Origin of the sequence: Isoptericola variabilis (genome assembly GCF_050311655.1) — a bacterium.
GTDB classification, from domain to species: domain Bacteria; phylum Actinomycetota; class Actinomycetes; order Actinomycetales; family Cellulomonadaceae; genus Isoptericola; species Isoptericola variabilis.
Genome location: NZ_JBNOZM010000002.1, coordinates 340117 through 436676, shown reverse-complemented (window position 1 = coordinate 436676; position 96560 = coordinate 340117). Strand labels below are relative to the sequence as shown.

Annotated in this window: 94 protein-coding genes (1 of these 94 running past the window's edge); 73 read left to right on the top strand and 21 right to left on the bottom strand. The window is 74.9% G+C overall.

Going from position 1 to position 96560, the window contains the following annotated elements; all coding sequences use genetic code 11:
• From ACQP60_RS06450 to ACQP60_RS06335, 24 genes are all read left to right on the top strand, one after another.
• On the top strand, positions 1 to 430 hold a 430-nt coding region (locus tag ACQP60_RS06450; protein ID WP_429729534.1), incomplete at its 5' end, for an HIT family protein.
• On the top strand, positions 430 to 1086 hold the full coding sequence (pgsA, locus tag ACQP60_RS06445; RefSeq protein ID WP_429729531.1) for a phosphatidylinositol phosphate synthase: 657 nt from the start codon (positions 430 to 432) through the stop codon (positions 1084 to 1086). The genes ACQP60_RS06450 and pgsA, both read left to right, overlap by 1 nt.
• Before the next feature lie 11 nt (positions 1087 to 1097).
• A complete protein-coding gene (locus ACQP60_RS06440; protein ID WP_429729528.1) occupies positions 1098 to 2060 on the top strand; it encodes a phosphatidylinositol mannoside acyltransferase in 963 nt (320 codons plus the stop codon).
• The gene (locus tag ACQP60_RS06435) at positions 2057 to 3310 is read left to right on the top strand and encodes a glycosyltransferase family 4 protein (protein WP_429729525.1); all 1254 of its coding nucleotides are present in this window, start codon (positions 2057 to 2059) and stop codon (positions 3308 to 3310) included. Before ACQP60_RS06440 ends, ACQP60_RS06435 begins: the two co-directional genes overlap by 4 nt.
• Positions 3307 to 3894: a hypothetical protein gene (locus tag ACQP60_RS06430; RefSeq protein ID WP_429729522.1), complete on the top strand. Its 588-nt coding sequence runs from the start codon at positions 3307 to 3309 to the stop codon at positions 3892 to 3894. The genes ACQP60_RS06435 and ACQP60_RS06430 overlap by 4 nt, the downstream gene beginning before the upstream one ends.
• Before the next feature lie 69 nt (positions 3895 to 3963).
• Positions 3964 to 4884, top strand: coding sequence for a pyridoxal 5'-phosphate synthase lyase subunit PdxS (gene pdxS / locus ACQP60_RS06425; RefSeq protein ID WP_429729519.1), 921 nt, complete (start codon positions 3964 to 3966; stop codon positions 4882 to 4884).
• An 80-nt stretch (positions 4885 to 4964) separates the two neighbouring features.
• Positions 4965 to 7490 (top strand): ATP-dependent helicase HrpB, encoded by a 2526-nt coding sequence (hrpB, locus tag ACQP60_RS06420; protein WP_429729517.1) that lies wholly within the window; start codon positions 4965 to 4967, stop codon positions 7488 to 7490.
• A 136-nt stretch (positions 7491 to 7626) separates the two neighbouring features.
• The gene (locus ACQP60_RS06415; protein WP_429729514.1) at positions 7627 to 8202 is read left to right on the top strand and encodes an NUDIX hydrolase; all 576 of its coding nucleotides are present in this window, start codon (positions 7627 to 7629) and stop codon (positions 8200 to 8202) included.
• A 109-nt stretch (positions 8203 to 8311) separates the two neighbouring features.
• Positions 8312 to 8848, top strand: coding sequence for an alternate-type signal peptide domain-containing protein (locus ACQP60_RS06410; RefSeq protein WP_429729511.1), 537 nt, complete (start codon positions 8312 to 8314; stop codon positions 8846 to 8848).
• Between the two features lie 40 nt (positions 8849 to 8888).
• The gene (locus ACQP60_RS06405; RefSeq protein ID WP_429729508.1) at positions 8889 to 9551 is read left to right on the top strand and encodes a signal peptidase I; all 663 of its coding nucleotides are present in this window, start codon (positions 8889 to 8891) and stop codon (positions 9549 to 9551) included.
• Positions 9548 to 10231 carry a hypothetical protein gene (locus ACQP60_RS06400; protein ID WP_429729506.1) on the top strand — a complete coding sequence of 228 codons (684 nt, stop codon included), beginning with the start codon at positions 9548 to 9550 and terminating at the stop codon, positions 10229 to 10231. The genes ACQP60_RS06405 and ACQP60_RS06400 overlap by 4 nt, the downstream gene beginning before the upstream one ends.
• Positions 10224 to 11108, top strand: coding sequence for a hypothetical protein (locus ACQP60_RS06395; protein ID WP_429729503.1), 885 nt, complete (start codon positions 10224 to 10226; stop codon positions 11106 to 11108). The genes ACQP60_RS06400 and ACQP60_RS06395 overlap by 8 nt, the downstream gene beginning before the upstream one ends.
• Before the next feature lie 42 nt (positions 11109 to 11150).
• Positions 11151 to 11795, top strand: coding sequence for a pyridoxal 5'-phosphate synthase glutaminase subunit PdxT (pdxT, locus tag ACQP60_RS06390; protein ID WP_429729500.1), 645 nt, complete (start codon positions 11151 to 11153; stop codon positions 11793 to 11795).
• Between the two features lie 7 nt (positions 11796 to 11802).
• Entirely contained in the window at positions 11803 to 12561 is a 759-nt protein-coding gene (locus ACQP60_RS06385) for a YebC/PmpR family DNA-binding transcriptional regulator (protein ID WP_429729497.1), read from the top strand.
• A gap of 76 nt (positions 12562 to 12637) precedes the next feature.
• Positions 12638 to 13228: a crossover junction endodeoxyribonuclease RuvC gene (ruvC, locus tag ACQP60_RS06380; protein ID WP_429729494.1), complete on the top strand. Its 591-nt coding sequence runs from the start codon at positions 12638 to 12640 to the stop codon at positions 13226 to 13228.
• Between the two features lie 109 nt (positions 13229 to 13337).
• Positions 13338 to 13970, top strand: a complete 633-nt coding sequence (ruvA, locus tag ACQP60_RS06375) for a Holliday junction branch migration protein RuvA (protein WP_429729491.1) — start codon at positions 13338 to 13340, stop codon at positions 13968 to 13970.
• A gap of 4 nt (positions 13971 to 13974) precedes the next feature.
• Positions 13975 to 15066 (top strand): Holliday junction branch migration DNA helicase RuvB, encoded by a 1092-nt coding sequence (gene ruvB / locus ACQP60_RS06370; RefSeq protein ID WP_429729977.1) that lies wholly within the window; start codon positions 13975 to 13977, stop codon positions 15064 to 15066.
• A 146-nt stretch (positions 15067 to 15212) separates the two neighbouring features.
• Positions 15213 to 15656 (top strand): preprotein translocase subunit YajC, encoded by a 444-nt coding sequence (yajC, locus tag ACQP60_RS06365; protein ID WP_429729488.1) that lies wholly within the window; start codon positions 15213 to 15215, stop codon positions 15654 to 15656.
• Between the two features lie 173 nt (positions 15657 to 15829).
• Complete coding sequence (gene secD / locus ACQP60_RS06360) at positions 15830 to 17923, top strand: protein translocase subunit SecD (RefSeq protein ID WP_429729485.1); 2094 nt, start codon at positions 15830 to 15832, stop codon at positions 17921 to 17923.
• Positions 17923 to 19020 carry a protein translocase subunit SecF gene (gene secF / locus ACQP60_RS06355; protein ID WP_429729482.1) on the top strand — a complete coding sequence of 366 codons (1098 nt, stop codon included), beginning with the start codon at positions 17923 to 17925 and terminating at the stop codon, positions 19018 to 19020. Before secD ends, secF begins: the two co-directional genes overlap by 1 nt.
• 14 nt (positions 19021 to 19034) lie before the next feature.
• Positions 19035 to 19694 carry an adenine phosphoribosyltransferase gene (locus ACQP60_RS06350; RefSeq protein WP_429729480.1) on the top strand — a complete coding sequence of 220 codons (660 nt, stop codon included), beginning with the start codon at positions 19035 to 19037 and terminating at the stop codon, positions 19692 to 19694.
• 53 nt (positions 19695 to 19747) lie between these two features.
• Positions 19748 to 22105 carry a RelA/SpoT family protein gene (locus ACQP60_RS06345; RefSeq protein ID WP_429729477.1) on the top strand — a complete coding sequence of 786 codons (2358 nt, stop codon included), beginning with the start codon at positions 19748 to 19750 and terminating at the stop codon, positions 22103 to 22105.
• A gap of 52 nt (positions 22106 to 22157) precedes the next feature.
• Entirely contained in the window at positions 22158 to 23315 is a 1158-nt protein-coding gene (locus ACQP60_RS06340) for an ATP-dependent DNA ligase (RefSeq protein WP_429729474.1), read from the top strand.
• 57 nt (positions 23316 to 23372) lie between these two features.
• On the top strand, positions 23373 to 23939 hold the full coding sequence (locus ACQP60_RS06335) for a dihydrofolate reductase family protein (protein ID WP_429729471.1): 567 nt from the start codon (positions 23373 to 23375) through the stop codon (positions 23937 to 23939).
• A 17-nt stretch (positions 23940 to 23956) separates the two neighbouring features.
• Here ACQP60_RS06335 and ligD read toward each other — a convergent pair whose 3' ends face one another.
• The 4 genes from ligD to ACQP60_RS06315 form a co-directional block, all read right to left on the bottom strand.
• Positions 23957 to 25045 carry a non-homologous end-joining DNA ligase gene (gene ligD / locus ACQP60_RS06330; RefSeq protein WP_429729468.1) on the bottom strand — a complete coding sequence of 363 codons (1089 nt, stop codon included), beginning with the start codon at positions 25043 to 25045 and terminating at the stop codon, positions 23957 to 23959.
• A 10-nt stretch (positions 25046 to 25055) separates the two neighbouring features.
• Complete coding sequence (locus ACQP60_RS06325) at positions 25056 to 25757, bottom strand: hypothetical protein (RefSeq protein WP_429729465.1); 702 nt, start codon at positions 25755 to 25757, stop codon at positions 25056 to 25058.
• A 71-nt stretch (positions 25758 to 25828) separates the two neighbouring features.
• On the bottom strand, positions 25829 to 27670 hold the full coding sequence (locus tag ACQP60_RS06320; RefSeq protein ID WP_429729462.1) for a DUF349 domain-containing protein: 1842 nt from the start codon (positions 27668 to 27670) through the stop codon (positions 25829 to 25831).
• Positions 27667 to 28452, bottom strand: a complete 786-nt coding sequence (locus tag ACQP60_RS06315; protein ID WP_429729459.1) for a peptidylprolyl isomerase — start codon at positions 28450 to 28452, stop codon at positions 27667 to 27669. The genes ACQP60_RS06320 and ACQP60_RS06315 overlap by 4 nt, the downstream gene beginning before the upstream one ends.
• 185 nt (positions 28453 to 28637) lie before the next feature.
• Between ACQP60_RS06315 and ACQP60_RS06310 the strand changes: the two genes are divergently transcribed.
• Entirely contained in the window at positions 28638 to 29411 is a 774-nt protein-coding gene (locus ACQP60_RS06310) for an MBL fold metallo-hydrolase (protein WP_429729456.1), read from the top strand.
• 63 nt (positions 29412 to 29474) lie between these two features.
• Positions 29475 to 30890 (top strand): histidine--tRNA ligase, encoded by a 1416-nt coding sequence (hisS, locus tag ACQP60_RS06305; RefSeq protein WP_429729454.1) that lies wholly within the window; start codon positions 29475 to 29477, stop codon positions 30888 to 30890.
• A 23-nt stretch (positions 30891 to 30913) separates the two neighbouring features.
• Here hisS and ACQP60_RS06300 read toward each other — a convergent pair whose 3' ends face one another.
• Positions 30914 to 31297 (bottom strand): VOC family protein, encoded by a 384-nt coding sequence (locus ACQP60_RS06300; RefSeq protein ID WP_429729452.1) that lies wholly within the window; start codon positions 31295 to 31297, stop codon positions 30914 to 30916.
• Positions 31298 to 31508: 211 nt separating this feature from the next.
• Here ACQP60_RS06300 and ACQP60_RS06295 point away from each other — a divergent pair, with 211 nt between their 5' ends.
• The 3 genes from ACQP60_RS06295 to ACQP60_RS06285 are packed head-to-tail and all read left to right on the top strand — an operon-like array spanning position 31509 to position 35466.
• The gene (locus ACQP60_RS06295; protein WP_429729450.1) at positions 31509 to 32123 is read left to right on the top strand and encodes a hypothetical protein; all 615 of its coding nucleotides are present in this window, start codon (positions 31509 to 31511) and stop codon (positions 32121 to 32123) included.
• 48 nt (positions 32124 to 32171) lie between these two features.
• A complete protein-coding gene (locus ACQP60_RS06290) occupies positions 32172 to 33242 on the top strand; it encodes a hypothetical protein (protein WP_429729448.1) in 1071 nt (356 codons plus the stop codon).
• 46 nt (positions 33243 to 33288) lie between these two features.
• Positions 33289 to 35466 (top strand): intein-containing Rv2578c family radical SAM protein, encoded by a 2178-nt coding sequence (locus tag ACQP60_RS06285; protein WP_429729446.1) that lies wholly within the window; start codon positions 33289 to 33291, stop codon positions 35464 to 35466.
• A 25-nt stretch (positions 35467 to 35491) separates the two neighbouring features.
• Here the strand turns inward: ACQP60_RS06285 and ACQP60_RS06280 are convergent, their stop codons facing one another.
• Together ACQP60_RS06280 and ACQP60_RS06275 are read right to left on the bottom strand one after the other, a co-directional pair.
• Positions 35492 to 35851 (bottom strand): DoxX family protein, encoded by a 360-nt coding sequence (locus tag ACQP60_RS06280; RefSeq protein ID WP_429729444.1) that lies wholly within the window; start codon positions 35849 to 35851, stop codon positions 35492 to 35494.
• Between the two features lie 52 nt (positions 35852 to 35903).
• Positions 35904 to 36377, bottom strand: coding sequence for a PPOX class F420-dependent oxidoreductase (locus tag ACQP60_RS06275; protein ID WP_429729442.1), 474 nt, complete (start codon positions 36375 to 36377; stop codon positions 35904 to 35906).
• A 116-nt stretch (positions 36378 to 36493) separates the two neighbouring features.
• On the opposite strand from ACQP60_RS06275, the gene aspS reads away from it, so the two are divergent.
• The 3 genes from aspS to ACQP60_RS06260 all read left to right on the top strand — a co-directional run bounded on the left by aspS (position 36494) and on the right by ACQP60_RS06260 (position 39533).
• Positions 36494 to 38281 (top strand): aspartate--tRNA ligase, encoded by a 1788-nt coding sequence (aspS, locus tag ACQP60_RS06270; RefSeq protein WP_429729441.1) that lies wholly within the window; start codon positions 36494 to 36496, stop codon positions 38279 to 38281.
• Positions 38278 to 39138, top strand: coding sequence for a GNAT family N-acetyltransferase (locus ACQP60_RS06265; RefSeq protein WP_429729439.1), 861 nt, complete (start codon positions 38278 to 38280; stop codon positions 39136 to 39138). Before aspS ends, ACQP60_RS06265 begins: the two co-directional genes overlap by 4 nt.
• Before the next feature lie 131 nt (positions 39139 to 39269).
• On the top strand, positions 39270 to 39533 hold the full coding sequence (locus ACQP60_RS06260) for a carboxymuconolactone decarboxylase family protein (protein ID WP_429729437.1): 264 nt from the start codon (positions 39270 to 39272) through the stop codon (positions 39531 to 39533).
• On the opposite strand, the gene ACQP60_RS06255 is transcribed toward ACQP60_RS06260, so the two are convergent.
• Positions 39470 to 40942 (bottom strand): FAD-dependent oxidoreductase, encoded by a 1473-nt coding sequence (locus ACQP60_RS06255; RefSeq protein ID WP_429729435.1) that lies wholly within the window; start codon positions 40940 to 40942, stop codon positions 39470 to 39472. The two genes, ACQP60_RS06260 and ACQP60_RS06255, sit on opposite strands and share 64 nt — an antisense overlap.
• An 87-nt stretch (positions 40943 to 41029) precedes the next feature.
• On the opposite strand from ACQP60_RS06255, the gene ACQP60_RS06250 reads away from it, so the two are divergent.
• The gene (locus ACQP60_RS06250) at positions 41030 to 42418 is read left to right on the top strand and encodes a replication-associated recombination protein A (protein ID WP_429729433.1); all 1389 of its coding nucleotides are present in this window, start codon (positions 41030 to 41032) and stop codon (positions 42416 to 42418) included.
• Positions 42419 to 42458: 40 nt separating this feature from the next.
• On the opposite strand, the gene ACQP60_RS06245 is transcribed toward ACQP60_RS06250, so the two are convergent.
• On the bottom strand, positions 42459 to 42902 hold the full coding sequence (locus ACQP60_RS06245) for a globin domain-containing protein (RefSeq protein WP_429729431.1): 444 nt from the start codon (positions 42900 to 42902) through the stop codon (positions 42459 to 42461).
• Between the two features lie 312 nt (positions 42903 to 43214).
• Between ACQP60_RS06245 and rpsD the strand changes: the two genes are divergently transcribed.
• From rpsD to aroB, 10 genes are all read left to right on the top strand, one after another.
• The gene (rpsD, locus tag ACQP60_RS06240) at positions 43215 to 43841 is read left to right on the top strand and encodes a 30S ribosomal protein S4 (protein WP_429729429.1); all 627 of its coding nucleotides are present in this window, start codon (positions 43215 to 43217) and stop codon (positions 43839 to 43841) included.
• 157 nt (positions 43842 to 43998) lie between these two features.
• Positions 43999 to 44379, top strand: a complete 381-nt coding sequence (locus ACQP60_RS06235; RefSeq protein WP_429729427.1) for a DUF948 domain-containing protein — start codon at positions 43999 to 44001, stop codon at positions 44377 to 44379.
• A complete protein-coding gene (locus tag ACQP60_RS06230; protein WP_429729425.1) occupies positions 44379 to 44765 on the top strand; it encodes a hypothetical protein in 387 nt (128 codons plus the stop codon). The genes ACQP60_RS06235 and ACQP60_RS06230 overlap by 1 nt, the downstream gene beginning before the upstream one ends.
• 134 nt (positions 44766 to 44899) lie before the next feature.
• The gene (gene alaS / locus ACQP60_RS06225; protein ID WP_429729423.1) at positions 44900 to 47611 is read left to right on the top strand and encodes an alanine--tRNA ligase; all 2712 of its coding nucleotides are present in this window, start codon (positions 44900 to 44902) and stop codon (positions 47609 to 47611) included.
• The gene (gene ruvX / locus ACQP60_RS06220; protein ID WP_429729421.1) at positions 47608 to 48153 is read left to right on the top strand and encodes a Holliday junction resolvase RuvX; all 546 of its coding nucleotides are present in this window, start codon (positions 47608 to 47610) and stop codon (positions 48151 to 48153) included. The genes alaS and ruvX overlap by 4 nt, the downstream gene beginning before the upstream one ends.
• 67 nt (positions 48154 to 48220) lie before the next feature.
• Entirely contained in the window at positions 48221 to 49372 is a 1152-nt protein-coding gene (gene mltG / locus ACQP60_RS06215) for an endolytic transglycosylase MltG (RefSeq protein WP_429729419.1), read from the top strand.
• Position 49373: 1 nt separating this feature from the next.
• Positions 49374 to 50258, top strand: a complete 885-nt coding sequence (locus tag ACQP60_RS06210) for a shikimate dehydrogenase (RefSeq protein WP_429729417.1) — start codon at positions 49374 to 49376, stop codon at positions 50256 to 50258.
• Between the two features lie 43 nt (positions 50259 to 50301).
• Positions 50302 to 51519, top strand: coding sequence for a chorismate synthase (gene aroC / locus ACQP60_RS06205; protein ID WP_429729415.1), 1218 nt, complete (start codon positions 50302 to 50304; stop codon positions 51517 to 51519).
• Positions 51516 to 52112: a shikimate kinase gene (locus ACQP60_RS06200; protein ID WP_429729413.1), complete on the top strand. Its 597-nt coding sequence runs from the start codon at positions 51516 to 51518 to the stop codon at positions 52110 to 52112. The genes aroC and ACQP60_RS06200 overlap by 4 nt, the downstream gene beginning before the upstream one ends.
• Positions 52109 to 53263 carry a 3-dehydroquinate synthase gene (gene aroB, locus ACQP60_RS06195; protein ID WP_429729411.1) on the top strand — a complete coding sequence of 385 codons (1155 nt, stop codon included), beginning with the start codon at positions 52109 to 52111 and terminating at the stop codon, positions 53261 to 53263. The genes ACQP60_RS06200 and aroB overlap by 4 nt, the downstream gene beginning before the upstream one ends.
• On the opposite strand, the gene ACQP60_RS06190 is transcribed toward aroB, so the two are convergent.
• The gene (locus ACQP60_RS06190; RefSeq protein ID WP_429729409.1) at positions 53260 to 53760 is read right to left on the bottom strand and encodes a hypothetical protein; all 501 of its coding nucleotides are present in this window, start codon (positions 53758 to 53760) and stop codon (positions 53260 to 53262) included. The genes aroB and ACQP60_RS06190 overlap by 4 nt on opposite strands.
• A gap of 64 nt (positions 53761 to 53824) precedes the next feature.
• On the opposite strand from ACQP60_RS06190, the gene ACQP60_RS06185 reads away from it, so the two are divergent.
• Positions 53825 to 54571 carry an ArsR/SmtB family transcription factor gene (locus tag ACQP60_RS06185; protein WP_429729407.1) on the top strand — a complete coding sequence of 249 codons (747 nt, stop codon included), beginning with the start codon at positions 53825 to 53827 and terminating at the stop codon, positions 54569 to 54571.
• Positions 54572 to 54608: 37 nt separating this feature from the next.
• Here the strand turns inward: ACQP60_RS06185 and ACQP60_RS06180 are convergent, their stop codons facing one another.
• On the bottom strand, positions 54609 to 55415 hold the full coding sequence (locus ACQP60_RS06180) for a glycerophosphodiester phosphodiesterase family protein (protein ID WP_429729405.1): 807 nt from the start codon (positions 55413 to 55415) through the stop codon (positions 54609 to 54611).
• Positions 55412 to 56503 (bottom strand): alpha/beta hydrolase, encoded by a 1092-nt coding sequence (locus ACQP60_RS06175; RefSeq protein ID WP_429729403.1) that lies wholly within the window; start codon positions 56501 to 56503, stop codon positions 55412 to 55414. The genes ACQP60_RS06180 and ACQP60_RS06175 overlap by 4 nt, the downstream gene beginning before the upstream one ends.
• Before the next feature lie 121 nt (positions 56504 to 56624).
• Between ACQP60_RS06175 and ACQP60_RS06170 the strand changes: the two genes are divergently transcribed.
• A complete protein-coding gene (locus ACQP60_RS06170; RefSeq protein ID WP_429729401.1) occupies positions 56625 to 58121 on the top strand; it encodes an MFS transporter in 1497 nt (498 codons plus the stop codon).
• Here the strand turns inward: ACQP60_RS06170 and sigJ are convergent.
• Complete coding sequence (sigJ, locus tag ACQP60_RS06165; protein ID WP_429729399.1) at positions 58054 to 59118, bottom strand: RNA polymerase sigma factor SigJ; 1065 nt, start codon at positions 59116 to 59118, stop codon at positions 58054 to 58056. The genes ACQP60_RS06170 and sigJ overlap by 68 nt on opposite strands.
• Before the next feature lie 91 nt (positions 59119 to 59209).
• Between sigJ and ACQP60_RS06160 the strand changes: the two genes are divergently transcribed.
• Positions 59210 to 59563, top strand: a complete 354-nt coding sequence (locus ACQP60_RS06160; protein ID WP_429729398.1) for an iron chaperone — start codon at positions 59210 to 59212, stop codon at positions 59561 to 59563.
• 7 nt (positions 59564 to 59570) lie between these two features.
• Here ACQP60_RS06160 and ACQP60_RS06155 read toward each other — a convergent pair whose 3' ends face one another.
• Genes ACQP60_RS06155 through ACQP60_RS06145 form a run of 3 tightly spaced genes read right to left on the bottom strand, consistent with a single transcriptional unit; the run spans position 59571 to position 63420 of the window.
• Positions 59571 to 60974, bottom strand: a complete 1404-nt coding sequence (locus ACQP60_RS06155; protein ID WP_429729396.1) for an FAD-binding oxidoreductase — start codon at positions 60972 to 60974, stop codon at positions 59571 to 59573.
• 38 nt (positions 60975 to 61012) lie between these two features.
• Complete coding sequence (locus ACQP60_RS06150) at positions 61013 to 62413, bottom strand: MFS transporter (RefSeq protein WP_429729394.1); 1401 nt, start codon at positions 62411 to 62413, stop codon at positions 61013 to 61015.
• Positions 62410 to 63420 (bottom strand): alcohol dehydrogenase catalytic domain-containing protein, encoded by a 1011-nt coding sequence (locus ACQP60_RS06145; RefSeq protein ID WP_429729392.1) that lies wholly within the window; start codon positions 63418 to 63420, stop codon positions 62410 to 62412. The genes ACQP60_RS06150 and ACQP60_RS06145 overlap by 4 nt, the downstream gene beginning before the upstream one ends.
• Before the next feature lie 73 nt (positions 63421 to 63493).
• Here ACQP60_RS06145 and soxR point away from each other — a divergent pair, with 73 nt between their 5' ends.
• Complete coding sequence (soxR, locus tag ACQP60_RS06140) at positions 63494 to 63973, top strand: redox-sensitive transcriptional activator SoxR (RefSeq protein WP_429729390.1); 480 nt, start codon at positions 63494 to 63496, stop codon at positions 63971 to 63973.
• Between the two features lie 62 nt (positions 63974 to 64035).
• Here soxR and ACQP60_RS06135 read toward each other — a convergent pair whose 3' ends face one another.
• From ACQP60_RS06135 to ACQP60_RS06125, 3 genes are read right to left on the bottom strand one after another with little or no spacing between them, the layout of a single operon-like run.
• Positions 64036 to 65538: an amino acid permease gene (locus ACQP60_RS06135; protein WP_429729389.1), complete on the bottom strand. Its 1503-nt coding sequence runs from the start codon at positions 65536 to 65538 to the stop codon at positions 64036 to 64038.
• Positions 65539 to 65570: 32 nt separating this feature from the next.
• The gene (locus ACQP60_RS06130; protein WP_429729387.1) at positions 65571 to 66020 is read right to left on the bottom strand and encodes a NanQ anomerase/TabA/YiaL family protein; all 450 of its coding nucleotides are present in this window, start codon (positions 66018 to 66020) and stop codon (positions 65571 to 65573) included.
• Positions 66017 to 69049 carry a glycoside hydrolase family 2 TIM barrel-domain containing protein gene (locus ACQP60_RS06125; RefSeq protein WP_429729386.1) on the bottom strand — a complete coding sequence of 1011 codons (3033 nt, stop codon included), beginning with the start codon at positions 69047 to 69049 and terminating at the stop codon, positions 66017 to 66019. The genes ACQP60_RS06130 and ACQP60_RS06125 overlap by 4 nt, the downstream gene beginning before the upstream one ends.
• A 165-nt stretch (positions 69050 to 69214) precedes the next feature.
• On the opposite strand from ACQP60_RS06125, the gene ACQP60_RS06120 reads away from it, so the two are divergent.
• From ACQP60_RS06120 to pyrF, 13 genes are all read left to right on the top strand, one after another.
• Positions 69215 to 70240, top strand: coding sequence for a LacI family DNA-binding transcriptional regulator (locus ACQP60_RS06120; protein ID WP_429729384.1), 1026 nt, complete (start codon positions 69215 to 69217; stop codon positions 70238 to 70240).
• A gap of 46 nt (positions 70241 to 70286) precedes the next feature.
• Positions 70287 to 70733: a type II 3-dehydroquinate dehydratase gene (locus ACQP60_RS06115; protein ID WP_429729383.1), complete on the top strand. Its 447-nt coding sequence runs from the start codon at positions 70287 to 70289 to the stop codon at positions 70731 to 70733.
• Positions 70734 to 70817: 84 nt separating this feature from the next.
• Positions 70818 to 71588 (top strand): hypothetical protein, encoded by a 771-nt coding sequence (locus ACQP60_RS06110; RefSeq protein WP_429729381.1) that lies wholly within the window; start codon positions 70818 to 70820, stop codon positions 71586 to 71588.
• On the top strand, positions 71585 to 71962 hold the full coding sequence (locus ACQP60_RS06105; protein WP_429729379.1) for a hypothetical protein: 378 nt from the start codon (positions 71585 to 71587) through the stop codon (positions 71960 to 71962). The genes ACQP60_RS06110 and ACQP60_RS06105 overlap by 4 nt, the downstream gene beginning before the upstream one ends.
• Before the next feature lie 107 nt (positions 71963 to 72069).
• On the top strand, positions 72070 to 72633 hold the full coding sequence (efp, locus tag ACQP60_RS06100) for an elongation factor P (RefSeq protein WP_429729377.1): 564 nt from the start codon (positions 72070 to 72072) through the stop codon (positions 72631 to 72633).
• 15 nt (positions 72634 to 72648) lie between these two features.
• Positions 72649 to 73065 (top strand): transcription antitermination factor NusB, encoded by a 417-nt coding sequence (nusB, locus tag ACQP60_RS06095; RefSeq protein WP_429729375.1) that lies wholly within the window; start codon positions 72649 to 72651, stop codon positions 73063 to 73065.
• A gap of 247 nt (positions 73066 to 73312) precedes the next feature.
• The gene (pyrR, locus tag ACQP60_RS06090; protein WP_429729975.1) at positions 73313 to 73921 is read left to right on the top strand and encodes a bifunctional pyr operon transcriptional regulator/uracil phosphoribosyltransferase PyrR; all 609 of its coding nucleotides are present in this window, start codon (positions 73313 to 73315) and stop codon (positions 73919 to 73921) included.
• Entirely contained in the window at positions 73918 to 74940 is a 1023-nt protein-coding gene (locus ACQP60_RS06085) for an aspartate carbamoyltransferase catalytic subunit (RefSeq protein ID WP_429729373.1), read from the top strand. The genes pyrR and ACQP60_RS06085 overlap by 4 nt, the downstream gene beginning before the upstream one ends.
• On the top strand, positions 74937 to 76283 hold the full coding sequence (locus ACQP60_RS06080; RefSeq protein ID WP_429729371.1) for a dihydroorotase: 1347 nt from the start codon (positions 74937 to 74939) through the stop codon (positions 76281 to 76283). The genes ACQP60_RS06085 and ACQP60_RS06080 overlap by 4 nt, the downstream gene beginning before the upstream one ends.
• Positions 76280 to 76822 carry a PH-like domain-containing protein gene (locus ACQP60_RS06075; RefSeq protein ID WP_429729369.1) on the top strand — a complete coding sequence of 181 codons (543 nt, stop codon included), beginning with the start codon at positions 76280 to 76282 and terminating at the stop codon, positions 76820 to 76822. Before ACQP60_RS06080 ends, ACQP60_RS06075 begins: the two co-directional genes overlap by 4 nt.
• 11 nt (positions 76823 to 76833) lie before the next feature.
• Positions 76834 to 78135, top strand: coding sequence for a glutamine-hydrolyzing carbamoyl-phosphate synthase small subunit (gene carA / locus ACQP60_RS06070; protein ID WP_429729973.1), 1302 nt, complete (start codon positions 76834 to 76836; stop codon positions 78133 to 78135).
• Positions 78135 to 81509: a carbamoyl-phosphate synthase large subunit gene (gene carB, locus ACQP60_RS06065; RefSeq protein ID WP_429729367.1), complete on the top strand. Its 3375-nt coding sequence runs from the start codon at positions 78135 to 78137 to the stop codon at positions 81507 to 81509. Before carA ends, carB begins: the two co-directional genes overlap by 1 nt.
• Positions 81510 to 81514: 5 nt before the next feature.
• Positions 81515 to 82387: an orotidine-5'-phosphate decarboxylase gene (gene pyrF, locus ACQP60_RS06060; RefSeq protein WP_429729970.1), complete on the top strand. Its 873-nt coding sequence runs from the start codon at positions 81515 to 81517 to the stop codon at positions 82385 to 82387.
• Positions 82388 to 82463: 76 nt separating this feature from the next.
• Here pyrF and ACQP60_RS06055 read toward each other — a convergent pair whose 3' ends face one another.
• Positions 82464 to 83309, bottom strand: coding sequence for a class I SAM-dependent DNA methyltransferase (locus ACQP60_RS06055; protein WP_429729366.1), 846 nt, complete (start codon positions 83307 to 83309; stop codon positions 82464 to 82466).
• Between the two features lie 207 nt (positions 83310 to 83516).
• Between ACQP60_RS06055 and mihF the strand changes: the two genes are divergently transcribed.
• The 12 genes from mihF (at position 83517) to ACQP60_RS05995 (ending at position 95801) form a co-directional block, all read left to right on the top strand.
• Positions 83517 to 83828, top strand: a complete 312-nt coding sequence (gene mihF / locus ACQP60_RS06050; protein WP_429729364.1) for an integration host factor, actinobacterial type — start codon at positions 83517 to 83519, stop codon at positions 83826 to 83828.
• A gap of 85 nt (positions 83829 to 83913) precedes the next feature.
• The gene (gene gmk / locus ACQP60_RS06045; protein WP_429729362.1) at positions 83914 to 84492 is read left to right on the top strand and encodes a guanylate kinase; all 579 of its coding nucleotides are present in this window, start codon (positions 83914 to 83916) and stop codon (positions 84490 to 84492) included.
• 103 nt (positions 84493 to 84595) lie between these two features.
• Entirely contained in the window at positions 84596 to 84913 is a 318-nt protein-coding gene (gene rpoZ, locus ACQP60_RS06040; protein ID WP_429729360.1) for a DNA-directed RNA polymerase subunit omega, read from the top strand.
• A gap of 47 nt (positions 84914 to 84960) precedes the next feature.
• Positions 84961 to 86190 (top strand): bifunctional phosphopantothenoylcysteine decarboxylase/phosphopantothenate--cysteine ligase CoaBC, encoded by a 1230-nt coding sequence (gene coaBC / locus ACQP60_RS06035; protein ID WP_429729359.1) that lies wholly within the window; start codon positions 84961 to 84963, stop codon positions 86188 to 86190.
• 76 nt (positions 86191 to 86266) lie between these two features.
• The gene (metK, locus tag ACQP60_RS06030; RefSeq protein ID WP_429729358.1) at positions 86267 to 87484 is read left to right on the top strand and encodes a methionine adenosyltransferase; all 1218 of its coding nucleotides are present in this window, start codon (positions 86267 to 86269) and stop codon (positions 87482 to 87484) included.
• Between the two features lie 266 nt (positions 87485 to 87750).
• Positions 87751 to 90138 carry a primosomal protein N' family DNA-binding protein gene (locus ACQP60_RS06025; RefSeq protein WP_429729356.1) on the top strand — a complete coding sequence of 796 codons (2388 nt, stop codon included), beginning with the start codon at positions 87751 to 87753 and terminating at the stop codon, positions 90136 to 90138.
• A complete protein-coding gene (locus tag ACQP60_RS06020; RefSeq protein ID WP_429729354.1) occupies positions 90138 to 90773 on the top strand; it encodes an HAD family hydrolase in 636 nt (211 codons plus the stop codon). Before ACQP60_RS06025 ends, ACQP60_RS06020 begins: the two co-directional genes overlap by 1 nt.
• A gap of 74 nt (positions 90774 to 90847) precedes the next feature.
• The gene (locus tag ACQP60_RS06015) at positions 90848 to 91612 is read left to right on the top strand and encodes an SMI1/KNR4 family protein (protein WP_429729353.1); all 765 of its coding nucleotides are present in this window, start codon (positions 90848 to 90850) and stop codon (positions 91610 to 91612) included.
• Between the two features lie 61 nt (positions 91613 to 91673).
• Entirely contained in the window at positions 91674 to 92648 is a 975-nt protein-coding gene (fmt, locus tag ACQP60_RS06010; RefSeq protein WP_429729351.1) for a methionyl-tRNA formyltransferase, read from the top strand.
• Entirely contained in the window at positions 92645 to 94189 is a 1545-nt protein-coding gene (locus ACQP60_RS06005; protein ID WP_429729350.1) for an RsmB/NOP family class I SAM-dependent RNA methyltransferase, read from the top strand. The genes fmt and ACQP60_RS06005 overlap by 4 nt, the downstream gene beginning before the upstream one ends.
• Before the next feature lie 95 nt (positions 94190 to 94284).
• Entirely contained in the window at positions 94285 to 94527 is a 243-nt protein-coding gene (locus ACQP60_RS06000) for a helix-turn-helix transcriptional regulator (RefSeq protein ID WP_429729348.1), read from the top strand.
• Positions 94524 to 95801, top strand: coding sequence for a type II toxin-antitoxin system HipA family toxin (locus ACQP60_RS05995; protein WP_429729346.1), 1278 nt, complete (start codon positions 94524 to 94526; stop codon positions 95799 to 95801). The genes ACQP60_RS06000 and ACQP60_RS05995 overlap by 4 nt, the downstream gene beginning before the upstream one ends.
• A gap of 17 nt (positions 95802 to 95818) precedes the next feature.
• Here the strand turns inward: ACQP60_RS05995 and ACQP60_RS05990 are convergent, their stop codons facing one another.
• Entirely contained in the window at positions 95819 to 96373 is a 555-nt protein-coding gene (locus ACQP60_RS05990; RefSeq protein ID WP_429729345.1) for a GNAT family N-acetyltransferase, read from the bottom strand.
• Between the two features lie 38 nt (positions 96374 to 96411).
• On the opposite strand from ACQP60_RS05990, the gene rpe reads away from it, so the two are divergent.
• A protein-coding gene (gene rpe / locus ACQP60_RS05985) for a ribulose-phosphate 3-epimerase (RefSeq protein WP_429729343.1) crosses the window boundary here: on the top strand, positions 96412 to 96560 show its start. Its footprint extends 514 nt past the window's final position; 149 of the gene's 663 nt are visible here — the first part of the coding sequence; its start codon is at positions 96412 to 96414; its stop codon lies beyond the right edge, outside the window.

The following is a 96560-nucleotide window of genomic DNA, read 5'->3' as shown; positions in this document are numbered from 1 at the left end:
GGACGCCGGGTACCGGCACGTGAAGCTCAAGGTCGTCGCCCGCGGGGAGGAGTGCTACGCGGTGCTCAACCTGTACCCGTACAACTCCGGCCACCTCATGGTGCTGCCGTACCGGCACGTGTCCGGCTACGTCGACCTCACGACGTCGGAGACCGCCGAGCTGGCCGCGATGACCCAGACGGCGATCCGCACCCTCGGCGCGGTCTACGGTCCGGCGGGCTACAACATCGGGATGAACCAGGGCGAGGTCGCGGGCGCCGGCATCGCGGCGCACCTGCACCAGCACGTCGTACCGCGCTGGCTCGGCGACGCGAACTTCCTGCCCGTGGTCGGGCAGACCAAGGCGCTGCCGGAGCTGCTGGCCGACACCCGCGCCCGGCTCGCCGCCGCCTGGCCGGCGCCGGGCACCCCGACCGACGGGGCGCGCTGATGCTCGGAGGCCTGCGGGCGACGATGCAGCGGCTGTTCACCCCGCCCGCGCGGCTGCTCCTGCGGCTCGGGGTGTCGCCGGACGCCGTGACCATCGCCGGCACGGTGGTCGTCGTCGTCCTCGCCCTCACGCTGCTGCCCACGGGGCACGTCCTGCTCGGCGGCGTGCTCATCGGCCTGTTCGCCCTCGCGGACTCGATGGACGGCGTCATGGCGCGGCTGTCGGGCCGCACCGGGCCGTGGGGCGCCTTCCTCGACTCGACCCTCGACCGGATCTCCGACGGCGCCGTGTTCGCGGGCATCACGCTGTGGTTCGTGCTGCACCCCGACCTGCCGTACGACACGTGGGGCATCGTCGCGTCCCTCGCCTGCCTGGTGCTCGGGTCCGTGGTCCCGTACGCCCGGGCGCGTGCCGAGAGCGTGGGGGCGACGGCCGCCGTCGGCATCGCGGAGCGCACCGACCGGCTCGTCGTGGCCCTCGTGGCCGTGGCCTTCACGCAGGTGGGCCTGCCGCTGCTCGTGACCGTGATCGCCCTGACCCTGCTGGCCGCCGCCAGCCTCGTCACCGTCGTCCAGCGCGTCTCGACCGTCCGCCGGCAGCTGGCCGCCACCCCCGCCCCGCACGCACCCACCGACCGCCCCGACCCGGAGGCCTGATGCGGATCGACATGCGCCTCGACGTAGCCCGTCTGTACACGTTCGCCTGGCGCCACGCGCCGAAGGTCCCCGAGCCGGTGCTGCGCGCGGCGTTCAGGGCCGTCGCCGACCTCACGTGGCTGCGGCGCACCGAGGGGGTGCGGCGCCTCGAGGCGAACTACGCGCGCGTGCGCCCCGACCTCGACGGCCCCGCGCTGCGCCGCCTCACCCGCGCGGGCATGCGCTCGTACATGCGGTACTTCCGCGAGGCGTTCACCCTGCAGGGCTCGACGCCGGACCAGATCACCGCCCGCGTGCGGCTGGACGGCTACGAGAACGTCGCCGGCCCGGTCGCCGACGGCCAGGGCGTCTCCCTCGCGCTGGCGCACCTGGGCAACTGGGACCTCGCCGGCGCCTACGCGACGCCGCACATCGCCCCCGTGCTCACCGTCGCGGAGCGGCTCAAGCCCGAGGAGCTGTTCGTCGAGTTCGTCGAGTTCCGCCGCTCGATCGGCATCGAGGTGCTGCCGCTCGGCGACCACGACGTCTTCCGCAACCTCGTCCGGGGCGCGGTGAAGGGCGGCTGCATCGTCCCGCTGCTCGCCGACCGCGACCTCACGTCGTCGGGCGTCGAGGTGGACCTGTGCGGCCACCGCGCCCGCGTGGCGGCCGGCCCGGCCGCGCTGGCGCTCGCGGCCAAGGTGCCGCTCGTGCCCGTGGGAGTCACCTACGAGCGGCTCACCGGCGAGCGCCGTCGCGCCGCGGGCACGGCCTGGGGCATCGTGATCCGGTTCTACCCGCCCGTCCCGGTGCCCGACGACTCCGGGCTGCGCCGCAAGGACCAGGTCGCACGGATGACCCAGGGCTGGGTGGACGCCGTCGCCGTCACCCTCCAGGAGTCCACCCAGGACTGGCACATGCTGCAGCGCGTCTTCGTCGACGACCTCGACGCGGAGCGGTACGCGCGCACCCGGGCCGAGGCGGGCGAGGCATGACCGCCGCCCCCGACGCCACGGCCCCCGCGGCGCCCGCGCGCGCCCTGCGCGTCGGGATCGTCTGCCCGTACTCGTTCGACGCCCCGGGCGGCGTCCAGTTCCACGTGCGCGACCTCGCCGGCGCGCTGCAGCGGGCCGGCCACCACGTCTCGGTGCTCGCACCGGCCGACGACGACACCCCGGTGCCCGACGTCGTCACGTCCGCGGGCCGCGCCATCCCCGTGCGCTACAACGGCTCGGTCGCGCGCCTGACGTTCGGCCCGCGCGCCGCGGCCCGGGTGCGCCGCTGGCTCGAGGCGGGCCGGTTCGACGTCGTCCACGTGCACGAGCCGATGACGCCCAGCCTGTCGATGCTCGCCCTGTGGTCGGCCGAGGGGCCGGTCGTGGCGACGTTCCACACCTCGCAGGAGCGGTCGCGGGCGCTGCAGGTCGCGTTCCCGCTGCTGCGGCAGTCGCTCGAGAAGATCGCGGCACGCATCGCCGTGTCGGAGGACGCGCGCCGCACCCTCGTCGACCACGTGGGCGGCGACGCCGTCGTCATCCCGAACGGCGTCTACGTGGACACGTTCGCGGCCGCCGCGCCGGCCGACCGGTGGCGCGGCACCCCCGAGGCGCCGACCGTCGCGTTCCTCGGTCGGCTGGACGAGCCGCGCAAGGGCCTCCAGGTGCTCGCCGCCGCGGCGCCGCGCGTGCTCGCGCAGGTGCCGGGCGCGCGCTTCCTCGTGGCAGGCAAGGGCGACGACGGGCGGGACGCCGCGCTCGAGGCGCTCGGCCCGCACGCCGGGTCGTTCGAGTTCCTCGGCGGCGTGAGCGACGAGGACAAGGCGTCGCTCCTCGCGTCGGCGGACCTGTACGTCGCGCCGCAGACCGGCGGCGAGAGCTTCGGCATCGTGCTGGTCGAGGCCATGAGCGCGGGCGCCGGCGTGGTGGCCAGCGACCTCGGGGCGTTCCGCCGCGTGCTCGACGACGGCGCAGCGGGCCGGCTGTTCCGCACCGGCGAGCCGGACGACCTGGCCCGCACGATCCTCGAAGCCCTGGGCGACGCCGCGGGCACCCGGGAGCGGCGGGACCGGGCGACGGCGTTCGTGCGCCGCTTCGACTGGTCCGCCGTGACCGCGCAGGTGCTCGCGGTGTACGAGATGGCCGTGGCCGCGGGGGAGGCGCTGGGCTCCCCGGTCGCCCCGTCGCGCACGGAGAGCGCCGTCGGCTGGCTGCGCACCCGTCGCGCCGCCGGGGGTGAGGGCGCATGACCTGGTCCGAGCTCGCGCTCCTCGTCCTCCTCGTCGCGGCCGTCGCGGTCTGGCTCGCCTGGATCTCGGCGTCGCGCCTCGACCGGCTGCACCGCAAGGTGGTCGCCTCGCGCATCGCCCTGCAGGCCCAGCTCGCGCGCCGGGCGGGCGCCGCCATCGACCTGGCGTCCTCGGGGCTGCTCGACCCGGCGGGCGCCGTGCTCGTCGCCGACGCCGCGTTCGCCGCGGTGGAGGACGCCGCCCCGCCCCCCGCGCCCGGCGCCGAGCTCGCGCTCGAGGGGCTGGGCCCGGGCCGCGAGCGCGCCGAGAGCGAGCTGTCCGCGACGCTCCGCTCCGCGCTCGGCGACGACGAGGCACTGGCCGAGCTGCGCGCGACGCCCGCCGGCGGCGAGCTCCTCGGCCGGCTGGGCGCGGCCTGGTACCGCGCCCAGCTCGCGCGACGGTTCCACAACGAGGCCGTCGCCCAGGCGCGGCGGGCCCGGCGCACCTGGTACGTGCGGCTGCTGCGGCTGTCGGGGCACGCGGCGCTCCCGCGCACGGTCGAGCTGGACGACCAGATGCCGGAGGGGCTCTCCGGGGCCTGACGCGCGGAACTAGGATGGAAGGCGCGTGACAGCGGTCACGCGTCCCACTGCGACACGAGCGAGGTTGCGTTGAGCGAGACCAGCGGCAGCGACGGCCGGATCACCGCGGGCGAGGTGGGCACGGCCCGCGTCAAGCGGGGCATGGCCGAGATGCTGAAGGGCGGCGTCATCATGGACGTCGTCACGCCCGAGCAGGCGAAGATCGCCGAGGACGCCGGCGCCGTGGCCGTCATGGCCCTCGAGCGGGTGCCCGCCGACATCCGCGCGCAGGGCGGGGTCGCCCGCATGAGCGACCCCGACATGATCGACGGGATCATCGACGCCGTCTCGATCCCCGTGATGGCGAAGGCGCGCATCGGGCACTTCGTCGAGGCGCAGGTGCTGCAGTCCCTGGGCGTCGACTACATCGACGAGTCGGAGGTGCTGACCCCCGCCGACTACGCCAACCACATCGACAAGTGGCAGTTCACCGTGCCGTTCGTGTGCGGTGCCACCAACCTCGGCGAGGCGCTGCGCCGCATCACCGAGGGCGCGGCCATGATCCGCTCCAAGGGCGAGGCTGGCACGGGCGACGTCTCCAACGCGACCACGCACATGCGGCAGATCCGCGGCGAGATCCGCCGGCTGACCTCGCTGCCCGAGGACGAGCTGTTCGTCGCGGCCAAGGAGCTGCAGGCGCCGTACGAGCTGGTCGCCGAGGTCGCGCGGGCGGGGAAGCTCCCGGTCGTGCTGTTCACCGCGGGCGGCATCGCCACCCCGGCGGACGCGGCGATGATGATGCAGCTCGGCGCCGAGGGCGTGTTCGTCGGCTCCGGCATCTTCAAGTCGGGCGACCCCGTCGCGCGCGCCAAGGCGATCGTCCAGGCCACCACCTTCCACGACGACCCGGACGTGGTCGCCAAGGTCTCCCGCGGGCTCGGCGAGGCCATGGTCGGCATCAACGTCGAGGCCGAGCCGGCGCCCGTGCGCCTGGCGGAGCGGGGCTGGTAGCACCGGGTCCGACCACGACCAGGGGGCCCGCCGGCGTCGCGTCCGCGGGGCCCCTGGTCGCGCTCGACTAGGGTCGGGGCGTGCTGCTCCCTGAACCTTCGGTGCCGGGTGCGGACCTGCCCGTCCGGGAGGTCCTCCCTGCCACGGTCGACGCGGTGCGGTCGAGCGGCGCCGCGGTGCTGGTCGCGCCGCCCGGGTCGGGGAAGACCTCGTTGCTGCCCCTGGCCCTGGCCGACGCGCTCGGCGGGACGATCGTCGTCGCCGAGCCGCGCCGGATGGCCACCCGTGCGGCGGCGGCCCGGCTGGCGACGCTGGTCGGCGAGCCGCTCGGACGGCGGATCGGCTACGCGATGCGCGGGGAGCGCAGCGGTGGTGAGGGCCTCCGCGTCGAGGTGGTGACGACGGGGCTCCTCGTGCGCCGGCTGCAGCAGGACCCGGAGCTGCCGGGCGTCACGGCGATCGTGATCGACGAGTGCCACGAGCGGCACCTGGACGCCGACCTCCTGCTCGCGCTCCTCGTCGACGTCCGGGCGAACCTTCGGGACGACCTGGCCGTCGTCGCGACCTCGGCCACGGCGGACACGGTGAGCCTGAGCCGCGCCCTCGGCGCGGACGGTCCCGCCCCCGTGATCACGGCGACCGCCGCGCTGTTCGACGTGGCGACCGAGTGGGCGCCCCCACCGTTGCCCACGCCGCTGCTTCCCGGCGGTCGCGTCGACCCGCGCCTGCTGGACCACGTCGCGGCCGTCGTCCGGCGCGCGCTGACGGAGAACGAGGGCGACGTCCTCGTGTTCGTCCCGGGAGAGGCCGAGATCGACGGGATGGTCCGCCGGTTGGCCGACCTCCACGTCCTGCCGCTCTACGGCCGCCAGTCCAGGGCCGAGCAGGAGCGCGCGCTGGTGCCGTCCGCCACGCGTCGGATCGTGGTGACGACGTCGGTGGCGGAGAGCTCGCTGACGGTGCCGGGGGTCAGGGTCGTGGTCGACGCGGGTCTCGCCCGCGAGCCGCGGACCGACCAGTCCCGCGGTCTCGGGACGTTGGTCACCTGCAGGGTCTCGAGGTCGTCGGCCGACCAGCGGGCGGGTCGCGCCGGTCGGGAGGCGCCGGGCCGGGTCTACCGCTGCTGGTCCGCCACGGACCACGCACGTCTCGACGACCATGCGGCGCCGGAGATCGCGGTCGCCGACCTGGCGGCGTTCGCCCTCGACCTCGCGGCATGGGGTGCCCCGGCGGGGGCCGGCCTGACGCTGCTCGAGGCGCCGCCGGTGCCCGCGATGACCGCGGCCACCGCGTTGCTGCGCCGCATCGACGCCGTCGACGACGACGGCAGGATCACCGAGCGCGGCCGACGGATGCGGGCGATCGGCGCGCATCCTCGGCTCGCTCGTGCGTTGCTGGACGGGGCCCCGCGGGTGGGTGCCGACCGGGCGCGCGAGATCGTCGCGATGCTCTCGGACGACTCGGGCCGCGCCTTCGGCGAGGACCTCCCGGCACGTCTGCGAGCCCTCCGCCGCGGCGACGACCGCGCAGCGTCGGCCCGCTGGCGGGAGGAGGTGGCGCGCCTCGGCCGCGGCGTGCCGACCAGCCACCAGCCGGACGGGCGGGCCGGTCGGGGGACGCACAGGGTGCCGGACGACCTCGCGGTGGGCGTCGTGGCGGGGCTGGCGTACCCGGACCGGATCGCACGGGCCCGGGGGACCGACTCGGTGACGTACCAGATGTCCGGCGGTACGGGTGCCGCCCTGGATCCACGGTCGCCGTTGCGGGGCACCACCTGGCTGGCGATCGCGGTCGCCGACCGGGCGCCCGGCCGCGCCGACGCCAGGATCCGGTCCGCGGCGCCGATCGACGAGCAGACCGCGCGGGACGTCGCCGGCGATCTCGTGTCCACCACCGACCAGATCCGCTGGGACGACGGCCGGGTCGTGACGCGGCGGGTCGAGGCGCTCGGCGCGATCGTGCTGGGTGACGTCCCGCTGACCGACCCCGACCGGCTGCTCGTCCAGGCGGCGGTGCGCGACGGCATCCGGGGCAGCGGTCTGTCCGTCCTGCGCTGGTCGGAGACCGCGCTCGCCCTGCGGCAGCGGCTCGCGTTCTGCCACGCCCACCTCGGAGACCCCTGGCCCGCCGTCGACGACGAGGCGCTGCTCGCCGGTCTCGACGGGTGGCTGGGTACGGAGCTCGCCTCGGTGCGACGCTCGCGCGACCTCGACCGCATCGACGTGGCCTCGGCGCTCCGGCGGCTCCTGCCGTGGCCCGCGGCAGCCCGGTTCGACGAGCTCGCGCCCGAGCGGCTCCAGGTCCCGTCGGGATCCGCGGTCCGGCTCGCGTACGACGGTGCTGAGCCGCCGGTCCTCGCCGTGAAGCTGCAGGAGGTCTTCGGCTGGACCACGGCCCCGGCCGTCGCGGACGGCCGTGTCCCGGTCGTCCTGCACCTGCTGTCGCCCGCCGGACGACCGGTCGCGATCACGAGCGATCTCGCGTCCTTCTGGAGGCAGGGCTATGCCGGGGTCCGGGCCGACCTGCGGGGCCGCTATCCCCGCCATCCGTGGCCGAAGGATCCGCTGTCCGCCCTCCCGACGAGGCGGGTGAAGCCGCGCCGGTGAGCGCGGCCCTGCTTCCGTCCGTCGTCGAGGTCCGGCGCGTGGCTACCATGAGCGCCATGGATGCACGTTCCCCGTCGGCCGTGGACCGCGACGTCGAGGCCGAGCCGGAGTCGGCGCGCCTGACGGGGCGGGACCGGTGACGCCGGCCCTCGGCGACGACTGGGCGGTCGGGCCGGACGGGCTGCGGCAGCGGCGCGCCGCGCGCGTCATCGTGCTCGACGACGCGGACCGGGTGCTGCTGGTGCGCGGGCACGACGCCGACCAGCCGGAACGCTCGTGGTGGTTCACCGTCGGCGGCGGCATCGACGCCGGCGAGAGCGAGGTCGACGCGGCCCTGCGCGAGCTGCGCGAGGAGGCCGGGCTCGCCCTCGCTCCGGGCGACCTCGTGGGCCCCGTGCTGACCCGGGACGCGTACTTCCACTTCTTCGCGGAGACGTGCCGTCAGCAGGAGGTCTTCTTCCTGGCGCGCGTCGACGGCGGCCACCGGCCCACCGACGACGGGTGGACCGCGGAGGAGCGCGACGTGCTGGACGAGATGCGCTGGCTGACCACGGCCGAGCTGCGCGCCGAGACGCGCGAGGTCTTCCCGACCAGCCTGCCGGACGTCGTGGAGGACCTGGCCCGGGGGTGGGACGGCACCGTCCGCCACCTCGGCGTCCAGTACGACGACGAGCCGTCCGACCCCGAGGAGCTGGGCACCCGCACGCCCTGACCTCCAGACGTCCCGGGCTGCCGACGCGCGCCCCGGGCAGCAGTTGGCTACCGTCGTTCTGGTCAGGCCGCACACGGGGGTGCGGACGGAGCGGCAGGGGGACGTCGACGTGAACCGACTGACGAAGGCTGCAATCGCCGTGGGAGGGGCGGCCGTCCTGCTGGTCGGCGGCGCCCAGACGATCGCCTACTGGACGGCGCAGGGCACGGCCACGGGGTCGGACGTCACCGCTGGCACGCTCACGATGTCGGACGGGGCGTGCGGTGACTGGACGCTCGACGGCGGCGGCTCGGTCGCGGCGGGGATCGTGCCGGGCGACACGGTCACCACCACCTGCACGCTCGCGGTGGGGGGCACCGGCGACCACCTCGCCCTGGGCGAGATCACCGTCTCGTCGCCGACCTGGGAGGCGGAGAACGCGCTCACCGGCGCGCTCGACCTCACCCTCACCTCGGCGACCCTGGGCGGCGAGACGCTGGAGCTCCCGCTGACCGAGCCGGTCCCGGTGGGTGAGACCGACTCGCTCGTCGTCAACCTCGAGGCCGCGTTCGACACCGCCGCCGGGAACGACACGCAGACGCTGACCGCCGCGCTCGAGGACGTCACGGTCCAGGTCACGCAGGCGCACGTCGTCCCCGCTCCCTGAGCACGCCGTGGCTGCGCCACCGCCGGGCCCGGGTCGTGCCGTGGGACGCGCGACGGGGCGCGTCCTCGCGTGCGTCGTCCTCCTGGTCGCGGGCGGGGCCCTGCTGCTCGTCGTGGTGGTCCCGCGCCTGGCCGGCGCGACGCCGTACGGCGTGGCGACCGGATCGATGCGCCCCGCGTTCGACGTCGGCACGCTCGTGGTGGTGCGCCCGGTCGACGTGGACGAGATCACGACCGGACAGGTGGTCACGTACCAGCTGCGCTCCGGGGACCCCACGGTCGTGACGCACCGGGTGGTGGGGCTCGGCACCACCGTCGACGGGGAGCGGACACTGCTGACCCGGGGTGACGCGAACGAGGTCGCCGACCCGGAGCCCGTGCAGGCCGTGCAGGTGCGCGGCACGCTCTGGTACGCCGTGCCGCAGCTGGGCCGCCTCATGGGTCTCGGGACGCCCGAGCAGCGCCGGTTCCTCACGACAGGGGTCGCGGTGCTCCTCGTGGGGTATGCGTCGTGGCTCGTCGCGGGCGAGGTGCGGGAGCGGCGGGGGCGCCGGTCGTCCGGGGCGACGGCAGAGGCCGCGTCGACCACCGCACCGACCTTGGCGCCGGGAAGTGGGCCGAGCGCCCCGCCCGACGGGCTCGCGACCTGGTGGCCGGCGGCGCCGCCGGGTGCGGGCGGTGCCCGGAAGGACGGCCGTCGATGAGGGGCGGCGGGCGCCGGATCGGGACTTGGGGGGCAGCGGTCGTCGCCGGGGTGCTGCTGGCAGCGGCGCCGGCCGCGGGAGCGCACGACGGCGCCCGGCCCTCGGGCGTGGCGCTGAGCGTGGACGGCCGCCGGTGGACGACCGACCTCGAGACGGCGCTCTTCGGCTCCGCGCCCTGGACGCCGGGCGAGACGCGCCGGGCCGTGCTCCTCGTGCGCAACGACGGACCCGGCCCGGCCGGCAGCCGCGTCGCCGTCTCGATCGGGGACGGGGTGACCGGCCAGGGAGCCTCGGCCCTCGCGGACGCGGTGCAGGTCCGGGTGCGCCCGGAGGGGGGAGGGTGGTCCGACGACGCAGGGGCCGCGCCGGTGCTCCTGGCCGAGTCAGAGGTGCTGCCCGTCATGGTGGAGGCCTCGCTCGACGGCGCGGCAGGGAACGCGACGCAGGGCGAGACCGTCCCGGTGGACGTGCTCGTGACGTTGGCGGGCGACGCGCCGCCGGACACCGGAGGCGGCCAGGACGGTGGGCGCGGACCGGCCGACGACGTCCGTGACGGCCCGGGCGGGCTCGCCCGCACCGGTGGACAGCCGCTGCCGGTGCTGCTCGCGGCGGCGGTCGCCGTCGCGGTGGGCGCGCTGCTGCGCCGTGCCCGCCCACGAGGGGGTGGCCACCGTGGCTGAGTCGGCGCGGCACGGGGCGACCGTGCGCCGCGTCGCGGTCCTGGTGGTCGCGGCGATGGTGTGCGTGCTCGCCGGGGGCGGGATCGCCTGGGCCTGGTGGCGCGGATCGGGGACCGCGACGGCGCCGACGACGCGGGTCTCCTCGGGCACGATGGACGTGCAGGTCGTGGGGCTCGGCGGCGGGCTGGTGGGTCCCGGGGGCACGGTGACCCTGTCGTCGCTCACCCTCACCGGCGCGGTGCCGGGCGCCGGCGCCTCCGAGGTCGTCACGGTCCGCAACGCCGGTTCCCGCTCCGCCACGGTGACCGCGACGACCTCGCGGACCGGGACGCTCGGCACGTCGTTTACGACGAGCGCGTCGTTCGGCGCTGCGGACACGGGGACCGGCTGCGGCGAGGGGTCCGGCGGCACGGCGACGGTCCCCGCGGGCGGGACCGCGACGCTGTGCGTGGCCGTGGTGCTCTCCGCGACGGCGCCGTCGACCACCCAGGGCCAGGCGGGCGGGGTGTCCGTCGCGCTCGGGGCGGACCTCCCCGGCACCTCGTGGACCGACACGGGAACGATCGTCAGCGGCCCGGTGAACGCCGCGACCGTCCCGGTGCCCACGCTGAGCTGCGGGCTGCTCGGCATCGGCTCCGTGACGTTCAACTGGACCGCGGTACCCAGCGCCACGGGGTACCGGTTCTCCTACGGCTCGGGAGGGACCACGGTGCCCGTGGCGGCGGGGACGACGTCGTACCGCGTGACGCAGACGGCGACGGGCGCGACGGCCCAGGTGCGTGCCGAGCGCACCTTCGCGGGCACGACCTGGGTCTCCGCCGGGTCCGCCACGCGCACCTACACGGTCGCGCTCGGGCTGCTCGGGGTCTGCGCCTGAAACGCAGCCTCATCGGTTCGGAGGTCCCTCTACACTGCCCCGGTGATCACGACCATCGGCGTGCTCGCCCTGCAGGGCGACGTGCGCGAGCACGCGGCCGCGCTCGAGCAGGCGGGGGCGCGCGCGATGAGCGTGCGCCGCCCGTCCGAGCTGGACGCGGTCGACGGGCTCGTCCTGCCCGGCGGCGAGTCGACGACGATCGACAAGCTGCTGCGGCTCTTCGAGCTGGCCGACCCGCTGCGCCGGCTGATCGGCCAGGGCCTGCCGGTGTTCGGCTCGTGCGCGGGGATGATCCTGCTCGCGGACCGCATCGAGGGCGGCACCGCCGACCAGCGCACGCTGGGCGGGATGGACGTCGTCGTGCGCCGCAACGCGTTCGGCCGCCAGGTGGACTCGTTCGAGGCGGACCTGCAGGTCGCGGGCGTCTCGGACGCGCCCGGCGGGCGCCCGGTGCGCACCGCGTTCATCCGCGCGCCGTGGGTCGAGGAGGCGGGGCCCGACGTCGAGGTGCTCGCCCGCATCCCGGACCGCTGGGCGGACGGCTCCGCGGTGGGGCCCGCCGCCGGTAAGATCGTCGCAGCACGTCAGGGACGGCTGCTCGCCACCGCGTTCCACCCGGAGATCACGGGGGACGCGCGCGTGCACGGGCTGTTCGTCCGGCTCGTCCAAGCATCGCGAAGGAGTTAGGGAGCGCATGTCAGGTCACTCCAAGTGGGCCACGACCAAGCACAAGAAGGCGGCGATCGACGCCAAGCGCGGCAAGCTTTTCGCGAAGCTGATCAAGAACATCGAGGTCGCCGCGCGCACGGGCGGCGGCGACCCGGCCGGTAACCCCACGCTGTTCGACGCCATCCAGAAGGCGAAGAAGTCGTCGGTCCCGAACGACAACATCGACCGCGCCGTCAAGCGTGGCTCCGGCGAGGGCGCCGACGCCGTCGACTACCAGACGATCATGTACGAGGGCTACGGCGCGAACGGCATCGCCGTCCTCGTCGAGTGCCTCACGGACAACAAGAACCGCGCCGCCTCCGAGGTGCGCCTCGCGTTCTCCCGCAACGGCGGCAACCTCGCCGACCCGGGCTCCGTGTCCTACCTCTTCTCCCGCAAGGGCCTCGTCGTCGTGCCCAAGGCCGACGGCGTCACCGAGGACGACGTGATGCTCGCCGCGCTCGACGCGGGCGCCGAGGAGGTCAGCGACGAGGGCGACGTCATCGAGGTCCTCTCGGAGGCCACGGACCTGGTCGCCGTCCGCACGGCCATCCAGGAGGCCGGCATCGAGTACGACTCGGCCGACTCCATCTGGCACCCGTCCATGGAGGTCGAGGTCGACGTCGAGGGCGCGCGCAAGATCATGCGCCTCATCGACGCGCTCGAGGACAGCGACGACGTGCAGAACGTCTACGCCAACTTCGACGCCTCCGACGAGGTCATGGCGGCGCTCGACGACGAGTGACCCTGGTCGACCCGGGGTGGCCCGTCCCGCGGCGCGGGACGGCCGCCGTGGCCAGTGCGCGTGAGAAGGTGACGGCGTGCGCGTGCTGGGGGTGGACCCGGGGCTGACCCGGTGCGGTGTCGGCGTCGTCGACTCGTTGCCGGGGCGCAGGGCCCGGATGGTCGACGTCGGGGTCGTGCGCAGCGAGCCCGAGCTGAGCGTCGACCTCCGGCTGCTCCGTGTCGCGGAGGGCCTCGAGGAGTGGCTCGAGCGCACGGTGCCCGACGTCGTCGCCGTCGAGCGCGTGTTCGCGCAGAACAACCGCGGCACCGTGATGGGCACCGCCCAGGTGGCGGGCCTCGCGATGGTCGCGGCCGCCCGGCGCGGGGTCCCGGTCGCGATGCACACGCCGAGCGAGGTCAAGGCGGCCGTGACCGGCTCCGGCCGCGCCGACAAGGAGCAGGTGCAGCGCATGATCGCGCGCATCCTCGGGCTCGACGAGCTGCCCCGGCCGGCCGACGCCGCGGACGCGCTCGCGCTCGCCGTCACCCACCTGTGGCGGCCGTCGGGGGCGCTCCAGGGCGGCGAGCGGAACGAGCTCACCCCCGCCCAGCGCGCCTGGGCCGCGGCCGAGCGCACCGCGCGGACCGGCTCGCACCGCGGTGCCCCCTCCCGCGCCCGGCGCTGACCGACCTCGGCCCAGCGCCGGCGTCGTGTCGCCGCCCGGGCGTCGCCGCCGGTTGTTACAGTGACGCCTCGTACGGGTGTTCGACAGGCAGCTCGACGGAAGGACCACGGTGATCGCCTCCCTGACCGGCACGGTCACGCACGTGACGCTCGAGCGGGCCGTGCTCGACGTCGGCGGGGTCGGGTACCTCGTGCACGCCACCCCCGGGACCCTCGCCGGCCTGCGCGTCGGGGAGCGGGCCCAGCTGCACACCACGCTCGTCGTCCGCGAGGACTCGATGACGGTGTTCGGGTTCGCGGAGGCGGACGAGCGGGAGGTCTTCGAGACCGCCCAGTCGGTGTCCGGCGTCGGGCCCCGCATCGCCCTGGCCATGCTCGCCGTGCTCACCCCCGACGCGCTGCGCCGCGCGGTGGCGTCCGAGGACCTCGCGGCGCTGCGCCGCGTCCCCGGCGTCGGGCCCAAGAGCGCCCAGCGCCTCGTGCTCGAGCTGTCCGGCAAGCTGGGGGCGCCGACGTCGGACGGCGCCGTCGTGCCAGACGCCCCGCCGGTCGCGGCGGGAGACCCGGCCCGCGACCAGGTGGTCGAGGCGCTCGTCGGCCTGGGCTGGGCCGCCAAGATCGCGCAGGACACGGTCGACCGGGTCCTGCGCGACGCCGGCGACGACGTTCCGGACGGCGGCCCGATCGACGTCGCCGCCACGCTGCGGGCGGCCCTGCGCTCGCTGGGCGGGCGGCGTGGCTGAGCCGGTGGAGCCGGAGTACGGCGGGGAGCGGCTCGTCACCTCCTCGGCCGACGACGTCGAGCGCGCGGCCGAGGCGGCGCTGCGTCCCAAGAAGCTGGACGAGTTCGTCGGTCAGCGGGTGGTGCGCGACCAGCTCTCGCTCGTGCTGCAGGCCGCGCTGGCGCGCGACGCGTCGCCCGACCACGTGCTCCTGTCGGGCCCCCCGGGTCTCGGCAAGACGACGCTGGCGATGATCATCGCCGCGGAGCTCGGCACCTCGCTGCGGGTCACGAGCGGGCCGGCGATCCAGCACGCGGGCGACCTGGCCGCGGTGCTCTCGTCGCTCGAGGAGGGCGAGGTCCTCTTCATCGACGAGATCCACCGCCTGGCCCGCCCGGCGGAGGAGCTGCTGTACGTCGCGATGGAGGACTTCCGGGTCGACGTCGTCGTCGGCAAGGGGGCGGGCGCGAGCGCGATCCCGCTGGCGCTGCCGCCGTTCACGGTCGTCGGCGCGACGACGCGGTCCGGGCTGCTGCCCGCCCCGCTGCGCGACCGGTTCGGGTTCACCGGCCACCTCGACTTCTACGACGCCGCCGAGCTGGAGCGCGTCATCACCCGGTCCGCGGGGCTGCTGGGCGTGGACATCCAGCACGCGGCCGCCCACGAGATCGCGGGCCGCTCGCGGGGCACGCCCCGCATCGCGAACCGCCTGCTGCGCCGCGTGCGCGACTGGGCGCAGGTGCGCGGGGACGGCCGCCTCGACCTGCGGGCGGCCCGGGCCGCGCTGGAGGTCTACGAGGTCGACCCGATCGGCCTGGACCGCCTGGACCGTGCCGTGCTCGACGCCGTCTGCCGGCGGTTCGGCGGCGGCCCCGTGGGCCTGGGCACCCTGGCGATGACGGTGGGGGAGGAGCCGGACACCGTGGAGACCGTGGCCGAGCCCTACCTCGTGCGCGAGGGCCTGCTGGGGCGCACGCCGCGCGGGCGGGTCGCCACGCAGGCCGCCTGGGAGCACCTCGGCCTCGAGCCGCCGCCCGGCGCGTGGGGCGCGCCGCTCGGGGGAACGCTGTTCGACGGGGCCGGCGGCGCCGACGGGGACGGTGCGGTACCCCAGTAGACTGGGTGGGCCCCTTCGGCCACAGACGGCCCGGGGCCGGAACTCGACGGGTGCCGTGCTCGTTGGGGCCCGTGTGCGCAGGACCCTGCGCCCCCGACGCCCGGCCGTCCTCACGACCGTCGGGCAGCGACAGACAAGGACGCTCCGTGGAACTCATCATCCTCTTCGTGGTCCTCGCCGGCCTCATGTTCTTCATGAGCTCGCGGACGCGCAAGCAGCAGAAGCAGCAGGCCGAGTTCCGGTCGCAGCTCGCGCCGGGCCAGGAGGTCATGACCGGTTCGGGCCTGTTCGGCACGGTCGTGGAGATCGACGAGGAGACCGACACCGTCACCATCGAGACGGCCCCCGGCGGCGCGCAGACCCGCTGGCTCCGCGCCGCCATCGCCAAGCGCGTCGACACCCCGGCCGAGGAGGCCGTCGACGCGACCGACGAGACCGACGTCACAACCGACCCCTCCGCGACCGGTACGATCACCTCCGGCGACGGTCACATCGACGTCCCCGACGACCTGTCGAGCCTGGACACCGCGCAGCGGGAGTACCGGGAGCAGCAGCGTCGTGACGAGGGCGAGGCCGGCTCCACGAAGTGACAGCACCAGCGACATGGGTCGGCGGGCGCTCGCGCCCGTCGGCCTGACGACGCGCCGGTCGGGGTGATCCCGGCCGGCGCCATCACGCGCCGACCCCGGGGCGGCGCGCAGACGGGAAGAGACAGAAGTTGGCGAACTCACGCACGAAGCGGTCGCGTCCGGTACGCACCCTCGTGATCTTCACGATCCTGACGATCGTCCTGCCGTTCCTCGCCCTCGGCGCCGGCGTCTTCTGGGACGCCAAGTCGGACAGCAACCCCGACGGCGCGAGCTGGGCCCCGGGGCTCGCGCTCGACCTCCAGGGCGGCACGCAGCTGATCCTCAAGGCGGACACCACCGACGGGTCGCAGGTGACCTCGGAGACGATCGACGAGTCGATCAACGTCATCCGCCAGCGCATCGACTCCTCGGGCGTCTCCGAGGCGGAGATCACCGCCCAGGGGCAGAACAACATCGTCGTCGGCATCCCCGGCGAGGTGTCGCAGGAGACCATCGACCTCATCTCGCAGCCCGCGCAGATGCGCTTCCGCCCCGTGCTGACGTACGCCGCGGGCACGCCGACCCCCGAGCCCTCGGCCTCGCCGAGCGCCGACGAGGGTGACGGCGCCGCAGACGGCGCCGCCAAGGACGACGCGAAGTCCGACGACGCCAAGGCCGACGACGCCAAGGCCGACGACGCCCCGAGCGGCAAGAGCGCGGGCGCGGCGCTGACCGTCCCGGCGGACACGGACCCGTCGGCCACGCCGACGGCGACCGCCACCGCGACGTCGGGCGAGGACGCCGCCCCGTCGCCGTCGGCGACCGACGGGACGGAGGAGGGCGCGGGCGACGAGGCCGCCGCGTCCGACCCGAGCGATCTGGCGCAGATCACGCCGGAGATCCAGAAGCAGTTCGAGGAGCTCGACTGCACCGACCCGGCGAACCTCAAGGGCGGCGGCGGGGACGACCCGGACAAGCCGCTGGTCACCTGCGGCGAGCAGGACGGGATGAAGTACATCCTCGGCCCGATGGAGGTGGACGGCGTCCACATCGCGTCGGCGAGCTCCGGCCTGGTCCCGGGCGCGAACGGCACCACCACCAACGAGTGGGGCGTGTTCCTCAACTTCGACTCCGTGGGCACGAAGGAGTTCCGCGAGACCACGACGCGCCTGCAGGGCCTCGAGGCGCCGCGCAACCAGTTCGCCATCGTCCTGGACGGGCTCGTCGTCTCGGCGCCGTCCCTCTCCCCGGGCACGATCATCTCCAACGGCCAGGCGACGATCTCCGGGTCGTTCACCCGCGACAGCGCGGCCACGCTGGCCAACCAGCTGAGCTTCGGCGCCCTGCCGGTGCAGTACACGGTGGAGAGCCAGGAGGTCATCTCCGCGACCCTCGGCTCCGAGCAGCTCAAGAACGGTCTGATCGCCGGCCTCATCGGCCTCGCGCTCGTCGTCGTGTACTCGCTGCTGCAGTACCGCACGCTCGGCCTGCTGACGGTCGCGTCGCTGGTGGTCGCGGGCGTGATCACCTACGTGTCGATCGCCCTGCTCTCGTGGGGGATGGGCTACCGGCTCTCCCTCGCGGGCGTCGCCGGTCTGATCGTCGCCATCGGCTTCACCGCGGACTCGTTCATCGTGTACTTCGAACGCATCCGCGACGAGCTGCGCGACGGGCGGACCCTCGCCTACGCGGTCGAGCGCGGCTGGGCCCGCGCCCGCCGCACGGTCCTTGCCGCCAAGGCCGTGAACCTCATCTCCGCGATCATCCTGTACTTCCTCGCCGTGGGCGGCGTGCAGGGCTTCGCGTTCACCCTGGGTCTGACGACGATCATCGACGTCGCCGTCGTCTTCTGGTTCACGCACCCGATGATGGAGGTCATCACCAAGATCCCGTTCTTCCGGGACGGCCACCTCTGGTCGGGCCTGTCGCCCGAGCGGCTGCGCGCGAGCTCCGGCCCGCGGTACGCGGGTGCCGGGCGGGTGCGGATGCCGCAGCCGGCCGTCGCCGGCCCCGGGGCCGCCGAGGTCCCGGCCGACGACGCCGAGCCCGGGGGTGAGCGCCTGGCGGCCGAGCCCGTGCACAGCGGCGCACGGCAAACCCCCGCGGCCCCGGTGACCGACGCCTCCGGGCGCCGGCTGACGATCGCCGAGCGCCGCGCCGCGGAGCGCCGGGCGGCCGCCCAGGAGGCGGACCCGGGCCCGGACGCAGGACCCGGCGCAGGACCGGACGACGGATCGCCCTCGGCGACCGGTGAGAACCCCTCCGGCACGAACGAGGAGAGCCGCTGATGGCCGGCATGCACTTCGCCCAGTGGGGCAACGACCTGTACACGGGTCGCCGCTCCTACCCGATCGTGCAGCGCCGCAAGCGCTGGTTCACGGTGGCGGGGATCCTCGCCGTCGCGTCGATCGCGGTCATCCTCATCAAGGGGCTGACCCTCGGCATCGACTTCCGCGGCGGCACGGAGTTCACGGTCAACGACGTGACCTCCACCGAGCAGCAGGTGGCGATCGACACCGTGCACGAGGTGCTCCCGAACGAGGAGCCCCGTGTCGCGATCGTCGGCGGCTCGGCGGTGCGCGTGCAGACCGAGCAGGTGACGCCGGAGCAGGAGGCGGAGCTGGTCACCGGCCTCGCCGACGCGTACGGCGTCGAGGAGTCGGCCGTGACGACGTCGTTCGTCGGCCCGACCTGGGGCGCCGGCGTCTCGAGCCGTGCGCTGTGGGGCACGGTCGTCTTCGTGGTCGCCGCGGCCCTCTTCATGGCCGTGTACTTCCGCGCCTGGCGGATGTCGGTGGCGGCGATCGTCGCGATGCTGGCCGACCTGCTCATCTCGGCCGGCGTCTACGCGGCGATCGGCTGGGAGGTCACGCCGTCGACGATCATCGGCTTCCTCACCATCCTCGGCTTCTCGCTGTACGACAAGATGGTCGTGTTCGACAAGGTCCGCGAGAACACGGCGGACGTGCTCACGCAGACCCGCAGCACGTACGCCGAGCGGGCCAACCTCGCCGTGAACCAGACCCTGGTCCGGTCGATCAACACCTCCGTCGTGGCGCTCCTGCCGGTGGCGAGCATCCTGTTCGTCGGGGCGTTCCTGCTGGGCGCGGGCACGCTGCGCGACCTGTCGCTGTCGCTGTTCGTCGGGATCGCCGTCGGTGCGGCGTCGTCGCTCTTCCTCGCGACGCCGCTCGACGTCGCCCTGCGGGAGCGTGAGCCGAAGATCGCCGCGCACACCAAGGCGGTGCTCGCCGAGCGTGCCGGGCTGGTCGCCGAGGGCGGCCACGAGGCGGAGGTCGCGGCGTACACGACCGGCTCCGCCCAGCTGATCCCGGGCCAGCACCAGGGCAACCAGGCCCAGCCCCGCCGCAAGCGCGGCCGCTGAGCCGGGTGGTCGAGATGGGGGAGACGGCTGGTCGCGGTCCGACCGGGGACGTCGTGGCCGACGCGGTGGGCGACACGGCGGGCGACACGGTGGGCGACACGGTCGACGACATCGTCGTCGACGGGCTGGGTGGCCTCGGCGCCGCGCGCGCCGCGGAGGTGCGCGCGCTGATCCGCGACGTCCCCGACTACCCGCACCCGCCGGTCGTGTTCCGCGACATCACCCCGCTGCTCGCGGACGGCGCGGCGCTGGCGGACGTCGTCGAGGCGTTCGCGCGCCTGGTCGACGCGGACGGCGGCGTGGACGTCGTCGCGGGCATGGAGGCGCGCGGCTTCCTCCTGGGCGCGCCGCTCGCGACGCGCCTCGGCGTGGGCTTCCTGCCGCTGCGCAAGGCGGGCAAGCTGCCGCCCCCGGTGGAGCGGGTCGACTACGACCTCGAGTACGGCTCCGCGGCGATCGAGCTGCGCACGGGAACACTCGAGGCGGGGGCGCGTGTTCTCCTGGTCGACGACGTGCTCGCGACCGGCGGCACGGCGTGCGCGGCGGCCGAGCTCGTCGAGCGGTCGGGGGGCGAGGTGGTCGCGCTGGCGTTCCTGCTCGAGCTCGCGGGCCTGGGCGGACGCGACAGGCTGACCGGGCGGACGGTCGAGGCTCTGCTGCGCGTGGAGTCGTAGACTTGCCGTCCCGGCCGTCGGCGACCCCTCGGTGGTTGCGGAAGGAGGCGCAGATGAGCGACGAGACGAAGGTCGCGCGCGCCGCCGCGCCCCAGGGGTCGGCCGGGCAGGGCCCGACGCCGGGCCGCGGTGCGGGGTCCGGCCGCAGCGTGCGCAACCGGCTCGTGCGCCTCGGGGTGCGCGGCGCCCCGCCCACGACGCCCGCGCTGGAGCCGGTGCTGCAGGCAGTGCGCACCAACCACCCGAAGTCGGACCTGTCGGTGCTCGAGCGTGCCTACGCGACGGCCGAGCGGTGTCACCGCGGCCAGGAGCGCAAGTCCGGCGACCCGTACATCACGCACCCGGTCGCCGTGGCGACCATCCTCGCCGAGCTCGGCTTCGACGGCGCGACCCTGGCGGCCGCGCTGCTGCACGACACGGTGGAGGACACGGACTACGGGCTCGACGAACTGACCCGCGAGTACGGCGAGGAGATCGCCATGCTCGTCGACGGCGTCACCAAGCTGGACAAGGTCACGTACGGCGACGCCGCGCAGGCGGAGACCGTGCGCAAGATGGTCGTCGCGATGGCCAAGGACATCCGCGTGCTGGTCATCAAGCTCGCGGACCGCCTGCACAACGCCCGTACGTGGAAGTACGTCTCGGGCACGTCGGCGCAGCGCAAGGCCCGCGAGACGCTCGAGATCTACGCGCCGCTCGCCCACCGCCTGGGCATGAACACGATCAAGTGGGAGCTGGAGGACCTGTCCTTCCAGACCCTGTACCCCAAGGTGTACGACGAGATCGTGCACCTGGTGGCGGAGCGTGCCCCCGCGCGCGAGGAGTACCTGTCGGTGGTGCGCGAGCAGATCTCCGCCGACCTGCGCAGCGCGAAGATCAAGGCGACCGTCACGGGGCGGCCCAAGCACTACTACTCGATCTACCAGAAGATGATCGTGCGCGGGCACGACTTCGCGGAGATCTACGACCTCGTCGGCACGCGCGTCCTCGTGGACACGGTGCGGGACTGCTACGCGGTGCTCGGCGCGCTCCACGCGCGCTGGAACCCGGTCCCGGGCCGGTTCAAGGACTACATCGCGATGCCGAAGTTCAACATGTACCAGTCGCTGCACACGACGGTCGTGGGGCCGGGCGGCAAGCCCGTCGAGATCCAGATCCGCACGCACGACATGCACCGCCGTGCGGAGTACGGCGTCGCCGCGCACTGGAAGTACAAGCAGATGGCGGGCAAGGCGGCCACGGACGACCCGCGCGCCAACGACATGGCGTGGCTGCGCCAGCTCGTGGACTGGCAGCGCGAGACCGCCGACCCGAGCGAGTTCCTCGACTCCCTGCGCTACGAGATCGGTGGCGCGGAGGTGTACGTCTTCACGCCGAAGGGCGAGGTGATGGCGCTGCCCGCCGGGGCCACGCCGGTCGACTTCGCATACTCGGTGCACACCGAGGTCGGTCACCGCACCATGGGTGCCCGCGTCAACGGGCGCCTCGTGCCGCTCGACTCGACGCTGCAGAACGGCGACACGGTCGACATCCTCACCTCGAAGGCGGAGTCCGCCGGCCCGTCGCGCGACTGGCTCGCCTTCGTGAAGTCGGCGCGCGCCCGCAACAAGATCCGCCAGTGGTTCACCAAGGAGCGGCGCGAGGAGGCGATCGAGCAGGGCAAGGACGCCATCACCAAGGCGATGCGCAAGCAGAACCTGCCGATCCAGCGCCTGCTCAGCCACGAGGCGCTGGTGGGCCTGGCCAGCGACATGCGGTACGCGGACGTGTCCGCCCTCTATGCGGCGGTGGGCGAGGGGCACGTGTCCGCGCCGCACGTCGTCGACATGCTGGTCAAGTCCCTCGGCGGCGAGGAGGGCACCGAGGAGGACGCCGCCGAGGTGGCGGCCCCCGGCCGGCCGTCGCGGCGCGGCAGGTCCGGCGACCCGGGCGTGGTCGTCAAGGGCGTGGACGACATCTGGGTGAAGCTCGCGAAGTGCTGCACGCCGGTGCCCGGCGACGCGATCGTGGGCTTCGTGACCCGGGGTGCGGGCGTGAGCGTGCACCGCGCGGACTGCGCCAACGCCGAGCAGCTGGCCAAGGCCCAGCCCGAGCGCATGGTGGACGTGTCCTGGACCACGGGCGCGAACACGATGTTCCTGGTGCAGATCCAGGTCGAGGCGCTCGACCGGTCGCGGCTGCTGTCCGACGTCACGAAGGTGCTGTCGGACTACCACGTCAACATCCTGTCGGCGACGGTCTCGACGTCGTCCGACCGCATCGCGCTGTCGAAGTTCGTCTTCGAGATGGCTGAGCCCGGGCACCTGCAGCAGGTGCTCACCGCGGTGCGCAAGGTGGACGGCGTCTTCGACGTCTACCGCATCACCGGGACGAAGGCGGCCGACGTGCACCAGGAGTCGGCCGGCGTCTGACCGGCGCGACGGCGGCGGGTAGGCCGCGGGCTCGCGGAGTAGGTTCGCCAGCATGACGCTGCCGCTCGAACCGCCGGTGCTGCCCATGCTCGCGAAGTCGGTGCCGGAGGTGCCGGCCCAGCCGGAGGGCGACGCCGTCTGGGTGTACGAGCCGAAGTGGGACGGGTTCCGCGCCCTGGTGTTCCGCGACGGCGACGACGTGCGGATCGACTCCCGCAACGGCCGGCCGATGCAGCGCTACTTCCCCGACGTGGTGGGCGCGGCGCTCGACGCGCTGCCGGAGCGCTGCGTCGTCGACGGCGAGATCGTCGTCGCCCGCCCCGGCGACGGCGCGGCCGGGACGGCCGCGCACCTCGACTTCGACGCGCTGGGGCAGCGGATCCACCCCGCCGAGTCCCGGGTGCGGCTGCTCGCGTCCGAGACGCCGGCGAGCCTCGTCGTCTTCGACGTCCTCGCGCTCGGCGACGACGACCTGTCGGGGCGACCGCTGCGCGAGCGGCTCGCCGTGCTCGACGGGCTCGGCCTCGGCGGCCCGCAGGTGCACGCCACGCCCCGCACGCAGGACGCCGCCGTCGCGCGCGACTGGTTCGAGGCCTTCGAGGGTGCGGGGCTCGACGGGGTCGTCGCCAAGCGGCTCGACGACCCGTACCAGCCGAACAAGCGCGCGCTGCTGAAGATCAAGCACGCCCGCACCGCCGACGTCGTCCTCGCCGGCTACCGGCTGCACAAGACCTCGACGCCGCAGGCGCCGCTCATCGGCTCGTTGCTGCTGGGGCTGTACGCGGACGGTGACGATCCGACCAGCCTCCAGTTCGTCGGGGTCTCGGCGTCGTTCCCCGCGGCCAGGCGTGCGGCCCTGCACGCCGAGCTGGCACCGCTCGTCGTGGAGCCGGGCAGCGCGGACGCCGCGGCGCACCCGTGGGCCGACTGGCAGGATCCGGCGGTCGCCGACGGCAGCGCGGGGGAGCGGCGCCCGGGGGCGCAGTCGCGCTGGAGCGCCGGCAAGGACCTGTCGTTCACGCCGCTGCGGGTCGAGCGGGTGCTGGAGGTCGGGTACGACCACATGGAGGGGTCGCGCTTCCGCCACACCGCGCAGTTCAAGCGCTGGCGCCCGGACCGCGAGCCGACGTCGTGCACGTACGCCCAGCTCGAGGAGCCGGTCGGCTACGACCTGGCCGGCCTTCTGCCCGGGGCGCCCGGCACCGCCTGAGCCCGGACGCCCGGACGGCCGCCGATGAGTCGAGGGCCCGAGGGAGGTCTGGGACGCATGGGAACTCTCCGGTACGGACTGATGAGCTGCTCGCTCGACGGCTACGTGGCGGACGCGTCGGGCGACTTCGACTGGGGCGCGCCGGACGACGCCGTCCACGCGTTCATCAACGATCAGGTGCGCGACGTGCGGACCTTCGTCGTGGGGCGCCGCATGTTCGAGACGATGCGCGTGTGGGACACGTGGGAGCGCGGGCAGAGCGACGCCACGGACGAGTTCGCCGAGATCTGGACGGGGATCGACAAAATCGTCTGCTCGGACTCCCTGGTCGCGGGCGGGGAACCGCTCGACGCGCCGCGCACCACGCTCGAGCCGCGGCTGACCCCCGAGCGGCTGACGGAGATCGCCGCCGGGACTGACGGCGTCGTGGAGGTCTCCGGGCCGACGACCGCCGGGGTGGCGCTCCTGGCCGGGGTGGTCGACGAGCTGACCATCCGCGTGGTGCCGCACGTCGCCGGCGGCGGGCTGCGCCTGCTCCCCGACGGGCTGCGGGCCGATCTCGCCCGCGCCGAGTGCGTCCCGCTCGGCGACGGGTCGGTCTTCCTGCGCTACACCCGTTCCTGACGGACTCGGGCGAGTGCTCAGGTGCGCTTGCGGTCGGTGTCCCGGCTGGGCTGCACGCGCTTGGGCTCGCCCGGCATCTTGGGGTACTCCGGCGGGTAGGGCAGGTCGCCCAGGCCGTGCTCCTCCTCGTCGCGCCGCGCGAGCTCGAGCGCGGCGTCGAGGGAGCAGTCCAGGGCCGGGTCGCGGTCGGCACGCAGCGCGGCGAACAGGTCGCCGCGCTCGGCGAACCGCGCGGGCACGGTCGTCACGTCGAAGTCGTCCGGGTGCACCTCGCCGACCTCGTCCCACTCCAGCGGGGTGGAGACGGTGGCGCGCTTGTTGGCCCGGACGGAGTACGCGGACGCGATCGTGCGGTCGCGCGCCATCTGGTTGTAGTCGACGAAGATCTTGACGCCGCGCTCCTCCTTCCACCACTTCGTCGTGACCTGGTCCGGCAGGCGACGCTCCAGCTCGCGACCGACGGCGATCGTGGCCCGCCGGGCCTGCTGGAACGACCAGCGCGGCGCGAGAGGCACGAAGACGTGCAGGCCGCGCCCGCCCGAGGTCTTGGGGTAGCCGGTGAGCCCGAGCTCCGAGAGCAGGTCGCGCAGGTGCGGGGCGACGGCCGCCGCGTCGTCGAACGACGTACCGGGCTGCGGGTCGAGGTCGATGCGCAGCTGGTCGACCGCCTCGACGTCGTCGCGGCGCACCGGCCACGGGTGGAAGGTCAGGGTGCCGAGGTTCGCGGCCCAGGCGACGACGGCCAGCTCGGTCGGCGCCACCTCGTCGGCCGTGCGGCCGCTCGGGAACGCGATCGTCGCGGTCTCGACCCAGTCGGGCGCGCCCTTCGGGAGGCGCTTCTGGTAGAACGCGTCGCCGCGGTTGTCGGCGCGGGTGGCCATCACCGCGTCGGGCCACCAGCCCTTCGGCCAGCGCTCGAGCGTCGTGGGCCGGTGCAGCAGGGCGCCGAGGATCCCGTCGCCCACCGACAGGAAGTACTCGACGATCTCGCGCTTCGTGAGCCCGGGGCGGTCGGGCAGCTCGGGGAAGACGACGCGGTCGGGGCTGGAGACGCGTACGGCGCGACCGTCGGCGTCGAGCTCGACGGCGGGAGCGGCGGAGGCCATGCGCCTCAACCTAGGGCAGGGCGGCGGGGGCCGCACGGAGGGCGGTCCCACGGAGGGCCGCCGCCCGGGTCAGCACGCGGCGGGCCCGCGGACGCCCGACGACGCGGGCCCGGCGCTCCAGCAGTGCGGCCGCGTCCGGGAGGGCCAGGCCGCAGGCGTCCGCGAGGGCGCGGGCGAGGGCGACCGCGTCGTCGTCCCCGGGGACGTGCACCGCGACGTCGACGACCGTCCGCAGCGGGGCGGTGACGCGCACGCCCGCCAGGTCGACCGTGTCACCGCGCAGCAGCGGCGCCTGCCACACGAGCCCCGCGCCCCAGAGCTCGGGCCGGTGGCCGCCGGCCGGGTACGCGACGTCGAGGTGGTCGGCCGCGCGCGGTCCTGCCGCACGGCCGGCGTGCACCCACGCCGCGGTGCGCCCCGCGGCCACGGCCCCGGCGGGCAACGACCCGACCAGCAGCGCGGCCCGCAGCTCCGGGGTCACGACGGCACCGGCGACGACGGCCGCGTCGCCGCGCACCACCTCGAGGGCGCCGTCGCGCACGAGGACGCCCCACGCCGCCCGACCGCCGACGTCGGCGGGGCGGACCAGGAGGCCGGGGCGCGGGCCGGGCGTCGCGAGCAGGTCGCCGAGGCGCCGCGGTGAGGCGCGAGGGTCGTGGCGGGCGCCGACGGTCGGGGCGGGCGGCGCGGGCAGGACGGCGAAGGGGCTCACGACGCGGAAACTATCCGGTCGCGAGCCCCCTCGGGGTGCCGCCTGTGGATCGCGCGTGCGGGAGGGCCGGGTCAGCCCCGGGTGTCCTCCGCGGCGCGGACGACCTGCTCGAGCCATGCCCGGCGCGCGGCGAGCGCCGTCTCGGCCTCCTCGACGCGCCGTGCGTCGCCCGACTCGCGGGCCTCGGCGAGGTCGCGCTCGAGACCCTCGATGGCCGCCTCGAGCTGGGCCGCGGCCCCCTCGGCCCGCGCGCGGGTCTCCGGGTTGGTGCGGTCCCAGCGCGCCTGCTCGGCGCCCCGGATCGCCGTCTCGACGGCGCGCATGCGACCCTCGACGCGCTGGATGTCGGCGCGCGGCACCTTGCCGGCCTCCTCCCAGCGGTCCTGGAGGTCACGCAGCTTCTCCTTCGCCGCCGCGAGGTCCGTGACCGGCAGGAGCGCCTCCGCCTCGACGAGCAGCGCCTCCTTCACCTCGAGGTTCTTCCCGTACTCGGCGTCGATCGCCGCGTTCTCGGCGTCGCGCGCACCGAAGAACGCGTCCTGCGCCGCCCGGAACCGGGCCCAGAGCGCGTCGTCGTCCTTGCGGCTGGCGCGCCCCGCGGCCTTCCACTGCGCCATGAGGTCGCGGTAGGCGGCGGCCGTCGCGCCCCAGTCGGTGCTGGTCTGCAGGGCCTCGGCCTCGGCGACCAGCTTCTCCTTCGCGGCCTTCGCGGCAGAGTTGCGCTGCTCGAGGTCGGCGAAGAAGTGCCGCCGCTCCCGGTCGAACGCGGTGCGCGCGTGGCTGAACCGCTTCCAGAGGGCCTCCTCGGAGGGGCGGTCGATGCGCGGCCCGTTCCGCTGCGCCTCCTTCCACCGGTCCAGGAGGGCGCGCAGCTCCTCGCCGGCGGGGCGCCACTGCATCTTGGCGGGGTCGGTGGCGGCGATCTTCTCCGCCGCCTCGACGATCGCCGTGCGGGCGGCGACGGCCTCGGCCTTGGCGGCCGCGCGCTCCTGCTCGAGGGCGGCACGACGCTCCGCCGCCCGCGTCCTGAGACCCTCGACACGGGCGCGCAGGGCGTCCAGGTCGCCGACGGCGGCGGGCTCGCCCGTCTCCTCCGCGAGCTTCGCGAGGGTCTGGTCGATCTCGCGCACCGACAGGTCGGCGCTGTCCAGGCGCGTCTCGAACAGCGCCACCTTGGCGTCGAGGTCGAGGTAGCGCCGCACGTACAGGCTCATCGCCTCCGACGCGTCGACGCCGGGGAACTGGCCCACCTGGCGCTCGCCGGCGGCCTCCCGCACGTACACCGTGCCGTCGTCGTCCACGCGGCCGAACGCCTCGGCGGCGGCCGCCGCGGCGGCGTCCAGCGCCGGCGGCACCGGGGCCACGGGCGTGGTGGGCTCGGCCGCCGGGACGTTCGCCGGCGTGGGCGCCGCCGGCCGGCGCAGCGCCGACGGCTTGGGCGCGCCCGGGCGGGGCGGCTTCGGCACCGCGGACGGCTTCGGCGCGGCGGGGGTGGTCGGGGACGCCGGGGTGGCCGCGGCGGGAGCCGGGGTGGCCTCGACCGGGGCGGCGTCCTCTGCCGGCTCGGGAGCGGGCTCGGCAGAGGGCCCGGGAGCCGGCTCGGCCGTCGGGGTGGCCTCGGGCTCCGGGGTGGCCGGCTCGGCAGGGTCCGCGGGCGGCACGGCGTCGGTCTCGGGCGCCGGGGCGCTCTCGGTGGGCTCGACCGGGGCGGCGGACTCCTCCGTCGCCTCTGCCGGCGCCTCCGTGGTGGTCTCCGCCGGCGACGTGGCCTCGCCATCGGCGGGCTGCGGGTCGGCCGCGGGACCCGGCGGGGTCGCCTCGTCCGGGGTCGTCTGCGATGGAGTCTCGGCCGTCTCCTCGGTGCCGGCCGGGGTCTCCTCGGGGCCGGTCGAGCCGGGGGTGCTCTCGCTCACTGGGTCTCCACTCCTTCGATGATGACGGGGGTCGTGGGGGAGCCGTCGCCGGCCCCTCCGTCGACGCCCTCGTCAGCGACTGCCTGGACGGCGTCCAGGCCGGACGTGACGGTGCCGAGCACCGTGTACCCGCCCGCGGTGTCGGACGGGATGGTCGAATCCTGGTACACGATGAAGAACTGCGAGCCCATCGACTCGCCGTTGTTGCCCTGGCGGGCCATCGCGACGGTCCCCGCGGGGTACACGTCGTCCTTCGGGGCGTTCTCGATGGGGCCGTACGAGTAGCCGGGGTCACCGGTCCCGGTCCCCGTGGGGTCGCCGCACTGCAGGACGTAGATGCCCTGGGTGGTGAGGCGGTGGCACGAGGTGTTGTCGTAGTAGCCCTGGTTCGCGAGGGAGACGAAGCTGGCGACGGCCTGCGGGGCGGCGGCGCCGTCGAGCTCCAGGACGAGGTCCGTCTCCGTGCCGCCCGCGCACAGGTCGACCGTGGCGGTCCACGTGCGGTCCTCGGCGGCCGATGGGTCGGGCAGGTCCCCGCCCGAGCGGGCGCCGATCTCCGCGGCCGGGCAGTCGCCGGCGGCCTGCGGCGTCGAGGATGCCGCCGGGCTCGCGCCACCGCCCAGGTTCGCGACGACGAACCCGCCGCCCACCAGTGCGAGGATCGCGACGATCGCCACGATCGCGAACGTCCGCTGCCTCCGGGCACGCGCCTGCGCCTGCCGCTGCTCCCACTTCTCCTGCCGCTTGCGGGCGTACTCCCGCTCGCGCTTGGTGGCCGCCAACCCGCGGACCTCCTCGACTCGTCCCGGTCCTCGCACGGGAAGTTCCGCGCGCGGGGGACAGTCTAGAGGTCGGGACGCAGGTCACATCCGCTACGGCGGGAGCGACCACGACGCGGCGGCCGGTGGCGATCGCGGCGCCCTGACGACGGGTCCACGGCGGGGACGCCGGCCGCTAGCGTGGCGCCGTGCAGATCCTCCTCGTCGTCGCTCCCGTGTTCGCCACCAACTGCTGTGTCGTGGTCGCCGGACCCGACGGCCGGGACGCCGACTGCGTGATCGTGGACGCCGGGGCGGGTGTCGCCCCCGAGGTCGAGCGGCTGGTGGCGGAGCGGGAGCTGGTGCCGCGTGCCGTCGTCGCGACGCACGGGCACGTGGACCACACCTGGGACGCGGCGGCGCTCTGCGCGCGCTACGACGTGCCCTTCCGCATCCATCCCGCGGACGTCTACCGTCTGGCGGACCCGTTCGGCACCCTCGGCCTCGCCGCGGGGAGCGACGGCGGCGACCCGGGGGTGAGCGGCGCCCTCGCGCAGGCGCTCGCGGGCACGGGCCGGCGGGCCGAGCACTACCGCGCGCCGGCCGTCGTCGAGCCGCTCGACGCCGGCGCGGACGGCGCGGGCGAGCTCGTCGCGGGCGCGGTGCGGCTGCGCGCCCTGCACGCCCCGGGGCACACCGAGGGCTCGACGCTCCTCGTCGTGCAAGGGCCCCCAGACGGGCCCCCAGACGTCGCGAAGGAGCACACCGGCGACGGCGTCGTCCTCGCGGGCGACGTGCTCTTCGCGGGCGGGATCGGGCGCACCGACCTGCCGGGCGGCGACGCCGCCACCATGGCGCGCACGCTGCGCGACGTCGTGGGCGCGCTCGACCCGGGCCTCGGCGTCGTGCCGGGGCACGGCCCGACCACCACCGTCGGCCGTGAGCTCGCGACCAACCCGTACCTGCGCCCGCACCTGCGCTGATCCCGCCCTGCCCGCGGTGGGACGAGGTCCAGCGGCGCACCCGGCGTCTGGGAAGATGGGCCCATGGCACGCCCTACCCCGCTCTCCGGCTTCCCCGAATGGCTCCCCGACGGTCGCGTCGTGGAGCAGCACGTCCTCGACACGCTGCGGCGCACGTTCGAGCTGCACGGGTTCGCCGGCATCGAGACGCGCGCGGTGGAGCCGCTCGACCAGCTGCTGCGCAAGGGCGAGACCTCCAAGGAGGTCTACGTGCTGCGGAGGCTCCAGGAGGAGCAGGCGGGCGACGTCGCGCCACCGCGCGGCGACACCGGTGCGGCCGACAAGCAGCTCGGCCTGCACTTCGACCTCACCGTCCCGTTCGCGCGCTACGTGCTGGAGAACGCCGGCCGGCTCGCCTTCCCGTTCAAGCGCTACCAGATCCAGAAGGTGTGGCGCGGTGAGCGCCCCCAGGACGGCCGCTTCCGCGAGTTCGTCCAGGCCGACATCGACGTCGTCGGCGCGGGCGAGCTCCCGTACCACTACGAGGTCGAGCTCCCCCTGGTCATGGCCGAGGCGCTCGGCGCCCTGCGCGACGTCGGCGTGCCCGAGGTCCGGATCCTCGTGAACAACCGGAAGGTCGCCGAGGGCTTCTACCGCGGCCTGGGCCTCGACGACGTGGAGGGCGTGCTGCGGCAGGTCGACAAGCTCGACAAGATCGGGCCCGACGCCGTCGCGGAGCTGCTGCAGGCGGAGCAGGGCGCCACCCCCGAGCAGGCCAAGGCGTGCCTCGAGCTCGCCGCGATCTCCGGCACCGACACGGCCGTGGTGGACCGGGTCCGGGCGCTCGCGGCGTCCTACGACGCGGTCACGGAGCTGCTCGAGACCGGCCTGGGCGAGCTGGCGGCGCTGGTCGAGGCGGCCGCGCGCCGCGCGCCCGGCGTGGTCGTCGCCGACCTGAAGATCGCGCGCGGCCTCGACTACTACACCGGGTCGGTCTACGAGACCGTGCTGGTGGGCCACGAGCAGCTCGGCTCGATCTGCTCGGGCGGGCGCTACGACACCCTGGCCTCGGACGGCAAGAACACCTACCCCGGCGTCGGGCTGTCGATCGGCGTCTCGCGCCTCGTCTCGCGGCTGCTGTCCGCGGGGCTGGTCGCCGCGACGCGCGGCGTGCCCACGGCCGTGCTGGTCGCGGTCACGGACGAGGCGCACCGGGACCGGTCCGACGCCGTCGCCGCCGCCCTGCGCGCCCGGGGGATCCCCGCCGACGTCGCGCCCACGGCGGCGAAGTTCGGCAAGCAGATCAAGGTCGCCGACCGGCGCGGCATCCCGTTCGTGTGGTTCCCGGCGCAGCCGGGCGAGGACGGCGCGACGCCGGAGGCGCTGGCCGGTGAGGTCAAGGACATCCGCTCGGGCGAGCAGGCGGAGGCCGATGCCGCCACGTGGGAGCCGCCCGCCGCGGACCGGTTCCCGCGCGTCGTCCCGGTCGCCGCGGACTGACCGCCGCCGAGTGACCGCCGGCCTCAGGCCTCGATGAGCGCGACGACGTTGCGCGCCGGGTCCCGGAACCAGCCGATGGTCGGGCCCTGGCGCGGGTCGTCGCTGCGCACCACGCCGTCGGCGTCCTGCGCGAACCCCGGGTAGCGCACCAGGTCCACGCCGGCGGCGTGCAGGTCCGCGGCCGCGGCGGCGACGTCGGGCACCACGAGGTTGAGCACGGTGTGGCTCGCGGGCTCGTGGGCCTCGCCCTTCGGGTACACGAAGACGGCGGAGCCGCCGGTGACGTCGAGCTCGAGCCCCATCGGGGTGCGGCGCACGGGCACGCCCACGACGTCGCGGTAGAACGCCTCGGCGGGGTCGAGGTCGTCGACGGAGAAGCTGCTGAAGCCTCGTTGGACGCTGATCACGGGGACTCCTTCGGTCGGGGAACGGTCGGGGAACGGTCGGGAAGCAGCCGGGGGACCGGGCCTGCAGGGTGGACCTCGGGGGCGGCCGGAACTGATCGGGGGGACGCCCCACGGGGGTTGTCCCCCAACACCCTGAGGTGTCCCTGAGTTTCACCCTGATCTCCTTGCTGACCTGGCCGGACGGGGGTCCCGGGACGGTACGGTGACGGCCGTGAGCATCTACGTGGTCCTGTCCCGCAGCAGCACCGTCCTGTCGCGGACGATCCGCCTGGCGACGCGGGACGAGTACACGCACGCGGCCCTGGCCCTCGACGCCGACCTCGAGCTCATGTTCAGCTTCGGCCGCCGCCGCGCGTCCAACCCGTTCGTCGGCTGCTTCAAGCGCGAGCGGCTCGACGACGACCTGTACCGCGGGATGGACCGGCTGCCGGGTGTCGTCATCGAGGTCCCGGTCAGCGCCCGGCAGCGGGAGGTCGTGGGGGCGCGCGTCGCGGAGTTCCTGCTCGACAGCCACACCTACGCCTACAACGCCCCCGGCCTGGTGACCGGCCTGCTCGGGCGCGGGTCCGAGGACGATCGGCGGTTCTTCTGCTCCGAGTTCGTGTACCACGTGCTGCGCGACGCGGGGGTGTGCGACCTCGGGATCCCGCGGTGGAAGGTGCGGCCGCAGACGCTGCTGCAGGTGCCCGGGACGGTCGTCTACCGCGGCGACCTCAAGCGCTACCGCGCGGCGGACCTCGACGCCGCGCCGGTCCCGGCGCTCGCGCTCCAGGGCGCCGGCGGGCTGTTCGCCACGTCGCGCGCGGGGGTGTCGCTGGCGCTCTGAGCGGCGCCCGTCCAGTGCGTGCTCAGGCACACGTGCGACGGTGGTGACATGCCGAGACGAGTCTTCCTGCACGTGGGCGCGCCCAAGTCCGGCACGACCTACCTGCAGTCACGCCTGCACGCGAACCGCCACGCGCTGCGGCGACACGGGGTGCTGTACCCCACCGGGTGGCTGGGCGAGCCGCGGCTGCACTACTGGGCCGCGCTGGACGTCACGGGCGCGCACCACGGCGTCGACCACCGGCGCCTGCACGGCGCGTGGGACCGCCTGGTACGTCACGCGCGGCGGGCGCGGGGCGACGTCGTCGTCAGCCACGAGCTGCTGGCGAGGGCAGAGCCGGAGCAAGCCGCCCGGGTGCTCGCCGATCTGGCCGCGACCGGCGCCGAGGTCCACGTGGTGCTCACCGTGCGCGACCCCGCGCGGGGGCTCGCGAGCGGCTGGCAGGAGACGCTGAAGTTCGGTGCGCGGACGACGCTGCGCGCCTACCTCGACCGCGCCCGGGCGGGCCGGTCCACGTTCCTGAGGTCCATGGACCCGACCCACGTGCTGACCGTGTGGGCGGAAGGCCTTCCCGCGCCGCGCGTCCACGTCGTGACGGCGCCGCCCGCCGGCGGCCCCAGGGACGCGCTCTGGTTCCGGTTCCTCGACGCGATCGAGGTCGACCCGGCGTGGGCGCCGCGCGACGCCGAACGGGTGAACGCCTCGGTCGGGGCGCCCGAGGCGCAGGTGCTGCGCGGTCTCAACCGTCGGCTCGGGGACGACGTGCGGCGGGGCGGCGCCCTCTCGCCGATCGTCGACGGCATCGTCGCCGGGGACGCGCTGGCCCCGCGACGGTCCACCCCCATCGCCCTGGGGCCCGACGACCATCCGTGGGTGGCCGAGCTCAGCGCGTCCTGGGTCGCCTGGCTGCGGGGCCAGGAGGTGACCGTGCACGGCGACCTGGACGACCTGCTGCCCGCCCCGCCCGACGACGACTGGGCCGACCCCGACAAGCCCCGGCAGCGCGACGTGACGGCGGCCGCCCTGGACACGGTCGGGGTGCTGCTGGCGGAGGTGGCCGGGCGTCCGCTGCCGTGGCGGGAGCGCGGCCGCCGGGCCCTGGCGCGGCTGCGCCGCTGACGTCGTCGGCCTGGACAACGCGTCGAACGCATGTTCGAATATCGGGGTGAGATGGGAAGGTCAGACGGTCGGCGCGGACGACGGCGCGCTACCGGGGCTCGAACGGTCCGCCCTGGGCCGACTCGGCCTCGTCCGCACCGTGCGGACGCCGGAGTTCGCCGACGTCACGTTCCACGAGGTGCTCGCCAAGAGCGCGCTGTCCAAGGTGCCCGCCGCATCGAAGATGCCGTTCGCGTGGACGGTCAACCCGTACCGCGGATGCAGCCATGCGTGCCGCTACTGCACGAGCCCGGAGACCCTGGTTCTCATGGCCGACGGGAGGCAGAAGCCGATCCGCGACATCCGGGTGGGGGAGCAGATCGTCGGCACGGTCGTCGACGGCAGGTATCGGAGGTACGAGGCGACGACCGTCCTGGCCTGGTGGCGGACCACCCGTCGGGCGTACCGCGTGACCCTGGCCGACGGCACGGAGATCGTGGCCAGCGGTGACCACCGGTTCTTGGTCAGCGGGCGCGGCTGGAAACATGTGGCGCGGCAGGAGCGCGGCGACCCGCAGCGTCCGTTCCTGACGTTGAACAACACGCTCATGGGGTTCGGCAACGGGAGCGCCGCCGTCGAGCAGACGCCTGTCGGAGTCTCGAAGGAGTACCGGCGCGGCTATCTCACGGGCATGATCCGCGGTGACGGCATGCGCCTGGACAAGACGTACACGAGGGCTTCCGGACGGCCGATGCGTGTCACCCACTTCCGTCTGGCGCTGGCCGACGCGGAGGCTCTGGAGCGCTCGGCCGACTACCTCACGCAGGAAGGCGTCGCGCTCAAGCGCCGCCCGTTCAGCGTCGCGTCAGCGACCCGTCGGGCGGTCGACTGCATCTACACCGGTCGCCGTGCGGACTACGAGACGATCAACCGGTTGGTTGCCTGGCCCGGCGACCCGACCGAAGAGTGGGCGAGGGGGTTCCTGGCGGGTGTTTTCGACGCGGAAGGATCGTGCTCGCGGGGCATCCTCCGCGTCTCGAACAAGGACGAGGAGATCCTCTCCAGGACGAGCGCATCCATGGATCGGCTGGGTGTGCCGAACGTCCGAGAGCGCCCCAACTCTCGCGGCGTCGGGACCGTGCGGGTGGTGGGTGGGCTTCCCTCCAGGCAGCTTTTCTTCCGCCTCGTTCGGCCGGCGATCACCAGGAAGCTCTCCCTGCTCGGGGGGGTCGTCAAGACAGTCGCCGACCTGCGCGTGGTGAGCATCGAGGACCTGGGTTTCGAGCAGGAGATGATCGACATCACCACCGGTACCGGTGACTTCATCGCGAACGGGGTCGTCTCACACAACTGCTTCGCCCGCCCCACGCACGAGTACCTCGACCTGGACGCGGGACGCGACTTCGACTCCCAGGTCGTGGTGAAGACGAACATCGACGACGTGCTGCGCGCCGAGCTGGCGAGGCCGTCCTGGAAGCGGGAGCCGGTGGCCATGGGCACCAACACCGACCCGTACCAGCGGGCCGAGGGGCGGTACCGCCTCATGCCGGGCATCATCGGGGCGCTCGCGGACTCGGGCACCCCGTTCTCGATCCTCACGAAGGGCACGCTGCTGCGTCGCGACCTGCCCCTCATCGCCGACGCCGCGCAGCGGGTGGAGGTCGGGCTCGGCGTCTCGCTCGGCTTCGCCGACTCGCCCGCCGACGAGGAGCTGCAGCAGTCGGTCGAGCCGGGCACACCGACCCCGCGGGCACGGCTCGACCTGATCCGCGCGGTCCGGGCGGCGGGGCTGCCGTGCGGCGTCATGGTGGCCCCCGTGCTGCCCTGGCTGACCGACTCCCGCGACCACCTGCGCCGCCTCCTGGACGCGGTCGCGGACGCCGGCGCCACGGGCGTCACCGTGGTGCCGCTGCACCTCAAGCCCGGCACCCGCGAGTGGTACCTGCAGTGGCTGGAGCGCGAGCACCCGCGCGCCGTCGCGGGGTACGGGCGGGTGTACGCCCGCGGCACGTACGCGCTCGAGGCCTACCGGCAGTGGCTGTGGGACCGGGTCGAGCCGCTCCTCGCCGAGCGCGGCTTCCGCTCGTCGGGGCACCGCGCGCGCTCGGGCGCGACGGGACGGTTCCCGGACGAGCTGCAGCCGCACGACGAGGGCGACTACCCGGCCGGGGCGCTCGCGGGCATGCCGCGCGACGGCGGCGGGCTCGAGGTGGCCGGGGCCGGGGTCGAGCAGGTGCTCTTCTGAGCCCCCCCGGACGGACGCCGCAGGCTCAGCGCAGGAACGAGAACCACAGCACGAACACGCACAGCAGGAACATGCCCGTGGCGTTGACGAAGAAGTTGCGGCCGAAGTCCCGCGCCCGCACGTGGAACGTCAGCGCGAGCACGAAGTACACGACCAGGCACACCGACGTCACGAGACCGAGGTACGGGATCCAGATCCCCGCGACGAGCCCGGCCGCCGCCGCGGCCTTGATCCACGGCATCACCCACCACCAGCGCTCCGGGAAGTCCACGTCCCGGAAGCACTGCGCGATGAACGCCACCGGCTTCACGCACAGGAGCGCGTCGCCCGCGGAGATCAGCGCGAGGACGAGGACGGGCCACACCGGGTCGGGCAACGTCGCCATGGGACGACGCTACGACCCGCACCCGTGCCGTGCGGCGGGTGTGACCAGCCTCTCAGGCGCCGTCGACCAGCCGGGCCGGGAACCCGCCGGTCGCGACCGGGCCCCACCGCTCCACCGTGATCCGCACGACGCTCTTGCCCTGCCGCAGCATCGCATCCCGGTACTCGTCCCAGTCGGGGTGCTCCTTGCCCGCGGCGGCCCGGTAGTACTCGACCAGCGGCTCCACCGAGTCCGGCACGTCGATCACCTCGGCCGTGCCGTCCACCTGCACCCACGCGTCGTCGAAGTCGTCGCCGAGGGCCAGGAACGACGCGCGCGGGTTCCGCCGCAGGTTCACCGCCTTCGCGCGGTCCGGGTACGTCGACACGACCACCCGACCCGCGGCGTCCACGCCGAACGTCACCGGGCTCAGCTGCGGCGTGCCGTCCCGTCGGGTGGTGACGAGCACGCCGTGCCGGCGCTCGCGCAGCACCTCCAGCAGCCCGTCGCGGTCGACGGTGGTCGTGGTGGCGATCCGTGGCGCCATGGGAATCTCCTCGCAGCAGGGGGTCGGGCACCGACTAGACTCGCACGGGCGCGCCAGCGCGCCCGCACGTCGCCACCGGCGACGCGGTCTCCCACCCCGTTCGAAAGGATCACTCCGTGCTCCGCACCCACACGGCCGGCTCACTGCGGGCCGAGCACATCGGTCAGACCGTCACCCTCACCGGGTGGGTCGATCGGCGCCGGGATCACGGGGGAGTGGCCTTCATCGACCTGCGCGACGCGTCCGGCATCGCCCAGGTCGTCATCCGCGACGAGGCGGTGGCGCACCCGCTGCGCTCCGAGTTCGTCCTCCAGGTCACGGGCGAGGTCGGGCGCCGCCCCGAGGGCAACGCCAACCCGAACCTCGCCACCGGCGAGATCGAGATCGTGGCCAAGGACGTCGTCGTGCTCAACGAGTCCGCACCGCTGCCCTTCCAGGTCTCGACGGCGCTCGCGGACACCGAGGTGATCGGCGAGGAGGCGCGTCTCAAGCACCGCTACCTCGACATCCGCCGGCCCGCGCCGGCGCACGCCCTGCGCCTGCGCGCCAAGGCGAACCAGGCGGCCCGCCGGGTGCTCGACGCGCACGACTTCGTCGAGGTCGAGACGCCCACGCTGACCCGCTCGACGCCGGAGGGCGCGCGCGACTTCCTGGTGCCCGCGCGCCTGGCGCCCGGCTCCTGGTACGCGCTGCCGCAGAGCCCCCAGCTGTTCAAGCAGCTGCTCATGGTCGGCGGGCTGGAGCGCTACTACCAGATCGCCCGCTGCTACCGCGACGAGGACTTCCGCGCGGACCGCCAGCCCGAGTTCACGCAGCTGGACGTCGAGCTGAGCTTCGTGGACCAGGACGACGTCATCGCCCTGGCCGAGCAGGTCCTCGTCGCCCTGTGGAAGCTCATCGACGTCGAGATCCCCACGCCGATCGCCCGCATGACCTACGCCGAGGCGATGCGCCTGTACGGCACGGACAAGCCCGACCTGCGCTTCGGCAACCCGCTCGTCGAGCTCACCGACTACTTCGCCGAGACGCCGTTCCGCGTCTTCCAGGCCGAGTACGTGGGCGCCGTCGTGATGACCGGGGGCGCGTCGCAGCCGCGCCGCCAGTTCGACGCCTGGCAGGAGTGGGCCAAGCAGCGCGGCGCCAAGGGCCTCGCGTACGTCACCTACGGCGAGGACGGCACGCTGGGCGGGCCGGTCGCCAAGAACCTGTCGGACGCCGAGCGCGAGGGTCTCGCCGCCGCCACCGGCGCGCAGCCGGGAGACGCCGTCTTCTTCGCGGCGGGCAAGACCGCCGAGGCGCGTGCGCTGCTGGGCGCGGCCCGCCTGGAGATCGCGCACCGCACGGGGCAGATCGACGAGGACGCGTGGGCGTTCGTGTGGGTCGTGGACGCGCCGCTGTTCAAGCCGACCGGCGAGGACGACGACGTCGACCTCGGGCACTCGGCCTGGACCGCCGTGCACCACGCGTTCACCTCGCCCAAGCCGGAGTGGCTGGACACGTTCGAGCAGGACCCGGGCAATGCGCTCGCCTACGCCTACGACATCGTCTGCAACGGCAACGAGATCGGCGGCGGCTCCATCCGTATCCACCGCCGCGACGTGCAGGAGCGCGTGTTCGACGTCATGGGCATCGGCCCCGAGGAGGCGCAGGAGAAGTTCGGCTTCCTCCTCGACGCCTTCAAGTTCGGCGCCCCGCCGCACGGCGGCATCGCGTTCGGCTGGGACCGCATCGTCGCCCTGCTGACGAAGTCGGCGTCGATCCGCGACGTCATCGCGTTCCCGAAGTCGGGCGGCGGCTACGACCCGCTCACCGAGGCCCCGGCCCCGATCACGCCGGAGCAGCGCAAGGAGGCCGGCGTCGACGCCGTCCCGCAGGACGAGGCCGCCGCGGCCGCGGGAGCGTGACGCTCGCTCTCGACGGGCAGGGACTCGCCCCGGTCACGGACGTGGCCGGGGCGAGGCTGCCCGACCGTTGGGCGCTGCACCCGGTGGTCGTCGCGGAGCACGCGTTCCACGGGTGGGACGCGAGCCACGCCTGGTGGGACGACGACGCGCTGCTCGTGCGCCTGCGGTGGCGCGAGCGCACGGACGGCGTGCGGCCCTTCGCGGTCGAGGCGGACGGCGCGGGCACGAGCCTGCTCGGCGTCGGGTCGGCCGACGGCGCGGCGCGGCTGCTCCTGCGGGCCGACGCCGAGCTGCGGTCCCGCGGCGACGCGCTGCGGGTGCGGCGCGCGTCGCTGCCGCGCGGGACCGGCACGGCCCTGGCGGCTCGGGCGTCCGAGCCTTCCGCCGTGCCGGCGCCCTTCCATCGCGACCCCGGCGGCGCCTGGGACTGGTTCGGCACCACCGCGCCGCCCGCCGCGCAGCCCGGGGAGGACCGCGTGGCCGAGCTGGCCGGCCCCGGCGTCCGCGAGGAGGTCGCTCGTGCGCTCGCCGTCGCGAACCCGCACGGCGAGCTGCCGCCGGACGAGCCCCGGTCGCGCTGGTGGGGCTGGCGCGACGACGCGGGCGTCCTGCGGGGCGTCGCGGGCGCGTCCCGGCGGGTCCCCGGCCAGCCGTGGGTGCTCGGCTCGATCGGCACCGACCCCGCGTGGCGCGGGCGCGGGATCGCGGCCGCGGTGACCGCGGCCGCCACCCGGGCCGGGCTCGACGAGGTCGCCATGGTGACCCTCGGCATGTACGCGGACAACGACGCCGCCCGCCGCGTCTACCTCCGGCTCGGCTACACCGTCGCGCAGCGGTTCGAGAGCTGGCGTCCCTGAGGTCTCACCCCGCACGGGCCGGGCGACCGGTCGGTGCCCCGCAGCCGGTCGCTCTGTTCGACGACGACCAGCCGGCTCGGATCGCCCGCGACCACCACGACGCAGGGCTGAGCGAGGCCGAGGTCGCCGCCATGGACCTGGCGGCCCGGCCGAGCACGGACGCGCCCTCGATCACCGAGGCCGAGACGGAGCGGCTGCGCGCCGCCGGCCTCACCGACCGCCAGGTGGTCGAGGTCGTGCTGGCCGCCGCGCTGCGGAGCTGCTGCTCGCGGGTGCGGCTCGCCCTGGTCGTGCCGCCCGACGTCCCGCCGGATCTCCCGGCGGGGCTGCGTCAGGCGCTGCTCGACGGCGTGGGGAGCGACGTCGACCCGGGCCGCCGCGCGTCGGCGAGGTAGCCGTCGGGCCGCACCAGCAGGGTGGCGTCGTGGCCGTCGGCGCGCCGCACGACGACCCGCTCGTCCGTGTCGAGCTCTCCGGCCGCCGGCGACACGTCCGCCGGGGCGCCCGTCGGCGGCGCCACGAGCACGAAGCGGCCGGCGCGCAGCGCCTCCGCGAGGCGCGAGCCCGCGGGGCCCGACTCCAGCGGCAGGTCGGGAACCCGGCTCCCTGCCGCGGGATGTGTGCCGGTCGGGGCGGGGTACCGCACGCCGAGGGCGGAGACGGTGGCGGCGGCACGCCGTCGGGCCGCAGGGACTCGCGACAGCATGGCGGCCCCGGTGGCGCGCAGGGCCGCGGCGGCGGTCCCGGGGCGGGTGGCGAGCCGGAGGATCGTGCCGCTCGTGCGCAGCACCTGGGCGCCGACGGGGTGCCGCTCCGCCGAGTACCCGTCGAGCAACGCGTCGTCCGCGCCGCGCGCCACCGCCGCAAGACGCCACGACAGGTTCGCGGCGTCCTGCAGGCCCGTGTTCATGCCGAGCCCGCCGGCCGGGCTGTGCGCGTGCGCGGCGTCGCCCGCGAGCAGCACACGGCCCGCGCGGTAGCGCGGCGCCTGCCGCTCGTCCGCGGCGAACCGGGTGGCGAACCGCAGCTCGGTCATGCCGTGGTCGTCGCCGAGCGTCGCCCGCGCGAGGGCGCGGACCTCGTCCAGGTCCACGGGCCGGTCGCCGCCGGGGTCGAGGTCCTCGTCCCAGCCGATGAAGCGGTACCAGCCGCCCCCGAACGGGGCGAGGAAGCCCAGCGCCCCGCCGGCCGACGCCACCGTGAGCGCGTCCTCGGGCGGCCGGGCCAGGCGCACGTCGGCCAGCACCATCGCGCGGATGACCGTCTCGCCGGGGAACGGGATCCCCGCGGCGCGGCGCACCGTGGAGCGCACGCCGTCCGCGCCGACCACCCACGACGCGCGGAACCGTGTCGGGGCGCCCGTCGCGCCGTCGGCGCCCGCTTCCTCGTCGGCCGCGACGACCGTGGCGCCGTCGCCGTTCTGGACCACGTCCGTGACTTGCAGCCCGTGCCGGAACTGCGCGCCGGCGTCCTCGGCGCGGCGGCGCAGCAGGCGCTCGACCTCGTATTGCGGCGTGACCAGCACGAACGGGAACCGGCCCGGCAGCGCGTCGAGACGCACGTCCACGCGGCCGAACACGCGGATGCGGCGTACCCGGCGCCCGGTGCGCACGAGGTCGTCGGCCAGCCCGCGGGCGTCGAGCGCCTCGAGGCTGCGGGCGTGCACGGCGAACGCGCGGGTGAGGTTGCTGAGGCCCGGCGGGCGCTTCTCGACCACCACGACCCGCGCGCCCGCCCGCGCGAGGTCCCCGGCGAGGAGGAGGCCCGTGGGCCCCGCCCCGACGACCACGACGTCGGCGTCCATGCGGACCACCTTAGGGCGACCCACGTCACAGCACCCCGGGCGGCCCTCCGGGTCGAGGCGTCGGTGGGGCTCCGTAGGCTGAGGCGCATGGACCTGTTCGACGCCGCGCTCACCGGCACCCGCGGCACGCCGGTGACCGGCCGCACCGGCCCGAGCGCCCCGCTGGCCGTGCGCATGCGGCCGGCCGCCCTCGACGAGGTCGCGGGTCAGGCGCACCTGCTGGTGCCGGGCTCGCCGCTGCGGCGGCTGGTGGAGCCGGACGACGAGTCCGCGCGCCGGGCCGCCCCGGGCTCGGTGATCCTGTGGGGTCCGCCCGGCGTGGGCAAGACCACCCTGGCGTACCTGGTCGCGACGGTCTCCGGCCGGCGGTTCGTCGAGCTCTCCGCGGTCACCGCCGGCGTGAAGGAGGTACGCCAGGTCGTGGAGGACGCCCGGCGGCGCCTCGCCACCGGCGGCGAGGAGACCGTGCTCTTCATCGACGAGGTGCACCGCTTCTCCAAGACCCAGCAGGACGCGCTGCTGCCGAGCGTCGAGAACCGGTGGGTGACGCTCGTGGCCGCCACCACCGAGAACCCGTCGTTCTCGGTCAACTCCCCGCTGCTGAGCCGGTCGTTGCTGCTCACGCTGAAGCCGCTCACCGCCGGCGACGTCCGCGCGCTGGTGCGCCGCGCCGTCGCCGACGAGCGCGGCCTGGACGGCGCCGTCGAGCTGGCGGACGACGCCGAGGACCAGCTCGTGCGCATGGCGGGCGGCGACGCGCGCAAGGCCCTCACCATCCTCGAGGCGGCGGCCGGCGCGGCCCTCGCGGACGCCGCCCCCGGCCACGACCCGGGCGCCCCGGTCGCCGTCGACCTCGACACGGTCGAGCGCGCCGTCGACGTCGCCGCCGTGCGGTACGACCGCGACGGCGACCAGCACTACGACGTCGTCTCCGCGTTCATCAAGTCGATCCGGGGCTCGGACGTGGACGCCGCGCTGCACTACCTGGCCCGCATGGTGGCCGCGGGGGAGGACCCGCGCTTCATCGCGCGGCGCCTGGTGATCTCCGCGGCGGAGGACGTCGGCATGGCCGACCCGTCCGCCCTGCAGACCGCCGTCGCGGCCGCGCAGGCCGTCCAGCTCATCGGGATGCCCGAGGGGCGGATCGTCCTCGCGGAGGCGGTCGTGCACCTGGCGACGGCCCCGAAGTCGAACCGCGCCTACCAGGGGATCGACGCCGCGCTGGCGGACGTCCGCGCGGGCAAGGTGGGCGTCGTGCCGCCGCATCTGCGCGACGCGCACTACGCGGGGGCGGAGGGCCTCGGCCACGGCAAGGGCTATCGGTACGCGCACGACGCGCCGCACGCCATCGCGGCGCAGCAGTACCTCCCCGACGAGCTCGCCGGACGCCGGTACTACGACCCGAGCGACCGCGGGTTCGAGAAGCAGGTCACCGACCGGGTGGCACGGATCCGGCAGATCCTCGACGGCGCGTGACTCCCGCGCCCGAGGCGCGGGCCCGGCCGGTGACCCGGGGTCACGCCGCCTCGAGCTCGACGAGCGTGCTCGCCATCGTCCGGTAGACCTCGTCCCACGCGGCCGCGACCTCGGGGGTGACGGCGTCGCCCAGCACGGCGACGATCGCCGCGAACAGGTGCTCGTGCACCACCTCGTACTGCGCGGGCTCGACACCGACGGCGCGGTGCCGGCGTGCGACGGGCGCGAGCACGTCGCGGGGGTCGGCGTCCTCGTCGGCGACGAGCATCGCCGCGCACGACGCGATCGCGGCCGCGAGCGCACGCTGCTGGGTGCCGTCGGCGATGCGCTCGGGGGAGAACATCGAGCCGAGCAGGCCGGGGTGCTGCTCGAGGAGGGTCCCGTAGAAGATCGTGGTGATGTCGTCGATCGACTCCTCGACCACGGGCAGGGTGGAGCGGACCACCTCGGCGGAGCGGGGCGAGAGCGTGACGGGGGAGGTCATCCGGGGACTCCTTCGGGCAGACCGGCGGGTGCGGTGCCGGCGCCGTGCCGGCGGTGCACAGTCAAGCGTCCGGGTGATGCCGGCGACAAGACCCGGACGGCGCCCTCGCGGGTGGAGTCTCGGCAGGCCGGAGAGCCCCGTCGGATGCGGTAAGATGCTGCGGTTGCCGTTTCCGGCGACCGCCTGGGACCTCGGCCCCGTGAGCACCCGCCCCGCGTGGGAGCTCCATCGGCTGGTCCCGCACCCGAACCTCCCTCACGGGCTGGACGTCGGGTGTGACCTCATCCATCACCACAGGACAGGAAGCAACCAGTGACCGCTGTCACCAAGTCGCGCCGCCAGGTCCGCCTGAGCCGCAAGCTCGGCCTCGCGCTGACCCCGAAGGCCGTCCGCCACTTCGAGAAGCGCCCGTACCCCCCGGGTGAGCACGGCCGCGCCCGCCGCCGCACCGAGTCGGACTACGCGGTCCGCCTCCGCGAGAAGCAGCGTCTGCGCGCGCAGTACGCGCTCCGCGAGAAGCAGCTCCTCAAGGTCTACGAGAACGCCCGCAAGCACCCGGGCCTGACCGGTGAGGTCATGGTCGAGGACCTCGAGACGCGTCTCGACGCGCTCGTGCTGCGTGCCGGCTTCGGCCGCACGATCCTGCAGGCCCGTCAGGCCGTGACGCACCGTCACATCCTGGTGGACGGCAAGATCGTCGACCGCCCGTCGTTCCGCGTGAAGCCGGGTCAGACCATCCAGGTCAAGCCGAAGTCGCAGACCACCACGCCGTTCCAGGTCGCCGCCGCCGGCGCGCACCGCGACGTGCTGCCGGCCGTCCCGGGCTACCTCGACGTGAACCTCGAGAAGCTGTCGGCCACGCTGACCCGCAAGCCGAAGCGCGCCGAGGTCCCCGTGACCTGCGAGGTGCAGCTCGTGGTCGAGTTCTACGCGCGCTGACCCCGAGCCTCACCGCGGAGGAATCCGCAACCCGGACGCCCCGTCACCCGCCGATGCGGGGGGCGGGGCGTCCGCCGTCTGCGCCCACGGTCGTGCAGGGTGTCACCCGGGATAGGGTGACGACCGACCGTCTGACGCCTGTGCGAGGAGAGATCTGATGTCGATGGGTGACGTGGCCGGGCTCATCGCGGCCGTCGCGTTCGTGCTGCTCGTGGGCCTGCTCGCGATCCCGCTCGTGAAGCTGGGACGCGTGCTCGACGAGGCGACGCGCTCCATCCGCGAGGTCACGGAGCACTCGGTGCCGATCCTCGACGAGGCGGCCACCACGGTGGCGTCCACCAACGACCAGCTGGTCAAGGTGGACACGATCACGACGTCCGCGGCCCAGGTGAGCGAGAACGTGTCGGCGCTGGCCGGCCTGTACGCGTCGACGCTCGGCCGCCCCCTGGTCAAGGTCGCGGCGTTCTCCTACGGCGTCCGCCAGGCGTTCGCGCGGGCCTCGCGCTCGAGCCGTGACGACGCGAAGGCCGGCCGCTGATGCGCCGGCTGTTCTGGGTCGGCGTGGGCGTCGTCGTGACGGTCGTCGTCGTCCAGCGGGGCCGCAAGATCGTGGCGCAGTACGCACCCGAGGCCGTGGTCGACCGGGCGGAGCGTGCGGCGCAGGACGCCGGACGGCGGGCGGAGACGTTCGTCGCCACGTTCCGTCGCGAGTTCTCCCAGGCGCGCAGTGCCCGGGAGGCCGAGCTCACGGCCGCGCTGCTCGCGGAGGGGCAGCCGGACCCGGACGACGTCCGCGCGAGCGGGCTGCGGCCCGCCGACCTGCGCGGCGGCCCCGGGCGGGCCCGGCACGCCGCGCCCGAGCGGCACCCGGACCCGGAGGCCGAGATCGCCGCGGACGAGGCGGACCTCGGGTACTCGTTCTGACGTCCGCCCTCCGCCATCCGCTCTGAGATATCTCGTTCCGACCATCCCTCGGCGGGCGCGAGAATAGGGGACGGCCGCCGACACCACGGCGCCCACCCGCTCGCCCGTCAGCCTCGACATCACTGAAGGACACCATGCGCACCGCCGAGATCCGCAAGCGTTGGCTCGACTACTTCGAGTCGAAGGACCACGCGATCGTCCCGAGCGCCCCCCTGGTCTCGCCGGACCCGTCGATCCTGTTCACGATCGCCGGCATGGTGCCCTTCATCCCGTACATCCTCGGCACGGAGCCCGCGCCGTGGCCGCGGGTCGCGAGCGTGCAGAAGTGCATCCGCACCAACGACATCGAGAACGTGGGCCGCACCACGCGGCACGGCACGTTCTTCCAGATGAACGGCAACTTCTCGTTCGGGGACTACTTCAAGCGCGAGGCGATCGACTTCGCGTGGGAGCTCCTCACGACCGACCAGGGCCAGGGCGGCTACGGCCTCGACGGCGACCGCCTCTGGGTGACCATCTGGGAGGAGGACGCCGAGGCCTACGACGCGCTCACGAAGGGGGTCGGGCTCGACCCGAAGCACGTGGTGCGCCTGCCCCGCGAGGAGAACTTCTGGGACACGGGCCAGCCCGGCCCGGCGGGCCCCTGCGCCGAGTGGCACTACGACCGTGGCCCCGCGTACGGCCCGGACGCCGTCGGCGGCACGGTCGACCCGGGCGGCGACCGCTACCTGGAGATCTGGAACCTCGTCTTCGACCAGTACGTGCGCGGCGAGGGCCAGGGCAAGAACTACCCGCTGCTGGGCGAGCTCGAGCACAAGAGCATCGACACCGGCGCGGGCCTGGAGCGCATCGCCTACCTGCTCCAGGGCAAGGAGAACCTCTACGAGATCGACGAGGTCTACCCCGTCATCGCGCGCGTCGAGGAGCTGACGGGCAAGCGCTACGGCGCCGACCCGGAGGACGACGTGCGCATGCGCGTCGTCGCGGACCACGTGCGCTCGTCGCTCATGGTCATCGGGGACGGTGTGCGCCCGTCGAACGAGGGCCGCGGCTACGTGCTGCGCCGCCTCGTGCGCCGCGCCGTGCGCGCGGTGCGGCTGCTCGGCGTCGACGAGGTCGCGCTGCCCTCGCTGCTGCCGGTGTCGAAGGACGCGATGAAGGCGTCGTACCCGGAGCTGGAGGCCGACTTCGCCCGCATCAGCGACGTCGCGTACGCGGAGGAGGACGCTTTCCGCCGCACCCTCGCGCAGGGCACGACGATCCTCGACACGGCCGTGGGGCGTGCCAAGTCGCGGGCCTCGGACGGAGCGGACGGCGCGACGCCGGTGCTCGGGGGCGCCGAGGCGTTCCAGCTGCACGACACGTACGGCTTCCCGATCGACCTCACGCTCGAGATGGCGGCCGAGCAGGGCGTCCAGGTGGACGAGAAGGCGTTCCGCGACCTCATGGCGGAGCAGAAGCAGCGCGCCCGCGCGGACGCGCTCGCGAAGAAGACGGGCCACGCCGACCTGCGCTCCTACGAGTCCCTGAGCAAGGAGCTCGCCGCGCCGGTCGAGTTCCTCGGGTACACGGACACGGAGTCCGCGGTCACGGTGGCCGGCCTCCTGGTCGACGGCGTGCCCGCGCCGGCGGCGACCGCTCCCGCGGACGTCGAGGTCGTGCTCGACCGCACGCCGTTCTACGCGGAGGCCGGCGGCCAGCTCGCCGACCAGGGCACCATCGTGCTCGACGGCGGCGCGACCATCGAGGTCGACGACGTGCAGCGCCCGGTCAAGGGCCTGTCCGTGCACCGCGGCCGCCTGGTCGAGGGCACGGTGGCGCTGGGCGACCCCGGCACGGCGACGATCGACGTCGCGCGGCGCGTCGCGATCAGCCGCGCCCACTCGGCCACGCACATGATCCACAAGGCGCTGCACGAGATGGTGGGGCCGGACCGCACCCAGGCCGGGTCGGAGAACGCCCCGAGCCGTGTGCGCTTCGACTTCCGCTCGCCCACGCCGGTGCCGTCGGACGCGCTCGGCGAGATCGAGGAGCGTGTCAACTCGCGGCTCACCGAGAACCTCGAGGTGACCGACGCGACCATGCCGATCGCTCGCGCCCGCGAGCTGGGTGCCATGGCGCTGTTCGGCGAGAAGTACGGCGACACCGTGCGCGTGGTGTCCATCGGCGGCGACTGGTCGCGCGAGCTGTGCGGCGGCACGCACGTCAAGGCCACCGGCGAGGTGGGCCGCGTCGCGCTGCTCGGCGAGGCGTCGATCGGCTCCGGCGTGCGTCGCGTCGACGCCCTGGTGGGCGACGGCGCGTACGGGTTCCAGGCCAAGGAGCACGCGCTGGTGGGCCAGCTCACCGGCCTGCTCGGCGCGCGCCCGGACGAGCTGACCGACCGCGTCGGCTCGCTCCTGTCCCGCCTCAAGGAGACGGAGAAGGAGCTCGCGGGGCTGCGCCAGGAGCGGATCCTCGCCGCGGCGGGCACGCTCGCCGCGCAGGCGGAGCGCGTCGGCGAGGTGCGGGTCGTGGCGCACGACGCCGGCGAGGTGGCCTCCGCGGACGACCTGCGCGCGCTGGCGCTCGACGTGCGCGGCCGTCTCGGCGACGCCGAGGCGGTGCTCGTCGCCGTCGGCGGCGTCGCGGGCGGGCGGCCTCTCGTGGTCGTGGCCACGAACGCGGGCGCCCGGGACGCGGGCCTGCGGGCCGGCGACTTCGTCAAGGCCGCGGCGAAGACCCTCGGCGGCGGGGGCGGCGGCAAGCCGGACCTGGCCCAGGGCGGCGGCACCGACGCGTCGGCGCTGCCGGCCGCGCTGGCCGGCGTGGCCGAGGGCGTGCGCGCGGCCCAGGCGGGCGCGTGACGGGAGCGTCGCCGGAGCAGGGCGCGTCCCGCGGGCTGCCGCGGGGCGTGCGCCTCGGGGTCGACGTCGGCAAGGCGCGCATCGGTCTCGCGGGCAGCGACCCCGACGGCCTCGTCGCGACGCCGGTCGAGACCGTGCCGCGCGTCCTGGACGTGCCCACGGGCGCGGACGGCGCCCCTGCGGTGACGCTCGACGTCGCGCGCATCGCGGCCGAGGCCGAGGAACGGTTCGCCGCGGTCGTGTACGTGGGGCTGCCGCGTCATCTGTCGGGGGCGGAGGGGGCCGCCACCGCGGACGCGCGCGACTTCGCCAGCCGGCTGGCCGCCGCCGTCGCGCCCGTCGAGGTGCGTCTGGTCGACGAGCGGATGACGACCGTGACCGCGCACGCCCAGCTGCGGTCCGCCGGGCGACGCACCAAGACCCACCGGTCTGTCGTCGACCAGGCCGCAGCCGTTATCATTCTGCAATCTGCACTCGACGTGGAGCGATCGGCCGGGGGGCGTGCCGGCGAGCTCGTCGAGGCGCGGACGCCGGGCGCCTGAGCAGCCCGGACAGCAGCAGCCGACCCACCGAGCCCACCCCAGGCCCTGTCAGAAGGAAGAACCCGGCGTGACGGACCTCTTCGAGCATCCCGCCCTCCAGGAGGCGCCTGCGGCACCCACGCGGCGCCGCTCGGCCGCCAGCCGGAGGGCCGCCGCCAAGCGCAAGCGCCGCCGTCGGCAGCGCACCGCCGTGGTGCTGGTGGTGGTCCTCGCCTTCGTCGGCGCGGGCGCCTACCTGCTCTGGGACCGCATGGATTCGCTCGTCGGCGACCTGCCGTTCATCGGGTCGCAGAACGAGGACTACCCGGGACCGGGCGGGGAGCCCGTCGAGGTCGTCATCCCCGAGGGCGCCACCGGTGGCCAGATGGGCACGGTGCTGCAGGAGGCCGGGGTCGTGGCCAGCGTCGGCGCGTTCACGGACGCGTTCGGCCAGAACCCGGCCGCCGCCGGCATCCAGCCGGGGACCTACCAGCTGCAGGCCGAGATGAAGGCGTCGGACGCCGTCGCCGCACTGGTGAAGAACGAGAAGCTGCAGACGAACGTCACCATCCCCGAGGGGTACACGGTCGCCCAGATCGTCGACAAGGTCGGCTCGGTCACGGAGATCACGCCGAAGCAGCTCGAGAAGGCGCTCGAGGACCCGGAGTCCTTCGGGCTCCCGAAGCAGGCCGACGGCAACGCCGAGGGCTGGCTCTTCCCGAAGACCTACACCGTGCAGCCGGGCGACGACGCCACCACGCTGCTCACGGCGATGGTGAAGCAGACGAAGCACGAGCTCGAGGCAGCAGGGATCGACGAGGCCGACTGGGAGGACGCGCTGATCAAGGCGTCCCTCATCGAACGGGAGGCGCGAGCCGCCGAGGATCGGCCGAAGATGGCACGGGCGATCGAGAATCGACTGGACCGAGGCATGACCCTCGACATCGATGCGGCGGTCGCCTACGGCCTGGGCAAGCCCGGGACCCAGCTGACCAACGACGACAAGGCCGACACGAGCAACAAGTACAACCTGTACAAGCACCTCGGCCTGCCGCCGACCCCGATCAGCAACCCGGGGGCGTCGTCGATCGAGGCCGTGGCGAACCCTGCTGACGGCGACTGGATCTTCTGGGTCGCGGTCAACCTGGACACGGGCGAGACGAAGTTCTCCGAGACGTACGAGCAGCACCAGAGGTACGTCGACGAGCTGCGGGCCTGGGAAGAGAAGAACGGGTACTGAGGTGACCGTCCTTCGTCGCGCGGCGGTGCTGGGCCACCCCGTCGCGCACTCCCTCTCGCCCGTCCTGCACACCGCCGCGTACGACGCCCTCGGCCTCGAGGGATGGGAGTACTCCGCGATCGACACGACCGTGGAGGACCTCCCGGCCCTGGTGCGCGGGCTGGACCTCGGCTGGGCCGGCCTGAGCGTCACGATGCCGCTCAAGCACGCGGTCATGGACCTCGTGGACCACGTCGACCCGCTCGCCGTGGCGGTGGGCGCCGTCAACACGGTGCTCGTCGGCCCGGCGCAGTGCGGGGTGACCCTCACGGGCACGAACACCGACGTCTACGGCCTCGTCACCGCGCTGCGCGAGGGGTTCGCCGCCCAGGGGCGCTCCGGCGCCGGCGCGCAGAGCGCCGTCGTCCTCGGCGGCGGCGCCACCGCCGCGTCCACGCTCGCCGCGCTGGGCGAGCTCGGCTGCACGGCGCCGCGCGTGCTGGTCCGCTCCCTCGGCCGCACGGCGGGCCTGCAGGAGGCGGCCGCGCGCATGGGCGTCAGCCCGCGCTTCGAGGTGCTCGACCCGTCGGCGTCGCTCGGCGCGCTGCGGGACGCCGACGTCGTCGTCTCCACCATGCCCGCCTACGCCGCCGACCCGGTCGCGGCCGCGCTCGCCGCGCACGGGGCCGCGCCGGGCGGGGTGCTGCTCGACGTCGTCTACGACCCGCGTCCCACCGCGCTGTCCTCGGCCTGGTCGGCCGCGGGCGGCACCGTCGTCGGTGGGGAGCGCATGCTGCTGCACCAGGCGGTGGAGCAGGTGCGCCTCATGACCGGGCGCACGGCCCCGGTCGCGGCCATGGACGACGCCCTCGGCCGGGCGCTGGCGGCCCCGGCGTCCGCCCGCTGACCACCGGACGGACCGGCCGCCGGGGCGTGGAAGAATCGCAGGCATGCTGCGCTGGATGACGTCGGGGGAGTCGCACGGTCCGTCACTCGTGGGGGTGCTGGAGGGCCTGCCTGCCGGCGTCGAGGTGGTGACCGCGGACATCCAGGCCGCGCTCGCGCGTCGGCGGCTCGGCTACGGCCGCGGCGCCCGCATGAAGTTCGAGCAGGACGCCGTGCGCGTGCTCGGCGGCCTGCGCCACGGCGTCACGCAGGGCGGGCCGCTGGCCTTCGAGATCGGCAACACCGAGTGGCCCAAGTGGACCGACGTCATGTCGCCGGACCCGGTCGACCGCGAGGCGCTGCTCGTCGACGCCGGCACCGGGGACGAGCGCGAGATCGCGCGCAACCGGCCGCTCACCCGACCGCGCCCGGGCCACGCGGACCTCGTCGGGATGCGCAAGTACGGCTTCGACGACGCCCGCCCGGTGCTCGAGCGCGCCTCCGCCCGCGAGACGGCGACCCGCGTCGCGCTGGGCCTGGTCGCGGCGAAGTTCCTCGAGCAGGCGGTCGGCGTGCGGCTCGTCTCTCACGTCGTGGCGATCGGCCCGGTCGAGGTGCCCGAGGGCGCCGACCTGCCCGCGCCCGACGACGTCGCGGCGCTGGACGCCGACCCGGTGCGCTGCTTCGACGCCGCGACGAGCGCGGCGATGGTCGCCGAGATCGACGAGTGCCGCAAGGATGGCGACACCCTGGGCGGCGTCGTCGAGGTGCTCGCCTACGACGTGCCCACCGGCCTCGGCAGCTACGTGCAGGGCGACCGCCGGCTCGACGCGCGCCTGGCGGGGGCGCTCATGGGCATCCAGGCGATCAAGGGCGTCGAGGTCGGCGACGGCTTCCGCACCGCTCGGCGCCGGGGCTCCGCGGCGCACGACGAGATCGAGCGCGGGGACGACGGCCGCATCCACCGCCGCTCCAACCGCGCCGGCGGCATCGAGGGTGGCATGAGCAACGGCGAGGTGCTGCGCGTGCGCGCCGCGATGAAGCCGATCTCGACCGTGCCGCGCGCCCTGGCGACGGTCGACGTCGCCACGGGCGAGGCCGTCACGGCGCACCACCAGCGCTCGGACGTGTGCGCGGTGCCGCCCGCGGCCGTGGTCGCGGAGGCGATGGTGGCGCTCGAGCTGGCGCAGGCCGTCGTGGAGAAGTTCGGCGGGGACTCGGTCGCCGAGGTGCGCCGCAACGCCGAGGCGTACCTCGCCTCGATCCCCGAGCTGCTCCGATGAGCGCGGGCGTGCCGCGGGCGGTGCTCATCGGCCCGCCCGGCAGCGGCAAGACGACCGTGGGCCGCCTGCTCGCCGAGCGCCTCGGCGTCGCGTTCCGGGACACGGACGCCGACGTCGAGGAGACCGCGGGCAAGCCGGTCGCCGACATCTTCGTGGAGGACGGCGAGCCGCGCTTCCGCGAGCTCGAGCGGGAGGCCGTCACCACCGCCCTGGCGTGCCACCCCGGTGTCCTCGCGCTCGGCGGCGGCGCGGTGATGGACGAGCACACCCAGCGGGCGCTGGAGGGCTACGTCGCGGGCGGCGGTACCGTCGTCTTCCTCGACGTCTCCCTCGCGCACGCGGCCCCGCGCGTCGGCTTCAACCAGTCGCGTCCGCTGCTCGTGGGCAACCCGCGGGCGCGCTGGGTCGAGCTGATGCAGGCGCGCCGGCCCACCTACGAGCGGCTCGCCACGGTGCACGTGGTCTCCGACGAGCGGCCCGCGCACGAGGTCGCCGCTCAGGTGCACGCCGGGGTCACGGGCGAGGCAGGAACGCAAGGCGCGGCGCAGCACGACGCGGCCGCGGGCACATCGGCTCAGGAGGTCCAGTCATGACAGTCCGCGTGACCGTGCAGGGCAGCACGAAGGAAGCACCGGCCTACGACGTCGTCGTCGGGCGACACCTGCTCGGCGAGCTGCCGGGCCTGCTCGGGGACGGGGTGCGGCGGGTGCTGGTCATGCACCCGGCGTCGCTGCAGGCCACCGGCGAGGCCGTCCGCGAGGACCTCGTGGCGCAGGGCTACGAGGCGTTCGCCGTCGAGCTGCCGGACGCCGAGGAGCAGAAGACCGCCCAGGTGGCGGCGTTCTGCTGGCAGGTGCTGGGCCAGGCCGACTTCACGCGGTCGGACGCGATCGTGTCCGTCGGCGGCGGCGCGACGACCGACCTGGCCGGCTTCGTCGCGGCCACGTGGCTGCGGGGCATCAAGGTCGTGCACGTGCCGACCACGCTGCTCGCGATGGTCGACGCCGCGGTGGGCGGCAAGACGGGGATCAACACGGCCGAGGGCAAGAACCTCGTGGGCGCGTTCCACCCGCCCGCGGGGGTGCTGTGCGACCTGGCGGCCCTGGAGACCCTCGACCGCTGGGACCTCGTCGCCGGCATGGCGGAGGTCGTCAAGACGGGCTTCATCGCGGACCCGCGCATCCTCGAGCTCGTCGAGGAGCACGCCGACGAGCTGCGCGAGTGGAAGGGCGCGGACACCACCCCCGAGACGTGGGCCGTGGTGACGGAGCTCATCGAGCGGTCGGTCCGGGTCAAGGCCCGCGTCGTGGGGGAGGACCTCACGGAGCAGGGGCTGCGGGAGATCCTCAACTACGGGCACACCCTGGGGCACGCGATCGAGCTCACCGAGCGCTACCAGCTGCGGCACGGCGCCGCGGTCGCGATGGGGATGGTCTTCGCGGCCGAGCTCGCGCGCCTCGGCGGCAAGCTCGACGACGCGGTCGTCGACCGGCACCGCGCGATCCTCGACTCCCTCGGCCTGCCCACCACCTACCGCGGCGACCGCTGGGACAAGCTCCTCGCGGCCATGCAGCGCGACAAGAAGACGCGCGGCAACCTGCTGCGGTTCGTCGTGCTGGACGACGTCGCGAAGCCGACGCGCCTCGAGGGCCCGGACCCGACGCTGCTCGCCGCTGCGTACGCGGAGATCTCGAAGGAGCCGCCGGCCGGCCGGCCCGGCGTGACGGTCCAGCTCGGGCTCTAGCCGACCTGCTCGGGCCGCCGGCGCGCGGGCTCGCGGTCGACGTCCCACGCCCGGACGACGTCCCGGCACGCCGGTACTTCGTCGTCCGGGACGAGCAGCACGAGGTTGCCGTCGTGGTCGCTGTACAGCGTCCGCACGACGACTCCGGCCTCCGCCAGGCGGCGCGCGAACGCGCCCATCTGCCCGGGCCGGTCCTGGGCGAGGCGGGTCGTGACGACGTCGCGCGCGACGGCGGGGCCGAGGCCGGCGGCCGCCAGGGCGGCGACGGCGCGGGGTCCGTCGTCGACGAGGAAGTGGGCGACGCGGTGGGTCACCGGTGGGGTCCCGGGGTCCGCCGCGGGGCCGCCGTCCAGGGTGGTCACGCCGCCGCCCTCCAGGCTGACGCCGGCGCGCCCGAGCGCCTCGCCCAGGTCGGCCAGCGCTCCGGGGGTCGCGGGCAGGAGGACCTCGAGGTCCTGGCGAGTGACCTGACGAGCGGAGGTGTCCAGGGTGCTCATGGCCGGACGATAGGCCCGGGACGCTTCGGCGCCCGCCGAAGGGTCGTCGCCGTATCGTCGGGGCATGACCGATGACGGCGATGGTGCGGGGCGTGCGGGGCGGGACCGGGACTTCACCGACGTCGGGCGGGCGCTGTCGGCGCCGGCGCGGTCGGTGATCGTCGGGCTGCTCATGGACGGCACGGCTCGTCCCGCGGGCGAGCTCGCCCGCGCCGCGGGGGTGGGTGCTCCCGCGGCGTCCGAGCACCTCGCGGTCCTCGTCGCCGCCGGGCTCGTGACGTACCGGTCCCAGGGTCGGCACCGCTACTACGCCCTCGCGGGGCCGGAGGTGGCCGACGCCCTGGAGGCCCTCGGGGCCCTGGCCGCGCCGACGCCGGTGGCCGGGCTGCGGCGCAGCCGGGAGGCCGACCGGCTGGCGGCGGCCCGGTTCTGCTACGACCACCTCGCGGGTCGCCTCGGCGTGGGGCTGGTCGACGCGTGGGTGACGAGGGGATGGCTGGCGGACCCGGAAGTCCTCACCCTCACCGACGCCGGCGCCGACGGGCTGCGCGGGCTCGGCGTGGACGTGGACGGCGCTGTGGCCGCCCGCCGCGCGACGACGCGCGCCTGTGCGGACTGGACCGAGCGCCGCATGCACCTGGCCGGGGCGCTCGGCGCCGCCGTCGGCGCTCGCTTCCTGGCGGCGGGATGGGTGGCGCGGACGAGCGGGCGGGGACTGCGGCTCACCCCGAGCGGGCAGGCCCTGGTGCGCGAGGAGTGGGGCGTCGACCTCGCCCCGACCGGCGGGGGCGACGGACCGGGGCGCGCCTGACGGGTCCTGCCCGGTAGCGACAGTCGGGCAGGGACGGTCAGGCCCAGAGCCCGCGGGCGGCGAGCACGTCGCGCAGCAGGTCCGCGCGGTCGGTGACGATGCCGTCGACGCCGAGGTCGAGGAGACGGCCCATCTCCCCGGGCGTGTTGATGGTCCACGCGTGCACCTGGCGTCCGGCGCGGTGGGCGGCGGCGACGGTCACGGCGTCGACCACGGGCACGCGGCCCTCGGACACGGGGACCTGCAGGGCGTCCACGCCGCGCAGCGCGCGGCGGGCGAGCGCGTCCACCCGGAGGCGCGCCCCGGCGAGGAACCCCGCCACCTCGCGGCGCCCGGCGGACGTCGCGACCGGGCGGGTCAGGCGGGCCAGGGTCGCCCGGCGGCGCCGGACGTCGAACGACGTGACGCAGACCCGGTCGTGCGCGTTCGTGCGCTCGATCGCGTCGGCGGTGGGCGCGATCCCGGAGTCCTCCTTGACGTCGATGTTCACCCGCAGGTCGGGCCACGTGCCGAGCACGTCGTCGAGGCGCGGCACGGGCTCGGTGCCGCCGATGCGCGCGTGCTGCACGACCGACCACGGCAGGTCGGCCACGCGGCCGGTCGCGTCGGTGGTGCGGTCGAGGGCGGCGTCGTGCAGCGCGACGGCGACGCCGTCGGCGGTGCCGTGCGCGTCGGTCTCGACGTACCGGAAGCCCAGCTCGACGGCGGCGGCGAACGCGGCGAGCGAGTTCTCCAGGTTCTCCCGGCCGTGCGAGAACCCGCGGTGCGCCAGCGCCAGGACGGGCAGCGGCGCGCCGTCGGCCCCGCGGGGGTCGAGGTACGGGTGGGCGGGCGCGGGTCTCACGGTCGCTCCTCGTCGTCACGGCGGTCCGGGTCGTCACGGTGGTCGGGGTGGTCGCGGGGGTCCGGCAGGCGGGTGTCGAGCCATCCCAGGACGCCGTCGAGGTAGGCGTGCCGTGGGGCGTCGGCGGACAGGGCGAGGTCGTGCACCCCGCCGGGGACGACGAGCGGCGTCGTGTCGGGACCCACCCGGGGCGTCAGGGCCGCGATCCGCCCGACGTCGAGCACGGTGTCCTGCGCGTCGAGGCGCGGGTTGTCGGGCCGGTCGGGGCCGGAGGAGTCGCTGCGCGCGACGAGGACCGGCCCGGGGACCGCGAGGCCGCGGGCCAGGCGGGCCTGCGCCCGCGTGACGGTGCGGAGCCAGCCGGCGCGTGCCGGGAGCCCGTCCGGCCGCTTGAGCGTGGTGTCGAACTCCCAGCGCCCGCCGCGGGACGCGTGCTGGTGCGTGGCGTACTCGGACGGGTTCGCGCTGACGACGGTGAGCGGGCGGCGCCGGCCCAGCACCTCGAGCACCGCGGAGCGGCCGGCGTCCGCGAGCCGCGAGCCGCTGAGGGAGAAGAACGGCGAGTTCAGCACCAGCAGGTCGGGCCCGTGCGCCGGGTCGTCGCGCACGGCGTGCGCCCAGAGCGCCGCGCTCAGCCCGCCCGTCGAGTGCGCGTGCACCACGAGCGGCAGGCCCGGCTCGAGCTCCCGGACGGCGTGGGCCGCTGCGGACAGGTCGGCTCCCGCCTCGCGCAGGCTCGCGACGTAGTGCGGGGGCAGTGCGTCGTCGGCGCCCCGGCCGTCGTGGTGGACGTGATCGTGGACGTGGTCGTGGCCGAGCAGGGAACGGCCGGCGCGACGCAGGTCGACGGCGTAGAACGCGTGCCCGGCGGTCACGACGGCGCGGGCGAGGTGCTCCTGGAAGAAGTAGTCGTTGTACCCGTGCACGTGCAGCACGACGGCGCGCGGCGGGCCGGGCCGGTCGACCGCCCGGACCAGCGTGGCGGGCCCGAGGCCCCGTTCCTCGAACCCGGGACCGAGGAGCCGGTCGGCCCGCCACCCCCCGGCCGGGCCGGGGTTCCGGGGCGACGTCGGGGCGGGAAGGTGCACGGCGCGATCGTAGCCGCGGGCCGCATCGGCGGCCTGGCGGCGACGGGGCCCGCGGCTCGCCGTCGGCCCTCCTGCGAGGTGCCACTCCCGCCGGGCGGCAAGGTCGGGCAGACTGCGCGTCATGAGCGACCGACCGGCCGTGCCGGACCCCGCCGTCCCCGACGCCGTCACCGATCCCGTGCCCGAGGGGATGCCTGGCGGGGCGGCCGGGGCGCACCACCCGCCGCACGGCCCGCTGCACGGCCCGGCGGGTCCCGGCGCGGGACCGACGCAGGCGGCGGTGCCGCGCCGCCAGGTCGTCTCCTGGGCGCTGTGGGACTGGGCCACCCAGCCGTTCAACACCGTGATCGTCACGTTCGTCTTCACGGCCCTGTACCTCACGACCGACGAGTTCCTGCCGCCCGAGGTGGCCGCCCTGCCCGCGTCCGACCCGGTGCACGAGCGCGCCCTGGCAGGGCTCACCAGCGGGCTGGGGCTCTGGGTCACGATCGGCGGGCTGCTCGTGGCGCTCCTGGCCCCCGTGCTGGGGCGGCGCGCCGACGTCGAGGGGCGGCGCAAGGCCTGGGTGGGCGGCGCGACCCTCGTCATGGTGGCGACGATGGCCGGGCTGTTCGCGGTCCGCGCGGACCCGGCCTGGTTCGTGCTCGGCGCCGCCCTCGTGTCGCTCGGGAGCGTGGCGAGCGAGATCGCCGGCGTCAACTACAACGCCATGCTCGTGCAGGTCTCGACCCGGGCCACCGTGGGCCGCGTCTCCGGCCTGGGGTGGGGTCTGGGCTACCTGGGCGGGATCGTCGCGCTCCTGGTGGTCGTGGTCGCGCGGGCCTTCGACTTCTGGGGCCTGCCCGCCGACGACGGCCTCGCCTTCCGCGTGATCGCCGTCGGGTGCGCCCTGTGGGCCGTCGCATTCGCCTGGCCCCTGTTCCGGTACGTGCCGGAGGCGCCGCCCGCCGAGGGCCGGCCACGGGTCGGCTTCTTCAAGGGCTACGCCGTCCTGGTGCGCGACGTGGTCGCCCTGTACCGCCACGAGCGGCCCACGTTCTGGTTCCTGCTCGCGAGCGCCGTGTACCGCGACGGCCTGTCCGCGGTGTTCACGTTCGGCGCGATCATCGCCGCGGTGTCGTTCCGCTTCAGCGGCGACGCGGTGATCGCCTTCGGCATCGCCGCCAACCTGCTCGCCGGCCTGAGCACGATCGTCGCCGGGCGCCTCGACGACCGCTTCGGCCCGCGGGCGGTGATCATCGGCTCGCTCGGCGGGCTCGTGGTGTGCGGCCTGCTCGTCGTCGCGCTGCACCCGTTCGGCGCCGTGGTGTTCTGGGTGGCGGGCCTGGCGCTGACCTGCTTCGTCGGCCCCGCGCAGGCCGCGTCCCGCTCCCTGCTGGCCCGGGTGGCGCCCGCGGGGCGGGAGTCCGAGATCTTCGGCCTCTACGCCACGACGGGCCGCGCGGTGTCCTTCCTGGCGCCGTCGATGTGGACGCTGCTCATCGCGCTCACGGGCGCCACGATCTGGGGCACGCTGGGCATCGTCGCGGTGATCCTCGTGGGGCTGGTGCTCATGCTCCAGGTGTCGGTGGGCCGTCGGGAGCCTGCGGCGCCCGACGGCGGTGGCCAGCGCCCCTGATGACGGCCGCCACGGCGTCGAGGTCCGCCAGCGGGGCGAGGTGCTGCAGCTTCTCCGGGTTGATGACGCCGTGGATCTGCGTGATGCGCCCGCCCGCGACCTGCAACGAGTAGGCGCCGATGACGCCGCCGCCCACCGACTCGTCGGCGTAGGCGAGCAACCCGGGGCCGCCGTTGACGACCGCGGCCTCGAGGCGCGCCGGCGCGCCCCGCTTCGCGAACCCCGACAGCAGCTTCGCCACGGCCACGTCCCCCGACACGGGGCGCGACACGGCCAGCCCGGTGGGCACCTTCCCGCCCCCGTCGCCCGTGAGCGAGACGTCGTGGGCGAGCAGCGCGACCAGCGCGTCGACGTCGCCCTCCTCGGTCGCCGCGATGAACCGGCGCACCAGCTCCGCGGCGTGCGGGTCGTCGGCGCCGGTGCCGGCCGACTGGGCCTCCGGCTCCGTCTCCCGGCGGGCCGCCACGCGGCGCCGGGCCCGGGACGCGAGCTGTCGCGCGGCCAGCTCCGTCGTCCCGATCACCTGGGCCGACTCCCGGTGCGGGTAGCCGAAGACGTCGTGCAGCAGGAACGCGGCCCGCTCGGCGGGGGTGAGGGTCTCCAGCAGGACGAGGAACGCCGTGGACAGGTCGTCGGCCAGCTCGGCGTGCGCGGCGGCCTCACGGCCCGCCGCCCCGGCCGCGACGACGTCCCCGACCAGCGGCTCGGGCACCCACTCGCCGACGTACGACTCGCGCCGCACCCTGGCCGAGCGCAGCACGTCCAGCGCGATGCGCGTCGCCACGGTGGTGGTGTACGCGGCCGGGTTCACCACCGCCGGGTCCACCATCCCGACGGGGGCCACGCGCAGCATGGCCTCCTGGGCGACGTCCTCCGCCTCGGTGACGCTGCCGAGCATCCGGTACGCGGCGCCGAACGCCACCCGGCGCAGGTCCTCGAGGTCGGTCTCGGTCGCCCGTCCCGTACGTCGTCGGGCGGGGGTGTCCGTGCGTGGCATGCTGCCCATCCTTCCGTGGGGCGGGCGTTCCGCCCCGCACTCCCGACGACGTGGCGTGGCGCGACGTGACGGCCGACCGCACGATGGACCCGTGGGAGACGTCGAGGACTACCTGGCCACCCTGTCCGGAGCGGAGCGCGACGCCGTCGCGCGCGTCTACGAGCGGGCGCGGGCCCTCGTGCCCGACGTCGAGGAGGGCCGCAGCTACGGGATGCCGGCGCTGCGCTACCGCGGCAGCCCGCTGGTCAGCGCCATGGTCACGCGCACGCACGTGGGCCTCTACCCGTTCAGCCCGGACGTCGTCGCCGCGCTTGCGGGCGACCTGGACGGGTTCCGCACCACCAAGGGGTCCGTCTCCTTCCAGCCCGACGCGCCGCTGCCGGACGACGTCGTCGACCGGCTGGTGCTCGCGCGTCGTGACGAGATCGACGCGCGAGCACGCTGACCGACCCTCACGCCGGCGGCACGTTGACGTTGCCGCGGAACAGGTTCTGCGGGTCGTAGCGGCGCTTCACGTCGCGCAGCCGCTCCCAGGTGGCGCCGGGGTAGGCGGCCTGCGCGACGTCGAGCCCGCCGTCGAGGCTGAAGTTCACGTAGGCGCCGTCCGCGCCGCGCAGCCGGTCGGCGAGCGCGTCGACCCAGGGCCGGTAGCCGGCGGCGCCGGCCGCGTCGCGGGCGACGGCGGCGACGTTGCCCACCAGGCGTGCCCCGCGGTGGGCGTAGGCCGTCGCGTCGGCGGGGACGTCGGCCACCGCGCCCCCGAGAACCCGCAGCTGGGCGGCGCGCATCAGGGCGTCGGACCCCTCGAGCTGTTCCAGGAGGTGCGCCGCGGCGGCCTCGTCGAGACCATCGCCCAAGAACGTGCGCCCCGTCGCGACGAGCGGGCCGCCCTCCGGGCCGCCCTCCAGCAGGCTGGGGTACGGCGCGGGCCGCAGGCCGTCCAGGAGCGCGCCGCCCGCCCGGGCGGCGACGTCGCGCAGGGGAGCCAGCGCGGCGTCGGCCCGGTCCAGGGGGCCGGACCAGCAGGCGTTCGCCATGACCACGAGGCGCCCGTGCCACGCCGCGGGGATCATCGGCATCGGGGGCGCCGGCATGACCATGACGACCATCGTGAGCTCCGGCGGCGCGGCGTCCGCGGCCGCGACGACGCCCGCGACGGCCTCGGGCGTGGCGGGCATGAGGAGCACCCCGCCGACCACCTGCGACACCTCGTGCAGGGCGAACCGGAACCGCGTCACGACGCCGAAGTTGCCCCCGCCGCCCCGCAGCGCCCAGAACAGGTCGGGCTCGCGGTCGGCGTCCGTCAGGACGACCTCGCCGTCAGCGGTCACGACCTCGGCGCCGAGGAGGCTGTCGACGGTCATGCCGAGCGAGCGCGACAGCAGGCCGATCCCGCCGCCCAGCGTGATGCCGCCGACGCCGACCGAGCCGGTGTCGCCGAACGGGGTCGCCAGGCCGTGCTCCCCGGCGCCGCGCGAGTACGCGCCCGCGGTGATGCCGCCGCCGGCCCAGGCCGTGCGTCCGTCGACGTCGAGCTCGAGGGAGTCGAGGCCGCGCAGGTCCAGGGTGAGGGCGCCGTCGGCGGCGCCGAGGCCGAACACCGAGTGCCCGCCGGAGCGGACGGACACCTCGGCGCCGGCGTCGCGCGCGAACCGCACCGCGCGTGCCACGGCGTCCGCGTCGGCGGGACGGACGACCGCCGCCGGGCGCTGCTCGACGCCGCCGGGCTCGATGGCACGCGCGTCGCCGTAGCCGTCGTCGTCCGGCGCGACGACGGGCGTGCCGTCACCGAGGGCGTCGCGGAGGGCGTCGACCGGGACGGCGGGGGACGAGAGGGGGGAGGTGGGCTGGGACATCGTGACTCCTCGTCGGGACGACGGTGGCGGGGGTGCACTCAGGAGGACCGGGCGGGGAGCGCATCCTCATCGGCAGCATCCCGTACACCCGACGGGAAGTCGACGGAATTCGTGACGGCCGCGCGACCGGCGGGCCTCGTGCGGCCCGCCAGGGCGGTCGCGGTGAGCGCGAGCGCCGCCGCGAGACCGAGGCACGCCGCGTACGCGGCGGCGCCGACCCGGTCGTGCAGGGTCCACAGCAGCGTGCCCGTGCCGGTGAGCGCCAGCGCGGACGCCGCCGCGTCGGCCACCTGGAGCACCGACATGGACACCCCCTGCGCCGACGGCGGCGCGAGCTCCAGGACGAGCAGGTTGAGGGTGGGGAACATCAGCCCCATCCCGAGCCCGCTCAGCACCCACGGCGCGGCCGCGGCGGCCAGCGGGACCCCCGGCACGACGAGCAGCGCGACGCCCGCGGTCCCCAAGGCCAGGGACGCCCCGCCGAGGCGGAGGAATCCCGCGTGCGACAGGCCGCCCAGCCCGCGCCCGCGCGCCCACGACCCCGTCGACCACCCGAGGACGTGCAGCGTGAGGACGGCCCCGGCGAACGCCGGAGCCAGGCCCCGCTCGCGGGTGAGCGCGAGCGGCAGCAGCACCTGCGCGCCCACGAACGCGGCGGCCACCAGCGCCCGCACCAGCACGACCGTGCCCAGCCCGCGCGCCCCGCGCAGCACCTGCCCCACGACGGCCCGCCACGCCCCGCCGGGCCCGGCGCCGTCCCTGTCGCCGTGGCCGTCCGCGACCGCGCCGGCCCGGCGTCCTGCCGCGAGCGCCGGCCGCAGGGCCAGCAGGGCGGGCACGGCCAGCAGGGGCACGGCGAGGAACACCCACCGCCAGCCGAGGTACTGCGTCATCGCCCCGGCGAGCAGCGGCCCCACCACCCCCGGCACCACCCACGCGGCGGCGAACCACGCGAAGACCTTCGCGCGACGCTCCTCGGGGAACACCCGCGCCACCAGCACGAAGATCGCCACCCCCTCGATGCCGCTGCCCGCGCCCTGCACGGTGCGGCCGGCCAGGAGCACCGGCATGCTCGGCGCCAGCCCCGCGACGAGCAGCCCCGTGAGGAACAGCGAGATCCCCACCAGCAGCGGCGGCGTCGGGCCGCGGCGATCCGTCCACCGGCCCGCGACGAGCATCCCCACCACGCCCGCGGCGGAGCCCGTCGCGAACGCGAGCGTGTACAGGCGCAGCCCGTCCAGCTCGACGGCCACCGTGGGCATGGCCGTGGTCACCGCGAGCGACTCGAACGCGCCGAGCGCGATGTACGCCACCATCCCGGCCAGCACCGTGCGCTGCGTCCGCGGTCCTAGAGGAGTCCCGGGCTCCCCGCCGGGCTCGTCTCCGGCGTGACCGTCGGGCCGGCCGCCGGGCGCGGCGTCGGAGGATGCGGCGGTCACCCGAGGACCACCTTGCCGACGGTGCGGCGCTCCTCGAGCTCCCGGTGGGCCCGCGCGGCCTCCGCGAACGCCACCCGGTGGGTGAGCACGCGCCACGCGCCCGACGCGGCCCGCTCCAGCGCCCGCCGCTGGTAGTCGCGCAGGTCGCCGAACGCGGGCGCGCCGGGACCGACGACGGCCTGCACCTGGACCGGGTCGCCCGCCGGGGTGGCGGCGCTCGCGGCCACGGGGTTCGGTCTCCCGGAGGCCCAGCCCTGCACGACGAGGCGCCCGCCGCGCCCGAGCAGCGCGGCCGCCTCGCCGCCGAGGTCGCCGCCCACGCCGTCGATGAGCACCGTGGCGGCGTCGGCGCGCAGGCGTCCGAGCGCGCGGCGGGCGTCGGCGGGCCAGCCGCCGGCGGCGACGTCGACGACGGCGAGCCGCTGCCCGGCGTCGGGCGCGAGCCCCCGGACGGCGCGGACCTTGCGCGGCCCCCCGGCCAGGGCGAGGACCCGGGCGCCGGCGTCGAGCGCGGACTGCACGAACAGGGAGCCGAGGCCGCCCGCGGCGGCGGTGATCACGACGACGTCGTCCGGGCCCGGCCGCGCGACCTCCAGCGTCATGAGCGCCATCCGGCCGGTGCCGATCATCGCGACGGCGTCCGCCAGGTCGAGGCGGTCGGGCAGGCGGTGCAGGGAACCGACGGGGGCGACGGCGAGCCGCGCGTACCCGCCGCCGTCGGGCGTGGCGCCGAGGTGGGCGGCGACCCGGGCCCCGAGCCAGTCGTCCCCGACGTCCGGGCCGACCGCGACGACCGTGCCCGCGACCTCGCGCCCGGGGATCGCGGGGAGGCGCGGCGCGGGCAGCGGGCCGCCGGGCTCGCCGCGGCGCAGGGTGGTGTCGAGCAGGTGCACGCCGTGCGCGCGGGCGGCGACGAGCACCTGTCCGGGGCCGGGCACGGGGTCGGGGACCTGCTCGAGCACGAGGGTCTCGGGCGGGCCGTAGGAGTGGTGGCGGATGGCGTCCATGCCGCCATGCTGTGACCTGAACTAAGGTTGAGGTCAACAGCGGATCGTGGGGGGAACGCCGGGAGGTGCGAGCGTGCCGGAGCAGGTCACGGAGAAGGTCCCGTGGGACCACGTGGAGCTGACGGTCGGGGAGGTGTCCGCCCGCAGCGGGGTCGCCGTGTCCGCGCTGCACTTCTACGAGCGTCGGGGGCTGATCACCAGTCGTCGCACGTCGGGCAACCAACGACGCTACCGGCGTGACGTCCTGCGCCGGGTGTCGTTCATCCGGGTCTCCCAGCGGGTCGGGATCCCGCTGGCGCGCATCGCGGAGGCGTTGAGGACGCTGCCCGCCGACCGCGCGCCGAACGTCCGCGACTGGGAGCGGTTGTCCAAGGCCTGGCGCACCGACCTGGACGCGCGGATCGCGCAGCTCGAGCGCCTGCGCGACGACCTCACGGACTGCATCGGGTGCGGCTGCCTGTCCCTGAGCCGGTGCGTGCTCGCCAACCCGCACGACGCGCTCGGCGACGACGGCCCCGGCCCGCGCCGGCTGCTGGTCGACGACCCGGACTGACCGGTCGTCGCAGCCGTGGCGGGCCGGGGCCGTGGGGCTCCGTGCTGCCTGGGGGCCTCCGGTCAGGCCGAGGCCGGCGTGCCCTCCGCGAGCTCCGCGGCGTTCTCCGCCGAGCGGAGCGGCGCCGTGGGCGCGAGCTCCGCGTCGGCCTCTTCCGGCGACGCGGCCCGGAGCCGGCGCACGTACCGCTGGTACCACAGGAGCGCGGCGCCCAGGAAGACGACGACGCCGCCCACGTTGTACGCCAGGGTCAACCACAGCGCCTGCCCCTCGGGGAACGTCGACGCCACGAACGCCACGGCGAACACCACGAGCAGGAACACGGACATCGCCAGGCCCGTGCCCCGCGAGCCGAACCGGAACTCCCGCACGGTGCCCTCGAACCGCCACCGCAGCACCAGGTAGGCGACGAGGATGAGCGCCGGCGGCAGCAGCGCCGTCGCCGCGGTCATGTTCGTGACGATGCGCAGCAGGTCGTCGATCGAGCTGCCCGCGCCCAGCGTCGGGATCAGGAGCAGCGGCACGACGATCGCGAACTGGATCCACGCGCCCGCCACCGGCACGCCCTGGTCGTTGAGCGCCACCACACGGCGGCCGAAGATCCCGCCCGGGATCTCCGAGAAGAAGATCTTCACCGGCGCCGACGTCCAGATCAGCAGGCCGCCCAGCGTCGCGACCAGCATGATGACGCCCACGACGCGGACCACCACGTCACCGGGCAGGCCGAAGTACCCGGCCGCCGCCTGCATCGTCACGAAGATGCCGTTGCTGTACGACACGCTCTCCTTCTCCACGAACACGCCCATCAGCCACGTGCCGAGGGAGTAGAGCAGCCCGATCGCGATGCCGGACACGACGATCGTGCGCACGAACGCGCGCACGCCGCCCTTGAGGTCGTTGAGGTAGACGCCGATCGACTCCGCGCCGCCCACGCCCTGGATGATCCACGCCAGCGTGCCGAGGAACGCCCACGCGGTGATGCCGGAGCCCGGGTCCAGGCGCATCCCGGCGGGGGACAGGTCGTTGGCCGGGGTGATGCCGCCCAGCAGCGCGCCCACGCCCGCCACGATGAACAGCAGCGCCATGACCAGCATCAGCGTGGAGCCGAACGACGTCACGCTGCCGATCCAGCGCGCCCCCTTCGTCGACACCCACGTGGCGACGAGGAAGATCACCACCGACAGGACGGCGATGAGCCAGGGCTGCATCGTCCACTCCTCGCCCAGGATCATGTAGCCGGCGTACACCAGCACGATCGGCAGCAGCGAGATGAAGTAGAAGAGGTTCACGAACCAGTAGCAGAACGCCGTGAAGAAGGCCCAGCGCCCGCCGAGGGACGACTTCACCCACTGGTAGACGCCGGACTCCGACCGGCGGTTGAGGCTCACCATCTCCGCGATCACCAGGGTGAACGGCACGAAGTACAGGATCGTGGCGAGCAGGAAGATCGGGGCGGCGAGCGTCCCGATCGAGACGTAGTTGTTGACCACGTTGCGGAAGTTGAAGACCGCCGCGATGACCATGCTGAACAGGATCACCGCACCGATCGACCGGCGATTCGTCATCGAATGTTCCTTGCTGTGGGTGGTGGGTACGGCTACTTGTTGTGGAAGGTGGCGCCCTCGACGGTGACGTGGGCCACCGTCACCGTCGTGTCCGGGTCGGGCAGGACCCGTGCGGCTTCGTCGGGGCCGACGACGAGCACGGATCCCCGCGGGATCGTGCACCGCTCGGCGGCGCCGCGCAGGTGCGCGCGGTCGGTGAGGTCGCTGTACGGGACGGCGACCTCCAGCCCGGCCACGGGGGCGACGTCCACCGCCGCGTCCCCGTCCACGGGCGAGAGCACCAGCAGGTACCGCCGCCGCGCGACCAGCTCGTCGGTGGCCAGCGCGCTCGTGCGAGCCCGCATCGCCGTGAGCGAGTCGCCCACGGAGTACATGACGCCCGGGAGCCGGTCCTCGGCGCGCAGCGCCTGCAGGGTTCGGTCCCACTTCGTCACGCCCCCGAGGACCTCCTCGAGGTGCGCGTGGTCGCGGAAGGTCCTCACGATCCGATCCCTTCGTCGTGGTGGGGTGCCGCCGCGGACACGGCGCGCAGGTCGAGCTCGAACCGGAACGGCTCCAGGCGCACCCGATAGCCGTCCAGCACCTCGCTGCCCCACGAGTTCGACCCGAGCCCGAGCACCCGGTGGTTGACGTTGACCGTCACCCGGTCCTCCGGCACGAGGTCCGTGCGGTGCCGCGCCGCGTCGATCGCCCCGGCCGAGTACGGCCATGCCGAGAAGGCGAACCGCTCGTCGCCCGCCGCACGGACAGCCAGACCGTCGCCGTGCGCGTCGGTGAGCGTCACCCACCGCACGTCACCGCGGTTGGCGCAGTCCTGCGGCACCACGTAGGGCGTGAACATCGCGTCCACGTCGTCGTGCCAGCGGCCCACCGTGGCGGCCGCGCGCGAGTCCGGGTAGTTCTCGCCCGGGCCGAGCCCGAACCAGTCCACCGACCGCAGGTCGCCCGGCACCGCGAACGACAGGCCGATGCGCGGCACGATGTCGCGGTAGTCACCCACCGGCTCGCCCGTCACCGCCAGGTGCACGCCGTCCGCCGCCATCGTCCACGTGAGCCCGACGGCGACGCCGATGTCGAGGGTCGGCGGCGCCACGCGCGCCGACACCTCCACCACCACGGCGCCGTCGCGCTCGCACCATGACACGTCGCGCACCGACGTCTGCAGGAGCGACAGGAAGCGGGGCGCCCAGAGCTCGTCGTTCTCCTGCTGGTGGTTGTCCACCAGCGGCTTCCAGAAACCGACCCGCGGCGGCGCCGCCAGCAGGTCCCGGCCGCCCCGGTGCCACGACAGGTCGCCCGAGAGCAGGTCGACCGTGAACCGGTCCTCCTCGGGCGTCGTCACGACCAGGGACACCCCGTCCACCACGGCGTCCACCGAGGCCCGCCCGACGCTCGCCGGCCGGCGCGGCTGGTCGGCGACGGCGACCTGGAAGCGGCCCAGCTCGCGCATCGGCGGAGCCCACTCGTGCGCGGCGGTCGAGAGCACCCGCGCGGTCAGGTGCGTCTCGCCGTGCCGGGCGATCTCCGGGGACACCGGGACCTCCCACGACCCTCCCGGGGCGACGGGGCCCGGCGTGAGCGTGCGCGTCCCGACCACCCGGCCGTCGTGCAGGGTCTCGACGACCACCACGACGTCCGACAGGTCCGTGAACCAGCGCCGGTTCGTCACCGTGCACACGCCATCGGCCCAGGCGACGCGCACCGGGCAGATCACCTGCTTGTACTCCAGCAGCCCCGGGCTCGGCTCCTGCCACGGGAACACCAGGCCGTCGATGCAGAAGCTGCCGTTGTTCGGCACGTCCCCGTGGTCCCCGCCGTACGCGTGGTACTCCCGGCCGTCGTCGGTCGTCGCGACCAGCCCGTGGTCGCACCACTCCCACACGAAGTGCCCCTGGATCGCGTCCCAGGCCTCGAAGACCCGCTGGTACTCCGCCAGGCCACCCGGACCGTTCCCCATCGCGTGCCCGTACTCGCAGATGATCCGCGGCTTCGGGTGCCGGTGCTCGCCCAGGTCGTTCATCTGCGAGACGCGGGAGTACATGGTCGAGACGACGTCGACCACCTCCGCGTCACGGTCCTCCTCGTAGTGCACCGGCCGGTACGGGTCCAGCTCCGTGCAGCGCGCGTACATCGCCGGGATGTTGCACCCGTACCCCGACTCGTTGCCCAGCGACCACATCACCACCGACGCGTGGTTGCGCTGCGCCAGCACGTGCCGCTCGATCCGGTCCACGTACGCCGCCTGCCAGGCTGCGTCGTCCGTCAGCCGCGACAGGTCGCCCACGTTCGCGAAACCGTGCGTCTCCAGGTCCGTCTCGGCGAGGACCAGCAGGCCGATCCGGTCGCACAGCTCGTAGAACCGCGGGTCGTTCGGGTAGTGCGCCGTGCGCACCGCGTTGACGTTGTGCTGCTTCATCAGGTGCAGGTCGCGCTCCACCCGCGCCATCCCGACGGCGCGCCCGCGGCGGTCGTCGTGGTCGTGCCGGTTGACGCCGTGCATCATGAACGGCGCACCGTTGAGCAGCAGGCGGCCGTCCACGATCGTCACCTCGGCCAGCCCGAGCCGGTGCGGCACGTGCTCCACCGTGCCGTCCGCGCCGCGCACCACCAGGCGCATGTCGTACAGGTACGGGTCCTCCGGGTTCCAGAACCGGGCGCCCTCGACGACGAGCGTCGCGTCCGTCCCCGGGACGACCGGCGTGGTCGCGACCACGCGCCCGCCCTCGCGGACCTCCCACGTCACCTCCACGTCACCGACGGCGCTCGCGGACAGCGTGACCTCCGCGCGGTCGGCGTCGAGCCGGTGCGTGCGCACGTGGAAGTCGGCGAGGTGCGCCGCGGGGCGGGACAGGAGGTAGACGTCGCGGAAGATCCCGGAGGCCCACCACATGTCCTGGTCCTCGAGGTACGTCCCGTCGGAGTACTGCAGCACCTTGACGACCAGGTGGTTCTCGCCCGGGTGGGCGACGTCCGTGACGTCGAACTCGGCGCTGAGGCGCGAACCCTTCGTCATCCCGACGAACGCGCCGTCCCAGTAGACCTCCGCGTAGCTCTCGACGCCGTCGAAGCGCAGGACCCGTCGGTCGCTCGTCGGGGCCTCGGGGAGGACGACGGTGCGCTGGTACACGCCCGTCGGGTCGTCGGCGGGGACGCGCGGCGGGTCCACGGGGAAGGGGTAGCCCTCGTCGGTGTACTGCAGCCGGCCGTAGCCGTCGACCTGCCACAGGTGCGGCACCCGCACGACGTCCCAGTCCGCCGCGGGCTCGGCCAGGGCGTGGGCCGGGACGCGGGCAGGGTGGTCGAAGAGCCGGAACCGCCACGCGCCGGTGAGGTCGACGAAGCCCCGCGAGCGGCGCCGGTCCGTCGTCGCGGCGAGCTCCGACGTCTCGTAGCCGAAGAAGTAGGCCCGGGCGGGCAGCCGGTGGCGGCCGGTGAGGGCGGGGTTCTCCCAGTCGTGCACGGCGGCGTCGCTCGCGCCGGCGCTGGCGGGATCCGTGGGCAGGAGGGGCATGTCCCGGAATGTAACCGGTTTCATTTGGAAGGGTCAACCAGGCGGTGCCTCGCACGGCGCCGCCCCGACACCAGCCTCCGGGTGCGCCGGTGCGCGATACTGGGCACCGTCCACCACCGTTCGGCCAGGTCACGGGCGCACCTCGCCCCGTGCGGAGAGGTCCCGATGCCGCGAGCCAGGCGTGGCGCCCCGCGCGCCGTGACGATCACCGACGTCGCCCGTGAGGCCGGGGTCTCCCGCGCGACGGCCTCGCGCGCCCTCAACGACTCCGACCTCGTGACCGACGCCACCAAGCGAGCGGTCCAGGACGCCGTCGCGCGGACCGGCTTCGTGATGAACGCCCGGGGCCGGGCCCTCGCCACCGGCCGCGCGGAGACCGTCGGCGTGCTGGTGACCGAGCCGCTCGACGAGCTGTTCGACGACCCGACGTACGGCCGGATGCTCCGCGGCATCGCCGAAGGCCTCACCGGCAGCGGGTTCCTGCCCGTGATCGTCCAGGCGTCCAGCGACTCGGAGCGCGCCCTGGCCCTGCGCAGCTTCAGCCGCCGCTCCGTCGACGCCGTCGTCCACCTCACGCCGTACCGCGGCACCGACCTCCTGGACCTCCTGGCAGGGACGGGCCTGCCGGTCGTGCTCTGCGGCCAGCTCGTCGACTCGCCGCACGAGGGGACGTTCTCCACCGTCTACTCCGACGACGTGCGCGGCGCGCGCCTCGCCGCGCAGCGTGTGGCGGACGACGGGCGGTCGCGGGTCGCGGCCGTCCTCGGGCCCGCCGACAACCCCGCGACGTCCGACCGGCTGCGCGGCTACACCGAGGTGCTCGGGGACCGCATCGACCCGGACCGCGTCGTGCACACCGGCTGGGACGCCGCCGGTGGCCTCTCGGCGACGGCACGACTGGTCGAGAGGCATCCGGACGTGGACGCGATCCTGGCCGGCTCGGACCGCATCGCCCTGGGAGCGCTCGCCGCCCTGCGCGCGGCGGGGCGCCGGGTGCCCGAGGACGTCGTCGTGGTCGGGTTCGACGACCACGCCATCGCCGCGACCGCGTCACCGCCGCTGACCACGGTCGCGCAGCCGCTCGTCGAGGAGGGCCAGGTGGCCGCACGGCTCGCGCTGGACATGATCGCCGGGGCGGGCCCGCGGACCGAGGTGCTCGAGATGCACCTGGTGGAGCGCGCGTCCGCCTGAGCGGACGTCCGGGGCGGTCGCGGGGGAGTCGCCGTACCCTCGGGCCATGACTCACGTCTTCGTCCTCAACGGTCCCAACCTCGGTCGGCTCGGCGTGCGCGAGCCCGAGATCTACGGTCACGCCTCCATGGCCGACCTCGAGCGGGAGGCCGCGGTCTGGGGGAGCGAGCTGGGCGTCACCGTCGACGTGCGCCAGACCGACGACGAGTCGGAGCTCGTGGGCTGGCTGCACGAGGCCGTGGACGCCCGCGCGCACGTGGTGCTCAACCCGGCCGCGTTCACGCACTACAGCTACGCGCTGCGCGACGCGGCGGCGCAGGTGACGACGTCCGGCCTGCTGCTCGTCGAGGTGCACCTGTCGAACCCGGCCTCGCGGGAGTCGTTCCGGCACTACTCCGTGGTGGCGGGCATCGCGACGGGGACGATCGCGGGCTTCGGCTTCGACTCGTACCGCCTGGCACTCGGCGCCCTCGCGCACAAGCTGCGTCCCTGAAGGTCCGAGTCTCCAGGGTCAGGCCTTGAGCAGTATCAACCCATGAGCCTTGTTGATTGCTCCACAAGGCTCTAGCCTTGAATCATGATCGTCGTGACCGCGGACCAGCGGGGCAGCACCCGGGGGCCCGACCGCGTGCCCGAGGCGCTGGCACTCGTCGGCGCGCGCACTGCGGAGAGGCCCGGCGTCGTGCTGCCGTTCGACCGGACCGTCGGCGACGAGCTGCAGGGGGTGCTGGCCGCGGACGACGACGGCGCCGCGCTCGCCGTGGACGTCGTCCTCGACCTGGTGCGCGACGGCGGCTGGTCGGTGGGCGTCGGGCTCGGCGCGGTCGACCGGCCGCTGCCCGAGGAGTCGCGCGCGGCGTCCGGGCCGGCGTTCGTGCGGGCCCGCACGGCCGTCGAGCGGGCGAAGCGGCGCGGGCGGGGCAGCGTGCCCCTGGCCGTGGTCGGGCCGGACGAGGAGCCGCGCGCGACGGTGACCGCGGACGCGCAGGCGCTCCTCCACCTGCTGGGGGCCGTCGTCGCGCGCCGTTCCGCGGCCGGGTGGGAAGCCGTCGACACGCTCGTCGCGCAGCGGGGCCCGGCGCCGCAGCGGGCGTCGGCGGCGGCGCTGGGGGTGAGCGAGCAGGCGGTGAGCCAGCGGCTGCGCGCCGCGTTGTGGGCCGAGGACCTGGCCGCCCGGCCGCTCGCGGCGCGCCTGCTGCGGGCGGCCGGCGCCGACCCGGCCCACGGCACCGACGACCGTGTCGGTGTCCCGGACGACGATGCCGGTGGCGGTGGTGACGACGATGCCGGTAATGGTGCCGGTGACGATTCCGGCGACGACGAGACGGGGGAGGGGCGCGCACGGTGAGCTTCGCAGCGGTGGCGGCGGACGTCGCGGTGTGGGTCGTGGGCCTGGCCGCGAGCGTGGGTGGCGGAGCCTGGCTCGTGCCGTGGGTGCTGCGGCACGCGGAGCGCGAGCCGCAGGCGGCGGCGGAGGCGGTCGCCGTGCTGCGCGGCGGCACCTGGATCGGGCTGCTCGAGCGGCTGTGCGTCACGGGTTCGCTGCTCGCCGGCTACCCGGAGGGCGTGGCCGTCGTCGTCGCGGTCAAGGGGCTCGGCCGGTTCCCCGAGCTGCGCGAGCATCCGGTCGCGAGCGAGCGGTTCGTCGTCGGCACGCTGGCGTCGCTCGCGTGGTCGGCCGCCCTCGGCATCGCGGGGCACGGGCTGCTGGTCGCGCTGTAGAATGTTCCGGGCTCTCTGCGGCCCGGCACGTCGACATCCCGCAGGACGTCCGCACGACTTCCGCTCCGTACCCGACCCCACCCCCGATCTGAGGACGAACAAGAAACGTGGCTACCTCCAACGACATCAAGAACGGCACCGTGCTCCGCATCGACGGTCAGCTCTGGACGATCATCGAGTTCCAGCACGTCAAGCCGGGCAAGGGTGGCGCGTTCGTCCGCACCAAGATGAAGAACGTCGTGTCGGGCAAGACGGTCGACAAGACCTTCAACGCGGGCGTCAAGATCGAGACCGCGAACGTGGACCGCCGCGACTTCCAGTACCTGTACATGGACGGCGCCGACTACGTCTTCATGGACACCGACACGTACGACCAGATCACGGTTCCGGCCGCCACCGTCGGCGACGCGAGCAACTACATGCTCGAGGGCATGAACATCATGGTCGCCTCCAACGACGGCACCCCGCTCTACGTCGAGCTCCCGTCGTCCGTGGTCCTCGAGATCACCTACACGGAGCCGGGCCTGCAGGGCGACCGCTCCACCGGCGGCACCAAGCCCGCCACGCTCGAGACGGGCGCGGAGATCCAGGTCCCGCTGTTCCTCGAGCAGGGCACCAAGGTCAAGGTCGACACGCGTGACGGGTCGTACCTGGGCCGCGTGAACGACTGACGGGCGCCTGCTGACATGGGTGCACGCACCAAGGCGCGCAAGCGCGCCGTCGACATCCTCTTCGAGGCGGAGCAGCGCGGGCTCGACCCGCAGGTGCTCGTCGCGGACCGGGTGATCGAGCCGCACACCGAGGCCGCGGTGCCGCAGTACACGGTCGACCTCGTGGAGGGCGTCGCCGCCCACCGCGAGCGCATCGACGAGCTGCTGGCCACCTACTCGCAGGGCTGGACGGTGGAGCGGATGCCCGCGGTCGACCGTGCGCTGCTGCGGATCGGCACCTGGGAGCTGCTGTACAACGACGACGTCCCCGACGCCGTCGCGGTGGACGAGGCGGTCGACCTGGCCGGCCAGCTCTCGACCGACGACTCGCCGTCGTTCGTCAACGGCCTGCTGGGCCGGCTCGTCGACATCAAGCCGACGCTGCTGATCTGACGCAGCCCGTCCGATCGCCGAACAGGCGGTTGCTCCCGGAACCCGGCCCCGAACGCCGCGATACCGGGAGCGACCGCCTGTTCGTCGTGCGGAGCGGTCGCGTGTGACGTACGCCGCGCCCGCATCGTGGGCACCCTCACGGGGACCGCGGAGGCGACGGGATATGGTGGTGGGGCACGTGAACGACACCCTTTAACACCGTCCCGTGAGGCGGAGAAGGAGGTCGCCAGTGACTGCTGGCACCGGCATGCCCGGAACACCTGAGATGCCCGACGCCCCGGAGGGGACCGTCGTGCTCGGCGCGAGCGACGTCGCCCGCGCCCTCACCCGCATCGCGCACGAGATCGTCGAGCGCGCCAAGGGGGCCCAGGACGTCGTCCTGCTCGGCATCCCGACCCGCGGGGTCACCCTCGCCGCCCGCCTCGCGCAGCGGCTCGCGAGCATCGACCCCGCCTTCGACCCGGAGCGCGACCTCGGCGAGCTGGACGTCACGATGTACCGCGACGACCTGCGCCGGCAGCCGACCCGCGCGGTCGGCGTCACGCGCCTGCCTGCCGCGGGGATCGAGGGCAAGACCGTCGTCCTCGTCGACGACGTCCTCTTCTCCGGCCGCACGATCCGCGCCGCCCTCGACGCGATCGGCGACCTCGGCCGCCCGCAGGCCGTGCGCCTCGCCTGCCTCGTGGACCGTGGCCACCGCGAGCTGCCGATCCGCCCCGACTTCGTGGGCAAGAACCTCCCCACGGCCCAGACGGAGCGCGTGCGCGTGCTCCTGGCCGAGGTGGACGGCTCGGACGCCGTGGTGATCAGCGGGCGCGAGCCCGGCACGGTTCCGGGTGAGGGGGCCGCGCGATGAAGCACCTCCTCTCCACCGCCGACCTCGCCAAGGACGAGGCGATCGAGCTCCTGGACACGGCCGCGCAGATGGCCGCGACGCAGTCCCGCGAGATCAAGAAGCTGCCCACGCTGCGGGGGCGCACCGTGGTGAACCTCTTCTTCGAGGACTCCACCCGCACCCGCATCTCGTTCGAGACGGCCGCCAAGCGGCTGTCCGCGGACGTCATCAACTTCTCCGCCAAGGGGTCGAGCGTCTCCAAGGGCGAGTCCCTCAAGGACACCGCGCTCACGCTGCACGCCATGGGGGCGGACGCCGTCGTGGTCCGGCACTGGGCCTCGGGCGCGCCGTACCAGCTCGCGCACGCCGGCTGGCTCGACGCGGCCGTGCTCAACGCGGGCGACGGCACGCACATGCACCCCACGCAGGCGCTGCTCGACGCGTACACCATCCGCCGGCACCTCGGCGGCCACGGCGGCGGCCTGCGCCGCGGCGGGGACGACGGCGTCGGCGCGGACCTCGCCGGCGTGCGGGTCGCGATCGTCGGCGACGTGCTGCACTCGCGCGTCGCGCGGGCGAACGTGTGGCTGCTGCGCACGCTCGGCGCCGAGGTCACCCTGGTCGCGCCGCCCACGCTGCTGCCCGTCGGGGTGGAGGCGTGGCCGTGCCGCACCTCCTACGACCTGGACGCCACGCTCGCGGACTGGCAGCCGGACGCCGTGATGATGCTGCGGGTGCAGCGCGAGCGGATGTCCGGGGGAGCGGGGGCGTTCTTCCCGAGCCCGCTGGAGTACACCCGCTACTTCGGCCTCGACGGCCGCCGCCTGGCCCTGCTGCCCGCGCACTCGATCGTCATGCATCCCGGCCCGATGAACCGCGGGCTGGAGATCTCCGCCGAGGCGGCGGACTCCGACCGCGCGGTCATCGTGGAGCAGGTGGCCAACGGCGTCGCGGTGCGCATGGCCGCGCTCTACCTGCTGCTGTCCGGAAGCTCCTCGTCCGCCCCCGTCTCGAGCACCACCGAAGGGACCGCCCTGTGACCACCACCTACGTGCTGCGCGGGGCCCGTCCCCTCGGCGGCGACCCGGCCGACGTCGTCCTGTCCGGCGGCGTGATCGCCCAGGTCGCGGCCCCGGGCGACGCGGACGTGCCCGCGGGCGACGATGTCGTGGAGATCGAGGCCGGCGGCCACGTGCTGCTGCCCGGCCTCGTCGACCTGCACACCCACCTGCGCGAGCCGGGCCGCGAGGACGCCGAGACGGTCGCGTCGGGCACGCGCGCGGCGGCGGCCGGCGGCTTCACCGCCGTGCACGCCATGGCCAACACGTCGCCCGTCGCCGACACCGCCGGCGTGGTCGAACAGGTGTGGCGCCTGGGCCAGGAGGCCGGCTGGGTCGACGTGCACCCGGTCGGCGCGGTCACCGTGGGGCTCGGCGGCGAGCGACTCGCCGAGCTCGGCGCGATGGCCGACTCCGCCGCCCGCGTGCGGGTCTTCTCCGACGACGGCAAGTGCGTGCACGACCCGATCCTCATGCGCCGGGCCCTGGAGTACGTCAAGGCGTTCGACGGGGTCGTCGCGCAGCACGCGCAGGAGCCGCGCCTCACCGAGGGCGCCCAGATGAACGAGGGCGTCGTCTCCGCCGAGATCGGCCTGGCCGGCTGGCCCGCCGTCGCCGAGGAGGCGATCATCGCCCGCGACGTGCTGCTGGCCGAGCACGTCGGGTCGCGCCTGCACGTGTGCCACCTGTCGACCGCGGGCTCGGTCGAGATCGTGCGCTGGGCCAAGGGACGCGGCATCGACGTCACCGCCGAGGTGACGCCGCACCACCTGATCCTCACGGACGAGCTCGCCCGCACCTACGACCCGACGTTCAAGGTGAACCCGCCGCTGCGCACGGCCGAGGACGTCGAGGCGGTGCGCGCCGGCCTGGCCGACGGCACCATCGACATCGTCGCCACCGACCACGCCCCGCACACCCGCGAGGACAAGGACTGCGAGTGGGGCGCCGCCGCGTTCGGCATGACCGGGCTGGAGACGGCCCTGTCGGTCGTGCAGCAGACCATGGTCGACACCGGCCGCCTCACCTGGGCCGACGTCGCGCGCGTCCTGTCGACCAACCCCGCCCGGATCGGTCGGATCGCCGACCACGGCCGACCGCTCGAGGCCGGCGAGCCCGCCAACCTCACGCTGGTCGACCCGGCCGCCACCCGCCTGGTCGACGGCGCCGCCCAGGTCACCGCGAGCGGCAACACGCCCTTCGCCGGGCGCGAGCTGCCCGGTCGCGTGGTGGCGACGTTCCTGCGCGGGCGTGCCACGGTGCTGGAGGGCTCGCCCGTCGAGCCCGCCGCTGCGCCGGTGGCCGAGCGGGGAGTCGCACGATGAACCTCCCCATGCCGGTCGCGGTCGGGATCTGGGTCGTGATCGGCGTCCTGCTCCTGCTCGTGATCCTCACGGGCCGGCGCCGGCTCGCCGCCCGCACCCGGGACACGGTCCCCGTGCCGCCCGAGGCCCCCGAGGATCTCGGCGCCCTGCGCCTGGGGCCGCTCGACGCGACCTACGTCTCCTCGACGCTCGCCGGGGACTGGTTGGCCCGCGTCGGCGCCCACCACCTCGGCGACCGCTCCACCGCCCACGTGTCCGTGCACGACGCCGGCGTGCTGGTCGAGCGCGACGGCGCCCCGGACGTGTTCGTGCCCGTGACCGCCCTGCGCGGCGTCGGCCTCGCGCCCGGCATGGCCGGCAAGTACGTCGGCGCCGACGGCCTGGTCGTCGTCACCTGGGAGGACCCGGCGCGCGACGGCGTGCCCGCCGTCGCCCTCGACACCGGCCTGCGCACCCGCCTGGCACCCGACCGCTCCCGCCTGGTCGACGCCGTGCGCCACCTCATGACCTCCGCCCCCGCACCGAAGGACGAGCAGTGACCTCCAGCTCCCTGACCAGCCCCGCGCCCAGCACGGGATCAAGCCCGGCACAAAGCCCCGCGCCCCACGCGGCCCTCCTCGTGCTCGAGGACGGCACCGTCGCCCGGGGTCGCGCGTACGGCGCCCGCGGCGCGACCTTCGGCGAGATCGTCTTCTCCACCGGCATGACCGGCTACCAGGAGACCCTCACCGACCCCTCCTACCACCGGCAGATCGTCGTGATGACGGCCCCGCACGTCGGGAACACCGGCATCAACGACGAGGACCCGGAGTCCGGCAAGATCTGGGTCGCCGGCTACGTGCTGCGCGACCCGGCCCGCCGCGTGTCCTCGTGGCGCGCGGACCGCTCCCTCGAGGCGGAGCTCGCGGCGCAGGGCGTCGTCGGCATCAGCGACGTCGACACCCGCAAGCTCACGCGCCACCTGCGCGAGCTGGGCGTGATGCGCGCCGGCATCTTCTCCGGCGACGCCCTGGTGCGCGAGGTGGCCCCCGGCACGCTCGTCGAGCGCTCGGTGCCCGAGCTGGTCGCCGAGGTGCAGGCCTCCCCGCAGATGGCGGGCGCGAACCTCTCCCCGGAGGTCACCACCGAGCACGCGTACGTCGTGGAGCCGTCGGGCGAGTTCGCCGGCCGCGACCCGCTGGCGACGGTCGTCGCCGTCGACCTCGGCATCAAGGCCATGACCCCGGCGCGCCTCGCCCAGCGCGGCGTGCGGGTGCACGTGGTGCCGCAGTCGGCCACGATCGCCGACATCGAGGCGCTGCTGCCGACGGACGGCTCGCCCACCGGCGTGTTCTTCTCGAACGGCCCCGGCGACCCGTCGTCGGCCACGCACGAGATCGAGCTGCTGCGCGGCGTGCTGGACCGCGGCATCCCGTTCTTCGGCATCTGCTTCGGCAACCAGCTGCTGGGCCGCGCCCTGGGGTACGGCACCTACAAGCTCGGCTACGGCCACCGCGGCATCAACCAGCCGGTGATGGACCGCACCACGGGCAAGGTCGAGGTCACGGCGCACAACCACGGGTTCGCCGTGGATGCCCCGCTGGACGCCGTGTCGACCGCGCCGCACGACGCCGAGCGCACCGACGGCCGCGCCTACGGGCGCGTCATCGTGTCCCACGTGGGCCTCAACGACCAGGTGGTCGAGGGGCTCACCGCGCTCGACGTGCCGGCCTTCTCCGTGCAGTACCACCCCGAGGCCGCCGCCGGCCCCCACGACAGCGCCTACCTCTTCGACCGCTTCGTCGAGCTCATGACGAGCCGCGAGCCCGTGACCGTCCCCGCCGCCACGCTGGCCGCGCTGAAGGAGAACTGATGCCCCGCCGTTCCGACCTCTCCTCCGTCCTGGTCATCGGCTCCGGCCCGATCGTCATCGGGCAGGCCTGCGAGTTCGACTACTCCGGCACGCAGGCCTGCCGCGTGCTCAAGGAGGAGGGCCTGCGCGTCGTCCTCGTGAACTCGAACCCGGCCACGATCATGACCGACCCGGAGTTCGCCGACGCCACGTACGTCGAGCCGATCACCACCGAGGTGCTCACCTCGATCATCGCCAAGGAGCGCCCCGACGCCCTGCTGCCCACCCTGGGCGGCCAGACGGCGCTCAACGCGGCCATCGCCCTCGACGAGGCCGGCGTCCTGGAGCAGTACGACGTCGAGCTCATCGGCGCGAACATCCCCGCCATCCAGAAGGGCGAGGACCGCCAGCAGTTCAAGGACGTCGTCGAGAAGTGCGGCGGCGAGTCCGCCCGCTCCGTCATCGTGCACACCGTCGAGGAGGCCGTCGCGGCGGCCACGGACCTCGGGTACCCGATGGTCGTGCGCCCCTCCTTCACCATGGGCGGCCTCGGGTCCGGCTTCGCCTACGACGAGGCCGAGCTGCGCCGCATCGTCGGCCAGGGCCTGCACTACTCGCCGACCACCGAGGTGCTCCTGGAGGAGTCCATCCTCGGCTGGAAGGAGTACGAGCTCGAGCTGATGCGCGACAAGGACGACAACGTCGTGGTCGTCTGCTCGATCGAGAACGTCGACCCGGTCGGCGTGCACACCGGCGACTCGGTCACGGTCGCGCCCGCGATGACGCTCACCGACCGCGAGTACCAGAAGCTGCGCGACATCGGCATCGCCGTCATCCGCGAGGTAGGCGTCGACACCGGCGGCTGCAACATCCAGTTCGCCGTCGACCCCGACACGGGCCGCATCATCGTCATCGAGATGAACCCGCGCGTGTCGCGGTCCTCGGCCCTCGCGTCGAAGGCCACCGGCTTCCCGATCGCGAAGATCGCCGCCAAGCTCGCCGTGGGGTACACGCTCGACGAGATCCCCAACGACATCACGCGCGTCACGCCGGCCAGCTTCGAGCCCACGCTCGACTACGTCGTCGTCAAGGTGCCCCGCTTCGCGTTCGAGAAGTTCCCCGCCGCCGACCCGACGCTCACCACGACCATGAAGTCCGTGGGCGAGGCCATGGCCCTGGGCCGCAACTTCACCGAGGCGCTCGGCAAGGCCCTGCGCTCGATCGACAAGGGCGGCGTCTCCTTCCACTGGGACGGCGCCGCGCCGTCCGGGGCGGAGCTCGACCAGCTGCTCGCCGAGATCGTGCGACCCACCGAGCACCGCATGGTCGGCGTCCAGCAGGCGCTGCGCGCCGTCGTCGCCGGCCACACGACGCTCGAGGCGGTCTTCGACGCGACCAAGATCGACCCCTGGTTCCTCGACCAGATCCTGCTCATGAACGAGGTCGCCGCGGAGGTCGCCGCCAGCCCGACCCTCACGGAGGACGTGCTGCGCCGCGCCAAGCGGCACGGCCTGTCCGACGTGCAGGTCGCGCGCCTGCGCGGCATGGGCCCGGCGGGGGAGGCCACCGTCCGCGAGGTGCGCCGCGCGCTCGGCGTCCGCCCCGTCTACAAGACGGTCGACACCTGCGCCGCCGAGTTCGCGGCCCGCACGCCGTACCACTACTCGTCGTACGACGAGGAGACCGAGGTGGCGCCGCGCGAGCGCGAGGCCGTCATCATCCTCGGCTCGGGCCCGAACCGGATCGGCCAGGGCATCGAGTTCGACTACTCGTGCGTGCACGCCGCCCTGACCCTCTCGGAGCGGTACGAGACCGTCATGGTCAACTGCAACCCGGAGACCGTCTCGACGGACTACGACACCTCCGACCGCCTGTACTTCGAGCCGCTGACGTTCGAGGACGTGCTCGAGGTCTACGAGGCCGAGCTCGCCGCGGGCCCCGTCAAGGGCGTCATCGTGCAGCTCGGCGGGCAGACGCCCCTCGCCCTCGCGCAGCGCCTCGCGGACGCGGGTGTGCCGATCCTCGGCACCTCGCCCGAGGCGATCGACGCCGCGGAGGACCGCGGCATCTTCGGCCAGGTCCTGCTCGACGCCGGCCTGCCGGCCCCCGCGTTCGGCACGGCCCGCTCGCTGGGCCAGGCCCGCGAGGTCGCCGAGACGATCGGCTACCCGGTGCTGGTGCGCCCGTCGTACGTGCTGGGCGGTCGGGGCATGGAGATCGTGTACTCCGCCGAGCAGCTCACGGAGTACGTCGAGCGGGCGCTCGCGGCCGCCGCCGCGGACGAGCGCACGGCGGGCGGCCTGCTGCCCGCGCCGCTGCTCATCGACCGCTTCCTCGACGACGCGATGGAGATCGACGTCGACGCCCTGTACGACGGCGAGGAGATGTTCCTCGGCGGCGTCATGGAGCACATCGAGGAGGCCGGCATCCACTCCGGCGACTCGGCGTGCGTGCTGCCGCCGGTCTCGCTCTCGACCGCGGAGATCGAGCGCATCCGCCGCTCCACCGAGGCGATCGCGAAGGGCGTCGGCGTGCGGGGCCTGCTCAACGTGCAGTACGCGCTCGTCTCCGACGTGCTGTACGTGCTCGAGGCGAACCCGCGCGCGTCGCGCACCGTCCCGTTCGTGTCCAAGGCGACGGGCACCTCGATGTCCAAGGCCGCGGCCCGCGTGATGGTCGGCGAGTCGATCGGCGAGCTGCGCGAGGCCGGCGTCCTGCCCGCCGAGGGCGACGGCGGCACGCTCGACCTCGGCGCGCCGCTCGCCGTCAAGGAGGCCGTGCTGCCGTTCAAGCGGTTCCGCACCGCCGAGGGCCAGGTCGTCGACACGGTGCTCGGCCCGGAGATGCGCTCCACGGGCGAGGTGATGGGCTTCGACAAGGACTTCCCGCACGCCTTCGCGAAGTCGCAGGCCGCCGCGTTCGGCGGGCTGCCCACCGCGGGCCGGGTGTTCGTGTCGGTCGCGGACCGGGACAAGCGCTCGATCATCTTCCCGGTGAAGCGGCTCGCGGAGCTGGGCTTCGAGGTGCTCGCCACGTCCGGCACGGCGCAGGTGCTGCGCCGCAACGGCATCGGCAGCACGGTGGTGCGCAAGTTCTCCGAGGGGCGCGGCGCCGACGGCGAGCCGACGATCGTCGACCTCATCACCGACGGTAGCGTCGACCTCGTGGTCAACTCCCCGTCCGGCCAGGGCGCGCGCGCCGACGGCTACGAGATCCGCGCCGCCACGACGGCGGCCGACAAGCCGATGATCACCACGGTGGACCAGCTCGCCGCGGCGGTGCAGGGCATCGAGGCGGTCCGCGGCGGTCCGTTCGACGTCGCGAGCCTGCAGGAGCACACGGCGGCGACCCGCGAGCGGCTCGGCGCCGGTGCGGCGGCGGGGGTGCCGGCGTGAGCGCGGTGACGGGTGCGGCCCCTGCGCCCTTCGGCGCCCGCCTCGCCGCGGCGATGGACGCCCACGGCCCCCTGTGCGTGGGCATCGACCCGCACGCGTCGCTGCTCGCGGCGTGGGGCCTGGGCGACGACGCCGCCGGGGTCCGGGAGTTCGGGCTGCGGGTCGTGGACGCGCTCGGCGGGCGGGTCGCGGCCTTCAAGCCGCAGGCCGCGTTCTTCGAGCGGCACGGCTCGGCCGGCGTCGCCGCGCTGGAGGACGTCATCGCCGCCTCGCGGGCCGTCGGCACGCTGACGATCGTCGACGCCAAGCGCGGCGACATCGGCTCGACGATGGGCGCGTACGCCGACGCGTTCCTGGCCGACGGGTCCCCGCTCGCGGGCGACGCCGTGACGGTGTCGCCGTACCTGGGCTTCGGCTCGCTGGCGCCGGCCGCCGAGCTGGCCGCCCGCACCGGGCGCGGGATCTTCGTGCTGTGCCTCACGTCCAACAAGGAGGGGCACGAGGTGCAGCACGCCGTCGGGCCCGACGGCGTGAGCGTCGCGGCGTCGGTCGCCGCCCAGGCGGCCGTGCTGAACGCCGGCGCCGTCGCCGAGGGGCTGCCGATGGGCTCTGTCGGCCTCGTCGTCGGCGCGACCGTCGGCGACGCCGCCCGCGAGACCGGCACGGACCTCGTGGCGGTGCACGGGCCGCTGCTCGCCCCCGGCGTGGGCGCGCAGGGCGCGGGGGAGCGGGAGCTCGCCTCGGCCTTCGGCGACGCCCGGCGGCAGGTGCTCGCGTCGTCCTCCCGCGGCGTCCTCGCGGCGGGTCCCGACGCCGAGGGGCTGCGTGCCGCCGCCGCGTCCGCGGTCGCGGACGCGCGGGCCGCGCTGCGCCCCTGAGGCGCCGACCGACCGCGCGACGGGCCTGCTCCTCCTGGGGCGGGCCCGTCGTCGTCCGCGCGCCGTGCGCCCGGGGTCAGGAGGCGACGACCTGCCACACGGACACGTGCCGCTCGCTGTCGGCCGTGAAGGGCGTGCGGTCCCAGTCCTCCCAGCGGTGCACCAGGCGCATCCCGGCGATCCGCGCCATGAGGTCCAGCTCCGCGGGCCAGACGTACCGGAACGGCAGCCACCGGAACCGGCCGGTGCCGTCCGCTCCGACCGTCACGTGGTTCGACGTGAACCGCTGGGTGACCACGTCCAGCCGGTCGAAGCCCACGTACCCGCCGCCGGCGTCGTCGGGCGCGACCGCGAACGGCACGGTGTCCTGCCCGGGCGGCATCCGCCGCAGGGGCGGCACCCCGACCTCGACGACGAAGTGGCCGCCGGGGCGCAGGTGGGCGGCGGCGGTGCGGAAGCAGTCCACCTGGCCGTCCTGCGTCGTGACGTTCCCGATGGTGTTGAAGACCAGGTAGGCGAGGGAGAACTCGCCGGGCACGCGGGTGCTCGTCATGTCGCCGATCGTCACCTCCACCCGGTCGCCGCCGGGCTTGTCCGCGACGCGCGCCGCCATCGCCCGGGACAGCTCGATGCCGTGCACCGGCACCCCGCGCCGTGCGAGGGGCGCGGCGACGCGACCGGTGCCGACGGCCAGCTCGAGGGCGGCGCCGTCGCCGGCGAGCCCGGCGAGCACTGCGACCGTGCGCTCGACGACCGCCGGGTCGAACTCCCGGTCGGTGGAGGAGTCGTAGCGGGCGGCGACGCTCTCGGGGAACCAGCCGTCGTCGATGCGGTCGGTGTTGCTGTCCGTGCTGCTGTCCGTGGTGGTGCCGGTGCTGCCGTTCTGGACGGCGTCCGGGGTCGTGCTCGGGTCGGTCGACATGCCCCGACCGTAGGGCGGCGCGGTCGCGCACGAGGAGGACTTTTTCGGGCAGGCGCGCGACCTGCGACGATGTCCTGACCCGAATGCCGCTTTCCTCCCGGTCGTGGGGTCGCGGTTGCCGCGCTACGGATTGCCGCCTCCGCAGGTCGTGGCTACTTTCGAGGGAGCAGTTCCCTCACAGGCGGACCGACAGAGTAGGTGACTTGCGTGGCTCTCCCCCCTCTCACCCCGGAACAGCGTGCAGCGGCCCTCGAGAAGGCGGCCGAGGCTCGGCGCGTCCGCGCGGAGATCAAGAACCGGCTGAAGTACTCCCAAGGCTCGCTCAAGGATGTGATCGAGAAGGGCAAGACCGACGACATGGTCGGCAAGCTCAAGGTCGTCTCGCTGCTCGAGTCGCTCCCCGGGGTCGGTAAGGTGAAGGCCCGGGCGATCATGGAGGAGATCGGGATCGCCGAGACCCGCCGGGTCCGCGGCCTCGGGCCGCACCAGGCTTCGGCGCTCATCGAGAGGTTTGGCTGACATTTCCGCACCACCCGCCGGCCGTCCGGCATCGCAGGAAGCCCCCGTCACCGTCGGCGCGGACACGGGGGCGCCGCCGGCCCGGTTGACCGTGCTCGCGGGGCCGACGGCCGTCGGCAAGGGCACGGTCTCCGCCGACGTCCGCGCCCGCTACCCGCAGGTGTGGCTGTCGGTGTCGGCGACGACGCGGCCGCCGCGCCCCGGCGAGGTGCACGGCGTGCACTACCTCTTCGTCTCGCCCGAGGAGTTCGACCGGATGGTCGCCGACGGCGAGATGCTCGAGTGGGCGGTGGTGCACGGCCGGCACCGGTACGGCACGCCTCGTGGGCCGGTCGAGGAGCACCTCGCGGCCGGCGTGCCCACCCTGCTGGAGATCGACCTGCAGGGCGCCCGCCAGGTGCGGGAGGCCGTCGCGGCGCGGGGGCTCGCCGCGCAGTTCGTCTTCCTCGCCCCGCCGAGCTTCGACGAGCTGGTGCGGCGACTGGTCGGCCGCGGCACGGAGGACGCGGAGGAGCGCGAGCGGCGCCTGCGCACGGCGCGGACCGAGCTCGCCGCCGAGTCCGAGTTCGACGTGACGATCGTCAACGACGACGTCACGCACGCCACCGACCGTCTCGCGCGCGTGATGGGTGTGACGTCCGCCGCGCCCCGGGTCGCGCTGTAGGGCGGCCGACCAAGGCGGCTGCCGGTCCGGGCCCGAGCGCGGGTAGGATGGACCGCTGACCCCCCTGACGTCTCGTCATCCAACTTTGTCTGGAGTGTGACCCATGGCCGGAACCGTGGCCCAGCCCATCGGCATCACCGACCCGCCCATCGACGAGCTGCTCGAGCGCACGGACTCGAAGTACGGCCTGGTGCTGTACGCGTCCCAGCGCGCGCGTCAGATCAACGCCTACTACTCGCAGCTCAACGAGGGCCTGCTGGAGAACGTGGGCCCGCTGGTCGAGACCCGCAACCAGGAGAAGCCGCTCTCCATCGCCATGCGCGAGATCAACGAGGGCCTGCTGACCTCCACGCCCGTCGAGGAGAAGCCCGCGGCCGCCGCGGAGCCGGTCGTCGACCCCGGCGACGAGATCACCTTCTGACGCTCGCCGTCGACCGGCTTCGACCCGCGGTGACGAGGTAGCGCGCGATGAGGATCCTGCTCGGTGTCAGCGGCGGCATCGCCGCCTACAAGGCCGTGCTGCTGCTGCGGCTCCTGCGCGAGCAGGGGCACGCGGTCCGGGTGATCCCGACCGCCTCCGCCCTGCGGTTCGTCGGCGCGCCGACGTTCGAGGCGCTGTCCGGGGAGCCCGTCACCGACGAGGTCTTCGAGGACGTCGCGCACGTGCCGCACGTGGCGCTCGGCCAGGGCGCCGACCTCGTCGTCGTCGCGCCCGCCACGGCGGACCTGCTCGCCCGTGCCGCCACCGGCCGTGCGGACGACCTCCTCACCTCGACGCTCCTCACCGCGCGCTGCCCGGTCGTGATGGCGCCCGCCATGCACACCGAGATGTGGGAGCACCCCGCCACCCGCGCCAACGTGGTGACGCTGCGCGAGCGCGGCGTCACGGTGATCGAGCCGGCCGCCGGCCGCCTCACCGGCGCGGACACGGGCCCGGGCCGGCTGCCCGAGCCCGAGGAGATCGCCCGGGTGGCCCTCGCGGCCGCGGCGCGCGACGGCGGGCACGGCGGGGACCTCACCGGGCGCACCGTGGTCGTCTCCGCGGGCGGCACCCGCGAGCCGATCGACCCGGTGCGCTTCATCGGCAACCGCTCGAGCGGGCGCCAGGGCGCCGCGCTGGCCGAGGCCGCGCGGGCCCGCGGCGCGGACGTCACCCTCGTGGCGGCCAACCTGGACGACGCGGTGTGCGCCCCCGCGCGGGCGGCCGGCGTCGCCGTCGTGCCCGTGGAGACCACGGCCGAGCTGCGCGACGCCGTGCGTGCGGGCGCCGCGGAGGCGGACGTCGTCGTGATGGCCGCGGCGGTCGCCGACTTCCGGCCCGCCGACGTGCCGGACGCGAAGATCAAGAAGGTGCCCGGCACGGGCCCGGCGCCGATCACGCTGGTCGAGAACCCGGACGTGCTCGCGGAGCTCGCGCGCGACCGGCTGCGGCCCGGCCAGCTCGTCGTCGGCTTCGCCGCCGAGACCGGGGACGCCGACGGATCGGTCCTCGAGCACGGGCGCCGCAAGGCGCTGCGCAAGGGCGCCGACCTGCTCGCGGTGAACGCCGTGGGCTCGGGGCGCGGGTTCGGTGCACCGACGAACGCCGTCACGGTGCTCGACGGCCGCGGCGAGGTCGTGGCCGAGGCCGCCGGGTCGAAGCGCGAGGTCGCCGACGCGATCTGGGACGCCGTGACGAAGACGCTGTCCGGCATCTGAGATTCACCCCAGCATGTGAGACTTTTCCCGTCTCGGGGGCCTGGTGCGGCGGCCCGCTGCCCGTAGGCTGTCCGCCATGACCGATGCGCTGCGCCTCTTCACGTCCGAGTCCGTGACCGAGGGCCACCCGGACAAGGTGTGCGACCAGATCTCCGACGCGATCCTGGACGCGCTGCTGGCGCAGGACCCGCGCTCGCGCGTGGCGGTCGAGACGATGGTGACCACCGGCCTCGTGCACGTGGCCGGCGAGGTCACCACCGACGCGTACGTCGAGATCCCGCAGATCGTGCGCGAGGTCGTGCGCCGCATCGGTTACACGTCGTCGGCCATCGGGTTCGACGGCGACTCGTGCGGCGTGTCGGTGTCCATCGGTCAGCAGTCGCCCGACATCGCGCAGGGCGTGGACAAGAGCCTCGAGGAGCGCGACGACGCCTCCGGTCCCGGCCTCGACCGCGACCCCCTCGACGCGCAGGGCGCGGGCGACCAGGGCCTGATGTTCGGGTACGCCACCGACGAGACGCCCTCGCTGATGCCGCTGCCCATCTGGACGTCGCACCGGCTCGCGGAGCGGCTGTCGGCCGTCCGCCGCTCCGGCGAGCTGCCCGGGCTGCGGCCCGACGGCAAGACGCAGGTCACCGTGGCGTACGACGGCGACCGGCCCGTGCGGATCGACACCGTCGTGCTCTCCACCCAGCACGACGCCGACATCGTGCAGGAGAAGCTGCAGCGCGAGGTCGCCGACGTCGTCATCGCCCCGGTGCTGGCCCAGGTGGCCCAGGAGACCGGCGTCGAGACGGCGGACGCCCGCCTCATCGTCAACCCCACCGGCAAGTTCGTCGTCGGCGGGCCGCAGGGCGACGCCGGCCTCACCGGCCGCAAGATCATCGTCGACACCTACGGCGGGATGGCCCGCCACGGCGGCGGCGCCTTCTCCGGCAAGGACCCGTCGAAGGTCGACCGCTCCGCCGCGTACGCCATGCGCTGGGTCGCGAAGAACGTCGTCGCCGCGGGGCTGGCGCGCCGGTGCGAGGTGCAGGTCGCGTACGCGATCGGCAAGGCGCACCCGGTCGGGCTGTACGTGGAGACGTTCGGCACCGAGACCGTGCCCACCGAGCGGATCGCCGCCGCCATCGAGAGCGTCTTCGACCTGCGCCCCGCCGCGATCATCCGCGACCTCGACCTGCTGCGCCCTGTGTACGCGGCGACCGCCGCCTACGGGCACTTCGGGCGCGACCTGCCGGGCTTCACGTGGGAGCGCACGGACCGCGTGGAGGCGTTGCGGGCTGCGGTCTGATCTCGGCCGCCGTTCGGGTTTTCGGTCGCGGCCGCGTGGTGGCAAGGTTCCTTCGCGCGGACGCGTTCACGGGCGCCAGGACGCCCTCCACTTCGGGAGGGATACGTCCGCGCGAAGGAACCTTGCCACCACGCTCGTTCTCGTCCTGCGGGTTCGTCGCCCCTGTCGCTCCATGTGGTCGCTCCGTGTGCGTGTGAGGCCTCGACGGCGGCCGTGACCTGGGGACGCCGGGGCTCCGCGTCGGCCGGACGTGATGGGATGGCCTCGTGACCGATCTTCCCGAGCCCGAGCAGCCCGCGCTGCTCGGGCTCGACGACGTCCCGGCTCCGCGCGAGGCCGGTCCGAAGAGCCGCCGCAAGGACGGCAAGGCCGGGAAGGCGGCCCTGGGGGCGACGCCGTTGGCAGAGGAGCTGCCCGTCGCGCGGGTGGTGCTCGACCTGCAGCCCGCGCACCTGGACCGCCCGTACGACTACCTGGTGCCCGCCCCGATGGCCGACGCCGCCCGGCCGGGCGTGCGCGTGCGGGCCAGGTTCGGGCCGCAGGAGGTGGCCGGCTACGTCGTGGAGCGTCGCCAGACCTCCGACCACGACGGGCGGCTCGTGCCGCTCAAGCGCGTCGTCTCCTCCGACCCGGTGCTGTCGGTGCCCGTGCTGCGGCTGGCCCGCGCCGTCGCGGACCGGTACGCCGGCACCCTCGCCGACGTCCTGCGCCTCGCCGTACCGCCGCGGCACGCCCGCGTCGAGAAGGAGGTCCTCGCCGTCCTCGCGGGACCCCGGGTGGACGTCGAGGGGGAGGCCGTGCCCGACGGCGCGGCCGAGGAGGACACCGAGGGCGGCCTCGACGACGCGTCCACGGGTCGGGAGGCGCCGCAGGCGACCCCGCGGCAGACCCCGCTGGAGACCTCTGAGGCGCCCCAGGGAGCCTCAGAGGGCGACTCGCAGCCCGACGGGCCTCCCGCGACCTCCACGCCGTCCACGCCGTCCACGCGTGCCGTGCCCGCCCCGTCTCCCCGGGCGGTGCAGCCGGTCGCACCGGGCCCCACGACCGCGTGGGAGTCCTACCTGGGCGGTGAGGCGTTCTGCCGGCACCTGCTCGGCGGCGGGGCGCCGCGGGCCGTGTGGACGCCCTTGCCCGGCCTCGCGCCCCCGGCGGAGGACGGTCCGGCCCACGTGCCGCACTGGGCCGCCGCCGTCGCGCAGGCGGCCCGCGCCACCGTGGCCGGGGGGCGTCGCGTCCTCGTCGTGGCGCCCGACGCCCGCGACGTCGAGCGCGTCGTGGACGCCCTGCGCACCGCCGGGCTCGACGACGTCGTCCGGCTCCTCGCCGACGACGGCCCCGCCCCCCGCTACCGCGCCTTCCTGCGCGCCCGCCACGGGCTGGCGGACGTCGTCGTCGGCACCCGGGCGGCGATGTTCGCCCCCGTCCCGGACCTCGGGCTGGTCGTGCTGTGGGGGGACGGCGAGGACACCCTCGCCGAGCCGCACGCGCCCTACCCGCACGCGCGCGACGTGCTAGCCCTGCGCAGCGACCTGGAGTCCGCGGCGTACTTGCTGGCCTCGCCGGGAAGGACCGTGCAGGCGCAGGCGCTCCTGGCCTCCGGCTGGGCGCGCGAGATCGCCGCGCCCCGCGACGTGCTGCGCGCCCGCGCCCCCCGCGTGCGGGCGCTGACGTCGGTCGAGCTCGCCGCCGAGGGGCCGGGCGCCGCCGCCCGGCTCCCCACCGCCGCCTGGCGGGCCGCCCGCGACGGGCTGACCCGCGGGCCCGTCCTCGTCCAGGTGCCGCGCACCGGCTACCTGCCGGTCGTCGCCTGCGCCCGCTGCCGCACGGCCGCGCGCTGCAGCACGTGCCACGGCCCGCTCGGGATGACCCGTACCGGCAGCGCGCCCCAGTGCTCGTGGTGCGGGCGCCTCGCCGGCGGCTGGCGCTGCGAGGAGTGCGGCGACACCCGGCTGCGCGCCGTGCGCGTGGGCTCCGACCGGACGGCGGAGGAGCTCGGCCGCGCGTTCGCCGGCACGACCGTGCGCGTGTCCGCCTCCTCGGCGCCCACCGGGGTGCTCGACCGGGTCGGGCCGGAGCCGGCGCTCGTCGTCGCGACGCCCGGGGCGGAGCCCGTCGCCGACGGCGGGTACGCCGTCGCCCTTCTGCTCGACGCCGCCGTGGCCACCGCGGGCACGGGGCTCGCCACGGCCACCGAGGCGCTGCACCGCTGGCTCGCTGCCGCGGCCCTCGTGCACCCCGCCCGCGCGGGGGGACAGGTGCTCCTCGTCGGGGACGCCGCGCCCGCCCCGACCGGCGCGCTCGTGCGCTACGACCCCGGGGGTCTCGCGGACCGGGAGCTCGCCGAGCGCCGCGAGCTCGCGCTGCCGCCCGCGGTACGGGTCGCGGCCGTCACCGGCGACCGGGGCGCCGTCGACGCCGTCGTGGGCCGGGTGGCGCTCGCGGGCCCCGACACCGTGCTCGGCCCCGTCGAGCAGCCCGACGCCGACCCCCGCCGCGGCGCCACCCTGGAGCCCCAGGTGCGGACCGTGCTGCGCGTCCCCCTCGCCCAGGGCGCGGCGCTCGCGGCCCAGCTGCGCGCCTCCCTCGCCGTCCGCTCCGCCCGGCGGGAGGGCGGCAGCGTCCGCGTGCAGGTCGATCCCAAGGAGATGCTCTGATGCCCGACGGCCCCGTCACCCCGCCCGTGCGACCGGTGAGCACCGTCGTGCTCGACTTCGGCAACGTGCTCGTCGGCTGGGACCCGTACGGGGCGTTCCCGCGCCGGACCCGGGCGGAGGTCGACGCCTGGATGACGGAGGTCGACTTCCCCGCCCTCAACCTCGCCCAGGACGCCGGACGCAGCTGGGCCGACGCCCGCGCGAGCCTCGACGACCGCCCCCACCTGCAGCCGATGCTGGACGAGTACGTGGCGGGGTTCGCCGGCACCATCACCGGCCCGGTCCCCGGCTCGGCGGAGCTCGTCGACGAGCTGCACGCCGCGGGCGTGCGCCTCCTCGGGCTCACGAACTGGTCCGCGGAGCTGTTCGGGCACGCGGCGCACGCCGCCCCCGCCACGACCCGCATGGAGCACGTCGTGGTCTCCGGGCGCGTGGGCCTGGCGAAGCCCGACCCGGCGATCTTCCGGTACCTGGCGCAGACGCACGACGTCGACCCGGCGCACGCCGTGTTCGTCGACGACAGCCCCGCCAACGTCGCCGCCGCGCGCGACCTCGGCTTTCACGCCGTCCGGTTCACCGACGTCCCGGCGCTGCGGGGCGCCCTGCAGGCCCTGGGCCTGCCCGTGCGCCCGTAGACGGAGCCGCGTCTCGCGACGGCCTGGTACCGGGCGTCGGAGAGACCGCGCTGGCGCTGTGGCATGCTCGCGGCGTGCGCGGGACAGGCGAGGCCGGGTGGCCGCACGGGGTGCTGCTGCTGCGGCCCGCACGGAGCGCGATCACTGCGAGGGACGTGCACGCGGCCGAGACTGCGCTGGGCTGGGCGTTCCCGCCCGGCTACGAGGCGTACGTCACCAGCCTCGGCGAGGGCAGTTACTGCGACCTCGTCCGGATCACGGCGCCGGGCACGATCGCCGATTCGACGGCATGGGGCGGCGCGTCGACGAGCCGGGCGGAGTGGAGCCGGCACTGGGCGTGGGACGGCGCCGTGCTCACGCCCGCGGACGTCCCCCACCTGGTGCCGCTCGGTGACACCTACGACGGCGACCAGATCGTGGCGCACCGCGACGGCGGGGTGTTCGTCCTGCCCCGGCACGACGACGTCGTCCTGAGGTGCGGGGCCACGCTCCGCGGTGCTCTGGACGCGCTCACGGGCGGGGCCACCCCGTCGTTCTGCCCCTGGGGCGAGGCGTCGTCGTACGAGAACTTCCTGCCGGAGGCTGACGGCGTCGGCTGGTCGTACGAGCGGGCCCGCGACGCGGTCGCAGCGCTCGGCCTGCACGCGGCCGTGGACCTGGACGACCACGGCGCACGATTCCTCGTGCCCGCCATCGGCGGGCACGTGACCCTGGTGCCGTCCGGGTACGCGCACGTGGCATGCCTCGCCTCACGCGAGGCCGAGGCCGGAGCGTTCAAGGAAGCACTCGTGGCAGCGGGCCTGACCCGGCGCTCCGCCTGGGGCGACGGTGCGGGCTGACCTGCTCGACCGATCAGGGCACACGCGACTCCTGGTATCAGCGCCCGACTACGATCGGGTGGTGCGTCTGCTCTTCGCCGGAACCCCCGAACCTGCCGTCCCGTCCCTGCGCGCCCTGCTGGCGTCGCGCCACGAGGTCGTGGCCGTCCTCACCCGGGCGGATGCGCCCGCCGGACGCGGCCGCCGCCTCGTGCCCGGCCCCGTGCGCCTCGCGGCCGAGGAGGCCGGGATCCCGGTCCTCACCGACCGCCCCCGCGGGGAGGAGTTCCTCAGCGTGCTGCGCGAGCTCGACGTCGACGCCGCCCCCGTCGTCGCGTACGGGCACCTGCTGCGCCCCGACGTGCTCGCCGTCCCGCGGCTCGGCTGGGTGAACCTGCACTTCTCCGTGCTGCCCGCGTGGCGCGGGGCCGCCCCCGTGCAGCACGCCGTGCTCGCCGGCGACGAGGTCACCGGCGCCACGACGTTCCTCCTCGACGAGGGCATGGACACCGGGCCCGTGCTCGGCACCGCCACCGAGACGATCCGCCCCCGCGACACCTCCGGCGACCTGCTCGGCCGCCTCGCCACCAGCGGTGCCGAGCTGCTCGTCGCCACGCTCGACGCGCTCGAGGACGGCACCCTCGCCCCCCAGCCGCAGCCCGCCGACGGCGCCTCCCTCGCGCCCAAGGTCACGACCGACGACGCCCGCGTCCGCTGGGACGACCCGGCCCTCGCCGTCGACCGCCGCGTCCGTGCCGTGACCCCGGCCCCCGGGGCCTGGACCACCCTGCCGCCCACCCCCGGGCTCGACGCCGCCCCCGGCGCCCGCCTCGGGCTCGGGCCGGTCACCCCGCGCCCCGACGTCACCGACCTCGCGCCCGGCGAGGTGCGCGCGGGCAAGAAGGAGGTCCTCGTCGGGACGGCCACGCACGCCGTCGCCCTCGGGCACGTGCAGCCCGTGGGCAAGAAGCCGATGCCCGCCGCGGACTGGGCCCGTGGCGCACGCGGCCTCTTCACCGGGGACGCCGGCCTGCGTCTCGGGCAGGACGCCCGGTGAGCGCGGACCGCCGGGGCGAGCGTCGCGACCCCGCACGCAACAGCAAGGGCCGCCAGCGCAGCGCCGCCCGCTCCCGCGGAGAGACGCACCGCAGCGCCCAGGCGCCCGGCGAGCGCCGCCGCCGCACCGACCCCGCCCGCACCGCCGCGTACGACGTCCTGCGCCAGGTGGACGGCTCCGACGCGTACGCCAACCTCGTGCTCCCGCCCCTGCTGCGCGAACGCCGCATCGCCAGCCGTGACGCAGCCTTCGCCACGGAGCTCGCCTACGGCACCCTCCGGCTGCGTGGACGCTACGACGCGATCCTCACCCGCTGCGTGACCCGCCCCCTCGACCAGCTCGACCCCGAGGTGCTCGACGCCCTCCGTCTCGGCACCCACCAGCTCCTCGGCATGCGCGTCCCGTCCCACGCCGCCGTCTCCGAGACCGTCGCCCTGGCCCGCGACCGCGTGGGCGCCGGCCCCGCCCAGATGGTCAACGCCGTCCTGCGCGCCGTCGGGCGCACCCCCCTCGAGGAGTGGCTCGCCCGCCTCACCGAGGAGGCACCCGACGCCGTCACCGGCCTCGCCACCGTCGGCTCCCACCCCGTGTGGATCACCCGCGCCCTGCGCGAGGCGCTCGCAGGGCACGGCCGGAGCCCCGACGAGATCGCCGACCTGCTCGACGCCGACAACGCCGCCCCCCGCGTGACCCTCGTCGCCCGCCCCGGCCTCGCCGGCCCCGACACGCTCCAGGAGCAGGCCCACGACGCCGACGTGCGCCTCGACGCGGGACGCTGGGCGCCCACCGCGCTCGTCCTCGCCGGCGGCAGCGACCCCGCGGCGCTGCCCGCCGTCGCGGACGCCCGCGCGGGCGTCCAGGACGAGGGCTCCCAGCTCGTCACCCTCGCCCTCGCCGGCACGCCGCTCGACGGCCCCGACGCGCGTTGGCTCGACCTCTGCGCCGGCCCCGGCGGCAAGGCCGCGCTCCTCGCGGCGCTCGCGGGGGAGCGGGGCGCCACCCTCGTCGCCAACGAGGTCCAGCCGCACCGCGCCCGCCTCGTCGAACGGGCCCTGCGCGCGGTGTCCGACGGCGTCGTCGAGCGGGTGCGCACCGGCGACGGACGGGAGGTCGGCACCGAGGAGCCCGCCGCCTACGACCGTGTCCTCGTCGACGCTCCGTGCACCGGCCTCGGCGCGCTGCGCCGCCGCCCCGAGTCGCGCTGGCGCCGCACGCCGGCAGACCTGGGCACGCTGACCGTGCTGCAGCGCGAGCTGCTCGGCTCCGCCCTCGACGCGGTGCGCCCCGGTGGCGTCGTCGCCTACGTCACCTGCTCCCCGCACCTGGCCGAGACACGGCTCGTCGTGGACGACGTGCTGCGCCGCCGCGACGACGCCGAACGCCTCGACGCCCGTACGACGTTGCGCGGTGTGCTCGTCCCCGGGGCGGAGATCGACCTGGGGGCCGACGACGGCGGCGCGCACGGCCTGGACGTCCAGCTCTGGCCGCACGTCCACGGCACGGACGCGATGCACCTCACGCTGCTGCGCCGGCTCCGCTGAGCGGGGACAGCTGTCAGAAGATCCTTGCCCTGGCGCTGATGGCGGAATATCCTTCCCAAGGGTTCGGGAAGAATAATCCGACAGCAGGAGACATCATGACGGAGCACGTCCCCTGGACGCCCGCACGCAGCGCCCGCGACCTCGGCCGCTTCGCCCGCACCGTCCGCCGCCGCCGGGGCATCAGCCAGACGGCGCTCGCGGACGAGCTGGGCCTGACCCGCCAGTACCTGTCCGAGGTCGAGGCGGGCGTGGACAACCTGTACATCACGCGCCTGTTCGAGATCTTCGACGAGCTCGGCATCGACGTGCGCCTCGCCGAGCGGGGGCGGGACGCGTGACGGAGATCGACGCCTGGCTGTACGGGGCACGGATCGCACGCTTCGTCGCGCGAGACCTCGGGCGCGACGTGCCGCGGGTCGAGCTCGAGTGGGACGACGGCGCCGCGCGCCGTTGGGGCGACGGCGCTCGGATCCTGTCGCACCTGCTCCCGATCGAGCCCGACGAGCGGCCCGCGCCGGCCCGCGTGGCGGCCTGGCTCGACGGCCTCATGCCGGAGGGGCGCGTGCGCGCGCACATGGCCATGGACGCCGGCGTGGACCCCGACGACCCGGTCGCCTTCTTCCGCGCCTACGGCGGCGACACCGTGGGCGCGCTGACGTTCGTGGAGGCCGGCGTCGTGCCGGAGCCCGGGTCGCGCCCCACCCGGCGCCTCGACGAGGCCGGCGTCGCCGCACTGCTGCACGAGAGCGTGGCCCGGGCCGGCGGTCAGGGGCGGGCGCAGCACCTCACGAGCTCCCTGCCCGGCATGGAGCCGAAGATCGGCCTGGTGCGCGACGAGGAGGGTTGGCTGCGGGCGTCGCCCACCCAGCCGACGACGCACATCCTCAAGGTGGCGCGCGAGGCGGGCTCTCCCACGGCCGACCTGGTCGACACGGAGGCCGCCGCGCTCGACCTGGCCCGCCGTGTCGGCCTCACGTCGATCGAGGCCGAGGTGGTCACGTTCGACGACGTCCGCGCGATCGTCGTCTCCCGCTACGACCGCGTGCCCGACGCGGCTGCGCCGGGCGGTCAGCGGCGCGTGCACCAGGAGGACACGGCCCAGGCGCTGGGCATCAACACCCGCGACCCGGAGCGCAAGTTCCAGCACGGCCGGTCGCTGCCCTCGCTCGCCCGGATCGCCCGCGTGCTGCGCGAGGACGGCGCCCGGCCCGACCCGCTGCTCGCGCTCACCACGCTCAACCTGGCCGTGGGGAACACCGACGCGCACGCGAAGAACGTGTCGCTGCTGCGGCGCGAGGACGGCACGGTGGCGCTCGCCCCCGCCTACGACGTGTCCATGCACCTGCACCACGCGCACGCGTCGCGCGTCTTCGCGATGGACGTGTCCGGGGAGCGCGACATGGACCGCCTCACGGCCGAGCACCTCGTCGCGGAGGGCGAGTCGTGGGGCCTGCCGCGCCGCCGTGCGCTGCGGGCCGTGGCGGCCACGCTCGACGGGCTGCGCACCGGGCTCGAGGAGATCGACCGCGACGCGCACCCGGGCGTGGGCCCGGAGGCGTGGCGGACCGTGGAGGCCCGGACCGACGCGCTGCGCGCCGGGCTGCCCTCCTGAGCCGGGCCCGGCGCCGGTCAGGCGAGGGAGAGCTGCAGCAGCGTGGTGCTCACGGAGCGGCCGTGCTTGACCCCGACGTCGCGCAGCACGCCGGCCACCTCGAAGCCGAACCGGCGGTGCAGCGGGAGCGAGCCGGCAGCCGCGGGGTCGTCGGCGACGACGGCCACGACCTGCCGCACGCCGGCGCGCGCGCAGGCCTCGAGCAGCGCCGTCAGGAGCATCGTGCCGACGCCGCGGCCCTGGGCGCCGGGGGCGAGGTAGATCGTGTCCTCCACGGTGTACCGGTACGCGGCCTTGGGGCGCCAGGGGGACACGTACGCGTAGCCGACGACGGCACCGTCGACCTCGGCCACGAGGAACGGCAGGCCGCGGGCGTCGAGGTCCACGAGGCGCTGGCGCCATGCGGCGACGTCGGGGGCCTGCTCGTCGAACGTCACGGCGGTGCCGGTGACGTACGGCTCGAGGATCGCCGCGACGGCGGGCAGGTCGTCGGCGACGGCGGCGCGGACGACGGCCGTGCTCGACGCGGACGCGGACGCGGCCGACCCGGTGGGGGAGGGATACGGTGGCACGGGGCGAGCGTAGTGGCTGCGCCGCCTACGCTGGGCGCATGCCTGCGCTGATCAACCCGAGCATCCTGTCGGCCGACTTCGCGAACCTCGAGCGCGACCTGGGGGCCATCTCCACCGCCGACTACGCCCACGTGGACGTCATGGACAACCACTTCGTGCCGAACCTCACGCTGGGCCTGCCGGTCTT

What these genes read in the sequence shown, in the direction of transcription:
- pgsA (WP_429729531.1), top strand. Translation starts at nt 430, where the DNA reads ATGCTCGGAGGCCTGCGGGCGACGATGCAGCGGCTGTTCACCCCGCCC.
- ACQP60_RS06440 (WP_429729528.1), top strand. Translation starts at nt 1,098, where the DNA reads ATGCGCCTCGACGTAGCCCGTCTGTACACGTTCGCCTGGCGCCACGCG.
- ACQP60_RS06435 (WP_429729525.1), top strand. Translation starts at nt 2,057, where the DNA reads ATGACCGCCGCCCCCGACGCCACGGCCCCCGCGGCGCCCGCGCGCGCC.
- ACQP60_RS06430 (WP_429729522.1), top strand. Translation starts at nt 3,307, where the DNA reads ATGACCTGGTCCGAGCTCGCGCTCCTCGTCCTCCTCGTCGCGGCCGTC.
- ACQP60_RS06400 (WP_429729506.1), top strand. Translation starts at nt 9,548, where the DNA reads ATGAGGGGCGGCGGGCGCCGGATCGGGACTTGGGGGGCAGCGGTCGTC.
- ACQP60_RS06385 (WP_429729497.1), top strand. Translation starts at nt 11,803, where the DNA reads ATGTCAGGTCACTCCAAGTGGGCCACGACCAAGCACAAGAAGGCGGCG.
- secF (WP_429729482.1), top strand. Translation starts at nt 17,923, where the DNA reads ATGGCCGGCATGCACTTCGCCCAGTGGGGCAACGACCTGTACACGGGT.
- ACQP60_RS06350 (WP_429729480.1), top strand. Translation starts at nt 19,035, where the DNA reads ATGGGGGAGACGGCTGGTCGCGGTCCGACCGGGGACGTCGTGGCCGAC.
- ACQP60_RS06345 (WP_429729477.1), top strand. Translation starts at nt 19,748, where the DNA reads ATGAGCGACGAGACGAAGGTCGCGCGCGCCGCCGCGCCCCAGGGGTCG.
- ACQP60_RS06340 (WP_429729474.1), top strand. Translation starts at nt 22,158, where the DNA reads ATGACGCTGCCGCTCGAACCGCCGGTGCTGCCCATGCTCGCGAAGTCG.
- ACQP60_RS06335 (WP_429729471.1), top strand. Translation starts at nt 23,373, where the DNA reads ATGGGAACTCTCCGGTACGGACTGATGAGCTGCTCGCTCGACGGCTAC.
- ligD (WP_429729468.1), bottom strand. Translation starts at nt 25,045, where the DNA reads ATGGCCTCCGCCGCTCCCGCCGTCGAGCTCGACGCCGACGGTCGCGCC.
- hisS (WP_429729454.1), top strand. Translation starts at nt 29,475, where the DNA reads ATGGCACGCCCTACCCCGCTCTCCGGCTTCCCCGAATGGCTCCCCGAC.
- ACQP60_RS06290 (WP_429729448.1), top strand. Translation starts at nt 32,172, where the DNA reads ATGCCGAGACGAGTCTTCCTGCACGTGGGCGCGCCCAAGTCCGGCACG.
- ACQP60_RS06280 (WP_429729444.1), bottom strand. Translation starts at nt 35,851, where the DNA reads ATGGCGACGTTGCCCGACCCGGTGTGGCCCGTCCTCGTCCTCGCGCTG.
- ACQP60_RS06275 (WP_429729442.1), bottom strand. Translation starts at nt 36,377, where the DNA reads ATGGCGCCACGGATCGCCACCACGACCACCGTCGACCGCGACGGGCTG.
- ACQP60_RS06260 (WP_429729437.1), top strand. Translation starts at nt 39,270, where the DNA reads ATGGACCTGGCGGCCCGGCCGAGCACGGACGCGCCCTCGATCACCGAG.
- ACQP60_RS06255 (WP_429729435.1), bottom strand. Translation starts at nt 40,942, where the DNA reads ATGGACGCCGACGTCGTGGTCGTCGGGGCGGGGCCCACGGGCCTCCTC.
- ACQP60_RS06250 (WP_429729433.1), top strand. Translation starts at nt 41,030, where the DNA reads ATGGACCTGTTCGACGCCGCGCTCACCGGCACCCGCGGCACGCCGGTG.
- ACQP60_RS06245 (WP_429729431.1), bottom strand. Translation starts at nt 42,902, where the DNA reads ATGACCTCCCCCGTCACGCTCTCGCCCCGCTCCGCCGAGGTGGTCCGC.
- ACQP60_RS06235 (WP_429729427.1), top strand. Translation starts at nt 43,999, where the DNA reads ATGTCGATGGGTGACGTGGCCGGGCTCATCGCGGCCGTCGCGTTCGTG.
- ACQP60_RS06230 (WP_429729425.1), top strand. Translation starts at nt 44,379, where the DNA reads ATGCGCCGGCTGTTCTGGGTCGGCGTGGGCGTCGTCGTGACGGTCGTC.
- alaS (WP_429729423.1), top strand. Translation starts at nt 44,900, where the DNA reads ATGCGCACCGCCGAGATCCGCAAGCGTTGGCTCGACTACTTCGAGTCG.
- aroC (WP_429729415.1), top strand. Translation starts at nt 50,302, where the DNA reads ATGCTGCGCTGGATGACGTCGGGGGAGTCGCACGGTCCGTCACTCGTG.
- ACQP60_RS06200 (WP_429729413.1), top strand. Translation starts at nt 51,516, where the DNA reads ATGAGCGCGGGCGTGCCGCGGGCGGTGCTCATCGGCCCGCCCGGCAGC.
- aroB (WP_429729411.1), top strand. Translation starts at nt 52,109, where the DNA reads ATGACAGTCCGCGTGACCGTGCAGGGCAGCACGAAGGAAGCACCGGCC.
- ACQP60_RS06190 (WP_429729409.1), bottom strand. Translation starts at nt 53,760, where the DNA reads ATGAGCACCCTGGACACCTCCGCTCGTCAGGTCACTCGCCAGGACCTC.
- ACQP60_RS06185 (WP_429729407.1), top strand. Translation starts at nt 53,825, where the DNA reads ATGACCGATGACGGCGATGGTGCGGGGCGTGCGGGGCGGGACCGGGAC.
- ACQP60_RS06170 (WP_429729401.1), top strand. Translation starts at nt 56,625, where the DNA reads ATGAGCGACCGACCGGCCGTGCCGGACCCCGCCGTCCCCGACGCCGTC.
- sigJ (WP_429729399.1), bottom strand. Translation starts at nt 59,118, where the DNA reads ATGCCACGCACGGACACCCCCGCCCGACGACGTACGGGACGGGCGACC.
- ACQP60_RS06155 (WP_429729396.1), bottom strand. Translation starts at nt 60,974, where the DNA reads ATGTCCCAGCCCACCTCCCCCCTCTCGTCCCCCGCCGTCCCGGTCGAC.
- ACQP60_RS06145 (WP_429729392.1), bottom strand. Translation starts at nt 63,420, where the DNA reads ATGGACGCCATCCGCCACCACTCCTACGGCCCGCCCGAGACCCTCGTG.
- ACQP60_RS06135 (WP_429729389.1), bottom strand. Translation starts at nt 65,538, where the DNA reads ATGACGAATCGCCGGTCGATCGGTGCGGTGATCCTGTTCAGCATGGTC.
- ACQP60_RS06125 (WP_429729386.1), bottom strand. Translation starts at nt 69,049, where the DNA reads ATGCCCCTCCTGCCCACGGATCCCGCCAGCGCCGGCGCGAGCGACGCC.
- ACQP60_RS06120 (WP_429729384.1), top strand. Translation starts at nt 69,215, where the DNA reads ATGCCGCGAGCCAGGCGTGGCGCCCCGCGCGCCGTGACGATCACCGAC.
- ACQP60_RS06115 (WP_429729383.1), top strand. Translation starts at nt 70,287, where the DNA reads ATGACTCACGTCTTCGTCCTCAACGGTCCCAACCTCGGTCGGCTCGGC.
- ACQP60_RS06110 (WP_429729381.1), top strand. Translation starts at nt 70,818, where the DNA reads ATGATCGTCGTGACCGCGGACCAGCGGGGCAGCACCCGGGGGCCCGAC.
- nusB (WP_429729375.1), top strand. Translation starts at nt 72,649, where the DNA reads ATGGGTGCACGCACCAAGGCGCGCAAGCGCGCCGTCGACATCCTCTTC.
- pyrR (WP_429729975.1), top strand. Translation starts at nt 73,313, where the DNA reads ATGCCCGGAACACCTGAGATGCCCGACGCCCCGGAGGGGACCGTCGTG.
- ACQP60_RS06085 (WP_429729373.1), top strand. Translation starts at nt 73,918, where the DNA reads ATGAAGCACCTCCTCTCCACCGCCGACCTCGCCAAGGACGAGGCGATC.
- ACQP60_RS06075 (WP_429729369.1), top strand. Translation starts at nt 76,280, where the DNA reads ATGAACCTCCCCATGCCGGTCGCGGTCGGGATCTGGGTCGTGATCGGC.
- carB (WP_429729367.1), top strand. Translation starts at nt 78,135, where the DNA reads ATGCCCCGCCGTTCCGACCTCTCCTCCGTCCTGGTCATCGGCTCCGGC.
- ACQP60_RS06055 (WP_429729366.1), bottom strand. Translation starts at nt 83,309, where the DNA reads ATGTCGACCGACCCGAGCACGACCCCGGACGCCGTCCAGAACGGCAGC.
- rpoZ (WP_429729360.1), top strand. Translation starts at nt 84,596, where the DNA reads ATGGCCGGAACCGTGGCCCAGCCCATCGGCATCACCGACCCGCCCATC.
- coaBC (WP_429729359.1), top strand. Translation starts at nt 84,961, where the DNA reads ATGAGGATCCTGCTCGGTGTCAGCGGCGGCATCGCCGCCTACAAGGCC.
- metK (WP_429729358.1), top strand. Translation starts at nt 86,267, where the DNA reads ATGACCGATGCGCTGCGCCTCTTCACGTCCGAGTCCGTGACCGAGGGC.
- ACQP60_RS06020 (WP_429729354.1), top strand. Translation starts at nt 90,138, where the DNA reads ATGCCCGACGGCCCCGTCACCCCGCCCGTGCGACCGGTGAGCACCGTC.
- ACQP60_RS06000 (WP_429729348.1), top strand. Translation starts at nt 94,285, where the DNA reads ATGACGGAGCACGTCCCCTGGACGCCCGCACGCAGCGCCCGCGACCTC.